At 39.6% G+C, this 87,424-nt stretch carries 88 protein-coding genes, 2 pseudogenes and 1 riboswitch; of the genes and pseudogenes, 60 read left to right on the top strand and 30 right to left on the bottom strand.

From position 1 onward, the window contains the following. Window positions 1-257: 257 nt before the first annotated feature. Both HNR31_RS15810 and HNR31_RS15805 read left to right on the top strand, forming a co-directional pair. Window positions 258-617, top strand: coding sequence for a hypothetical protein (locus HNR31_RS15810; protein ID WP_258561111.1), 360 nt, complete (start codon window positions 258-260; stop codon window positions 615-617). Between the two features lie 591 nt (window positions 618-1,208). Next, window positions 1,209-2,051: pseudogene (locus tag HNR31_RS15805) on the top strand (IS3 family transposase); the annotation flags it as partial. 93 nt (window positions 2,052-2,144) lie between these two features. Here HNR31_RS15805 and HNR31_RS15800 read toward each other — a convergent pair. Further along, window positions 2,145-2,297 (bottom strand): YjcZ family sporulation protein, encoded by a 153-nt coding sequence (locus HNR31_RS15800; protein ID WP_181557147.1) that lies wholly within the window; start codon window positions 2,295-2,297, stop codon window positions 2,145-2,147. Between the two features lie 317 nt (window positions 2,298-2,614). On the opposite strand from HNR31_RS15800, the pseudogene HNR31_RS18980 reads away from it, so the two are divergent. From HNR31_RS18980 to HNR31_RS15785, 3 genes and pseudogenes are all read left to right on the top strand, one after another. Beyond that, window positions 2,615-3,650: pseudogene (locus HNR31_RS18980) on the top strand (AMP-binding protein); the annotation flags it as partial. A 25-nt stretch (window positions 3,651-3,675) separates the two neighbouring features. Further along, complete coding sequence (locus tag HNR31_RS15790) at window positions 3,676-4,527, top strand: 3-hydroxyacyl-CoA dehydrogenase family protein (RefSeq protein ID WP_181557145.1); 852 nt, start codon at window positions 3,676-3,678, stop codon at window positions 4,525-4,527. 18 nt (window positions 4,528-4,545) lie between these two features. Further along, window positions 4,546-5,703 (top strand): thiolase family protein, encoded by a 1,158-nt coding sequence (locus tag HNR31_RS15785; RefSeq protein WP_181557144.1) that lies wholly within the window; start codon window positions 4,546-4,548, stop codon window positions 5,701-5,703. 51 nt (window positions 5,704-5,754) lie between these two features. On the opposite strand, the gene HNR31_RS15780 is transcribed toward HNR31_RS15785, so the two are convergent. Next, entirely contained in the window at window positions 5,755-6,375 is a 621-nt protein-coding gene (locus HNR31_RS15780) for a trimeric intracellular cation channel family protein (RefSeq protein WP_181557143.1), read from the bottom strand. Between the two features lie 151 nt (window positions 6,376-6,526). Between HNR31_RS15780 and hflX the strand changes: the two genes are divergently transcribed. The 4 genes from hflX to glnA all read left to right on the top strand — a co-directional run bounded on the left by hflX (window position 6,527) and on the right by glnA (window position 10,955). Beyond that, a complete protein-coding gene (gene hflX / locus HNR31_RS15775) occupies window positions 6,527-7,792 on the top strand; it encodes a GTPase HflX (protein WP_228485619.1) in 1,266 nt (421 codons plus the stop codon). A gap of 13 nt (window positions 7,793-7,805) precedes the next feature. Continuing rightward, on the top strand, window positions 7,806-9,074 hold the full coding sequence (locus HNR31_RS15770; RefSeq protein WP_181557141.1) for a methionine gamma-lyase family protein: 1,269 nt from the start codon (window positions 7,806-7,808) through the stop codon (window positions 9,072-9,074). Between the two features lie 103 nt (window positions 9,075-9,177). Then, window positions 9,178-9,558, top strand: a complete 381-nt coding sequence (locus HNR31_RS15765; protein WP_181557153.1) for a MerR family transcriptional regulator — start codon at window positions 9,178-9,180, stop codon at window positions 9,556-9,558. 62 nt (window positions 9,559-9,620) lie between these two features. Then, window positions 9,621-10,955: a type I glutamate--ammonia ligase gene (gene glnA / locus HNR31_RS15760; protein ID WP_181557140.1), complete on the top strand. Its 1,335-nt coding sequence runs from the start codon at window positions 9,621-9,623 to the stop codon at window positions 10,953-10,955. Between the two features lie 186 nt (window positions 10,956-11,141). Here the strand turns inward: glnA and lexA are convergent, their stop codons facing one another. Further along, window positions 11,142-11,765, bottom strand: a complete 624-nt coding sequence (lexA, locus tag HNR31_RS15755; protein ID WP_181557139.1) for a transcriptional repressor LexA — start codon at window positions 11,763-11,765, stop codon at window positions 11,142-11,144. A gap of 153 nt (window positions 11,766-11,918) precedes the next feature. Here lexA and yneA point away from each other — a divergent pair, with 153 nt between their 5' ends. The 8 genes from yneA (at window position 11,919) to HNR31_RS15715 (ending at window position 20,043) form a co-directional block, all read left to right on the top strand. Next, window positions 11,919-12,224 carry a cell division suppressor protein YneA gene (yneA, locus tag HNR31_RS15750; protein ID WP_181557138.1) on the top strand — a complete coding sequence of 102 codons (306 nt, stop codon included), beginning with the start codon at window positions 11,919-11,921 and terminating at the stop codon, window positions 12,222-12,224. Window positions 12,225-12,242: 18 nt separating this feature from the next. Next, window positions 12,243-12,887, top strand: coding sequence for a YneB family resolvase-like protein (locus HNR31_RS15745; protein WP_181557137.1), 645 nt, complete (start codon window positions 12,243-12,245; stop codon window positions 12,885-12,887). An 88-nt stretch (window positions 12,888-12,975) separates the two neighbouring features. Further along, window positions 12,976-13,206, top strand: a complete 231-nt coding sequence (locus HNR31_RS15740) for a DUF896 domain-containing protein (protein WP_181557136.1) — start codon at window positions 12,976-12,978, stop codon at window positions 13,204-13,206. Between the two features lie 132 nt (window positions 13,207-13,338). Beyond that, a complete protein-coding gene (gene tkt / locus HNR31_RS15735) occupies window positions 13,339-15,345 on the top strand; it encodes a transketolase (protein WP_181557135.1) in 2,007 nt (668 codons plus the stop codon). 310 nt (window positions 15,346-15,655) lie between these two features. Continuing rightward, window positions 15,656-16,096, top strand: coding sequence for a sporulation inhibitor of replication protein SirA (gene sirA, locus HNR31_RS15730; protein ID WP_181557134.1), 441 nt, complete (start codon window positions 15,656-15,658; stop codon window positions 16,094-16,096). 84 nt (window positions 16,097-16,180) lie between these two features. Then, entirely contained in the window at window positions 16,181-16,393 is a 213-nt protein-coding gene (locus HNR31_RS15725) for a YneF family protein (RefSeq protein ID WP_181557133.1), read from the top strand. A 117-nt stretch (window positions 16,394-16,510) separates the two neighbouring features. Further along, complete coding sequence (locus HNR31_RS15720; RefSeq protein WP_181557132.1) at window positions 16,511-18,259, top strand: ABC transporter transmembrane domain-containing protein; 1,749 nt, start codon at window positions 16,511-16,513, stop codon at window positions 18,257-18,259. Next, window positions 18,259-20,043 carry an ABC transporter ATP-binding protein gene (locus HNR31_RS15715; RefSeq protein ID WP_181557152.1) on the top strand — a complete coding sequence of 595 codons (1,785 nt, stop codon included), beginning with the start codon at window positions 18,259-18,261 and terminating at the stop codon, window positions 20,041-20,043. Before HNR31_RS15720 ends, HNR31_RS15715 begins: the two co-directional genes overlap by 1 nt. A gap of 15 nt (window positions 20,044-20,058) precedes the next feature. Here the strand turns inward: HNR31_RS15715 and HNR31_RS15710 are convergent, their stop codons facing one another. Beyond that, on the bottom strand, window positions 20,059-20,247 hold the full coding sequence (locus tag HNR31_RS15710) for an aspartyl-phosphate phosphatase Spo0E family protein (RefSeq protein ID WP_181557131.1): 189 nt from the start codon (window positions 20,245-20,247) through the stop codon (window positions 20,059-20,061). Between the two features lie 181 nt (window positions 20,248-20,428). Here HNR31_RS15710 and HNR31_RS15705 point away from each other — a divergent pair, with 181 nt between their 5' ends. The 3 genes from HNR31_RS15705 to HNR31_RS15695 all read left to right on the top strand — a co-directional run bounded on the left by HNR31_RS15705 (window position 20,429) and on the right by HNR31_RS15695 (window position 22,138). Next, window positions 20,429-21,136 carry a cytochrome c biogenesis CcdA family protein gene (locus HNR31_RS15705; RefSeq protein ID WP_181557130.1) on the top strand — a complete coding sequence of 236 codons (708 nt, stop codon included), beginning with the start codon at window positions 20,429-20,431 and terminating at the stop codon, window positions 21,134-21,136. A gap of 101 nt (window positions 21,137-21,237) precedes the next feature. Beyond that, window positions 21,238-21,597 (top strand): response regulator, encoded by a 360-nt coding sequence (locus HNR31_RS15700; protein ID WP_220129566.1) that lies wholly within the window; start codon window positions 21,238-21,240, stop codon window positions 21,595-21,597. Window positions 21,598-21,655: 58 nt separating this feature from the next. Next, window positions 21,656-22,138 carry a CcdC family protein gene (locus HNR31_RS15695; protein ID WP_181557129.1) on the top strand — a complete coding sequence of 161 codons (483 nt, stop codon included), beginning with the start codon at window positions 21,656-21,658 and terminating at the stop codon, window positions 22,136-22,138. A gap of 32 nt (window positions 22,139-22,170) precedes the next feature. Here HNR31_RS15695 and HNR31_RS15690 read toward each other — a convergent pair whose 3' ends face one another. Beyond that, entirely contained in the window at window positions 22,171-22,605 is a 435-nt protein-coding gene (locus tag HNR31_RS15690) for a DUF2621 domain-containing protein (protein WP_181557128.1), read from the bottom strand. Between the two features lie 275 nt (window positions 22,606-22,880). On the opposite strand from HNR31_RS15690, the gene HNR31_RS15685 reads away from it, so the two are divergent. The 7 genes from HNR31_RS15685 to HNR31_RS15655 all read left to right on the top strand — a co-directional run bounded on the left by HNR31_RS15685 (window position 22,881) and on the right by HNR31_RS15655 (window position 30,616). Beyond that, entirely contained in the window at window positions 22,881-23,525 is a 645-nt protein-coding gene (locus HNR31_RS15685) for a cell wall hydrolase (RefSeq protein WP_374058324.1), read from the top strand. 157 nt (window positions 23,526-23,682) lie between these two features. Continuing rightward, entirely contained in the window at window positions 23,683-26,361 is a 2,679-nt protein-coding gene (locus HNR31_RS15680) for a sigma 54-interacting transcriptional regulator (RefSeq protein ID WP_181557126.1), read from the top strand. Between the two features lie 171 nt (window positions 26,362-26,532). Further along, the gene (locus HNR31_RS15675) at window positions 26,533-26,835 is read left to right on the top strand and encodes a PTS sugar transporter subunit IIB (RefSeq protein ID WP_181557125.1); all 303 of its coding nucleotides are present in this window, start codon (window positions 26,533-26,535) and stop codon (window positions 26,833-26,835) included. Between the two features lie 17 nt (window positions 26,836-26,852). Beyond that, window positions 26,853-28,199, top strand: a complete 1,347-nt coding sequence (celB, locus tag HNR31_RS15670; protein ID WP_181557124.1) for a PTS cellobiose transporter subunit IIC — start codon at window positions 26,853-26,855, stop codon at window positions 28,197-28,199. A 25-nt stretch (window positions 28,200-28,224) separates the two neighbouring features. Then, window positions 28,225-28,959, top strand: coding sequence for a chitin disaccharide deacetylase (gene chbG, locus HNR31_RS15665; RefSeq protein WP_181557150.1), 735 nt, complete (start codon window positions 28,225-28,227; stop codon window positions 28,957-28,959). 11 nt (window positions 28,960-28,970) lie between these two features. After that, a complete protein-coding gene (locus tag HNR31_RS15660; RefSeq protein ID WP_181557123.1) occupies window positions 28,971-29,300 on the top strand; it encodes a PTS lactose/cellobiose transporter subunit IIA in 330 nt (109 codons plus the stop codon). Next, complete coding sequence (locus HNR31_RS15655) at window positions 29,297-30,616, top strand: 6-phospho-beta-glucosidase (protein ID WP_220129563.1); 1,320 nt, start codon at window positions 29,297-29,299, stop codon at window positions 30,614-30,616. The genes HNR31_RS15660 and HNR31_RS15655 overlap by 4 nt, the downstream gene beginning before the upstream one ends. Window positions 30,617-30,717: 101 nt before the next feature. Here the strand turns inward: HNR31_RS15655 and HNR31_RS15650 are convergent, their stop codons facing one another. Both HNR31_RS15650 and HNR31_RS15645 read right to left on the bottom strand, forming a co-directional pair. After that, the gene (locus HNR31_RS15650) at window positions 30,718-31,095 is read right to left on the bottom strand and encodes an alpha-crystallin domain-containing protein (protein ID WP_181557122.1); all 378 of its coding nucleotides are present in this window, start codon (window positions 31,093-31,095) and stop codon (window positions 30,718-30,720) included. A 103-nt stretch (window positions 31,096-31,198) separates the two neighbouring features. Continuing rightward, window positions 31,199-31,345: a small acid-soluble spore protein P gene (locus HNR31_RS15645; RefSeq protein WP_015863578.1), complete on the bottom strand. Its 147-nt coding sequence runs from the start codon at window positions 31,343-31,345 to the stop codon at window positions 31,199-31,201. Window positions 31,346-31,468: 123 nt separating this feature from the next. On the opposite strand from HNR31_RS15645, the gene HNR31_RS15640 reads away from it, so the two are divergent. Next, window positions 31,469-31,729 (top strand): hypothetical protein, encoded by a 261-nt coding sequence (locus tag HNR31_RS15640; RefSeq protein ID WP_181557121.1) that lies wholly within the window; start codon window positions 31,469-31,471, stop codon window positions 31,727-31,729. A gap of 359 nt (window positions 31,730-32,088) precedes the next feature. Here the strand turns inward: HNR31_RS15640 and sspO are convergent, their stop codons facing one another. Beyond that, on the bottom strand, window positions 32,089-32,238 hold the full coding sequence (sspO, locus tag HNR31_RS15635) for a small acid-soluble spore protein O (RefSeq protein WP_181557120.1): 150 nt from the start codon (window positions 32,236-32,238) through the stop codon (window positions 32,089-32,091). A 204-nt stretch (window positions 32,239-32,442) separates the two neighbouring features. On the opposite strand from sspO, the gene acnA reads away from it, so the two are divergent. Then, window positions 32,443-35,154: an aconitate hydratase AcnA gene (gene acnA / locus HNR31_RS15630; protein WP_181557119.1), complete on the top strand. Its 2,712-nt coding sequence runs from the start codon at window positions 32,443-32,445 to the stop codon at window positions 35,152-35,154. Window positions 35,155-35,238: 84 nt separating this feature from the next. On the opposite strand, the gene sspL is transcribed toward acnA, so the two are convergent. Then, on the bottom strand, window positions 35,239-35,376 hold the full coding sequence (gene sspL / locus HNR31_RS15625) for a small, acid-soluble spore protein L (RefSeq protein WP_181557118.1): 138 nt from the start codon (window positions 35,374-35,376) through the stop codon (window positions 35,239-35,241). 348 nt (window positions 35,377-35,724) lie between these two features. On the opposite strand from sspL, the gene HNR31_RS18975 reads away from it, so the two are divergent. From HNR31_RS18975 to HNR31_RS15615, 3 genes are read left to right on the top strand one after another with little or no spacing between them, the layout of a single operon-like run. Then, window positions 35,725-35,901, top strand: a complete 177-nt coding sequence (locus HNR31_RS18975; protein ID WP_228485620.1) for a divergent PAP2 family protein — start codon at window positions 35,725-35,727, stop codon at window positions 35,899-35,901. Further along, on the top strand, window positions 35,902-36,078 hold the full coding sequence (locus HNR31_RS18970) for a hypothetical protein (protein WP_258561110.1): 177 nt from the start codon (window positions 35,902-35,904) through the stop codon (window positions 36,076-36,078). It begins immediately after the preceding gene. Between the two features lie 34 nt (window positions 36,079-36,112). Beyond that, window positions 36,113-36,388, top strand: a complete 276-nt coding sequence (locus tag HNR31_RS15615) for a DUF6123 family protein (protein ID WP_181557117.1) — start codon at window positions 36,113-36,115, stop codon at window positions 36,386-36,388. A gap of 30 nt (window positions 36,389-36,418) precedes the next feature. On the opposite strand, the gene HNR31_RS15610 is transcribed toward HNR31_RS15615, so the two are convergent. From HNR31_RS15610 to HNR31_RS19400, 3 genes are all read right to left on the bottom strand, one after another. Beyond that, complete coding sequence (locus tag HNR31_RS15610) at window positions 36,419-37,348, bottom strand: DMT family transporter (protein ID WP_181557116.1); 930 nt, start codon at window positions 37,346-37,348, stop codon at window positions 36,419-36,421. Next, complete coding sequence (locus HNR31_RS15605) at window positions 37,345-37,755, bottom strand: reverse transcriptase-like protein (RefSeq protein WP_181557115.1); 411 nt, start codon at window positions 37,753-37,755, stop codon at window positions 37,345-37,347. The genes HNR31_RS15610 and HNR31_RS15605 overlap by 4 nt, the downstream gene beginning before the upstream one ends. A gap of 224 nt (window positions 37,756-37,979) precedes the next feature. Beyond that, window positions 37,980-38,150, bottom strand: coding sequence for a VUT family protein (locus tag HNR31_RS19400; RefSeq protein WP_373367403.1), 171 nt, complete (start codon window positions 38,148-38,150; stop codon window positions 37,980-37,982). A gap of 429 nt (window positions 38,151-38,579) precedes the next feature. On the opposite strand from HNR31_RS19400, the gene HNR31_RS15595 reads away from it, so the two are divergent. Both HNR31_RS15595 and HNR31_RS15590 read left to right on the top strand, forming a co-directional pair. Then, complete coding sequence (locus tag HNR31_RS15595) at window positions 38,580-39,245, top strand: ribonuclease H family protein (RefSeq protein WP_181557114.1); 666 nt, start codon at window positions 38,580-38,582, stop codon at window positions 39,243-39,245. A gap of 9 nt (window positions 39,246-39,254) precedes the next feature. Next, on the top strand, window positions 39,255-39,473 hold the full coding sequence (locus HNR31_RS15590) for a zinc-finger domain-containing protein (protein ID WP_181557113.1): 219 nt from the start codon (window positions 39,255-39,257) through the stop codon (window positions 39,471-39,473). A 286-nt stretch (window positions 39,474-39,759) separates the two neighbouring features. Here the strand turns inward: HNR31_RS15590 and HNR31_RS15585 are convergent, their stop codons facing one another. Both HNR31_RS15585 and cspD read right to left on the bottom strand, forming a co-directional pair. Continuing rightward, on the bottom strand, window positions 39,760-40,020 hold the full coding sequence (locus tag HNR31_RS15585) for a DUF2564 family protein (RefSeq protein ID WP_181557112.1): 261 nt from the start codon (window positions 40,018-40,020) through the stop codon (window positions 39,760-39,762). A 131-nt stretch (window positions 40,021-40,151) separates the two neighbouring features. Further along, window positions 40,152-40,352: a cold-shock protein CspD gene (gene cspD, locus HNR31_RS15580; RefSeq protein ID WP_181557111.1), complete on the bottom strand. Its 201-nt coding sequence runs from the start codon at window positions 40,350-40,352 to the stop codon at window positions 40,152-40,154. 378 nt (window positions 40,353-40,730) lie between these two features. On the opposite strand from cspD, the gene HNR31_RS15575 reads away from it, so the two are divergent. From HNR31_RS15575 to glpK, 4 genes are all read left to right on the top strand, one after another. Beyond that, a complete protein-coding gene (locus HNR31_RS15575; RefSeq protein ID WP_181557110.1) occupies window positions 40,731-40,982 on the top strand; it encodes a hypothetical protein in 252 nt (83 codons plus the stop codon). 211 nt (window positions 40,983-41,193) lie between these two features. Continuing rightward, window positions 41,194-41,592 (top strand): sporulation protein, encoded by a 399-nt coding sequence (locus HNR31_RS15570; RefSeq protein WP_181557109.1) that lies wholly within the window; start codon window positions 41,194-41,196, stop codon window positions 41,590-41,592. Window positions 41,593-41,763: 171 nt separating this feature from the next. Then, window positions 41,764-42,588, top strand: a complete 825-nt coding sequence (locus HNR31_RS15565) for an MIP/aquaporin family protein (protein ID WP_181557108.1) — start codon at window positions 41,764-41,766, stop codon at window positions 42,586-42,588. Between the two features lie 21 nt (window positions 42,589-42,609). Beyond that, window positions 42,610-44,100 (top strand): glycerol kinase GlpK, encoded by a 1,491-nt coding sequence (gene glpK, locus HNR31_RS15560; RefSeq protein WP_181557107.1) that lies wholly within the window; start codon window positions 42,610-42,612, stop codon window positions 44,098-44,100. A 42-nt stretch (window positions 44,101-44,142) separates the two neighbouring features. Here the strand turns inward: glpK and HNR31_RS15555 are convergent, their stop codons facing one another. Further along, the gene (locus HNR31_RS15555; protein ID WP_181557106.1) at window positions 44,143-46,695 is read right to left on the bottom strand and encodes a sensor domain-containing phosphodiesterase; all 2,553 of its coding nucleotides are present in this window, start codon (window positions 46,693-46,695) and stop codon (window positions 44,143-44,145) included. 558 nt (window positions 46,696-47,253) lie between these two features. Between HNR31_RS15555 and HNR31_RS15550 the strand changes: the two genes are divergently transcribed. The 7 genes from HNR31_RS15550 to HNR31_RS15520 all read left to right on the top strand — a co-directional run bounded on the left by HNR31_RS15550 (window position 47,254) and on the right by HNR31_RS15520 (window position 53,968). Further along, on the top strand, window positions 47,254-48,276 hold the full coding sequence (locus HNR31_RS15550; protein ID WP_181557105.1) for an ABC transporter ATP-binding protein: 1,023 nt from the start codon (window positions 47,254-47,256) through the stop codon (window positions 48,274-48,276). Further along, window positions 48,263-49,189, top strand: coding sequence for an ABC transporter ATP-binding protein (locus HNR31_RS15545; RefSeq protein WP_181557104.1), 927 nt, complete (start codon window positions 48,263-48,265; stop codon window positions 49,187-49,189). The genes HNR31_RS15550 and HNR31_RS15545 overlap by 14 nt, the downstream gene beginning before the upstream one ends. Before the next feature lie 16 nt (window positions 49,190-49,205). Next, entirely contained in the window at window positions 49,206-50,174 is a 969-nt protein-coding gene (opp4B, locus tag HNR31_RS15540; protein WP_181557103.1) for an oligopeptide ABC transporter permease, read from the top strand. A 22-nt stretch (window positions 50,175-50,196) separates the two neighbouring features. Beyond that, window positions 50,197-51,105 carry an ABC transporter permease gene (locus HNR31_RS15535; protein WP_181557102.1) on the top strand — a complete coding sequence of 303 codons (909 nt, stop codon included), beginning with the start codon at window positions 50,197-50,199 and terminating at the stop codon, window positions 51,103-51,105. A 20-nt stretch (window positions 51,106-51,125) separates the two neighbouring features. Next, complete coding sequence (gene opp4A, locus HNR31_RS15530; RefSeq protein ID WP_181557101.1) at window positions 51,126-52,919, top strand: oligopeptide ABC transporter substrate-binding protein; 1,794 nt, start codon at window positions 51,126-51,128, stop codon at window positions 52,917-52,919. A 131-nt stretch (window positions 52,920-53,050) separates the two neighbouring features. After that, window positions 53,051-53,157: riboswitch (SAM riboswitch) on the top strand. Window positions 53,158-53,232: 75 nt separating this feature from the next. Next, entirely contained in the window at window positions 53,233-53,562 is a 330-nt protein-coding gene (locus HNR31_RS15525; RefSeq protein ID WP_181557100.1) for a hypothetical protein, read from the top strand. A gap of 22 nt (window positions 53,563-53,584) precedes the next feature. Next, window positions 53,585-53,968: a VOC family protein gene (locus tag HNR31_RS15520; protein ID WP_181557099.1), complete on the top strand. Its 384-nt coding sequence runs from the start codon at window positions 53,585-53,587 to the stop codon at window positions 53,966-53,968. Window positions 53,969-54,050: 82 nt separating this feature from the next. Here the strand turns inward: HNR31_RS15520 and HNR31_RS15515 are convergent, their stop codons facing one another. Further along, window positions 54,051-55,082 carry an AbrB family transcriptional regulator gene (locus HNR31_RS15515; protein WP_181557098.1) on the bottom strand — a complete coding sequence of 344 codons (1,032 nt, stop codon included), beginning with the start codon at window positions 55,080-55,082 and terminating at the stop codon, window positions 54,051-54,053. A 223-nt stretch (window positions 55,083-55,305) separates the two neighbouring features. On the opposite strand from HNR31_RS15515, the gene HNR31_RS15510 reads away from it, so the two are divergent. Beyond that, on the top strand, window positions 55,306-55,761 hold the full coding sequence (locus tag HNR31_RS15510) for a MarR family winged helix-turn-helix transcriptional regulator (RefSeq protein ID WP_181557097.1): 456 nt from the start codon (window positions 55,306-55,308) through the stop codon (window positions 55,759-55,761). Window positions 55,762-56,631: 870 nt separating this feature from the next. Here the strand turns inward: HNR31_RS15510 and HNR31_RS18965 are convergent. The 8 genes from HNR31_RS18965 to HNR31_RS15475 all read right to left on the bottom strand — a co-directional run bounded on the left by HNR31_RS18965 (window position 56,632) and on the right by HNR31_RS15475 (window position 62,320). Continuing rightward, window positions 56,632-57,138, bottom strand: coding sequence for a hypothetical protein (locus HNR31_RS18965; protein ID WP_258561109.1), 507 nt, complete (start codon window positions 57,136-57,138; stop codon window positions 56,632-56,634). 98 nt (window positions 57,139-57,236) lie between these two features. Further along, window positions 57,237-57,416 (bottom strand): hypothetical protein, encoded by a 180-nt coding sequence (locus HNR31_RS18960; RefSeq protein WP_258561108.1) that lies wholly within the window; start codon window positions 57,414-57,416, stop codon window positions 57,237-57,239. A gap of 93 nt (window positions 57,417-57,509) precedes the next feature. Further along, entirely contained in the window at window positions 57,510-58,193 is a 684-nt protein-coding gene (locus HNR31_RS15500; RefSeq protein ID WP_181557096.1) for a hypothetical protein, read from the bottom strand. Between the two features lie 236 nt (window positions 58,194-58,429). After that, window positions 58,430-59,221 carry a hypothetical protein gene (locus HNR31_RS15495; RefSeq protein ID WP_181557095.1) on the bottom strand — a complete coding sequence of 264 codons (792 nt, stop codon included), beginning with the start codon at window positions 59,219-59,221 and terminating at the stop codon, window positions 58,430-58,432. A 39-nt stretch (window positions 59,222-59,260) separates the two neighbouring features. Next, entirely contained in the window at window positions 59,261-59,947 is a 687-nt protein-coding gene (locus HNR31_RS15490) for a hypothetical protein (RefSeq protein WP_181557094.1), read from the bottom strand. 69 nt (window positions 59,948-60,016) lie between these two features. Continuing rightward, complete coding sequence (locus HNR31_RS15485) at window positions 60,017-61,636, bottom strand: ribonuclease YeeF family protein (protein ID WP_258561107.1); 1,620 nt, start codon at window positions 61,634-61,636, stop codon at window positions 60,017-60,019. 12 nt (window positions 61,637-61,648) lie between these two features. Then, window positions 61,649-61,921: a YwqI/YxiC family protein gene (locus HNR31_RS15480; RefSeq protein ID WP_013401114.1), complete on the bottom strand. Its 273-nt coding sequence runs from the start codon at window positions 61,919-61,921 to the stop codon at window positions 61,649-61,651. A 15-nt stretch (window positions 61,922-61,936) separates the two neighbouring features. Continuing rightward, window positions 61,937-62,320, bottom strand: coding sequence for a YwqH-like family protein (locus HNR31_RS15475; protein WP_181557093.1), 384 nt, complete (start codon window positions 62,318-62,320; stop codon window positions 61,937-61,939). Between the two features lie 510 nt (window positions 62,321-62,830). On the opposite strand from HNR31_RS15475, the gene HNR31_RS15470 reads away from it, so the two are divergent. The 6 genes from HNR31_RS15470 (at window position 62,831) to HNR31_RS15445 (ending at window position 70,409) form a co-directional block, all read left to right on the top strand. Beyond that, on the top strand, window positions 62,831-63,232 hold the full coding sequence (locus HNR31_RS15470) for a DUF4362 domain-containing protein (protein WP_181557092.1): 402 nt from the start codon (window positions 62,831-62,833) through the stop codon (window positions 63,230-63,232). 303 nt (window positions 63,233-63,535) lie between these two features. After that, on the top strand, window positions 63,536-65,656 hold the full coding sequence (locus tag HNR31_RS15465) for a GDYXXLXY domain-containing protein (RefSeq protein WP_181557091.1): 2,121 nt from the start codon (window positions 63,536-63,538) through the stop codon (window positions 65,654-65,656). A gap of 487 nt (window positions 65,657-66,143) precedes the next feature. Beyond that, the gene (locus HNR31_RS15460) at window positions 66,144-66,284 is read left to right on the top strand and encodes a hypothetical protein (protein WP_181557090.1); all 141 of its coding nucleotides are present in this window, start codon (window positions 66,144-66,146) and stop codon (window positions 66,282-66,284) included. Between the two features lie 364 nt (window positions 66,285-66,648). After that, window positions 66,649-68,706 (top strand): BglG family transcription antiterminator, encoded by a 2,058-nt coding sequence (locus tag HNR31_RS15455; RefSeq protein WP_181557089.1) that lies wholly within the window; start codon window positions 66,649-66,651, stop codon window positions 68,704-68,706. Between the two features lie 30 nt (window positions 68,707-68,736). Beyond that, a complete protein-coding gene (locus HNR31_RS15450; protein WP_181557088.1) occupies window positions 68,737-69,003 on the top strand; it encodes a PTS sugar transporter subunit IIB in 267 nt (88 codons plus the stop codon). Window positions 69,004-69,146: 143 nt separating this feature from the next. After that, window positions 69,147-70,409, top strand: a complete 1,263-nt coding sequence (locus HNR31_RS15445) for a PTS ascorbate transporter subunit IIC (protein ID WP_181557087.1) — start codon at window positions 69,147-69,149, stop codon at window positions 70,407-70,409. Window positions 70,410-70,587: 178 nt separating this feature from the next. On the opposite strand, the gene HNR31_RS15440 is transcribed toward HNR31_RS15445, so the two are convergent. Further along, entirely contained in the window at window positions 70,588-71,742 is a 1,155-nt protein-coding gene (locus HNR31_RS15440) for a tyrosine-type recombinase/integrase (protein ID WP_181557086.1), read from the bottom strand. Between the two features lie 502 nt (window positions 71,743-72,244). On the opposite strand from HNR31_RS15440, the gene HNR31_RS15435 reads away from it, so the two are divergent. Then, window positions 72,245-72,457, top strand: coding sequence for a hypothetical protein (locus tag HNR31_RS15435; RefSeq protein ID WP_181557085.1), 213 nt, complete (start codon window positions 72,245-72,247; stop codon window positions 72,455-72,457). 105 nt (window positions 72,458-72,562) lie between these two features. Here the strand turns inward: HNR31_RS15435 and HNR31_RS15430 are convergent, their stop codons facing one another. Together HNR31_RS15430 and HNR31_RS15425 are read right to left on the bottom strand one after the other, a co-directional pair. Continuing rightward, on the bottom strand, window positions 72,563-73,759 hold the full coding sequence (locus HNR31_RS15430; protein WP_181557084.1) for a tyrosine-type recombinase/integrase: 1,197 nt from the start codon (window positions 73,757-73,759) through the stop codon (window positions 72,563-72,565). Between the two features lie 31 nt (window positions 73,760-73,790). Then, window positions 73,791-73,991 carry a helix-turn-helix domain-containing protein gene (locus HNR31_RS15425; protein ID WP_181557083.1) on the bottom strand — a complete coding sequence of 67 codons (201 nt, stop codon included), beginning with the start codon at window positions 73,989-73,991 and terminating at the stop codon, window positions 73,791-73,793. A 481-nt stretch (window positions 73,992-74,472) separates the two neighbouring features. On the opposite strand from HNR31_RS15425, the gene HNR31_RS15420 reads away from it, so the two are divergent. The 7 genes from HNR31_RS15420 to HNR31_RS15390 all read left to right on the top strand — a co-directional run bounded on the left by HNR31_RS15420 (window position 74,473) and on the right by HNR31_RS15390 (window position 85,049). After that, window positions 74,473-75,507 carry a CBASS cGAMP-activated phospholipase gene (locus HNR31_RS15420; RefSeq protein ID WP_181557082.1) on the top strand — a complete coding sequence of 345 codons (1,035 nt, stop codon included), beginning with the start codon at window positions 74,473-74,475 and terminating at the stop codon, window positions 75,505-75,507. Then, window positions 75,491-76,468, top strand: coding sequence for a CBASS cGAMP synthase (locus HNR31_RS15415; RefSeq protein WP_181557081.1), 978 nt, complete (start codon window positions 75,491-75,493; stop codon window positions 76,466-76,468). The genes HNR31_RS15420 and HNR31_RS15415 overlap by 17 nt, the downstream gene beginning before the upstream one ends. Further along, window positions 76,452-78,233, top strand: a complete 1,782-nt coding sequence (locus HNR31_RS15410) for a ThiF family adenylyltransferase (RefSeq protein ID WP_181557080.1) — start codon at window positions 76,452-76,454, stop codon at window positions 78,231-78,233. The genes HNR31_RS15415 and HNR31_RS15410 overlap by 17 nt, the downstream gene beginning before the upstream one ends. Window position 78,234: 1 nt before the next feature. Beyond that, entirely contained in the window at window positions 78,235-79,059 is an 825-nt protein-coding gene (locus HNR31_RS15405; RefSeq protein WP_181557079.1) for a ribosomal-processing cysteine protease Prp, read from the top strand. 136 nt (window positions 79,060-79,195) lie between these two features. Continuing rightward, complete coding sequence (locus HNR31_RS15400) at window positions 79,196-80,743, top strand: type I restriction-modification system subunit M (protein ID WP_181557078.1); 1,548 nt, start codon at window positions 79,196-79,198, stop codon at window positions 80,741-80,743. Then, entirely contained in the window at window positions 80,740-81,951 is a 1,212-nt protein-coding gene (locus tag HNR31_RS19200; RefSeq protein WP_181557077.1) for a restriction endonuclease subunit S, read from the top strand. The genes HNR31_RS15400 and HNR31_RS19200 overlap by 4 nt, the downstream gene beginning before the upstream one ends. Window positions 81,952-81,986: 35 nt before the next feature. Beyond that, window positions 81,987-85,049, top strand: a complete 3,063-nt coding sequence (locus HNR31_RS15390) for a type I restriction endonuclease subunit R (RefSeq protein ID WP_181557076.1) — start codon at window positions 81,987-81,989, stop codon at window positions 85,047-85,049. A gap of 109 nt (window positions 85,050-85,158) precedes the next feature. On the opposite strand, the gene HNR31_RS15385 is transcribed toward HNR31_RS15390, so the two are convergent. The 3 genes from HNR31_RS15385 to HNR31_RS15375 all read right to left on the bottom strand — a co-directional run bounded on the left by HNR31_RS15385 (window position 85,159) and on the right by HNR31_RS15375 (window position 87,293). Then, complete coding sequence (locus HNR31_RS15385; RefSeq protein WP_181557075.1) at window positions 85,159-85,719, bottom strand: AbiTii domain-containing protein; 561 nt, start codon at window positions 85,717-85,719, stop codon at window positions 85,159-85,161. Beyond that, on the bottom strand, window positions 85,698-86,066 hold the full coding sequence (locus tag HNR31_RS15380; protein ID WP_181557074.1) for an AbiTii domain-containing protein: 369 nt from the start codon (window positions 86,064-86,066) through the stop codon (window positions 85,698-85,700). The genes HNR31_RS15385 and HNR31_RS15380 overlap by 22 nt, the downstream gene beginning before the upstream one ends. Before the next feature lie 132 nt (window positions 86,067-86,198). Continuing rightward, entirely contained in the window at window positions 86,199-87,293 is a 1,095-nt protein-coding gene (locus HNR31_RS15375; RefSeq protein ID WP_181557073.1) for a phospholipase D-like domain-containing protein, read from the bottom strand. Window positions 87,294-87,424 lie beyond the last annotated feature (131 nt).

The raw sequence follows: 87,424 nt of genomic DNA, 5'->3' as shown, positions 1-87,424 counted from the left end.
AGGTTTTTCGTATTTTCCCCATAGAAAAATCCCCTCCATAGTAGACAGATTAATTGGCTTTCTTTTTTCTGTCTACTATAAGGGGATCATATCACAATCGGGGTGGCGTTTTTTTATTTTAAATGATCTATTAAAGAAATGAGGGTTATTTTCTGCTTTAACTAATGGATCAGTCTGGTTGAAGAAGGAGGATTAAAAGAAACAATATTGAATATCAATATCTAAGTGAAATTAAGAATATACAGGTGGAATATGTGATGTATATAACAAGATGGGCAACAAAAAGCGAGCTTCCGTTGCTTGCAGAATATTGGTTTAAAATGGCATGTGAGATGGGAGAAAAGGATGGTATACCTATACCAAACATTGAACGTGTTCACGAAGTTAGAAACTTATTTATTAAGGAGAGTGAAGAGAATAATCTGGGGTTTAGGGTTGCGGTTGATGAGAATGGAAATATTGTGGCGTGTGCAGGGGGACTTATTAGAATGGAATATGCCACTCCTCTAAGTGAAGAGCAAACTCTTTTTGGTTGGGTAATTTGTGTTTATACAATAAACAATCACCGAAAAAAAGCTTGGCTTCTCAATTGGTGGAAGAAGTCTGTTCTTGGCTAAAAGAGAGAGGGGCAAAAAGAGCTCGACTATGGGCCAGTTCACAGGGAAGGAGAATCTATGAAAGTATTGGATTTTCCCCAATGCTGGATATGGAGAAAGTATTGTAATGAGTAATTTTTCTTCTGGAACGAGAGCTTTAATGGAATAAGAACAGCCCAAGACCACCATACAGTGGTCTTTTTCTTTTTAGTCAAGAATCAACAATGAAATTTAACAAAGTCATTAAAAAATGTTAAAGGGGTGTTGCGATCTGGCAGAAGTGAGAGAGTCAAGCAAATTAGGTGGACTAAAAGTAAAAGCGGATGTTGATGTATCAGATATGCTGAAAGGGTTAAAATCACTAAGACGAGAAGAAGACATTGAAGGCTCTTGAGAAGGTTCGAGAGGCAAAAGAACGTGATGTTATCAATTTTGTGACGAAAGTAACAATAAAGATGCAATGGATAGTGAGCAATCCGCAAAGGAATTGAAGAACAAAGCAAAGCATTGAAGGAAAGAATTGAAGCTAAATGACAAATATTTCTCTAAGTAAAGTATGTTCTAAATGAAAAATCAGGTGAAAGGCATGGAACGATATCAAGACGAAGAACAGCGGAAAGGTTTCTTATTTTTGATGAACTGCGAAAAAGGCACTCACTTGCATGGTTACTCAAAATTGGCGAGGTTTCAAAAGCCGGATATGACAAGTGACGCAAAAAATAGACCAAAAGATCAAGAAGATTTTTTGCCGAAAGAATATATATGGTCTGTTCATCAGTTACATCCGTACGTTGGATATAACTGAATGACAAGGGCATTATCCAGAGAAGAGATTATGGTAAATCATAAGCGTGTGCGACCTTTATGAGAGAGCTAGGTATAAAATCGATGATTTGCAAGAAACGACCTTTCTACGGATGAAGAGGATCTGTGGAATTTCCTCATGTCCTAAACCGCGAGTTCTGTGCCAAGAATCTGTTCCAGAAGCTCGTAACGGATATTACTTATGTGCGTGTAGGAGATACTCTTACTTGTCTGCGGTTTTAGATATATAACGTTTTAGATATATAACAAAATGAGATTGTTGCGTGGGAGTTATCTGAAAGAAATGATCTTGAATGGGCATGGAATACAATGAAACAATTGGATAGGAAGCCGTTTGACAAGAATGTTCTTCTTTATTCAGGCCAAGGGTTCTATACACAATAAAATCATATGAGAACCAGCTCAAAGAACTCAAGATTCAAGGAAGTCATTCTCGAAGGGGAAATTGCTTATGTATGTATTGAATGTTTCTTCTTACATTGAAAGACAGAGAAGTTGTGTTGAGTGCGCCCAAAAACGATCGAACAGGCTTATCAGGCTAAGTATCTTCATTTTTACAGTCACAGTCGTTTTCAAGAAAAACTGAACGGCCTTTCCCTGATAGAATATAGAGAAAAGACCGCAGCTTAAATACTCTTTTTTCATTGTCTACTTGACAAGGTTTTGTACACCCTGCCTCTTTTAATTGGCTACAAGCTTGACAGTCTCATAAGAAGGGGTAGTTTAGTACCAGAATCCAGATCCTGGTCCATAACCACCGCCGAAGCCATATCCTCCCCGGAAACCGCCAAAGCAGCCACAACCAACAATGATTAATAAGATGAACAGAACGACGATAAATGCAAGGCCACCACCTGCATATCCTCCACCACTCATTTAATGACACCTCCATTTATTAGCCTACAGTTTATAATACGGGACTTTTTATCAGTTTGATTGGACTCTTATCATTTTCCGCGAATGCTGATTATTTGTTATTGAATTATACTGCTCCGTTAGCCAATCATGAAGTGAGCTTCATCACAGATGATGGAAGTGAATTCATTCTTCCATGGAAGTTGAACAAGAAAACGAGTACGGAGTGGCGTGTGAGGTGCTATGTAAGCAGGAATTATAAAAGCGCTTACAGAATAGAATTAAGAAGGCGGAAAAATATCGTTCTGCCTTCTCCTTTCACATGTTCTATTATTTTTGGAAATCCAAAAAGGGGAGTTATGTATTCCCATCGCGGCATTGCGTTACATAGCATGGATCATGGATTAACGGATAGTGCGGCACTATTTGCAAAGATGTCGCTATTCCGGTTGCGCTGATGTTTCATGCAAACGCAAGGGGGCTTCCGTTTGCTGCCACATGGTTTGGCACGACATTAGTGATGCCTGAACCAGCATTTACACCAAAACTGCTTGCGGAATTAATCGAAATGGAAAAGTGACAATTACAGCGGGAGTGCTGACGATGTGGCTTGGATTGTTAAGTTGAGTTGGAAAAAGGAAACTATGATTTAAGCTGGTTGAAACGTATTTTATGCGGTGGTTCAGCTGCACCAAAAGAATGATTCGCGAGGTTGAAGAAAAATACCGTTTGTACACGCCTGCGGGATAAAGGAATGAATCCTCTTGTCATTCTTTCCTGTTTAAAATGCTATCCAATGACGAATAAAAATTAGAGGTTTGGACGAAACAAGGATTTCTTGTCCCAGGTGTTGCGATGAAAGTGATTGGGAAAGATGGTGACGTGCAATGGGATGGAACGGAATGGGAGAATTATGTTTGCGTAGTCCATGGATTGTTCTGAATATTATGATGACGAGCGCAGCAAAGAAGCCTTTCGTGACGGCTTGCTACACACAGGCGCACAGGAGATGTGGTTACATTCGATGAAGAAGGATTTGTAAAAATTGTCGATCGCATAAAAGATATCATCGAAAACGGTGGGAAATGGATTTCCTCTGTTGATTTAGAAAATAACTTAATGGCACAGGAAGCGATGGTCATCGCTGTGCCGCATCTTGAGTGGCGAGAGCGCTCAATCGCTTGTGCCGTCATCGAAGAAGGAAAGACGGTGGCAAAAAGGGAGCTCTATGACTTTTTATGACCGTAATTTGCAAAATGGTGGCAGTCTGATGACGTTGTATTTATGGACGAAATTCCAAAAACGATTGTCAGAAAATTTTTGGAATTAAAACTACGCGAGCCATTGCGTGAATATTTTTCTAATGTTCAATAATGCGTGATCAATAGGAGGAATGATGATGGTACAAATAGTTGCTGTCATTGGCGCAGGATTGATGGGAAGCGGCATTGCTCAATCTGTAGCAATGGGAAATAAAACCGTCTATTTATATGACATTTCTGAAGAGGCCCTTGAAAAGGGAAGAGCCGCGATTCAAAAAAGCCTCGCTCGTTTTGTTAAAGCAGGGAGATTATCGGAACAAGAAGCGAAACAAGCGATTGAATGTATTCAAACAAGCACAGATTTGCAAGAAACGGTGAAAAATGCCGATGTCGTTATTGAAGCAGTGCCGGAAGATTTATCGTTAAAGAAGCAAGTATTTCAAGAACTGGACCGCTATGCGAAACGCGGGGCGATTTTAGCAACAAATACATCGGAACTAAGCATAACCGCTATTGCCGCTGCGACGACACGCCCAGACAAAGTTATCGGCATGCATTGGTTTAACCCCGCTCCAGTGATGAAATTAATTGAGATTGTAAAAGGGATGACGACATCGGAAGAAACGATTGCAGTGATTCAACAGTTGTCCGAAGAAATCGGCAAGGAAACAGTCATCGTCAAAGATATGCAAGGGTTTGTCACGACCCGGGCGATTGCCGCACATATGATTGAATGCATTCGCATGTATGAAGAAGGGGTGGCATCAGCCGAACATATCGACAAAGCCGTCCGCCTCGGTTTGAATTATCCGATGGGACCGCTTGAGCTGGCTGATTTAGTCGGCTTAGATACGATGCTATTTGTCAGTGAAAATATGGCAGAGGCGTATGGGGATCGATTCCGTCCACCTCAAACGTTACGAAAGCTTGTCGAAGCCGGACATTTAGGAAGAAAAACAGGAAAAGGATTTTACACCTACAACGAATAAAGAAAGGGAGAGCCGAGTATGAGAGAAGTTGTCATTGTTGAAGCGGTCCGCACCCCTGTCGGGAAACGAAACGGTATGTTTCGCGAGGTTCATCCCGTTCACCTTGCTGCTGTTGTTTTGGATGAAGTTGTAAAGCGAGCACAAGTTGCGAAATCTCTCATGGAAGATATTGTGATGGGTTGCGTGACTCCGATTGCTGAGCAAGGATATAATATCGGACGTCTCGCTGCGTTAGAAGCGGGGTTTCCGATCGAAGTGCCGGCTGTACAAATTAACCGGATGTGCGGCTCCGGCCAACAAGCCATCCATTTTGCCTCACAAGAGATACGATCAGGAGATATGGATATCACGATTGCTGCCGGTGTCGAAAGTATGACAAGAGTACCGATATTAAGCGACGGAAACGAACGGACGATCCCGCTGTCGTTACACGAAAAATACGAGTTTGTCCATCAAGGCATTTCCGCAGAGCTTATCGCCGAAAAGTATGGTTTGACGCGTGAGCAGTTAGACGAGTATGCGTATGAAAGCCATCGGCGCGCGATTCGTGCTCAAGAACAAGGAATATTTGATGAAGAAATCGTGCCTGTCCAAGGAATTGATAAAGATGGAAACGCTATTACGGTGACAATTGACGAAGGACCTCGCAAAGATACGTCGTTAGAAGCATTAGCTTCACTCAAACCCGTTTTTAAGCAAGATGGAAAAATTACAGCAGGAAATGCTAGCCAAATGAGTGATGGAGCGGCAGCCGTATTATTAATGGAGCGTCAAACAGCACAGAAATTAGGAGCAAAACCAAAAGCGAAAATCATCGCGCAAACGGTCGTCGGCTCTGACCCGACGTACATGCTTGATGGCGTTATTCCAGCAACGAGAAAAGTATTACAAAAGGCAGGACTAACGATTGATGATATTGACCTTGTGGAAATTAACGAAGCGTTTGCTCCTGTCGTCTTAGCATGGCAAAAGGAAATCGGTGCGCCGCTTTCGAAAGTCAATGTCAACGGAGGTGCCATCGCCTTAGGTCATCCGTTAGGGGCAACAGGCGTGAAATTAATGACGTCACTTATTCATGAACTGGAGCGAAGACAAGCTAAATACGGTCTATTAACTATTTGTATCGGGCATGGCATGGCGACAGCAACGATTATTGAACGTGTACAAAATGAGTAAAATGAACAAACCGGCGCAAGTTCTTCCGCGCCGGTTTTTGGATGATTTTACTTACATGTTCTCGCTTGTTTCTTTTTGTAACGATCGATTCGGCAGCTTCCATTTATACGTGTACGATAAAATGCGCAATACCGCAACAACGATGAACAACATATAGAGCCGAATAGGTGAATCAGCCAGCCCCGTACCGACTGCTAAGCCGGCGACAATTGCCCATACAGCATAAATTTCTGCACGAAGTACAAGAGGTTTTCGTCCTGCAAGCACATCGCGAATAATGCCGCCACCGCTTCCCGTTAATACCGCGGCAACGATTACTGCACTTAGCGGATGGTTCATTTTCACAGCATAAAGCGCACCTTGAATGGCAAAGGCTGAAAGCCCGAGCGCATCGAAGAAATTTCCCCAGCGCTTCCAATGTATCAATGTTTTATGAGGAAATAAATAGACGATCGTCATAGCAAACAGCGCCACATGAAACAGCATTCCTTGCTCCCATAACGCAGAGACAGGAACGCCGATGAGCAAATTGCGAATCGCTCCACCACCAAACGCGGTCACAATACCAAGAATGTAGACACCAAGAAGGTCATACTCCTCTTCCATTGCGACAATCGCTCCGCTAATCGCAAAAGCAACGGTGCCGATAATGCTTAATACTTCCCATGTCATACGCGTAGCCCTTTCTACTTCGTTTCACTGTAAAAATTTTATGAGGAACGCGTTTGAAAATCAATCATCATTTTTGAAATATAGCGATTTTGTGCGAGATTTGCTATGATTAATGAAGATTCATTTCGTCCAAAAGAAAGAAGGTGTTGGATTGAGAGAGAGACAAACAAACGAGCGGGAAAAAGTCATTTTAGTCGGTTGCCAACTGCCTCATGTAGATGATGAACGGTTTTTCTATTCAATGGAAGAATTGAAATCGCTTGCTCATACAGCGAATGGCGATGTCGTTATGGTTGTTACACAAAAGCGCGAGACGATCCACCCAGCTACTTATATCGGAAAAGGGAAAGTGGAAGAGCTCAGCCGACTTGTGGAACAATTCGCCCCAGATGTCGTTATTTTTAATGACGAATTGTCGCCAAGTCAAAACCGCAATCTTTCTCGCCAACTTGAAGCTCGAATCATCGATCGGACGCAACTCATTTTAGATATATTTGCCCAGCGTGCTAGATCAAAGGAAGGAAAGCTGCAAGTCGAGTTGGCACAGTTGGAATATTTATTGCCGCGTCTAAGCGGACAAGGCACAGAGCTGTCTCGACTTGGTGGTGGAATTGGAACAAGAGGTCCGGGGGAAACGAAACTTGAAACAGATCGCCGCCATATTTACCGTCGGATTGATGAAATCAAGGCGCAGTTGAAACTGGTTGCCGAACATCGCGAACGTTACCGTGAGCGCCGTAAAAAAAATCATGTATTTCAAATTTCTCTCGTCGGCTATACGAATGCGGGTAAATCAACGTTATTCAATCGTTTGACAGATGCGGATTCATTTGAAGAAAATTTATTGTTCGCGACACTTGACCCGCTAACGCGAAAATTGACACTTCCGAGCGGCTACACGACACTTTTAACCGATACCGTTGGTTTTATTCAAGACTTGCCGACGACATTAGTTGCTGCCTTTCGCTCGACGCTCGAAGAAGTAAAAGAGGCTGACTTAATTTTACATATCGTTGACTCGTCGAACCCTGATTATTATCATCATGAGAAGACAGTTTATGAGCTATTGGACGAGCTTGATGTGTCATCCATTCCGATTGTTACCGTTTATAATAAACGTGATATGATCCATCCTGATTTTGTGCCGGGTGCCCAAACGCCTTCGGTAACGATCAGCGCATTAGATCCAAATGATTTACAACAACTCCGCCAATTTATTGAAAAAATAGTAATTGACTTAATGGATTGCTATTATGTATTTATTCCAAGTTTTGAAGGCAAGCTGCTCGCTCAGTTGAAAGCAGAAACGATTTTGCGCGATTTACATTACAATGAACAAAGCGGCATGTACGAATGCAAAGGATATATATTGCCTTCACATCCGCTTAACGGACAGTTAAGAAAATATCAAAACTAGAAAGGGTTGTTTTATGTTTCAGCATTTACGACATGGGAAAAAAATCGCACCAATTGTGAAAGAAGTAGAAGCACAAATCGCACCGCTTCATAAAGAAATCGATGAACGAATTGATGACAATCAATATCGCGTCTTGCAAAGTTTTCGCCGCCATAAAGTCAGCGATGCCCATTTTATCCCGTCGACAGGATACGGATATGATGATACAGGGCGTGATACGCTAGAACAAGTGTATGCCGATGTGTTTGGCGGTGAAGCAGGGCTTGTGCGCCCGCAAATTATCTCTGGGACACATGCGATTTCGATTGCGTTATTTGGCATTCTTCGTCCTGGTGATGAGCTTCTTTACATTACGGGAAAGCCGTACGATACATTGGAAGAAATTGTCGGTATTCGCGGCAGCGGGGTTGGTTCACTAAAAGAATTTCATATTGGCTATCAAAGCGTACCATTAACAAAAGAAGGGAAAGTGGACTTTGAAGCGGTCAGACGCGCCATCCATGAACGTACAAAAATGATCGGCATTCAGCGTTCAAAAGGATACGCAACCCGCCCGTCGTTTACTATCGCAGAAATTAAAGAAATGATTGAGTTTGTCAAAGCCATCAAACCGGATGTCGTCGTATTTGTTGACAATTGCTATGGAGAATTTGTCGAGGACAAGGAACCGTGCCACGTTGGCGCCGATTTAATCGCCGGCTCACTCATAAAAAACCCAGGTGGCGGTCTCGCGAAAACAGGCGGTTATATCGTTGGAAAAAAAGCATACGTGGAAGCGTGCGCATATCGAATGACCTCTCCGGGAATCGGTGCCGAAGCAGGGGCATCATTATATAGTTTACAAGAAATGTATCAAGGTTTTTTCTTAGCTCCTCATATTGTTGGTCAAGCGTTAAAAGGCGCTGTATTTACAGCAGCAATGCTAGAGCGTCTCGGCATGAATACACACCCAAAATGGAACGCCAAACGTACGGATTTAATTCAATCGGTGCAATTCGATGATCCGGATCAAATGATCGCATTTTGCCAAGCCATTCAATTTGCATCACCTGTAAATTCGCATTTTACTCCGTATCCGAACTACATGCCGGGCTATGAAGATGACGTCATTATGGCAGCGGGAACGTTTATTCAAGGGGCTAGCATTGAACTGACGGCGGATGGTCCGATTCGTCCGCCATATGTCGCTTATGTTCAGGGTGGATTGACGTATTCACATGTCAAAATCGCGATTTGTACCGCTATTGACCAATTGATAGAAAAACAGCTCATTGGCGTGTGAGAAAATATAACATTCAATTGACATAATATGTTACATGATGTAAAATAAAAATAATCTAATATAAGGAGGAATTGACGTGAGTAGCAACAACATTCGTCGTTCCATGCCGTTGTTTCCGATTGGCATTGTGATGCAATTAACTGAGTTGTCTGCTCGTCAAATCCGCTATTACGAAGAACACGGATTAGTTTCTCCTGCACGTACAGAAGGAAATCGACGCTTATTTTCGTTTAATGATATCGATCGCCTTCTTGAAATTAAAGACTTAATCGATCAAGGAGTGAACTTAGCCGGCATTAAACAAATTTTCGCTTCTCGTCAATCGACAGCTTCCCATGAGCCGACAGAAAAGGTCGAAAAAGTAGTCAAACAAGAGCTATCGGACGAGGAATTGCGGAATGTATTACGGGCGGAATTGATGCAAGCAGGGCGATTTAATCGTGCATCGCTTCGCCAAGGAGATATCGCTCGTTTTTTCCATTAATAGCGTTTGTTTTTGTTTTTCACATAAATATTTAAGACGATGAACCGGGGAGGAGTTTTATAATGGCAAAGTACACGAGAGAAGACATTTTGCGTATTGTGAAAGAAGAAAACGTCAAGTATATTCGTTTGCAATTTACGGATATCCTTGGCACGATCAAAAACGTGGAAATTCCAATTAGCCAATTGGAGAAAGCATTAGACAACAAGATTATGTTTGACGGTTCTTCTATCGAGGGGTTTGTCCGCATCGAAGAATCCGATATGTATTTATATCCTGACTTAGATACATTTGTTATTTTTCCGTGGACATCGGAAAAAGGAAAAGTGGCTCGCTTCATTTGTGACATTTACAATCCAGACGGTACTCCGTTTGAAGGATGTCCGCGCTACAACTTGAAACGAATGTTAAAAGAAATGGAAGCCTTAGGCTTTACAGCGTTTAATCTAGGTCCAGAACCAGAGTTTTTCCTATTCAAGCTCGATGAAAAAGGTCATCCTACGCTTGAATTGAATGACAATGGCGGTTATTTTGACTTAGCCCCAACGGACTTAGGAGAGAACTGCCGTCGCGATATCGTGTTAGAATTAGAAGAAATGGGCTTTGAAATTGAAGCTTCTCACCACGAAGTAGCGCCGGGACAGCATGAAATCGACTTTAAATATGCTGATGCCGTCAAAGCATGCGACGATATTCAAACATTTAAGCTTGTTGTGAAAACAGTGGCTCGTAAGCACGGTTTACACGCAACTTTTATGCCAAAACCATTGTTCGGTGTGAACGGTTCAGGAATGCACTGCAACTTGTCCTTATTTAAAAACGACGAAAATGCGTTTTTCGATCCAAGCGGCGATTTGCAATTAAGCGATATCGCTCGTCAATTTATTGCCGGCGTATTAAAGCATGCACCAAACTTTACAGCTGTGACAAACCCAACGGTTAACTCTTACAAACGTCTTGTGCCAGGATATGAAGCACCTTGTTATGTAGCGTGGTCTGCACGCAATCGAAGCCCGCTCATTCGTATCCCAGCTTCACGCGGCATGAGCACACGCATTGAAGTGCGCAGCGTTGACCCTTCAGCAAACCCTTACTTAGCCATGGCGGTGCTGCTTGCGTCTGGATTAGACGGTATTAAAAACAAATTAACTCCTCCAGCTCCGGTTGATCGTAACATTTACGTCATGACAAAAGAAGAACGTTTAGAGGAAGGAATCGTTGATTTACCAGCGACATTAGCAGAAGCATTGGAAAACTTAAAATCAGATGAAGTCATGATTCACGCATTAGGGAAACACTTATTCGAACATTTTGTCGAAGCAAAAGAAATCGAATGGGATATGTTCCGTACCGCTGTTCACCAATGGGAACGCGACCAATATATGGAGTTATACTAAAAAAGAAAAAGGCTATCTCGTATTGAACGAGATAGCCTTTTTTGTAAGGTCAGAAAAGTATAAAGTTTAAAAGAAAACTGTCTTACTCCATCTATATCAGGTGGTCAACTGTCTTTCGAGTGAAGAGCATTTGCCCATCGTGGGAGTCAAGATAGTGAAATAGGTGCGCTTGCACTTTTCTTGATTTTAGTTAATCATACGGTAAACTCCAATGACCTTTCCAAGAATTGTCACGTCACGGACAATAATCGGCTCTAAATGAGGGTTTTCCGGTTGCAAACGAATATGGTCTTGCTCTTTAAAGAAGCGTTTAACGGTTGCCTCGTTTTCCTCGGTCATTGCTACAACAATATCTCCATTATTGGCTGACTGTTGTTGGCGTACAATGACGTAATCCCCATCTAAAATGCCTGCCTCAATCATGCTGTCTCCCATCACTTCAAGCATAAACACATGATCTTCCGGTGAAACAAAGCGCTCTGGGAGCGGAAAATAGTCTTCAATGTTTTCAACGGCAGTAATTGGCTGTCCGGCTGTCACCTTGCCAATGATAGGAACATTGACGACATTGGTTTTTTGCATCGAGGAAGTAAAATCAGCATCTAATATTTCAATGGCGCGCGGTTTTGTCGGATCACGTCGAATATACCCTTTGCTTTCAAGCCTTGCTAAATGTCCGTGTACGGTTGAACTAGAGGCAAGTCCAACAGCTTCACCAATTTCACGAACGGAAGGAGGGTATCCCTTCGTCTGTACCTCTTTCTTAATAAAATCTAATATTTGCTGCTGCCGTTTTGATAGCTTTGTCATCATATACACCTCTTACCTCATCGTTTGCCTACATTATAGCATGTTCATTATTAAAAAACAAACATAAGTTCGAAAATCTATTGACACAAACAAATGTTCTTGATTATAATAAAAGCACAAAGGCGAACAAATATTCTTATGAGGTGATAAACGATGAAACGAAAGCTTGCTCACTATATTGTTTTTTCGATTCTTTCATTTATGTTACTAGCTGGATTTGCGTATGCAAGCAAACCGATTCATAAAGAAGATTATCTAGAAATCACCGTCACACCCGGCGATACACTTTGGAAATTAGCAAATAAATACCGGAAATCACATCAGCTTTCAACCAATGAGTTTATTGAATGGGTCATCGATGTGAATCATTTGTCGAGCCAACAAATTATGGCGGGTGAAAAGTTGGTTATTCCTGTGTTAAAATCAAAAGCAGATGACCCGCTAGTAGTAAGCAAATAACAACGGAGATGATCGAAAGTGAAAGCGATTATTTATTGTCGCGTAAGCACAACGAAAGAGGCGCAAGAAACATCGTTAGAGCGGCAACGGGAAGAATTAGAGCGCCTCGCTGAACGGTATGGATTTGAAGTCGTTAAAATTATTACTGAACAGGCGAGCGGCTATGAAATTGAGCGGGACGGGGTTTTAGAGTTGCTGGCTGCGCTAAAACAGGAACGAATCGATGCGCTTCTCATTCAAGATGAGACAAGATTAGGGAGAGGGCATGCAAGAATTGCTTTGTTGCACTGTATTCAAAAAGAAGGGGTCAAAATATATACGATCAGCCATAACGGAGAGATGCAATTATCCGAGGCGGATTCAATGGTGCTCGATATCATTAGCATCGTTGAAGAATATCAACGTAAAATACATAATCTAAAAATTAAACGAGGCATGAAAAAAGCGATTGAAAGAGGATACCGACCGGAGCGGAACTTAAAGCATGTGGGAGAACATGTTGGAAGAGAACGAATCGAGCTCCCAGTTGAAGAAATTGTCCGTTTGCGCCATAACGGTCTGACGTTTGCGGAAATTGCCGCAACGTTGCGTGGATTCGGCTATGACGTCTCGAAGGCGACTGTTCATCGCCGATATCAAGAATACGTTCAGTCAGGCACATAGAACTGTCAGCAGATGGAGAAGCAAAGCAGTTGTCAATTTTCGATTTCTCTAGTAAGATAAGAGCATATCAACGATATGGAGTGAAACAATGTTATCGAAGCAAAAATTATCACGGATTAATGAGCTGGCAAAAAAATCTAAAACGGTAGGTTTGACAGCAGCGGAGCGCGAAGAACAACAGCGGCTTCGCCAAGAGTATTTACAAGCATTTCGCAAAGTCATGACCGATACGCTTCATTCCGTTAAGATCATTGATCCGAACGGAAACGATGTCACCCCAAAGAAACTAAAAGAGAGTCAAAAAAGACGGCTTCATTAATAACGATAGTGAAAAAGAAAGCATCTTACGCATACAGATGCTTTCTTTTTTCAAAACAATAGTTGTACATGTTTCCTCCTTTTCTATATGATAGTGTTGATAGAACGTTTTTGAACGAAAGGATGAAGACGAATGGAACATACGATTGACCAATTAGCCATTACGACGATTCGTACATTGTCCATTGATGCGATTGAAAAAGCAAATTCCGGACATCCGGGAATGCCGATGGGTGCTGCACCAATGGCATATACGCTTTGGACGAAGTTTATGAATCATAACCCGAGCAATCCAACATGGTTTAACCGCGACCGCTTTGTGTTATCAGCAGGCCATGGCTCCATGCTTTTGTATAGCTTGCTTCATTTAAGCGGCTATGATGTTTCCATGGAAGATATTAAACAGTTCCGTCAATGGGGAAGCAAAACACCGGGGCATCCGGAATACGGTCATACGCCGGGAGTAGAAGCGACGACGGGGCCGCTCGGTCAAGGAATTGCGATGGCAGTCGGGATGGCGATGGCGGAAAGACATTTAGCGGCTACATACAATCGAGACAACTTTGAAATTATTAACCATTACACATACGCGATTTGCGGTGACGGTGACTTAATGGAAGGAGTCGCTTCTGAGGCGGCTTCATTAGCCGGACATTTAAAGCTTGGTCGACTTATTGTTCTTTATGATTCAAACGATATTTCGCTGGACGGCGAATTGAATCTTTCGTTCTCAGAAAATGTTGGACAACGTTTTAAAGCGTATGGTTGGCAATATTTACGCGTGGAAGACGGCAACAACATTGAAGAGATCGCCAAAGCATTGGAGGAAGCGAAAGCGGACACAACTCGTCCGACATTGATCGAAGTGAAAACAACGATTGGTTACGGATCGCCGAATAAAGCGGGTACTTCTGATGTCCACGGTGCTCCGCTCGGTGCCGATGAGTTAAAATTGACAAAACAAGCGTACAAATGGACGTTCGAAGAAGATTTTTACGTACCGGAAGAGGTGTATGAGCACTTCCGCAAAGTCGTGAAAGAAGCAGGAGAGAAAAAAGAGGCAGAATGGAACGAATTGTTTGTGCAATATGAAAAGGCTTATCCAGAGTTGGCGCAACAGTTACAGTTAGCAATTGAAGGTACATTGCCAGAAGGATGGGAAAAAAGCTTACCAGTTTATGAAGAAGGGAAAAGTCTAGCCACTCGCGCTTCTTCAGGAGAAGTGCTAAATGCTATTGCCAAAGCGGTTCCGCAATTTATTGGAGGCTCTGCTGACCTAGCCGGTTCCAACAAAACACTTATTAAAGGCGCAGGGAACTTGATTCCGGAAAGCTATGAGGGCCGCAACATTTGGTTCGGTGTTCGCGAATTTGCGATGGGGGCTGCGATGAACGGCATGGCGCTTCATGGCGGAGTGAAGGTGTTTGGAGGCACGTTCTTTGTTTTCTCTGATTACTTACGTCCTGCCATTCGTCTTGCCGCATTGATGGGCTTGCCGGTCACATACGTTCTTACCCATGATAGTATTGCTGTAGGAGAGGACGGTCCAACACACGAACCAATCGAACAGTTGCCGTCACTTCGAGCAATGCCAAATTTATCCGTCATTCGTCCGGCTGATGCGAATGAAACGGCAGCGGCATGGCGCTTAGCTGTTGAATCGACGAATCAACCAACTGCGTTAGTGCTAACACGCCAAAATGTTCCAACATTGCCGAATACAGCTGAACGGGCCTATGAAGGCGTGAAAAAAGGTGCTTATGTCGTTTCGGAAGCAGCAAATGGAGCTCCAGAAGCTTTACTGCTTGCCTCCGGTTCGGAAGTAAGTCTTGCTGTGAATGCGCAAAAAGCGTTAGCCGAAGAAGGAATTCATGTTTCCGTTGTAAGCATGCCATCATGGGATCGCTTTGAGAAACAGCCGAACGAATATAAAGAACAAGTGTTACCACCTGCAGTGAAAAAACGTTTAGCAATTGAAATGGCTGCTTCTCTTGGTTGGGAACGCTACACTGGCGATGAAGGTGACATTTTAGCGATTGACCGCTTCGGTGCCTCGGCTCCGGGTGAAAAAATTATGGAGGAATATGGATTTACGGTAGAAAACGTTGTGAAACGTGTCAAAGCATTACTAAACAAATAATCGTTGGAAAAGCTGTCTCTGATCAGGAGGCAGCTTTTTTAGATCTCTCAACGCGTTTCAGGAATAGAAGAAGCACCGCTTCTGCTTTTTTATTTCTAGATCAGCTCGTGACTTTTAGCGGAAAATAGCCTTCCAAAGTCGAAATGTAACTATTCCCCAGCGGAAGAACATTTTCCTTCGGAGTTAACCGCTCACCTCTGTTTTTCTAGCAATCGACAAAATTAGTGGTGAATTTTTACGCTAATAGACAAGTTTTTCCTGTTTCTTTTTTTATAATGAAGATAAGAGAAAAAAGAAATGGGGGACGGAGATGATTCGGTATTGGATTTATTTATTCAATGAGGAAGTAGGAAACGAATATTATCCTCGCGCAGAAAAAATCGTCGAACTATTGCGTGAACATCAATATGCCAAAGCGACGTTTAAAAACGTCTGTGACAAACAAGTTGCCTTTATTACGGAACGTATTTCATTTTCGAGAATTGAAATGGGATTAAAAGAGAATTTTCCTGGACAAGTAGAGAAAAACTTAGAACGAAATATGTTGATTTTTAAAGGAGAGGCAAATGAGGAGGAAGCATTATTGATTGTTCAAAAGCGCCGTCTGCTTCTTGTGACAGACAATGATGCAATCGTCCGTCCTATTTTTCATGCGTTGGCTACCATTTCTCCTTATTTTTTAGCTGTTGACACACAGTTTTGTCATTATCAATGGCTCAATTTTTCTCAAAGCAGCAGAAAATTTGCGTAAATAAAAGATTTTTACGGGGAAATATTGTATAATAACACATTGTTTAGTACACTGTTAGGTAGACAACATGAAGGAGGAAAAAGTATGTTGACGACGATTCTCGTTGGCATTCTAGCGCTTATCGCTGGAACAGCGCTAGGATTTTTCATTGCCCGCAAAACGATGATGAACTACTTAAAGAAAAATCCACCGATTAATGAACAAATGATTCGCATGATGATGATGCAGATGGGAATGACGCCATCGCAAAAGAAAATTAATCAAATGATGAAGGCAATGAACAACCAACTAAAATAAATATTGGACAGGCACTCGATTGAGTGTCTTTTTATTTCACTAAAACTTTCGGAATTTTTCTATTTTTGTTACAATAATATAGCCCGTTTTCAAGATGTTATGGATGGGAGAGATGTTATGAAAGTATTTAAAGACTTAATGTGGTTTTTTTATCAAGAGAAAAAGGCATACATTACTGGGATTATCTTATTGATAATCGTTGCATTATTAGAGATGGTTCCCCCAAAAGTCATTGGCATTATCATTGACCACATTAAGAACGGAACGATGACGAAAGCGTATCTCGGTCAATGGATTGGGATTTTGCTTATTATCGCTATAGCACTATATGGTTTGCGATATCTTTGGCGCATTTTAATTTTCGGCTCTGCGGTGAAGCTGTCACGTCAACTTCGCAATGAACTGTATGCGCATTTTACAAAAATGTCATCCTCTTTTTACCAGAGAAAACGGATTGGCGATTTAATGGCACATGTGACAAACGATTTACAGGCGATTCAACAAACGGCCGGAAACGGTATATTGACACTTGTTGACTCACTAATGTTAGGAAGCTTCGTTTTGATCGCCATGGCGTTTACGATTAGCTGGAAGTTAACACTCATTAGCTTAATTCCGATGCCGTTCATGGCGTTGGCAACAAGTCATTATGGGACGTTACTCCATAAGCGGTTTTTAAAAGCACAAGAAGCGTTTTCTTCGTTAAACGATAAAGTACAAGAAAGCATTAGCGGAATGAAAGTGATAAAAACGTTTGGTTACGAACTAGAAGATGTTGAATCATTTCGCAGGCAATCCAATAAAGTGGTTTCCAAAAATATGGATGTTGCAAAAATTGATGCCTTGTTTGATCCGACGATTTCGTTTATTGTTGGCCTGTCTTTTTTCTTAGCGGTCGTGTTTGGCGCAAAAATGGTGTTAGCAGGGGAGCTAACGATTGGGCAACTCGTGTCGTTTACAACGTATTTAGGCATTTTAATTTGGCCGATGCTGGCGTTTGGATGGTTGTTCAACATCGTCGAACGGGGACGTGCCTCTTACGATCGCGTTCGGAGCTTGTTGAGCGAACAAGAGGAAATACAAGAGGTAGAAAATGCGATTTCCACACCGCCGATAGGGGATATTGTATACGATATCAGGCAATTTACATATCCAAACGAAACAGCTCCTGTGTTACAACATATTTCTTTTACGTTAAAGCGTGGTCAAACGCTTGGCCTCGTCGGAAAAACAGGAACAGGAAAAACAACGTTATTAAAGCTGCTGATTCGTGAATTTGATCAATATGATGGACAGATTCGATTCGCTGGTCATGAAATTAGCCAATACAAACGAAATGCATTGCGCGCTTCCATCGGCTATGTGCCGCAAGACCACTTCTTATTTTCAGCAACCGTTAGAGAAAACATTGCTTTTGCTTGTCCAGAAGCGAGCGAGGACAAAATTATTGAAGCGGCGAAATTAGCAAGCGTTCATGAAGATATTGAACAGTTTACCGACGGCTATGACACGATCGTCGGTGAAAGAGGGGTGTCCCTTTCTGGCGGACAAAAACAGCGCATTTCCATTGCACGTGCGCTGTTAATGAATCCGGAAGTTCTTATTCTTGACGACTCATTGTCGGCTGTTGATGCAAAAACGGAGGAACGGATTTTATCCGCTTTAAAAGAAAATCGTGCTGGTAAAACAACGATCATTGCCTCACACCGATTAAGTGCGGTTCAACATGCCGATTTGATTCTTGTTTTAGACAATGGGCAAATTGCCCAAATGGGAACACACGAAACGCTGATGAATGAGCGCGGCTGGTATCGCGATATGTATTATCGTCAGCAGCTGGAATCATTAGTCGAACACGGGGGGTAATCATGGACAAATTATTAACTCCGAAAGAGCAACGGCAAGTATTATGGAGATTGCTTTCCTACATAAAGGGTTATAAAACAGAGGCGCTCGTTGCGTTTATTTTATTGATTTTTGCAACGGCAGGGGAACTTATTGGACCGTATTTAGTCAAAGTGTTTATTGACGATTATTTAACGCCGCGTCGTCTTGAGGCACGCCCGCTCCTTTGGATAGCTGGCGCATACTTAGGGGTGCTTGTCGCCAAAACGGTCATTACGTATTTCCAGCTTGTCAAATTTCAAGAGCTAGCATTAAATATTATTCAATTGTTGCGTATCGACGTGTTTACAAAAGTGCATCAGCTTGGAATGCGCTATTTTGACCAAACGCCGGGAGGAAGCATCGTTTCGCGCGTCACAAACGATACGGAAGCGATTCAAGACATGTTTGTGAGTGTGCTTTCTAGCTTTGTTCAAAACGGTGTATTTGTGATTGGGATTTTTATCGCGATGTTTTTGTTAAATGTTCAACTGGCGCTGTATTGTCTATTTATTTTGCCGGTGATACTGTGGATTATGAAACTGTATCGCCATTATAGTCCGATTTTTTACAAAGAAATGCGCGAACGATTAAGCGAATTGAATGCGAAATTGAATGAATCGCTGCAGGGAATGGCGATTATTCAAGTATTTCGTCAAGAAAAGCGGCTGCGTCAAGAATTTGCGATGATTAATGACAAACATTATGAAGCAGGGATGAAAAATATTAAAATTGATGGCTTGCTTTTAAGACCAGCCATTGATGTTGTGTACATTTTGTCGATTATTGTCGTGCTCAGTTTTTTCGGTATTTCTGCAATGGAAAGCCCGGTAGAAATCGGGGTGCTGTATGCCTTTGTGAACTATTTGGAGCGCTTTTTTGAACCGGTAACTCAAATGATGATGCGTCTGTCGTTATATCAGCAAGCGATCGTTTCCGGTGCGCGCGTGTTTGCACTTCTTGACCATACAGAATTAGCACCGGGAGCGGCAGAAGAAAGAGGCACAACAATTTCCAAAGGGACGATTGAATTTCGTAATGTCAGCTTTTCTTATGATGGAAAACGCGATGTATTAAAGCATATTTCCTTTATCGCAAAACCAGGCGAAACAGTAGCGTTAGTTGGGCATACCGGAAGTGGAAAAAGCTCGATTATTAACTTGCTCATGAGGTTTTATGAATTTGACCGCGGCGATATTCTCATTGATGGTGTATCGATTCGTCATTATTCGAACGAAGAACTGCGCAAGAATATCGGCCTCGTTTTGCAAGATCCGTTTTTGTTTTACGGCACGATCGAAGAGAACATTCGCATGTACAATCGCGACTTAACCAATAAAGATATTGTTGAAGCTGCACGTTTCGTGCAAGCGGATGAATTTATTAAAAAACTTCCGCAACAATATCGCCATCAAGTCGTTGAACGGGGCGCTACCTTTTCAAGTGGACAACGGCAATTAATTGCTTTTGCGCGCACGATAGCGATGAATCCGAAAATTCTCGTTCTTGATGAAGCGACAGCCAATATTGATACAGAAACGGAAGAAGCAATTCAAGAGGCGCTTGCCAACATGCGAAAAGGACGAACAACGATCGCGATTGCCCATCGCTTGTCCACCATCCAAGATGCTGACCAAATTCTCGTTCTTCATCGCGGTGAAATTGTTGAAAGAGGGACGCATCAAGAACTATTGGCGCAAAAAGGACTTTACTATAAAATGTATTTATTGCAAAACGGGCTAACGGATGTTGAAGAATATGTATAAGGAAAAAGCGCTTTTTCACTCTTGCCAGTGAGGGGAGGAGCGTTTTTTCTTCTTAAACTTATATTCGTTATATTGATTTAACAACAAATCTAGCTCTTGGCTTAATTGAAGTGTGACCGTTGCATTTAAGCCGTTTTTCGCAACGATTTCTATTAACTCATTCCGTTTTTGTTCAATGAGTGTAAGAATTTTTTGCTTTGACACGAGAGGTCAAGTCCTTTCTTTTCAAGGATTATATAGGTATTGTAAACTATTTTGGTAATTAATTCAAAAGAGAAATAACTATTTTTCTTGTTTCACCATTAGATAATTCAATCGAAGTATCACCAAGGTACTCATTTTTTTGGTAAAATGAAAATAAAAAAGAGTTTAGGAGCTGAATAACATGACTGACGTCAATGTTTTTTTGGCATTTGGAGCCGGATTTTTGTCGTTTATTTCGCCATGCTGTTTGCCGCTTTATCCAGCGTTTTTATCATATGTTACCGGCGTATCGGTCGCAGAGTTACAATCGGAGAATGCGATGTTACAAAAGCGCAGTTTGTTACATACGTTTTTTTTCTTGCTTGGTTTTTCGTTTATTTTTATTTCGATCGGGTTCGGTACATCGTTCATTGGTCAGTGGTTTAACGAATATCAAGATTTTATTCGCCAGGTTGGTGCAATTCTTATTATCTTTTTTGGGTTTGTCATTGTTGGAGTATTTAAGCCAAGCTTTTTGATGAAAGATCGACGTTTTTCCTTCCAGAAGCGGCCTTCCGGTTATGTCGGTTCGATTCTGATTGGTATGGCCTTTGCTGCAGGATGGACGCCGTGCACAGGGCCGATTTTAGTATCTGTCATCGCGCTAGCAGCAACGAACCCAAGTTCAGGAATGATTTATATGTTAGCGTATTCATTGGGATTTGCTATCCCGTTTTTTCTTCTTTCCTTTTTTATTGGCAAGATGCAGTGGATCCGTCGCCATCATGTCAAAATCGTGAAAGTAGGCGGATATACAATGATCGTGATGGGAGTTGTATTATTTTTTGACTGGATGACCAAAATTATTGTTTATACAACAAGTATTTTCGGGGGATTCACCGGCTTTTAAGTTCCGGCAAGTTGAATTTCATCGTCAAATTCGTTACATTGTTTGATAGGACCGACGACCCGTTATGCACATATGATTCTTAGCTGAGTAGGGGGATGATCATGGCCAAAATACTCATTGTAGACGATGCAAAGTTTATGCGAATGACGTTATCGAACATTTTAAGGAAAGCAAACCATGAGATTGTCGGGGAAGGAGAAAACGGGCAGGAAGCTGTGGAGCTGTATCGAACATTAAAACCCGATGTCGTTACTTTGGATATTACAATGCCCATTATGAACGGATTGGAAGCGGTAAAGGCAATTAAGCGCGAGGATGAGAACGCAAAAATTATTATGTGTTCAGCGATGGGGCAACAAAAAATGGTTGTGGAAGCGATCGAAGCAGGGGCGATTGATTTTATCGTCAAACCGTTTGAAGAAAGTCGCGTCATCGAAGCAGTGAATCGCGCGTTAATGTAGCGATGCATAATAATAAAAAATATACCAATGAGTAAATTAATGGTAAAGGATGATGATTGTGGCAATAATTAGTTCAATTATCGCAGTGTGTATGGCAGTGTTCATTTTATTTGTGAGATTGAAAGCGTCGAAAAGGCCGACAAATGCAAGAAAAATTATTTTACCTCCCATTTTTATGAGCACAGGTGCACTTATGTTTTTAGACCCACCGTTTCGAGTTACAAAAGGTGAGCTGTTAGAAGCAATTGTGCTAGGGGCTTTTTTCTCTATTTTTCTCATTAAAACATCAAAGTTTGAAATTAAAGATGGACACATTTATTTAAAACGCTCAAAAGCATTTGTTTGGATTTTAATTAGCTTACTCGTCATTCGCCTTGGCTTAAAATCATATTTAGGAAGAACGATTGATTATCGTCAATTAAGCGGGATGTTTTACTTGCTGGCGTTTTCCATGATTGTGCCGTGGCGAGTTGCTATGTATATTTCTTACAAAAAATTAGAAAGACAGCTTAATCATAATCCAACGATATGGTCAACGTAAAAAGAAAAGCGGAGGCGAGATGCCACCGCTTTTTATTTGCTTTGGAGCAAATGTTCGTAAGGGGCTAAATTAATTTGTTTTTCTTTCAAGGCTTTGACTAAAAATTTATGATCGCGTTTAGGTGTGGCGATAATATAGCCGCGGATCACTAAATCTTTTGTAATACAGGATGCATTTTCTTGAAGGGCTAGTTCGCCGATTTTGCCGGCGATTTTTTGCCGGGCAACATCGCGAAACAGCTCTGGTACAGGCTTTACTAAATCTTCAAGAAGCGCTTTTTCCTCATCGCCCCATAAGTGCCGTGTCTGTTCGATGTAATATTCCTGCCAGTCCAATTCGGACTTTCCATCTGCTTTCGGCAATCTCTTTAAAAATTTGCGAAACATAAAAAAACCACCAATTGACATTGTGATCAACAAAAAGACGACCCAAAACAAAATAAACAAAAGAAACCAACCTGTTAACATACTTTCACCTCAACGCAAACTTCCATCTCTATCAATCATTATCGCGAAAATAGCTATGTTTGGCAAGAAGGGCTGCTTTTGGCTGATATGTCGTTGATTGTTACGAAACTGTAATAGAACTGTAAAGAAGAGCCGCGATCCCTTATCTATCAATGTATTCGCGTATGTCATAGAGATGAAATGGTAATTCCGACCAGTGATATGCGTCTATGAACATGCTAATCTAGGAAATGCCGACGAGAGAGCCAACAAGCAACTATGAGGAGGACAAAATGATGAAAAAAGTCTTTTCAACACTCGCAGTAGTTTGCTGTATGGTTGGAGCGTTTACAGCACAACAAGGGAATGCGGCAACGACGTATACATACTATAAAGTACAAAAAGGTGATTCTTTTTATAAAATTGCTAAAAAATATAAAACTACGATTTCCACAATAAAAACGTTAAACAAACGGAAAAGTGATCAAATTTTCGCTGGCGAAACGTTAAAAGTGCCTGTAACGGTGAAAGCAACCAAGACAGTATCAACAGCGAAACCTTCGATTACGGCGGAGGAACGGAAATTAATGGCGCAGCTCGTTCAAGCGGAAACGGGCTCAAGTGAACCGTTCGCCGGAAAAGTAGAAGTAGCTTTAGTAATTTTAAATCGTGTAAAAAGCCCTGCATTTCCTAATAGCATTAAAGGAGTGATTTATCAAAAAACGAAAACAGGCTATGCATTTGTACCTGTGAAAACAGGAAAACTGACTCGCATTCAGCCAACGAAACAAGATTATGCGGCTGTCGATGAAGCATTAGCGTTATTTCCAAAAGATCGCCGCGGTTCCCTCTACTTCTACAATCCAAAAATCACTAAAGACAAATGGATTCTTTCAAGACCGGTAACGATTCGCATCGGTCATCATGTGTTTGCGAAGTAAACATGCTGCTTGCTTAATAATAAACCATTGATGAGGATGTTCCTTTATAAAGGAGCATCCTCTTTTATTATTGGCAATAAAATAGTAAAGAGATGGAGAAGAAAACAGCTTTTTACTGACTGTCTAGTAAACAATAATTGATAGGGGAGAGTGTGATGTGAAACGGATTGATATCGTCTATGAAAAATTAAAGGAGTTAACATCGAGCAACAACGAGTGGATTAGTGCTCAACAGCTAGCGAGCATATTGAAGCTAGACCGAGCCAACGTCAGTAGCGATTTAAACAAGCTGTGGAAGAAGGGAAAAGTACAAAAAAGAAATGGAAGACCTGTTCTTTTTTCCGTTGTGCGACAAAAATCCAGTGAGATGTTTTTAACAAAATTGGATGAACTAATGTATCATCAACCAAGTTTAGCGATCGCTGTCGAACAAGGAAAAGCCGCGATTCTTTATCCTCCAAAAGGAATGCATATGCTTATCCTCGGTGAAACAGGGACCGGAAAATCAATGTTTGCCGAGCTTCTTCATGAGTTTTCCATCGAAATTCGTAAATGTTCACAAGATGCTCCATTTATTGCATTTAATTGTGCCGATTACGCCAATAATCCGCAATTATTGCTTGGCCAACTGTTTGGCGTCAAAAAAGGAGCATACACTGGAGCGGCTGAACAAAAAGGGCTCATTGAAAAAGCAAACAACGGTATTTTATTCTTAGATGAAGTACATCGGCTGCCGGCTGAGGGGCAAGAAATGCTATTTACTTTTATCGATAAAGGGGTGTACCGCCGGCTAGGAGAAACGGAGACAGTGCGAAGTGCGAATGTATTGCTTATTTGTGCGACGACGGAAAACCCGGAATCGAGTCTACTAACCACATTTCGGCGTAGAATTCCGATGAATATTTATTTGCCTCCGTTGCGAGAACGAACGACAGAAGAACGATGTCACTTAATTTTTCATTTTTTCAGAGAGGAAGCGATTCGATTAGGAAAAGAAATTCACGTTTCCGCTAATACGGTTCGAGCGTTTTTATGCTATCCATGCCCGAATAACGTTGGCCAATTAAAAGCAGACATTCAGCTAGCGTGTGCCAAAGCATATGCCGATTATGTCACAGCGAAAAAGAAGAAAGTTCAAATTAATAGCCCGGATTTACCTCATTATATAAAAGAAGGTCTTTTCATTGCCAAAAAGCAAGCAAGATCTCTTGTTTTTCAATATCGTTACTATATTTTTTCTCCGGATCGTGAAGAGATGAGTTTTGAACCAAACGAGGCAGACTACCAAAATATATACGAAAGCATTGAAAGAAAGTTTAACGAGCTGAAGGCGCATGGTGTAAATGATGATGAGCTTGAACTTTTAATGGAAATTGATGTGGAAAATTATTTTACCCAATATATGAAAGGAGTAAACAGGCGCATTCATACTGGCAATGACTTAGCGAAAATTATTGATCCGCCGATCATTCAATTAGCGGAAACGATAATCCAGCAGGCAGAAAGAGCCCTTCGTAAACGGTTTGCGAAAAAAGTCGTGTATGGTCTTGCTTTGCATATTCAAACATCGATTCAGCGAATTCAAAACGGCAAAAAGATTATGAATCCGCATCTCAATAAAGTACGAATGATGTACAAAAACGAATTTAACCTTGCTTTAGATTGCATGAAAATGATTGAAGAACATACGGGGCTTGACCTTCCCATTGATGAAGCTAGTTTTCTAACAATGTTTTTTGTGCTGGATAATGAAGCAATCAACGATCATGAAGAACATGTGTCTATTTTAGTCATGATGCATGGAAACGGAGCAGCCACAGCAATGGCTGATGTCACCAACCATTTGCTTGCCACTGATCACGTGAAAGCGATTGATATGCCGATGCATTTAGAGCCAAAAGAAATATATGAACGAGCCAAAATGCTTGTGAAACAAATCGCTTCGAAGAAAGGTCTTCTTCTTTTAGTTGATATGGGCTCGCTTACTACATTTGGAGAACTGCTAGAAAAAGAGGTTGGTATTCCTGTGAAAGTCGTATCCGCCATTAGCACCCCACACGTTCTCGAAGCAGCGCGGAAAGCAATAGTAGGCTATTCGCTCGAAGAAATTTATGAAGATGTGAAAAATGTTACCCCATTTTATGTAAACCGCCCACTATGGAATGGAGATGAGCAAAAACAAGAAAAGTTTGTAATTATTACTGCTTGTGTAACCGGAAAAGGAAGCGCTTTAGCGATAAAAAAAGTGCTTGAGACGTATTTGCATTTTGATAATGAGTTTGTAGATATCATTCCGATTCATGTCGCTAGTGAAAAAGATATGCAGATGAGGTTGTCTCAAATTGAAAAACATTACCGCTTGTTATGTGTGATTAGTAATGTCCCATTTTTAGGTAAAACCCCATATTTTTATATTGAAGAGGTGTTAAGTTTGCGGGCTATCAAATCAATTCAAAAACTGATTGATATAGAAGAAACATATACAAAAATGATTGAAATACTGACCAATCATCTTCAATGTATTCGAGCAAGCGAAGGGATTGCTGCGATTCGCTGTTGTTTTGCAAACATTCAGCAGAAGCTGCAAATCAATGTCCATCCTCACGATATGATCGGGATGGTCCTTCATACGTGCTGTATGCTTGACCGTCTCATCGCAGGCGACAATTCTGTTCAATATGAGCAAAAGGAAAAATATATAAAAGAGAACGAGTGGCTATATCATCTTGTGAAAAAAGAGTTGCATTCTCTTGAAAAGAAATATCGTGTCAACCTTACTAAGGATGAGCTGTGTTATATTATGAAATTTTTTGAATATTGCAAAACAAATTGTTAACACACAATATATGATTCTTTGGTTTTCTGAACACTATTGTAAACGTTTTCAAAAACAATTTCTGTTTTTATAACACACTGATGTTTTATGCTTACTCGCACGCTTTTTTTGCACCTTGGCATGAATATTGCAGCAGTATGTTAGTGAGAACTCATAAGGGGGAATGATTCGATGAACATTTTATTAGTTTGTGCCGCTGGCATGTCGACAAGTTTGTTAGTAACAAAAATGCAACAAGCTGCTAAAGAAAAAGGCATCGAAGCAAACATTTGGGCGGTTTCTGCCGATGAAGCAAAAGCACATCTCGATCGTGCTGATGTGTTGCTGCTTGGACCGCAAGTTCGTTACAAGCTGTCGCAATTTAAAAAAGAAGGCGAAGCGCGCGGTATTCCCGTTGATGTCATTAACCCAACGGATTACGGACGTGTCAATGGCGCAAGTGTTCTTGAATTTGCGCTGCGATTAAAACAATAAAAAAGGGGGACGGGCGAATGAATGCGTTTATCAGTGTGTTAGAAAAATATGTCATGCCAGTCGCCGGTCGAATCGCTGAACAAAAACATCTTCAAGCGATTCGTGATGGAATTATTTTAGCGATGCCATTATTAATTATTGGTTCTTTATTTTTGATTCTTGGGTACCTTCCAATTCCCGGCTATAACGAATTTATGGCTGGAACATTCGGAGAAAAGTGGCTGGAAAAGCTTCTTTATCCCGTTGGAGCCACCTTTGATATTATGGCGCTTGTCGTTAGCTTTGGGGTTGCTTATCGGCTTGCCGAAAAATACAAGGTTGATGCGCTGTCGGCCGGCGCGATTTCACTTGCAGCGTTTTTGCTAGCGACTCCTTATAAGGTGCCTTTTGTTCCTGAAGGTTCAAAAGAGACGCTGATGGTTGGCGGCGGTATTCCAGTGCAATGGGTTGGCAGTAAAGGATTGTTTGTCGCAATGCTTTTGGCACTTATTTCAACGGAGATTTATCGAAAAATCATCCAAAAAAATATCGTCATTAAGCTTCCAGACGGAGTGCCACCAGCGGTATCTCGTTCATTTGTTGCACTGATTCCGGGATTTGCGGTCATTTGTCTTATTTGGGTATCCCGTTTACTTTTAGAACTCACGCCGTTTGAAAGCTTCCATAATATCGTTACCGTATTGTTAAACAAACCGCTCAGCACCTTAGGTGGCAGTTTATTTGGAGCGATTATTGCTGTGCTCCTTGTTCAGCTTCTTTGGTCTGTCGGCTTGCATGGAGCGGCAATTGTCGGTGGCATCATGGGTCCCATCTGGCTTTCGCTCATGGACGAAAATCGGATGGTTTTCCAAGCGAATCCGAACGCAGATTTGCCGAATGTCATTACTCAGCAGTTTTTTGACCTTTGGATTTATATTGGTGGTTCTGGAGCGACATTGGCGCTTGCAGTAGCGATGTTGCTTCGTTCACGAAGTCAGCAGCTGAAAAGTCTCGGACGTCTTTCGATTGCGCCAGGCATTTTTAATATTAATGAACCGATTACGTTCGGCATGCCGATCGTGATGAACCCGTTACTCATTATCCCGTTCATTCTTGTGCCAATTGTGTTGACAATCATTTCTTATGTAGCGATGGCGACAGGTCTTGTTGCCAAGCCGAGTGGAGTGGCGGTACCGTGGACGACACCGATGATTATTAGCGGTTATTTAGCAACCGGCGGGAAAATATCTGGTAGCATTTTACAACTTATTAATTTCTTGATCGCTTTAGCGATTTATTATCCGTTTTTTGCGATGTGGGACAAACAAAAAGTAGCCGAAGAAGGCGATATCACTGACGCAAAAATGGATTCAACGATGACATAGCAAAGGTGAGGCGAGAACGATGTCGATTCGATGCATTATTAACGCGGATGACTTTGGTTATTCCAAAGGTGTTAATTTAGGGATTTTAGAAGCATTTCAACATGGAGTCGTGACATCTACGACGATGATGGTGAATATGCCGGGGGTGGAACATGCCGCCCAGCTGGCAAAAGAGAATCCAGATTTAGGAGTAGGAATTCATTTTGTGCTAACATGCGGAAAACCCGTTTGTTCCGATGTTTCATCATTAGTGAATGAAAACGGTGAATTTCGTAAGCGCGATGAACAGCTTCTTCATGCGGATATCAATGAGATTGAGAGGGAATTAACGGCTCAGCTTGAAAAATTTTTCTCACTTGGACTAACGCCGACTCATATCGATAGCCATCATCATGTTCATGCTCACGAGAAGGTATTTCCGATTGTAAAAAAACTTGCTCAGCAGCACCATTTGCCTGCTCGGCCTGTACCTTCTACGGATATGTTTGATTTACAGACGGTGGATGTGTTTATTCATCAATTTTACGGTAACGATTTGACAAAGGAATATTTTTTATCATTGGTCAATCAAATCGGCGACGGGCAAACAGCAGAAATCATGTGCCATCCTGCTTACATTGACCTTCCATTACAAATAGGCAGCTCGTATTGTCTTGAGCGCATCAACGAACTAGCGATTTTAACTGATCCAGAGGTACGTCAGGCAATCTCGGAAAGAAACATCGAACTCATCACTTATCGCGAATTAAAACATACGTAGGGGAGAAAGATATGGGAACTTATGAAGAAACTGTATTTCAACTCATTCTTCATGGCGGAAACGGGAGAAGTTATGCGATGGAAGCTATTGCTGCCGCCAAAAAGGGAGATTTTATAACAGCAAGGAACCATCTGCAAAAGGCAAGCGAAGAGTTACATGCCGCTCACCATGTCCAAACCTCGCTCATTCAAAACGAAGCGAATGGGAAGCGAAAAGAAGTCACTTTGTTGATGATACACGCGCAAGATCACTTAATGAACGCGATCACGCTAAAAGAGCTGGCCGCTGAGTTTGTTGATTTATATGAGTCATTGCAAAACAAAGGGGGAAGAAAAATATGAGCATACAAGGATTGAAAATTGTCACCATCGGCGGAGGGTCTAGCTATACACCTGAATTAGTTGAGGGATTTATCAAACGGTATGATGAGCTTCCCGTCCGTGAGTTATGGCTCGTTGACATTCCAGAGGGAGAGGAAAAACTAAACATTGTCGGCGAACTAGCGAAACGAATGGTCAAAAAAGCAGGCGTGCCGATGGACATTCGTTTGACGCTTGATCGACGCAAAGCACTAGAAGGAGCAGATTTTGTCACGACCCAATTTCGCGTCGGTCGCCTTGAGGCGCGCATGAAAGACGAAAAAATTCCATTAAAATATGGCGTTATTGGTCAAGAAACAAACGGACCGGGCGGATTGTTTAAAGGGTTACGAACGATTCCAGTCATTCTTGACATTATTAAGGATATGAAAGAGCTTTGTCCAGACGCATGGCTCATCAATTTCACGAACCCAGCAGGAATGGTGACAGAAGCGGTACTGCGTTACGGCAACTATAAAAAAGTCGTCGGTTTATGTAATGTGCCAATCGGGATGCGCATGGGAGTCGCCAAACTGCTTGGTGTTGATGCTCGTCGTGTGCATATTGATTTTGCCGGGCTTAACCATATGGTATTTGGGGTAAATATCTATGTAGACGGTAACAATATGACAGAGGAATTGATTGATCGATTAACAAGCGGTGAAGCGTCTGGGATCACGATGCGAAATATCGTCGATCTCGGTTGGGAACCCGGTTTTTTAAAGGGATTAAAAATTCTTCCGTGCCCGTATCATCGCTACTATTTCCAAACGAGCAAAATGCTCGCTGAAGAAATGGAAGCAGCAAAAACGGTTGGCACGCGTGCGGAAGTCGTAAAAAAGCTAGAAGACGAGCTATTTGAGCTGTACAAAGATCCGAATCTTGATATCAAACCGCCGCAACTTGAGAAGCGGGGAGGTGCTTATTATAGCGATGCTGCATGCAGCCTCATTACCTCGATTTACAATGATAAGCGCGATATTCAGCCAGTGAATACGCAAAATAATGGAGCGATTGCCAGTATTCCGAACGAATCAGCTGTTGAAGTGAATTGTGTGATTACAAAAGAAGGTCCAAAACCGATTGCGGTTGGTGATCTTCCAGTCGCAGTAAGAGGACTTGTTCAGCAAATTAAGTCATTTGAACGAGTCGCTGCGGAGGCAGCTGTAACAGGTGACTATAATACCGCTCTTGTGGCGATGACGATTAACCCTCTTGTTCCATCAGATACGATTGCTAAACAAATTTTAGATGAAATGTTAGAAGCTCATAAAGAGTATTTACCGCAGTTTTTTTAAGGGTGAAAACCTCGTAACATTCAATTGCTCTGCCGAAACGGCAGAGCAATTTTTACACCATAAAAATATTATGTAAACAAAAGCTCTTATTTCGAAGAGCTTTACAAATCTATTTCATGAATAGTGATCATATAACGATTGGGATGATTCGCGCTTATTTCTTTGCTGATGTGAATTTCCAAAATAGGCGATGTAAAATAAGCACGAATGTTTTTATTCAGAAGAGGGAACGGCAAATGAACGACCCGTTGTTTATTAATGTTTTCGTTTTCGTGTACTTGAATAATTAAAGCATCGTTTTCACATGTGACGAATATTTGCTCTTTTGTACAGTTGATAAGCTCTGACTCTACGATATATTCGGTTTCCGTTTCAAATACATCGACACGAAATACCGTCTCGTCTAAAATGCTGGAAAATGGATCGCTACATAATGCCTCAAGCCATTGTTCCAATTCAGACTTTTTATCGTTTCCCACTCTATAACAACTCCCTCCGCATTCACCGATAGAATGGCTATTTTCTATCATATGCATCGCATTTGAAAGCGCTCGCGGCGGGAGTTGTAGAAAAAATCTTCCATTACATATCGTGACTGGAATTATGCTTTTGACGCGTATGGTTGCGGTTTTTCACTTTTTTTGATCCGCTTAAAGGCTCTGGTTGGCCGGGATTATCACCTTTTGGTGCATTTTTTCGCATATCTGTACTTGTATTTTTATTCGTCATTTTGATCTTCCTCCTTCTATTCATTAGGATAACAGCATTTTCTCTGTTTATTCGCGGTATAATTTGTGCCGCATTTGAAACGATAATAAATGCGGAATGCAACTTGCGAAGGAGTGAACAGACATGCCGTATCATAAAGACAAACAACAGGCGTTTCAAGCAGCGCAGCAAGGGACGATGGAAGCAAAAGAATGGTACGATCATTTAGTACGTGACCGTGCTGACTATGGAAGTCAGTTGAAACATTTAAAACAAGAAGTGAATGAAGCGTTCGAACAAATTAACAATGCTCTTGAAGTCGCCTCCGAAAAGCAACGTGCTCAACTCGAACAATTTCGTAGCGATTTACAAGCGATCGTTGATGAAGTGAATGAAATAGAATAACAATAAGGGAATGTCCTGTTTAGAGACATTCCCTTATTGTTAATAAGAAGTATAAAGTTTGAACCGCTGTCTGGACTGGCCCGCAACGCTTTCTGGAAATTTCTTCGGTCGTTTTGACTAGCTCGGCGGCCAACTAGTTTGATTTTTGAATAGACATCCATGCAGAATTTGCTTAAAGCATGATCTGAAAAGTGATGCTTTAAGCCGTTCTGGCATCAATAACCTTCTCCCTCGAAGTGCAAGTAAAGGGCATTTGCCCATCTCGGGAGTGAGGATGACGGCATTTCGCTGTTTGCCTATAGAACGTGGCAGTTTTTAGACGAAATAGGGCGCTTTTCTTATGCTAGATGACAAAAGTATTATTGATTCTTTTTTCTTTTTTTATTATTTTGGCGCTGTTCCTCTGTTAACGGTTCATTTGCCAGCTCCTCATTGTAGCCTGCTCCCATCCCTTGCGCACTTGCGGCATTCATCCCTGGAATGACATGATTGGCCTTACGTTTTGCCATTCTCTTCACCTCCGCTACTAGTTTGTGACGGGAAGGGGAATTTATTCTTTTATCAAAAGAAAGAGCGGATTTATTATTTACAATGCATGGCCCCTTATAATAAGATAAAAGCGTAACAATTTTGCGGGTTTTGGGAGAATTCATTCTATTTTTTCGACTTTCGCTCGAAAAAATAGTATAGTATTGTATGAGGGGGTAATACATATGGCAAAACAAGACGTATTTCAAGCCCGTTCTTCATTTGAAGTAAGCGGTAAAAAGTATAATTACTACCGTTTGCAAGCGCTTGAAGAAGCAGGGATCGGCAACGTCTCCCGTTTACCGTATTCCATTAAAGTGCTATTAGAATCAGTACTTCGACAAGTAGACGGGCGTGTCATTACGAAAGAGCATGTAGAAAACCTAGCAAAATGGGGAACGTCTGAACTCAAAGACATCGATGTGCCGTTTAAGCCATCACGCGTCATCTTGCAAGACTTTACAGGCGTACCAGCTGTCGTTGACTTAGCGTCGATGCGCAAAGCGATGGCAGATATAGGTGGTGACCCATATGAGATCAATCCGGAAATTCCGGTTGACCTTGTTATTGACCACTCTGTGCAAGTCGATAAAGCTGGAACGGATGATGCGCTTGAGTACAACATGAACCTAGAGTTTGAGCGCAACGCAGAGCGCTATAAGTTTTTAAAATGGGCACAAAAAGCGTTCAACAACTATCGTGCTGTTCCTCCAGCGACGGGAATTGTTCACCAAGTAAACCTCGAATATTTAGCCAATGTTGTTCATACCATTGAAGGGGAAAACGGCGAATATGAAGCGTTCCCGGATACATTAGTCGGTACGGACTCTCATACGACGATGATTAACGGTCTTGGCGTTCTTGGCTGGGGAGTCGGCGGAATTGAAGCGGAAGCAGGAATGCTTGGACAGCCTTCTTACTTCCCAGTACCAGAGGTAATTGGTGTACGTTTAACCGGAAAATTGCCAAACGGTACAACCGCAACGGACCTTGCCTTAAAAGTTACGCAAGTTCTTCGCAAAAAAGGCGTTGTGGGCAAGTTCGTTGAATTCTTTGGGCCAGGTGTAGCGACATTGCCGCTTGCTGACCGTGCGACTATCGCGAACATGGCGCCAGAATATGGAGCAACATGTGGTTTCTTCCCGGTGGATGAAGAAGCGCTTGAATATTTACGTTTAACAGGTCGCGATGAGCATCATGTTCAAGTCGTTGAAGCATATTGTAAAGCAAACGGCTTATTCTATACGCCAGATGCGGAAGAACCTATTTTCACTGATGTGGTAGAAATCAATCTTTCTGAAATCGAAGCAAACCTTTCTGGTCCGAAACGTCCACAAGATTTGATTCCGCTTTCCAAAATGAAAGAGGCATTCCGTGAAGCGGTGAAAGCGCCGCAAGGAAACCAAGGCTTCGGATTAACAGAAGCGGATCTTGATAAACAAATCACGGTCACTTTGAATGGCGAAGAAGTGACGATGAAAACAGGAGCAATTGCCATCGCGGCGATCACAAGCTGTACCAATACTTCAAATCCATATGTATTAATCGGTGCTGGTTTAGTGGCGAAAAAAGCCGTAGAAAAAGGATTACAAGTTCCAAAATACGTAAAAACATCACTCGCACCGGGTTCTAAAGTAGTTACTGGCTACTTAAAAGACTCCGGCTTGCTTCCATACCTAGAGCAAATCGGTTTTAACATTGTCGGTTATGGATGTACGACATGTATTGGTAACTCAGGACCGTTAGCTCCTGAACTAGAAAAAGCGATTGCGGAAAACGATTTGCTTGTTACAAGTGTGCTTTCTGGTAACCGCAACTTCGAAGGTCGCATTCATCCGCTTGTAAAAGGGAACTATCTTGCTTCACCGCCGCTTGTTGTGGCGTATGCCCTAGCCGGTACGGTGGATATTGACTTATTAAATGAGCCAATCGGCAAAGATAAAGATGGCAATGATGTGTACTTTAATGACATTTGGCCATCCATGGAAGAAGTCAAAGAAGTCGTCAAACAAACGGTAACACCAGAACTGTTCCGCAAAGAATATGAGCGCGTGTTCGATGACAATCAGCGCTGGAATGCGATCGAAACAACGGATGAGCCGCTTTATCAATGGGACGAGGATTCCACATACATTCAAAATCCGCCGTTCTTTGAAGGACTATCTCCAGACGTTCGCGAAGTACAGCCGCTTACAGGCTTGCGAGTTGTTGGAAAATTCGGTGATTCCGTCACAACTGACCATATTTCACCAGCCGGCTCGATCGGCAAAAATACACCAGCTGGTCAGTACCTCATATCAAAAGGCGTCGATCCAAAAGATTTCAACTCATACGGATCTCGCCGCGGCAATCATGAGGTCATGATGCGCGGTACGTTTGCGAACATTCGCATTCGCAACCAAATTGCGCCAGGAACAGAAGGCGGTTACACAACGTACTGGCCGACAGGCGAAGTGATGTCCATTTACGATGCGTGCATGAAATACAAACAAGACGGCACAGGTCTTGTGGTTATCGCTGGTAAAGACTATGGAATGGGAAGCTCCCGCGACTGGGCAGCAAAAGGTACATTCTTATTAGGAATTAAGACCGTCATTGCCGAAAGCTTTGAGCGTATTCACCGCTCGAACCTTGTCCTAATGGGTGTATTGCCGCTTCAATTTAAAGAAGGGGAAAATGCAGAAACATTAGGATTAACAGGAAAAGAAGTGTTCGAAGTGCACATTGACGAAAACGTCAAACCGCGCGATTATGTAAAAGTAACCGCTACAAATCCAGAAACAGGAGAAACGAAAGAGTTCGAAGTATTAGTTCGTTTCGACAGCGAAGTCGAAATCGACTACTATCGCCACGGCGGTATTTTGCAAATGGTATTGCGGGAAAAATTGAAAAAATAATAGAGAAACAGAAATCAAACAAGCAGGCAATTTATTTGCCTGCTTGTTTGATTGTTAAAGTTTATGCATATTGCCTAATTGATCTTATTTTGTATTACTTTTTTTCGCTGCATTTTCGAGTTCGCTTTTCGGATCGGGAGTAAAGGTCGCATCTTGCCCGAATCCTTGTGGATTCACACCGGGTGCTTTTGTTCCACGATTTTTGCCGCCATTTTTCGCCATCGCACTCACCTCCGAGGATAGTGTTGCCTTTTTGTGAAAAAATATGTTTACATCACAAGAACAGCGAAAGACCCCTGCTTATCGAGGACTTTTGCGGAGACTGTCGCCTGCCGCAGCGGCACCGAAGAGGCGCGAGTTGATGGTGTCTGAAGCTAAACAATAAGAAAAAGAGGAGGCAGCCGTTGAAGTTAGACACTGATTAAATGACCGTTTGAGAAAGGAGAAGGAGGCATGAACCGGGCTTAAAAACAGCATTATGGACAATCGCGCTTGCACAGCTTAAAAAAATCTCGTCAAAGAAATGTGAGACGGGGACGTTAGCAATGATCACTTTTTTGAAACGGAGGAATGCCGAGCTCCCATTCTGCAGGAGCTACTTCACTTGCAACCTTTATTGTCTTACCATTGATTCGCATTAGCCGCTTTATTTGGCTTCATTGTGATATATGTGCGCAAGGAGTGCGCAGACAGGCTGGAGAGCTGGCGATTCACCTAAACATGGATTTAGCCGAAGAGACTAAATGATTGGAAAATGATCCGAAACAAATGGTGTACGAGAGACAAAAAAAACGGATTCGTGAGTGTCTTGGTCATCAGCCGATCAAAGTCATTGGCGGGGGTTTACTAGGGATGAAGACAGGAGCGCTTTCTTACTTATGTACATGCAAAAAATGGCTAGCCATAGCGTTAAAAATGCGTTAAGATGGTAGCGAAGATCTCATTCAGGAGAGGGAGTATGGGAAAGCAGACGGTAGAACAATATTTCGATTTTTTAGCGAGCAAAGGATTTCGCTTAGGCGAGGATGCACGCAATTTTATTCGCTTTGGCCAACAGTATACGGGGGCAAACGATTGGCTAACGATTATGGCGTTAGAGTGGACGTTAAAAATTCAAAAGCACTTTGACGGAAGTTTTTACTTATCATTACTTGAAGAGCTAACCCAGCGACAAACAATCACACGCGAGCAGGTCCTAATGTTTATGAAAGAAAAAGGATTTGTGGGCCGTTAAAAATCCTCGAGGCTAATTGCTTCGAGGATTTTATCGTGTCAGGTGCCGCTTTGTTGATAACCGTTTTCCAAAAGACAATGAAAACCGAAACTCTGGCAAAATCATGCCGGATAAAATGCCGATACAACCGATGATGCCAGCGGGCGAAAGTCGTTCTCCAGCCCATATGTATGCAGTGATCGCAGCAAATACCGGCTCCATCGCAAAAATAAGCGCGACGCGTGCAGCTGTCGTGTATTTTTGGAATTTGGTTTGAATCAAAAACGCAAGCGCTGTTGCTAGCAAAGAGGTAATCATTAACGCCGTCCATACTTCTTGTTGCCGCAAAACCGCCACGTTCCACATTTGTGTTCCATCTTCAAACAAGAATGCAAACACGGAACACATGATGGCAACGGTAAAAATTTGTATCACCGTCAGCAACAGCGTCGGGTAACGCGATGAATACTTTCCGGTCACAATGATGTGCATGGCAAATGAAATCGCGCAAAAGAACACAAACACATCGCCGCGATTCATCGACCATTCGCCGCCATTCATTGTTAAAAAATATAAGCCGGCCGTCGCGATAAGTGCGCCAAACACAGCGTTAGCCGTCGGTTTTTGTTTTAAAAAAAGAAATGAAAATAGCGGCACTAACACAACGCTAAGACCGGTAATAAACGCGGTTTTTGATGATGTTGTATACAGAAGCCCAATCGTTTGAAACGCGTAACCGCTAAATAGCCAAAGCCCCATCCATCCCCCGGCACGCAAAAGAGAGGAGCTCCATTGTGTAAGAAGTGAGCGGTAAAACAACAAAAGCCACAATAACAAAAACAAACCGGCTAGCCAAAAGCGTACCGCATTAAATGAGAGCGGTTCAAGAAATGAAATGGCGTTTTGAACAACAACGAATGTGGCTCCCCAAACGAATGTCACAGCAAGAAGGCTTACATCTGCTATCCACTGTTTGTTCAACTCTTTCTCTCCCCCGTTTTTTGAAATTGTTGGATTGCTTTTCGCGCCAGTTCATCGGCGACACGGTTTTCTTTACTTGGTATCCATTTGAGAAAAAACAAATCGAGTTGTTTGGATAGTGCAAGAGCCTGTTCTAACAGCGGTGCATATGTTTTGTTTTTCACATATTCTTTTTCGATCGCCCTATCAACTAATTGGGAATCGGTGCGAAATGAAACGGCTTGATATCCTTTTTCAAGACAAATTTCCAGTCCTTTGATGAGAGAATGGAGCTCAGCTTCGTGGTTTGACATCACACCAAGAGGAATCGAATATCGCTCGACCGTTCCGTTAACTTTAATAAACACTCCTGCCCCTGAAGGCCCTGGATCCCCGGCGCTTGCGCCATCGATATATACTTCGATCAATAGTTACTCCTCCAATATGAAAACTAATGGTAGTGTACCATAGTTATCAAAAAATTTACATATCTTTTTTTCGGAAATCGTTTTGCTATAAAACAAAGGGAGTGCACAAAGAGTAACGGTCTATTTGAGAGTATATATTATAAAAAATTTTCCATCATTCGTTCGTTGGAATACATCGAAAAATGTGATAGAAGTAAAAATTAGTGTATCGATAAGCTGACTTGTCATTGTGTGCTTTCATTATTGCGAATCCAAAACTGTGCATCGCGTAGAAAGCGTTCTTTGAACCAATGAAAAAGATAGACATCCACTGACTCACAAGAAAAGCGCATACACTCTTCAAGCGCAATTCGCGGCAGGAGGGCAAAAATTGTTTCAAGCGATGAGTTGCGCATAATCATTTGCATGCGGTTAATATAATAAGGTAAGTTGCATAATGACAGTTAAGGAGATGGGCGTAAAAATCCGAGACAAAACCGCTTTTAAGTCTCTTTTTACTATATTTTTCGCTTAAAATATTTGTGTAGCAAGAAATGAAGTACCGGACATAATAAATATTGTCGAGCATTGCTGTTAATCCGAATTTTTCAACTTGTATATTAGCGACGACAGTTGAAACCCTGATCCAAACAATCCTAGGAGGCCAAAAGGTGATAGATGAGCAATACAAGGGAAAACGTCACCATCATTGCGATAACCCGAGGCATTCATTCCACATGTTTTTCCCCTCTGTATTGTATAATAAATATAAACAACGATTGTCATTATAACTGCATAAACGTAAATGTACGGTAGAGGAATTTGTCGTGGAAGGATGAAACGATGTGGATGTCATGATTCGATGGGTATATGTTACACCAAAAAAGCAAGAAGTAGTGTTAACTTCGGACCTTCTTCCGGTCGAACAGGCGCTTCTTCTTGCTGAAGATTTTGAGAAAACTGGGCGTGTCAAAGAGTTAACATTTATTGACCGCCAACATGTGACATGGACGAAAAAAGAGTTGATTAAATTACAAAAAGAGTTAGAAACTGAGCCACACGACGTCATTGCGTATTTTGACGGCAGCTTTGACAATGAAACGCTGCAATCGGGCGTCGGTGTCGTCATTTATTATAAACAAAACAACGATCAATATCGTTTTCGCGCCAATCGCCAGCTTGATGAATTAAAATCGAACAACGAAGCGGAATACGCGGCATTTTGGTTTTTAGTGCAAATGCTTGAAGAGTTGGGTGTCCATCATTTGCCGGTTGTATTCCGTGGCGATTCTCATGTTGTACTTAATCAGCTTTCGGGAATGTGGCCATGTTTTGAAGACGATTATAATGCATGGCTTGATCGTATTGAAGCAAAACTGGCGGAGTTAGGCATTCAGCCGGTTTACGAGCCGATTTCTCGCAAACAAAATAAGGAAGCGGATCAGCTCGCTCGTCAAGCGCTAGAAGGAAAATCAATCGCAAGCACGATGGAACTTGGAAAGAAGGAGTAGAAGCAAATAATGAGAGAAGAGAAAGCAAACAAGAGAAAAGAAATATTAGCAAAACTAAATGAACTTCACCATATGTATTGCGAAGGATGTTTCTTAAAAAGCACGTTTCGCAAAGAAATGGGGAAAACGTACGCCCAATCGTTTTGCATTAATCATTGTACCGTTGGTGAAATGATGAAACAATATGGAGAGATGCTACTTGAATCTTCTTCTCGTTCAGTTGAATAGTGCAGCAAGTAAAAAAGGATCTCACGCTAAACGAGATCCCTTTTTGAAAAAGATGTGATGATTCTCTTTTTTGTCATTGTCTAGGGCTTTATTTTTTCTCTTCTTGGACTGTCAGCTTTTCTATGGAGGAAAGGGGGGGAAGAGTATCCTACCTGCGGCGCCTTTACTTTCCCTGATTGTCCAGCTTAGTAGTTCGTAAATACCCTTCTTCCTCAGAGGGTAAGCCGTCTTTCGGGTGAAGAACATTTGCCCATGGCGGCTAGGCGGACCACTTCCGCTTTTCATATTACCGTAGGGCTTCGTTTAATTGATGTTCCGCTTGTTGCAGTTGCTGTTCACACCGGGCAAGAAACTCTTCGTCAACGCCAGTTGCTTCACTGCGGGCGCGGGCAAGTTGTGCGTGCGCATTGTCAATTGCCTGCTTTGCTCCGATTAGCATCTCTCTGTCTAAACTCATTGTCGCTGAACCCACCATTTTTTTTGCTGTCTCCACAAACATTTCCACCTGTTTTAAGTCGTTATAGCCAGAATGAATATCACGTTCCATCTGGAACCCACCTCCTAGCTGATAGTGTTTGTTGTTCGAAAAGGGAATATTCGCCCAAAAAGAAAAAGACCGGCATAGCGCCGGCCTTTTTATCTGCCTTCGTCCTATCGTCTATATTAACGAACGCTTACTTATAATTTGACTACGTTAGCAGCTTGAGGTCCACGGTTTCCTTGAACGATTTCGAAAGACACCTCTTGACCTTCTTCTAACGTTTTGAAACCTTCACCTTGGATGGCTGTGAAGTGAACGAATACGTCCGCTCCGCCTTCTACTTCGATGAAACCGTAACCTTTTTCGTTGTTAAACCATTTTACTTTACCGTTTTGCATAATACTTAATTCCTCCTAATACCTTTAGCACCTTTCGGCTAACTTAAAAATTTTATCAAATAACGGAATATACTCCACAGCTATCTAAGGTGAACAAGCCAAGCTGTCTTGCATGAGATATATTCTGTTAAATGATGTATTTACTATACACTAATGCGAGGGGCATCGTCAAGGAGAACGGAATAACTTTCAGAAAAAATTTACAAATTTTTTTATAACATGTAAAGAAAGAGGAGAATCGCTTTCGGTTGTCTAATATTTTTTATCATAAACTTCCGGCTATCAAGGGTGTTAAGCAGAGAAGGGAAAATAAAAAGTACACATGGATGAAAAGGTGACACCATACATTGATAGTAGGAACGTAAAGGGGGCTGGGGCATGTATCGCGGAAAGATCAGTGAAAAGGATGTCATTATTCGGTTGGGGAGACGGGCAAAACTTCATCATATTGACAGTGATAAAATTTACCGTATGGTGCTTTCTTATGGAGAAATCGCTTTTGAGAAAGGCCAAGATATGTTTTGTATTTATCATGATCGCATCGGTTTTATTGTTGCTGAGGTAGAGAAAAATGATGTTCCTGTGATTCGGGTAGATTATGTGATTGATCAGCAAAACGTGTATGAATGACTGTTGACAAAGAACAGAAAATGACATAAATTATCTGTAAGCGCTATCATTATAGATATAATCGGCTTTGGTAGCCTTAGACCTTTGCCGAAGCAAGGCATAGGTCTTTTTATCTTCTTACGTGGTATCGGGAAAAAGGTGAAACAAAGTAGGAGATCGGGCCGTATACGTATAGTATTGTGAAACAGATAGAGAAAAGAGGTGTATCCACATGTTATTGCGCAGAATGATGTCAAAATTAGGAGTCGGTTCGGCGTATGTCGATTTAATATTAAATAAGCAAGTTTATAAGCCGGGGGATATGATCGAAGGACAATTGCATATCCATGGAGGTACAGTAGAGCAAAAGATTACAAAACTAGACGTTGATTTTGTCCGAAAAACGTTGCGTGATGGCAAGGAAGAAGATACCGTTATCGCTACCATTCCAGTCGACGGAGATTTTACCATCGAGCCTGAACAAAAGAAGGTATTGCCGTTTACGTATCAAATTCCTGAAAATATTGCTCCTTCGCAGCCGGGAATTTCCTATCGGTTCATCACTCGATTAGATATCGAAGATGCCGTCGACATCCTCGATTTTGACTATATCCAAATTGTAACGAAGTAGAGAAAAATTTCAGAAAAAAACATTGACAACGCTTACATTTTCTATTAATCTTATAACTAAGTTAATAACTGTGGCGGAGAATTCGGAGACCCACACATGTTCCTCATCAAGAGGAGATGTGTGGGTTTTTATCTTTTCCGCCACATCCAAAAAGCAAAGGGGGAATGGATGATGTCGGCATTTATGGCCGAACTTGTCGGCACCGCTTTACTGATCATTTTAGGTGGAGGAGTTTGCGCTGGAGTGAACTTAAAAAAATCGTTTGCGCAAAACTCTGGATGGATCGTCATTACGATGGGATGGGGGCTAGCTGTAGCCGTAGCAGTTTATGCCGTGGGACAATTTAGCGGGGCACATCTCAATCCGGCTGTAACTCTCGCGTTAGCATTCAACGGCGATTTTCCGTGGGCGGATGTCCCTGCGTATATTGTCGCGCAACTGCTTGGTGCGATTATCGGTGCGACAGTTGTCTTTCTTCATTACTTGCCTCATTGGAAAGAAACAGATGACCCGGGCGTGAAATTAGGTGTATTTGCGACAGGCCCGGCAATTCCCAATCGTTTTGCGAATTTGCTGAGCGAAATGATTGGCACATTTGTATTAGTCGTTGGCATTTTAGCGATTGGCGCCAACAAATTCACTGATGGCTTAAATCCGTTCATTGTTGGGTTTCTTATTGTCAGCATCGGCTTATCACTTGGAGGAACAACAGGCTATGCCATTAACCCAGCACGCGATTTAGGTCCACGCATTGCTCATTTTTTCCTTCCGATTCCCGGAAAAGGTTCATCCAATTGGCAATATGCATGGATTCCTGTTCTTGGACCGGCCTTAGGCGGCTCATTTGGCGGATTATTTTACAAAGCTGTATTCGTAGGAAAAGTCACAGCGGCGTTTTGGTATGTGCTTATCGCAATCATCGTCGTGTTAGCGATTACTTTTGTTCAACAGACAAAAACGACTACCTATCAACAGACAAAAAATGCTTTAATGTAAATATAAAGGGGGAGACAGTTTATGGAACAATATATTCTTTCATTAGATCAAGGGACAACAAGTTCACGCGCGATTCTGTTTAATAAAAATGGAGAAATCGTGCATATTGCACAACGAGAGTTCACTCAACATTTTCCAAAACCAGGTTGGGTCGAGCATAATGCAAATGAAATTTGGGGCTCGATTTTAGCCGTCATTGCCAGCGTCTTATCGGAAGCATCCGTCAAGCCGGAACAAGTGGCAGCGATTGGGATCACGAATCAGCGCGAAACAACGGTTGTATGGGATAAACATACAGGATTACCGATTTACAATGCGATCGTTTGGCAATCGCGCCAGACAGCCGATATTTGTGAGCAGCTAAAACAGCAAGGGTATGACGAACTATTTCGCACAAAAACAGGCTTGCTCATTGATGCCTATTTCTCTGGGACGAAAGTGAAATGGATTTTAGACAACGTGGAAGGCGCACGCGAGAAAGCAGAAAGAGGCGATTTGTTGTTCGGCACGATCGACACATGGCTTATTTGGAAGCTATCGGGTGGTCGCGCTCATGTCACTGATTATTCCAACGCTTCGCGAACATTACTGTTTAATATTCATGAGTTAAAATGGGATGATGAAATCCTTGACATTTTAGGAATTCCGAAATCAATGCTTCCAGAGGTTCGCCCTTCTTCGGAAGTGTACGCCAAAACGGTACCGTATCATTTCTTTGGCGTGGAGGTTCCGATTGCCGGCGCAGCAGGAGATCAACAAGCGGCGTTGTTTGGGCAAGCATGCTTTGAGGAAGGAATGGCAAAAAATACGTACGGGACTGGCTGCTTTATGCTTATGAATACAGGAGAGAAGGCGGTTCAATCGAAGCATGGATTGCTGACAACGATCGCGTGGGGTATTGATGGAAAAGTTGAATATGCATTAGAAGGAAGCATTTTTGTCGCGGGTTCGGCGATTCAATGGCTCCGCGATGGGCTTAGAATGATTAAACAAGCACCAGATAGTGAGACATATGCGGAAAAAGTGGACTCTACCGACGGCGTGTATGTCGTACCAGCGTTTGTTGGATTAGGAACGCCGTATTGGGATAGCGATGTACGCGGGGCGGTATTCGGATTAACGCGCGGGACGACAAAAGAACATTTCATTCGTGCTACATTGGAATCGCTTGCTTACCAAACGAAAGACGTGCTTACAGCGATGGAAGCGGATTCAGGTATCGCGTTAAAAACATTGCGTGTCGATGGCGGTGCGGTGAAAAACAATTTCCTTATGCAGTTTCAAAGCGACATATTAGGGGTGCCGGTTGAGCGACCAGTGATCAATGAAACGACGGCGCTTGGCGCTGCGTATTTAGCGGGGCTTGCGGTCGGCTATTGGAAAGACCGGTCGGAAATTTCCGCACAATGGCATCTAGAAAATCAATTTGAACCGCAAATGGAAAAAAACAAACAGGAAGCATTATATGAAGGCTGGAAAAAAGCTGTGAAAGCGGCAATGGCGTTTAAGTAATCAAAAAACAAAAGAGGTGTTGACTTGACACCTCTTTTGTAGTTACTGAAGGTGACACATCCCTTTCTGTAGTAACCGAGTTGCTTCGTCACTCGATAAGGGCGGGCTAAGAAAATATCCTTGCGCCTCTTGGCACCCTTTTTCTTGTAAATAAAGGAGCTGCTCAAACTGTTCGACTCCTTCCGCAATGACGTTCATATGCAAATGGTGCGCCAGAGAAATAATTGTGTTCGTAATAACGCTGCCATAATAAGAATGAGGACAATCCGAAATAAACGATTGATCAATTTTCACCGTATCGACATCGAGACGTTTTAAGTAAGCAAGCGATGAATATCCTGTTCCAAAATCGTCAATCGAAATCCGCACCCCAAGCTCTTTCATTCGGCGTAAATTGTCTGAAATGGTCGCCTCGTTGTAAACCATAATGCTTTCTGTGATTTCTAATTCTAGCCATTCTGGAAGTGTGTTCGTTTCTGTTAAAATCGCTTCAATTCGTTTCGCGAAATGTCGGTCTTGCAGCTCTTTCACGGAGACGTTCACAGCGATTCGAATCGGTTTTAGCCCGTTTTTCCGCCACTGTTCATGTTGTCGACATGCTTTTTTTACAATCCATTCTCCAATCGGAACGATGAGACCTGTTTCCTCTGCCAGCGGAATAAATTGATTTGGTGGCACTATCCCATAAATAGGATGTTGCCAACGAATGAGCGTTTCCATTGCGACAATATCTTTTGTTTGCACATCGATGACGGGCTGGTAATAAACGGTGAGCTCCTCTTTTTTTATCGCATTATGCAAATCGTTTAATAAGAATAAATTCGCGCCTTTTTCTTCATCATATATATAGTAACTGTTTTTTCCTTTCCTCTTGACTTCGTACATAGCCATATCAGCATATCTCATTAGTGTTTCCACTTCCATACCGTCTCGTGGATAAAAGGCGATACCGATACTGCCAGTAAGACACAATTCGAGTTCATCGACATGAATCGGTTCCTTAAGTAGTTGTAATATTTGTTCTGCTATTGCAATCGCTTCTTGCTGGTGACCGATATTTGGGAGCATGATTATAAACTCATCTCCGCTCATACGGGCTGCAACTCCTTTTGTTTTAGCAGTCTGCTGCAACCGTTCAGCCACCTTTTGTAATATAACATCTCCTATACTATGTCCGAGCGAATCATTAATATATTTAAAGCCATCTAAATCGATGTAGAAAATCGCCCCGATTTTTCCAGATTGCTTTGCTTCTTCAAGAGACTGTGAAGCGAGTTCGCGAAACAAGTGGAGGTTTGGAAGACCGGTTAAGGAATCGTAATATGCCATTTGCCGAATGCGCTTGTTTTGTTCGACACGCTCTGTGATATCTTTAGCAATTCCCGAGACACCAACAATTTTTTGATTGACAAAAATCGGGACAAAAGTAACACTTAAATATAAAATTTTTCCTGATTTATGTCGAATACGGACATCAGCGTGCTGCGATTTCCCTTTTGCTGTTTGTATAAACGCTTTCACGGTTTTGGATACATCATCGGATATGACTAAATCATGCATTGACATCGATAATAATTCTTCATGGCTATATCCCGAAATTATCGAAGCTGCCTTGTTAGCGGAGAAAAATGTTCCGTCCATCCTTAACGAAAACACCGCATCTTGATTGTATTCAAATAATGATTTATAACGCTGGTGACTTTCTTGTAATTGCCCTTTCATTTGCCCATGTTCAATGGCCAATCCTGCTAGTGAGGAAAAGGTGTAAATGATGTCGATATCGTCTTCTTGCGGTGCGCAAGGCTCATAATGATACATAGCAAATGTTCCAAGCACTTTTTTCTTTGAGGAAAAAATCGGAACCGACCAGCAGGCACGCAATCCATGCGGTAAGACAAACTGTTTAAATGGTTTCCAAAGAGGATCATGCTGGATGTCAGTAACGATGACCATTTCCTGCCGGTACGCAGCCGTTCCACATGAACCGGCGTTAGGGGCAATCTCTAAACCGTTAATCGCTTCAATAAAATCATTTGGCAAACGAGAAGCAGCTCCGTGATATAACCGCTGATGTTCCTCATCCACTAGCAAAATCGAACAGACAATATTCGGAAGAATATCTTCCATCGTATGAACGAGCTCCATTAAAACGTCAGAGACGGGTGTCTCTTTTGCGATTAATTCTAAAATTTTCTTTTGACCTGTTAATAATTGCTTTGCGCGTTTTTCCGAGGAAATATTATGACAAGAAATGAGCAGAATATTCATTCCTTGTTCTGTTTGAATGCGACGAATATGTTCTTGAACAAATAAAACTTCTCCATTCTTTTTTACTTTTCGAAGTTCTAGTGAATGAACGATATTCTTTTCATGATGAATAATAAATTGGAGCTGTTGCTTTACAAGCCGGTGGTCATCTTCATGTGCGATAGCGAAAACAGGCATGCCGATTAATTCCTCTCTCGTATAACCGAGAACATGAGCAGTGAACTCATTTGTATCCAATATATAACCGTCTTCGTCTACAATCAATTGCATAGCAGGCATGAGAAAATAAAAAGGCATATAGGACGTTCCCGATTGATTCATATGCATTCAAAAGCAACCCCAATCGCGTAAAGAATATACAACCGCTATAAAATTCATGTGCACTACTATATTATCATTATTCGTATGGTTTTTGTCGAAAAAAATAGAATAATAGCGAATAATTTCAAATCGATAAAGAGTATTCCATAAAGTATGTAAAAATGCTTTCGTTGATATATTTTCTAAATAAGTAATTAAATGTATAGTAGATCCAGCTTTAGATGAACGGTCTAATATTGGTTTAACAAATCGCTACATAAATTGGATGAACCAAATAACGATATTTCAGCCGACAGAGTAAGAGCGGGATAAAATGCCCATTAAAGAAATTTAAATATAAAAAAGAACTATGTTTTAAATAATCAATAAGATTTTAGAAAGATTCCAATAAAGATAAAACGACACCTATGACTGAAAAATGAATATATAAAAATTTTTTGGTTGACTAAAAATATTAAAAATTATTGAAATTTAGAAAATAACATAATAATATATTTGTATAAGAATGGAATGATTTTAATATTTTGAATAAAATTGATTTTTATACAAGAGAGGGGGGTTACTTTGTCGAAACAACCGATTTTACAAATTGAAAATTTGCGAGTTTCTTTCCGCATTCATGACGAATACTATGCGGCTGTCGATGGAGTCTCTTTAACGGTAAATGAAAATGAAGTGGTGGCGATTGTCGGTGAATCGGGATGCGGAAAGAGTGCATTAGCCCTTTCCATTATGGGGTTACATCCACTTGAAAGAACGAAATTAGAGGGGACAATTGCTTTCAAAGGAAAAAACCTTTTGCCGTTATCTGTACCGCAGCTCAATCAAATCCGTGGAAAAGATATCGGAATGATTTTTCAAGATCCTCTTACAGCTCTAAATCCTTTAATGTCAGTAGGACGGCAAATTGAGGAAAGCATGGATTATCATACAAAACTGTCTTCATCAGCAAAAAGACAACGTACACTGGAGTTATTAAAGCGGGTAGGTATCCCAAATCCAGAAAAAACGTATGACCGTTATCCGCATGAACTTTCAGGAGGAATGAGACAGCGAATCGTCATTGCCATTGCGATTGCTTGTGAGCCGTCTCTGATTATAGCAGACGAGCCTACAACAGCTTTAGATGTTACTATTCAGGCACAAATTATGGGGCTATTAAAAGAGCTGCAACAACAAATGAAGACAGGCATCATTTTAATTACCCACGATTTAGGCGTCGTAGCCGAGATGGCAGACCGTGTGGCGGTAATGTATGCGGGGGAAATTGTTGAATTAGCCGATGTCAATACGCTTTTCAGTCGTCCTTTACATCCGTATACCCGCTCATTATTGCATTCGATTCCTTCTGTTCAGACTCGAAAAGAAAAACTTCACGTAATTCAAGGGATTGTTCCATCATTGCAAAAACTGCCTAGAACAGGGTGTCGATTCAAATCACGAATCAGCTGGATTGATGAATCCGAACACGAAAAGAACCCGATTTTGCGAGAAGTAGCACCGGGGCATTGGGTACGCTGTACATGTTATAAAAATTTTTACTTTCCACAAGATAACATAGGGGACATGAACTATGGCATTTCTTAAAGTGAATCATTTAAAAGTTTACTATCCAGTACGTGGCGGTTTTTTTCGGAGAGTAATTGATTACGTGAGAGCAGTTGACGATGTTAGCTTTGAATTAGAGCAAGGAGAAACATATGGATTGGTGGGGGAATCCGGGTGCGGAAAGACAACAACAGGACGAACCATTATTGGACTAATCAAGGCAACAGCGGGAGAAATTTTATTAGAAGGGAAAGATTTAACTAAACTAAGCCGACGAGAATTTTACCATTATCGAAAAGATATACAAATGATTTTTCAAGATCCATACTCCTCGCTAAATCCAAGAAAACGAGTGTTGGATATTATTGCTGAACCGCTCCGTAACTTTGAAAAGCTATCACCTCAAGAGGAAAAAAGAAAAGTGCAGTACTTCGTTGAGAAAGTTGGGCTACATCCTGAATCCATTTACAAGTATCCTCATGAGTTTTCCGGGGGACAACGGCAACGCATCGGCATTGCACGAGCTCTTACGTTAAATCCGAAGTTAATTATTGCTGATGAACCTGTTTCTGCATTGGACGTTTCAGTTCAAGCGCAAGTGTTGAATTTTATGAAGGAGATCCAAAAAGAATTCCAGCTTACTTATCTTTTTATCAGTCACGATCTAGGAATTATCCGTCATATGTGCGATCGCATCGGAATCATGTACCGCGGTCAATTTGTAGAAGAAGGAACAAGTGAAGAAATATTTCATGATCCACAACATATTTATACAAAAAGACTCATTTCTGCGATACCAAATCCGAATCCACAACATCGCCAAGAACAAGTAAAGCTTCGGCAGGAAATCGATAAGGAATACCACAATTCATATCATCAGTACTTTGACGCTGAGGGGAGAGTGTATCCATTAAAACGGATTTCTGAGACGCACTCTGTTGCAATCCCGTAGAGAGGAAGTCGACAAAATGTTGAAATTTATATTGCGACGAATTGTCATTATGATCCCTCAACTATTTCTTCTGAGCATTCTCGTGTTTTTATTGGCAAAAGCAATGCCTGGTGATGCGTTGACAGGTCGATTAGCGAACAATCCAAAAATGGATGCACAAACATTAGCCGAGATGAAAGAGAAGCTCGGACTAAACGATCCGCCTTATGTTCAATATGTGAGATGGATTAAAAACTTAATGCAAGGCGATTTAGGAATATCTTACATTCATCAGCAGCCTGTCACCGATTTACTTTCAGAGAGAATAGGAAATACGCTTTTGCTGTCTGCATGTATTTTGATATTAAGCTACATCATCGCTATTCCATTAGGAATTGTCTCTGGAAGATGGACGAATTCATTGGCAGATAAACTTATCGTTGGTTATAGCTATTTAAGTTTTGCAACTCCATTATTTATCTTTGCTTTGTTAATGCTTTTTGTGTTTGGCTTTATACTCGGCTGGTTCCCTACAGGGGGGAGCGTTAACATTCAAGTAGAAAAAGGAACAGTTGACTATTATATAAGTAAAATCAACCATCTTATTTTGCCGTCGTTATCAGGAGCATTACTTAGCACGGTTGGAACCATTCAATATTTACGCAACGAAATCATCGACACAAAAATCAAAGATTTTGTAAAGACCGCACGAGCCAAAGGAGTTCCGGAATCACGTATTTATTCACGTCACATTTTACGCAATTCATTTTTACCAATTGCTGCTTTCTTAGGCTATGAAATTACTGGTTTAATTGGTGGATCGATATTTTTGGAGTCAATCTTTAGTTATCCGGGGATCGGACAATTGTTCCTTCAATCGATTATGCAACGTGATTATAGTGTCATCACCGCGCTTGTGATGATCTCAGGTCTTGCAACGCTATTAGGCACATTATTATCAGATATTATTTTAAGCGCTGTCGATCCGCGCATACGAATTGAGTAATATTATGGAGGAGGACCTAACGATGAAAGCTGAACTAGGTGGCCCGCAACAAGTCGAAGTACAAACGGAAAAAAGTCCTTCTAGTTTCTCCATTATGTGGCGTGAATTAGTGAGGGACAAATTAGCGCTCGGTTCTCTCATTCTACTTTCGATCATTCTTCTGATTGTTTATGGATCTTCTCTCATTTTAGATAAAGAAGAAATTGTAAAGGTAGATTTGCTATCCATTTATGCTCCGCCTTCTTCAGAACATTGGTTAGGCACGGATTACGGTGGAAGGGACATTTTTGGGCAGCTCATTATCGGCGCCAGAAACTCTTTTACGATCGGTTTAGCGATTACGCTCATCACCGGATTCATCGGTCTTACCGTTGGTCTTATCGCTGGTTATTTCGGAGGCGTTGTCGATAATATTATCATGCGTATTATTGACTTTATTCTTGTGTTGCCATTTTTAATGCTAGTCATTGTGTTTGTGGCAATTGTACCGAAATATAATGTGTTTACGTTTATTCTCATTATGAGTGCTTTTTTATGGACGGGAAAAGCACGACTTATTCGGGCGAAAACGTTGGCGGAGCGAGAACTGGATTATGTAAGTGCATCAAAAACGCTCGGCACACCCGACTGGAAGATTATTGTTCGAGAGATTTTACCGAACTTAAGTTCAATTATTATTGTTAACTTAACATTAAATCTCGCTGGAAATATTGGAATTGAGTCAGGGCTAAGTTATTTAGGGTTTGGATTGCCGGAAAGTACACCAAGCCTTGGCACTTTAGTCAGTTATGCCATGAATCCCGATGTTTTGCAAAATAAATGGTGGGTATGGTTACCTGCATCATTGCTCATTTTAGTAATGATGTTGTGTATAAATTTTATCGGCCAAGCACTTAAACGCGCGGCTGATGCAAGACAAAGATTAGGCTAACTAAAAAGGGGGAAGAGAAATTGAGGAGAAAATGGCATTGGAAGTTTTTCAGTGTTTTAGCCGGTATCATCCTATTGTTATCGGCGTGCAGCAATTCTAGTTCTACGAGCAGCAACAAGGAGCCAAACCAAAACAAGCAAACCTCTCAAAAGGAAGATATTAGTAAATTCCCGATAGCCGTCAAAAATGATGGAAAACTAGTAGACGGAGTTCTTACATACGGATTGGTGTACGATACTCCGTTCGAAGGAACTCTCAGTCGTGCATTTTATGAAGGACAGCCGGATGCTGAAGTGCTACAGTTTTTCGATGAACCGCTACTTCGAATGAATGAAAATTACGAAATTACTAACGATGGAGCGGCTACGTATGAGCTTTCGAATGACAAAAAAACAATCACGATTAAAATTAAAGATAATGTCAACTGGCATGATGGAGAGCCTGTAAAAGCTGAAGATTTAGAATATGCTTATTTAGTCATCGGCAATAAGGATTACACAGGTGTCCGCTACGGCGATGCACTTATCCAAGATATCGTCGGTATGGAAGAATATCATAGCGGAAAAACAAATAAAATTTCCGGCATTAAAGTCATTGATGACAAAACGCTATCCATTACATGGAAACATGCGAATCCATCAGTGCTAACAGGAATTTGGACTTCTCCGCTGCCAAAGCATTACTTAAAAGATATTCCGATTAAACAACTGGCGCAATCCGATAAAATTAGAAAAAACCCAATCGGGTTCGGCCCATTTAAAATTAAAAAGATTGTCCCAGGGGAATCCGTAGAATTCGTGCGCAATGACGATTATTGGGAGGGAAAACCGAATTTAAAAGGCGTTATTGTAAAAGTGGTTAGTCCAAAAGTAGTGCTTCAGTCATTGAAAAAAGGCGAAATTGATATTGCTGAATTTCCAACTGATCAATATGTAAATGCGAAAGGGACAAAAAATATTCAATTTATCGGTGCAATTGATTTAGCGTATAACTATATCGGATTTAAACTCGGTCATTGGGATGCGAAGAAACAAGAAAATGTCATGGATAATCCAAAATTCCAAAATAAAAAGCTTCGTCAAGCAATGGCGTATGCAATTGACAACCAAGCTGTCGCAGATAAGCTATATCATGGCTTACGCTTCCCAGCTACAACACTAATTCCACCGTCATTCCCGGGATATTATGATAAAACGGCAAAAGGATATTCTTATAATCCTGAAAAAGCGAAAAAGCTGTTAGATGAGGCAGGGTATAAAGATAAAGACGGAGACGGGCTTCGCGAAGATCCAAATGGTAAAAAATTTACAATTAATTTCCTTTCAATGAGTGGAGGAGACATTGCCGAGCCGCTAGCGAAGTTTTATATACAATGCTGGAAAGATGTTGGCTTAGATGTGCAGCTTGTCGATGGTCGTTTAGCTGAGTTTAACTCGTTCTACGATATGGTGGAAAAAGACGATCCGAAAGTCGATGTGTTCGCAGCAGCGTGGTACACTGGTACAGATGTCGACCCATATGGATTATATGGCCGGGATGTGATGTTTAACTATTCACGTTGGGTGAATGATAAAAATGATGAATTATTAGAAAAAGGCCATTCTGAACAAGCATTTGACACTGAATATCGTAAAGAGATTTACAATCAATGGCAAGAATTAATGAACGAAGAAGTACCGGTCATTCCAACGTTATACCGCTCTATTATTTATGCGGTGAACAATCGTGTGAAAAACTATTCGGCTGATGTTTACCAATTCAATTGGAAATGGAAAGATGTTGGAGTAACATCAGAAACACCAGAAGTAGAATAACAAATAAAAAACAAGAAGGGCTTGTTCAACGTACAACCAGCCCTTCTTTCATTTTGACTATGCATCGTCAGCATTCGAAAAAATCGTTGTCATTACCAAAAGATAATGGTAAGATAAACCTAAACTGAATAGTCTTATCAAGAGTGAACGAGAGACCGGGCTCAATGACTTCACAGCAACCTGCATGTCATGCAAGGTGCTCCTACCCGCAAAGCGATTTCGCTTTGAATGATAAGAACGGCTATAAGCTCTTTTCGTGTCATTCATAGCGAAAAGAGTTTTTTTATTGTTGAAGGAGGTGGGAGGAGAAAGGATGAATGAGAATCAACTTATTCGCAGTTACATGGCGTCGCATCTAAAAGCGAAGACATTTGCGGCTCATGTTGCTTGTTGCATAAGACAACAGCTTTTACAATTTGACCGATCGGCTGTTGTTCATCTGGATCACGGCACGAATTTTTTTCTATTCTATGGTCAAGCATTGGGACGATCGTTCCAAGTCATATTGACACTAGCGGAAGTGGAAGAATTAAAGGCGGAAGGGCCATATGCACTTGACCGCTATATTTGGTACGAACTAGAAGCAAAAGGGATTTCAATTTTACATATGACCCCATATTTGCAAGCGGTATTTTTCAATTAAAAAAGGAAGAGGAGAAAGGAATATGACAATCAAAAAATTTGAACATGTTGGCATTCAAGTCAAAAACATTGAAACGTCAAAGCAATTTTACCAAAACGTCGTTGGATTAGAGCTAATCAGCGAACTTATTCATACAAACGGAAGCATGAAATTAGCTTTTTTGGGACTGAACGGCTCGATTATCGTTGAACTCATTGAAGGCTATAATCCGAATTTGCCGGCAGAAGGAAAAGTTCACCATGTTGCCTTTACTGTTGAAGGAATTGAGCAAGAAAAAGAACGGTTGCAATCACTTGGAGTTCCACTTGTGTGGGAAGACATTACGACGCTTCCAAACGGCGCGAAATATTTATTTTTCCTCGGTCCGGACGGAGAGTGGATCGAATTTTACGAACCGGCACAATAAGAAAAAGCGAAGGCAATGATGATTAGCTATCGGCATAGATACGAAGAAAAACAACAGCGCCCAATTCATCTGGGTGCTGTTGTTATGTCATATAGTCGAATTTGCGAAATGCCCATTTTAACACGTTCGGTACGACAAGAATCACGAGCAGCAGGCGGATAAATTGCAGCGAGCTTACAATGGAAGGGTCTCCTCCCACTGATTGGGCAGTCAACACCATTTCAACAAGTCCGCCCGGTGCAAGGCTTAATAGTGCCGTTGCCAAAGGGAGATTTGTCAGCTTCGCGAACACGTAACCGCAGCCTAACGAAAGTGCGATTAACAATAATGCCAGCAAAAAATACACCCAACCAAATTTTCCGCCGAGCTTTATATCTTCGACGGTAATTCGATTTCCCATATTCATTCCGACGCTAATTTGTGCGAATACAATCAACCAAGCAGGAAGTGCTGGTAATTCAATCCCGCTCACATGCATCATTGCTGTTGCCGCTAACGGACCGACGACATAAGCTGCTGGAATCAGATTTCGCAATAACAAGCCACCAGCGATACTAAGCGCAAACCAAAGATAGTTGCCGTCAGACATCAAAGCAGCGCCATTTGGCAACGCGCTGGCAGAAGCTCCGCTGTTTAACCAATGCACAACAAAGGTCGGCACAAGAAAAACGACCGTTAATAAACGAATCGTCTGAAAAATCGTCACTAACGCCGTATTCGCATTCAACGATTCGCTTGCGGCGACCATTTCTGATAACCCGCCAGGAACTGAAGCAAATACGCTTGTGATTTTATCGACGTGAATCCATTTGGCTACAATGACACTGTTGGTGATAGTGATGGCAATCATCAAAACAGCGACAACAAGAAACGGAACAATATAAGGCGCTATTGTGAGAAACGTATCTTTCGTAAACGACAATCCAAAATATGTTCCTAAAATAATAAGTCCAATATTCGAAAGAAATTTTGGCGCTACTAACGTCCGCTTTGTCACCGTTTTCCACACGAGCATCCCCGTAATTGCTCCAAGCATCCATGGAATCGGTGAATGGATCATATAAAACAACAAGCCAGTAAGCCCAGCAACTAAATACGTCTCTAACACTTTCATTGTCCGTAACCCTTTCCATTCTCTGTCACTTCTATTGTAGAAAAAAACGAAAGGAATGGAAAGGAAAATGCTTATGTTTGTAAGATTCCTCAAATAAATAATACTGTTACCATTCAAATGAACCTAGTATCATCATTGTGCGTTAAGAGGTTTTTATGCATGAAACTAATTTCATTCAAAAAATTGTAAATTGCAAACAATAAATAAGACAGAAGCGGCAGAAGTGGAAAACATCCGCAGCTTATTTCAAACGATGACAAAACGGTTTGGTTTTTTGAATAAAAATTGCTGTTCGGTCGACGGGATGGAGATTTCGTTAGTACAAAGTCATATCTTGTACGAAATTGACCGGTTGAAACAGCCGTCCGTCCAACAAGTAGCCGATTCGCTCGGGATGGATATTACAACGTTTAGCCGGCAAGTGCAAAAGCTCGTCCAAATGAGATTAGTGAGAAAAACACCATATCCAGAAGATCGTCGTATTATGATCCTCTCCCTAACAACGGAAGGGGCATATATCGCGGCAAAAATTGATGCGGAAATGAACGAATATTTAGCGGAAGTGTTTTCGCATATGAGCGAATTTGAAAAAGAAACCGTCCTTCGCTCGATCCAACTTCTGAATGACTGTATGGCAAAATCGAGCGTTTGTTGTAAACCGATGTACGGAAGTAAGTGATTCGTTCCTTGCCTATTCAAATGAATGATATTTGCATTTTACAAACAAAAGGGGGAGAGGAGCATGTGGCAAGAGGTGTTTCAATCTTTCTTTAGTTAAGTGTCGAATGAACCATTCTCCTTGTTGGAAATTCGTTTGTCGTGCACTTATTGTAAGGCTCATTCCTACGAAACATTAGAGAAAACGACGACGACAAGTCACCCACTATTGCTATTGCTTTTGCATTTGTTCCCTGTTTTGCTTATGCTCCACCATTCCGATTATTGTCTATCTTTTGAGCCGAAACGTCCGTTTTTGCTTTGGGATGACGTTTCTTTTCGTCTCACCTGTATAGGATTTAAGCTACATTAGGATGATACCATCATCACTTCGATCTTTTCCATTCTCATTGGCTTTGTACTAGAGAAGCTTGGATTTCAACATGAAGTCAAACATGTCATCGTCAGGTCCTAGGCTGATCGAGCATTAAAGAATCATTCGCAGAAACAGGGACGCTAATGAAAACCGTCTATCCATTTTTACTTATCGGAGTTGCGATTGGCTTTCTCATTCATGGCATCGTTCCAACAAAATGGGTCATTACGTATTAGGCAGAGGCAGATGGTGGCTTGTTCTAATTGCAGCAATCATTGAGATCTCGCTGTATGGTCGCTTATCAACGATGATTGCAAAAGGAATGGCACTCTTATGTCACTTTACCTTAACTATCTGTTTAATGATGTATGAAAAAAAGAGCGACCTTTTTGGGCACCCACTCAGCGAAGGGAAGACGGTGAAACGCGGAAAAAGCCCCCTTTTTTATCAAACAAAAATAAAATTCCCGCCAACAACATTTATCATAGCGGGAGGAACAACATTGAGAAGATGACATTAGGATAGATGAAAAAAATCCTTTGTCGTTTCATCGATTTTACGGAAATAATTGTGAACGGAGACCGGAATAAAGAAGATTTGATGCTGCTTGACTCTTTCATAGTCAATGTGCCAAATAAATGATTCACTTGGAAGGAAAAAAGCGACTTGATCAATAACAGACTTGTCTTTCGCATAATCAGATTCCAAAAAAGAGATGTTGCTCAGTTCCTGTCCATGGCGAAGAAAATCGTTTACAAATAACCGCAATGAAGCGGTCAATCGATGATCACGAACGATTTGCCTCAGAACTTCTGAATCTGTTTGGTGAAGTTCATCAAATAATTGGTCTGTGACTTCGATGGGTTCAACGTCGTCTGCCCTCATATCGCCGCTTACTCCGTAGTAATCGCAAAGCAAGTGTAAATAACCGGATTCCGTATCGTGAAAAGAAAAATAATGGTCATTCCCTTTTACATGTTGAATCAGTGTATTTGAATGATGAATGTGATGGAAAAACAACACTTGTTTTTTTCAAGTCTACGCATCGTACTTTTTTCGTGATTGTACTAAGAGATGAATTAAGTTTTCCAGTCTGGGAACTGAAGATTCTCTCGTATCATCTAGGTAACCTTTTGGCTTAACAATTGTTCTGTTTGCTGAACAAAACGCTCCCATTCTTTTTCGTGTTTGATTAATTGAAGATCATTGAAAACTTGACTAGCTAATTCACTGTAGCCAGATAAAGCCAATGCAGAAACAAATTCATTCGTAGATAAGCGAATTGTTCCTTTTGCGTTCATATTTTTTCTTTCCTTTCTTAAAAGAAGTTCGTTGTCGAAATACAGCGATGATGGGGTAAAACTAATTCGATATAATGTCAAAAACTTTGTATTTCAGTTAAAGACACCAACAACCATAAAAAATTGCCATACTACGAGAAGAAGAAATAAAACAGCGAACAACTTGTTCAGTAATAATGGCATACGGGATAAAATTTGTTGAATATAATAACAAAAACCAAGCATAAATAATCCACAATACTTATAAAAATAATCTGATGCACTTTTTGCGTCAGCTTTGACAGCTGCCTTATAATAAAAAAAGACAAGACGTTGGAAAAGGACAGATATTAATGTGAACATTATATTAGATGCTAGCCAAAGTTGTACATAAGTACTAGGGTAAGGAATGTTGGCTGGAAGGAAAACGAAAGAAACTAGGGTAAAAACGATAAATGCAATAGCCATTCCCACCCATTCATTTCTTTCCCGTTTTTTCGTTATAGCCTGAATGATGCGATGTAAGCTCAGTGTTGGCAGGTTAGGGACAAAGCAAGCGGGCAGAAACAGTAAGATAAAGAAAAGTTCAAAACCAGAGAAAAACATGGAAAAGGTTACAAACGCATTATTTGTCCATTGATTTTTGTTGATTAGAAATAGAAATATAATGAATAAGAGAAAAAGGTGACTTTGCAAAAAGAAGCGAATGCCCCTTTTCAACGAAAATATTTCTGTTTGTTTATTTGCTGCTAAGCTTGATTGCTGTTTTGCTTGAGAATGTGGGAGCCCACTTCTCATAGTAGATATCTCCTTTTTTATTATCAATTATCATCTATTTGACTGCATGAGGTACTGTCAAGAATTTTGTGTAATGTAAACTACATTCAGTATACTATTAGACATAGGTAGGGTTCTTCTTTCTCTAAGATTTTTAGTCCAATCGAGAATACCCTACCTTTTTTCTTTTGATCTAGTAAAATGCTTTACACAAAATTTTATATATCATCTTATTTTGCCATACACTAATAAAAAAATTAGGATAGATGAAAAAATTCCTTTATCGTTTCTTCTACTTTTTGAAAATATTCTTGAACAGACACAGGGACAATAAAGATTTTATTCTTCTCAATCTTTTCATAGTCAATATGCCAAATAAACGATTTGCTTGGAAGGAAAAAAGCTACTTGATCCAAAGCGGATCTATTTTTCACATAATCGGATTCCATAAAAGCGAAATTGTTTAATTCCTGCCCATTTTCAAGAAAGTCCTGTAAAAATAAACGCATAGTGGACGGAACCTTTTCATCTCGTATTGCTTCAAGAAGAACTTCCGGTTCTGATGTATGAAGCTCATCAAACAGCTTATCGTTTATTTCCATAGGAAGGATATCTTCTCGCTTCTTTCCGGTATTTGAAGCAAAAAAGTGACAAAGCAAGTTAAAAAATCCTTTTTGAGGATCATGAAATGAAAAGGAATGTTCATTTCCTTTCACGTGTTGAACTAAAGTTTTGGAATCATGAACACGGTGCAGTAACAATACGTGTCTTTTTTTCATATTCACGCATCGAACTTTTTCTCTGGACTGTACTAACAGATGAATCAAATTTTCTAATCCCGGAACTAATAAAGATTCTCTTGTCACATCTAAATAACCTTTCTGATGCAACAACTGCTCGACTTCACGGATAAAACGTTTTTCTTCTTCTTCATTTTCTACTAAAGTAGCGTCGTTTAATATTTGGCTTGCTATTTCGCTGTATCCGCATAAAGCCAGAGCAGAAACTAATTCGTTCATCGATAAAGCAACGGTTCCATTTGTACTCATGTGATCGCATCTCCTTCAAAGTATTCACTTATAGCTACATCAATCATATACGCCAAGAATCACAAAAGATTGCAAAATTAGTACAAGGAAAGTTAAAATCGCAAATAGTTTGTTGAGCAAAAACGGCATTTTGGATAGAAGTAATTGAATATAATGGTTAAAGCCCATAATAAATAATGCACTGTATTTAAAAAAATAATTAAATATACTTTTCTGGCCATTCTCTACGTTCACATTAAAATAGTAATAAGCGATAACAAAATGCTGAATAAATATGGATACAAAAGCACATACCCAACTAACCGCAAGCCACACTGGAAGATAGATGCTTGGATAAGGCATATCGAAAATAAGACCTAAAGAAATAAGAGTTGCTAGGAAAAAAACTAATGCCATTCCTATCCATTCATTTTTTTCTCTTTTTTTGAAGATCGATTGAATGATTCGTTTTATACGGACCGGTTCATAGAAAAAGCAAGCAGGAACAAAAAGCAAAATAAACAAGAGTTCAAAACCGGAAATAAAAATGAAAACCATGATTGAACCGTCTTCATCCCAGTAATTTTTATTGATGAGAAGTATAGCGAGAATGAGAAGTACAAAGAGATTACTCTCTAAAAAAAAGGCTGCTCCTCTTTTAATAGAAAAATTTTTTTTGTTCTTTTTTTTTAATGGAAATGTGCGAACTTGTTGTTTCAATTTAGAACTTGGAAATAATACTTTCATTATATAAATATCTCCTTTATTAAAGTGATTTTGAATTGAACGGTATCTACCATCTCAATTTTTATTACACTAATTAAAAAAATCCGCAATAAACTTTTCCGCGTTTGCTAAAGAATCACTTACCATTTCTGTAACGTTTTCAATGCCTTCTTCAATTTCTTTTCCAACTTCCTCCACACCTTCCTTGATTCCCTGTACAACTTCTTCAATTTCGCGTCCGACTTTTTCGCCAAAGTCTTTTGCCGCATCTTCTATCAACCATGACCCAACAATACCAACTCCGGCACCAATAGCTCCGCCAATAATTGTTCCTGGACCTGGTGCTATTAATGAACCTATATATGCTCCTGCAGACGTTGTAGCAGCAACACCAACATCAAGTCCGAGACCTGCCGAAAATCTCCCGAATTTTTCATACAAAGATTTATATTGATTCTCGTCACTGAAAAATTCACCTGCATTTGTACCTAATGAGAACCATACCCCTGCTAATGGCAACCTTTTAATAAGTTTTGATATAGATTTAACATCTGTAAATTGCCGAACGGTGCTTCTAATATCCACTTTTGCATTGTATTGTTTTAATAAGCTTTCATCAAAGACAAGGATTTTGTGTTGTTGTGCGACGATTTTCCCAAAACTGATTTTATTTGTTTTCGGATACAAACCAATAAGGTCGCGTAAAACGCCGCTTGGTGCATTGTGATATTTTGCTAAAGCTCTTTTAATTATATTGCTAGAGTTTTTATCTCCTTTTTCTAATAATTGGTAGATTCTTTCTGCAAGCTTTGATTCGTATTTTTTATTTGCTCCTTTTACCCACGTCTGGGATGCTTTAATAATAAAATTCCCTTTTCCATCTTTTGATAAAGTTAATAAACCTGTACGGAGAACGTGAACTGCAAGCAATCCTTTTGCAACACTAAGCCCGCCGTTGAATTTGCCGAGGGAATCGAGCCATTCAGCGACGGCGCCAACAAAAGTGGAATCTCCTTCTTGTATAGACAGCTCAATCGCATCATCAATCATTTCTTTGAACGTATCTGTTTCGGAAATGAAATTTTCGATTTCTTTTATTTGTTCTTTACTTAAGAAAACACCGCCTTTTGTCCATTCGTGCAGTCTCTGGGTGAATGAACGAATTTGAGCGAGCTGCTCTTGCATGGATGTCAGTTCGCTAGAGATTTCTTCATCCAGCTTCGCCAGTTCATGGACAGTTTTTTGGGCGTGACTTTTTGCCGATGTGATTTGATGGTGAAAATGAAGAATTTGAACAGGAGTGCCATGAACTAAATCTGCCACGTCGAAAAAATATTGATTGATGCTATTGACTGTTTCCTCAGTAAAGTTTTCTAACTTATTAAGATTTGTTTTTACTTCTGTTTCGATAAATTGTTCGCTTATAAAACCGTTATTTGTTTCAAAATGTTCGATCCTAGTTAAAATGTCTTTTAGGATGTCTAAATACTGATGAAGAAATTGATGCAGCAGGAGAATGGCAGGGATATGCAAAGTAGCAAAGTGTTCTTTAATCGCTTCACCGCCTTCCCCCTTTAAAGCATCGTCTAAATGGATTATTTTGTTCACAGCATCGCGAACAGCAAGAATTTGTTCTTTTTCTTGCTGTTTTTGACGGATCAATTGATTGATTTCATGTGAAACTTCCGATACTTTTAATACCCTCATCATCTTGACTCCCCGTTATATGGTCATCTTTTTGGCAATATTTCGGTCTGTCTCCGCAAGATTCTCAATATGTCTGCGAACATCGCTCTCAATGTGTAATAGCGTATTTTTATAATCGGTAACGATTTGATAGTAAAGGTCTTCAATTGCTTTTATTTTTGTGATGAAATCAAGAGAGGAAACAGGGAACGATGGATGTGAATGGTTAGTGTTTAATTCGCCGATTTTACGTTTTAACTCGTCTAAGGACGCTTCAACTTCCTGTAAATGGACTTTAATTTCTGTCATTGTGATCCCACCTGTTTACTGAGCCTTTAGATGAGCCAGCTGGCTTCGTTTTGAAGAGATGGTGTTGGAAATGCTTGTATTCATCGCTTCTAGTTCCGATATCTTTTTGGAAATATCATTTAGAAGGTCTTCGGTTTGCTGAATAATGCCAGTGTATGCGTAATTGATGCCGTTTCTTATATCTAAAAACATTTCGGCATATTTGCCCTGCCATGTATAGGAAGTGAGTTCGGGGTCAAATACAAGTGTTTTGTGATCAACCAATTCGCTAAGTTTATTGGATATGCCGCTTTCAGCTTTTTTTAACCGTGCAATTTTTTCGTGATTACCGCGCAATTGGTTTTCAAGATTAGAAATATCATTATATAATTGGTGAATGATGTATTCTTTCTCCGTCATATTCATCTTCCTTTAAAAAATTCAAAATAACTACTGCTTATAAAAAATATGGAATTTATTATATATTTTACACAGTATTTATTTTCTAAGAAATATGTAACAGGAAAATTAAGGATTTGGAATTACTTTTCTTCATAAAAACATGATAAAAAGTACCTATTGGAATTTTAAAAAAGCAGTTAAATTAGCCTGTATTTGTAAAAAAATATGCCTGAACGTAGTGGGGCTACTTGTGAGAGAGAAAACAAGCTACTATCAGACCAATTCGCATTAGAATTGGTCTTTTAATTTTTGTTGTTTGCTACTTTGGCGTATAAAATCGCAACTAAATTAGCATAAAATGACAATAATTATTGTCATTTAAAAAACTAATATGTTAAAACTATTGCGAATTTATATACTAAAAAGACAGCAACTTGCTCTTTGAGTAATGATTGGGAATTTTAGACAAAAAATACGCTTTAAATGATATAATTCATTTAGGGGAATACAAATGGGGGAAATAATGGAATGAAAAAAATAATTTGTTTTATGGTAACTATGTTCCTAGTGTCTAGTTGCGAGGAATATGAGCCATCAAAAGACGATATTGTTAATAAACACGGGAATATAATCAATCTTGATAAGTTTATGCAATTTGTAGAAAATGTTCATCAAGGTAAAGACGATAAGATTAGAATAGTTGCTTATACACATGAAGGTGACCCAATAATACAAGACCTTAAATATGATGGAGAAAGTATTACTTTAAAAACAGATGCTACAAGAGATAAGTTTGGAAATGGAAGTATAAATACTTCAACTTGTAAATCAATCAAAATAGAAAAAACCAAAGATAGAATATATTATTTATTAGATGGTTGTGACCAAGGTAGCACTAAGAATAGTGTTTTAGTCATTTGGAATAGGTAGGCATATCATTACGATAATGCCCTTTTGAACTGCGATTTATATAGTCATTTTTATGATAAATACATTGCTATTACCTTGTTATTTGGTGCATTTTTTAATATTTTCTTTCCTTGAAGTGAACCCGTTACCTAGACGAGGAGTTTCTTTTGGTTTTTCTATATTATGTAAGCCGGCTATGATACAATAAAATTGGAATATTTTAAATATTTTTTATATATAAACGATTATGTTTCCACAACACAGTAGCAGAAATACCTCATAAAATAATGAGAAACATTTTTTATCGGTTGGGAGGGAAATGTGATGGCAGGGCGATTGGTAAGGACGGGATATTTATTAGGAGTTGCGCTTACCCTATCATCGATTATTTATTTTTTTGCTTCTAATTGGAAATTTATGGACCGTTTAGAAAAGGTGGGGTTAAGTGTTGGGCTGATGTGGCTGTTTTACGGCGTGAGCGCGATTTTAGCGTATGGCATGAAGCGTCACGATTTTTTAGGAAGATGGTTGTTTGTTGCCGGGGCGGTGGCGTTTGGGATTACGATGGCGCTCATCGGGCAAATTTATAATTCGCATGCAGACAGCTATTGGTTATTTTTCATTTGGCTTATCCCAACAGTCGTGTTGGCTTGGATCACGAAGTATGAAGTGTTTTATGTCATGAGTGTAGTGCTATTGGAACTAACATGCTGGTTTTATTATTTTCCATCTTCGTATAGTATAGTGAGGGGCGAATGGGAATCGTTTTTTCTGCTTTTGTTATTCGCATTCATAAATGGAGTCGTGTTCATCTTGCATCGATCCACCGTCGTTTCGTATCTCGCATACACGGCGATGCACGGATGGCTGTTTGTCATTTATTTTCATAAGCTTGTCTATCATTATGTTGAATGGTGGCCGTACGTTTATGTGCTTTTCTTTGTCGGCTTCTTTTATTACTTTTTCGCTGTGGCCAAAAGACGCGCTTATGTGTTGTTAACAAGCTTGTTTGCGGGAGCATTTTTGATTGTAGAATATTTTCGGTTTGTCGGCGAGCATTTTAAAACGGGATTTTTGCTTGGTGGGTTAGTGGTTGCGGCAGCGATTGTGTATGCAAGCGTGTATTTGTTAAAACGTGTTAAGCATATTTCGAGCGAGGGGGCAAAAGGACGTATTTTTCTCATTGCTTTTCAAGTCATCGTCACGCTTGTCGCTTCGTTCATCGCGATTGCGAGCATTATGGGGCTTCTTACGATATGGATGGAATCCTTTTCGATGAACTTGTTGTTTGCGATATCGATTATTGGTTTTGTCGTTCCAGCGATGTGGGGAAACAGTTGGAATCCGACGGTACGATACACGCTGCTCACCATCGGCTACGGTCTTGGAATCATGACGACATGGGAAATATCGCTGATTTTGCTTACCATCTATAGCATCACGCTTCTTGTTTACTATGTGCTATCTGCTGACACAGGAATGCGCGCGCTTACGAACATTGCCTTATCCTTATATTCCGCAATGATTATCTATAATTGGACAGATAAAGGACGTCTTGCCTTGTTAGTTGTCGTCGTATTGAACGTATGTCTATATTTGTTTCTCAAACGAAAGAGCGGGTCCCGCCTATTGCCTCTCACGTTAGGATTAGGAGCGTTTCTTTTATTAACAAACATGGATTTCTTTCAATTAGATGTAGACGTTTGGTATGTCATTTCCAATCTATTGTTTGCGATCACGATCATCGCGCTTCTTTTTACTCCAGCGATTCATCGCCAGCGCTATGAACATTTGATTGTCTGGGGCTATTTTTGGCTGTTCCTTTTCTTCAAGTATTATGAATTTGCTTGGGATTTGTTGGATAAATCGATTAGTCTGTTGCTTGCGGGACTTTTGTTTTTCATAGGAACGGCGGTGTTGGAAAATCGAAGAAGACCCGTTTGCACTAAAGATAGCGACGGGCTGTATCGAAAATGGTTGCCTTTGTTGGCTGTCATAATGGCACAAACGATATTTGCGGGTTATATCGTATGGGATAAGGAACAACATTTGCGTCACGGAGAAGTAGTGAAACTCGAATTAGAACCAATCGATCCGCGTTCTTTGTTGCAAGGAGATTATGTTCGTCTTCGCTATGATATTTCGACGATTCCTCATATAGATGGACGCGGCAAAGTACAAATTGTATTACGGAAAGATAAAAATGGCGTGCATCGGTTCGTACATGTATATTCGATGAACGGCAAACGACAAGGTGGATACATTCCTCAAGAAGGGGATGTATTGTTAAACGGAACGCTTTATGGCGATACGATTATTTACGGTATTGAATCTTACTTTGTGCCAGAGGGGACGGGAGGAAACTTGCAAGAACGTGCACGCTTTGCTTATGTACGCGTGAGTGAGACAGGGGATGCGTTGCTGGAAGAGATTCGGGAGAAATAGCGAGAGATGAGTGTTTAGTGAATATAATGCGAAAAACAAAACGGTTTAGAGAAGTATCTTTAGAAGAATATTACGATTTTATTTGGAGTCATGCCACGTTTGATGTAGTGGATTCAAGATTTAGAATTAGCGAAAAAAAAGAAAAGATTTTCGCTGAAGCGCTCGATGATCTCCGTTCACAAGGAAAGCTTTTGCGGAGCAAGGACGCTCGTCCCCTTCTTATGCGTATGATTTAATCAAATAGTTGGAAGAGGCGTTTGATGAAGTCATTTCAAGAGAGAGTACGGAACAATTGAGAAATAATATGGCGGCATTACGAAGAAGAGACAGAATGAGGGAAAAAGATGATTTCAGAAACGAAATAGCTTTTGAAATCATCTTTTTCTATGAAAATACATAAAATATAGCCTAAGAGTATTGATGACGTATAAAATTTTGTACAAAATACCTGACTATTAGACTAAAAGAAAAAGAGCGGCCAAACTCATTGAAGGAGTTTTGGTCATCCAGCCAGCGGAGAGACGGCGGTGAATCGGACGACAAGCTTACGGATGATGAAGGTCAAGCCCAACATATCGGCACGTTTCGGAGCGAAGCAGACGTCCATACTATTTCGTCAGGGGCGTAGCGCGTCGTATCCATCTCACCAAAAAACAAAAGCAAGGAGTGTTGGCGAACCTCAAGAAGCTGATGGTTATTCACTTTATCTACATAAAAAGGATATTTCCACTGATAGGATGAATGGTTACAAAGAATGAAGAAAATAAAGAAGCGTGCTAAGTGCTTAAAATTGTTGTGAATCCGATTGTTGCCACATCTGTTTACGGATGTGTTTTTTTATTGTGCATCGGTCTATGTTTTGCACAATTCTGCTCACAACATTTGGGCTTATCTTTTGCCGAAAATTCAATATAATGAACAGTAAGATGAATCTAGATTCCATCTATTAGAGTATAATTATTTGCACAATGGAAGTGAAGGAGCGCTCCAACATGATACTCGATGCCCGTTGTGTCCAAATCTTGAATATGCTGCTTAGTTCTTCTACTCATGTAACTGCTGATAAGTTGGCTCAGTCCTTGCAAATCTCAAAGCGAACAGTCTACTACGATATTCAAAAAATCAATGACTGGCTGCAATGTCAAGGTTTTTCAAAGCTGAAACATGTACGCACAATCGGCTTTTATGTGGACGATCAAGCCAAAAAGAAAATTGCGCAAAAATTGCAAACGTTGCAACCGATTCGACATTACGAGTATTCTTCAGAAGAAAGAAAAGCTTGGATTGGATTGTTGATTTTTAGTCGTAATCACGCGATCTTTTTGCGTGACTTCTTAGAAAGGCTTCAAGTGAGCCGTAGTACTTTATTGAATGATATCAAGGAACTCAAGGCAGAATGGCAGTCGTTTCAATTGAAATTAGAATTCCATCGTAAACAAGGATATTTCATCAAAGGAGAAGAAACGCAAAAACGGAAGGCGATCGTACATCATGTAGCGCAGCTTTTGGCGACGGTTGGCTATGAACGACTATGTTCTGAATGGTTTGGCGGACACACGTTACGTATCAACGATATTATTCGCCAGTCAGAATCATTTTCTTCCATTCGTTACACTGATGACGTTATTCACGCATTAACGATTTATCTTTCTATTTTTATGAAACGATGGATTCATGGCAAATACGTTCAAATGGATGCTCAAGAAAAAGAAGTATTACAGTCGACTAGGGAATACAAAGCGGCTCACTATATAATTACTCAAATTGAAAACGCTTTCCGGATCAGTATTCCTGAAGATGAAATTAGTTATCTCACAACCTATCTTTTAGGTTCAAGAGTCACAGACGATAAGCAAATCGATCAAAGCAGCGAAATCGTCACGTTAAAACAAATGATCAAAAACATGATCGACGATTTTCAAACGTACGCTTGTGTACAATTCAAGCATCGTGAAGAGTTGGAAAAAAATTTATTGATTCATATGAAACCAGCGTATTACCGTCTAAAATATGGTCTTCATTTGCAAAATGAATTAACCCAATCTGTCAAAGCAAATTATCATGACATCTTTACTTTAACGAAAAAAGTTGTTCATCATGTTGAGAACATCGTCGGGCAATCCGTAAACGATGATGAAATCGCTTATATCGCCATGCATTTCGGTGGATGGCTTGACAGAGAAGGGGTGTCTGTTCCGACTCGGAAAAAAGCGATCATTGTGTGTGAAAGCGGCGTTGGGACATCGCGAATTTTACAAAAACAAATGGAAGAATTATTACCAACCGTTGATGTCATTGACATCATCTCGGTAAGAGAATATCGAGCTTATTCTCTGGAGCATGTTGATTTTGTTGTTACAACGATTCCATTACAATCGCGAGATGTCCCTATTTATATGGTTCGTCCCATTTTAACAGCTGCGGATAAAATGTTGCTTTTAAGAGAAACAAACCAGCTTTCTGAAACTCATGCTTTATCAGTCGAAGCATTATTGGAGATCGTTAAAAAGCATACAACGATCATCAATGAAAAAGCATTGATTCAAGAACTGCATGAATATATTAGTCAAAGTAAAAGAAAGGAGGTTTTTAAAAAACCAATGCTGAAAGATTTGCTTACAAAACGACACATTCAATTTGTTGAAGAGGTAGGTGATTGGAAGGAAGCGATTATACTTGCTGCGAAACCGTTATTGGCCAACGGTCATATTACAAACGAATACATTCAGGCGATGGTTGATAATGTGATGACATTGGGACCTTACATCGTGATTTCACCAGGAATTGCTTTGCCACACGCTCGGCCGGAACATGGAGTAAAGAAAATTGGAATGAGCTTTCTTAAAATAAAAAACGGTTGTCTATTCTCTGAAAAAGAAGAACACCGGGTATATGTTTTAATCGTTTTAGCTGCCATTGACAATGAAACACATTTAAAAGCGCTTTCGCAACTAACAAAATTGTTATCTGATAAAGAAAATATGCGTGTATTATTCTCAACCAATTCGGTAGAAGAAGTACTCACATTAATCGAAGCATATTCTCATTAAAATAAAATATCAATCATGGAGGTAAAAAAGATGAAAAAAATTCTTGTCGTTTGCGGAAATGGACTTGGAAGTAGTTTTATCATCGAAATGAATGTCAAAAACGTGTTAAAAGAGCTAGGGATAGAAGCCGAAGTTTCTCATACTGATTTAGCAACAAGCAAAACAGAAAAAGCGGATTTATATTTAGGGGCAAAAGATTTAGTCGAAGCACTGGATGATGGTACACGAAATGTTGCCAAACTGACAAATATTCTTGATCTTGATGAATTAAGATCCGTGCTAGAGAAACATTTGTAAATAAAAAGAAGCAGGCGGTCGCCTGCATAAAAGAAAAACTTTCCCTTTTAGAAGTATACGAAAGAATGAGAAAACAAGAAAGAGATTTTTAGAGAAAAAAATGATACTCCTAAAACTGACGATAAAGAGAAGGAGAGTGCGCGATGTTTGATTTCATTATGAAAGATGTATTAGGCTCACCGGCGATTTTAGTAGGCTTGTTTGCCTTCATCGGCCTATTACTGCAAAAGAAAAGCTTTCCAGATATCGTTTCCGGCACGTTAAAGACGATTATGGGATTTGTGATTCTTGGTGGCGGAGCCGGAATTTTAATTGGATCACTGAATATTTTCGGAAAAATGTTTGAAAAAGCGTTCCATATTCAAGGGGTCATTCCGAATAACGAAGCGATCGTTGCCATTGCTCAAAAAACGTTCGGGAAAGAAACAGCGATGATTATGCTGTTTGGAATGGTTGTCAATATTCTTATCGCGCGATTTACTCGTTTTAAATACATTTTCTTAACTGGACATCATACGTTATTCATGGCGTGCTTAATTTCCGCTGTATTTGCTACAGGCGGCGTTACCGGAATTCCGCTTGTCATCATTGGTTCTATAATTCTTGGAAGTTTAATGGTATTTATGCCAGCGATTCTTCAACCGTATATGCGCCAAATTACCGGCACCGACCAAATCGCCTTAGGCCATTTTGGCTCCATCGGTTACTTTACTTCAGCGTGGATCGGGAAGCTGCTTGGAAACAAAGCACAATCCACAGAAGATATTAAAGTGCCGAAATCACTAGGATTCCTTCGCGATACATCGGTTGCGATGTCACTGACAATGGTCATATTATTCTTCATTGTCGCCCCATTTGCCGGAAAAGAATTTATCGAAAAACAATTAAGCGGAGGCGTAAACTTCCTTGTCTTCTCCCTTATGCAAGGGATTACGTTCGCCGCAGGGGTATACGTCGTATTAGCAGGAGTACGCATGCTCATTGCGGAAATCGTTCCAGCATTTAAGGGGATTGCGGATAAAGTGGTGAAAGACGCAAAGCCGGCGCTTGATTGTCCAGCGGTGTTTCCTTATGCCCCGAACGCCGTCATCATCGGCTTTTTATCAAGCTTTGTGGCGGGAATTATTTCGATGTTTATCTTGCCGCTCGTTGGCTTAAAAGTCATTGTTCCTGGGTTAATCCCACACTTTTTCACCGGAGCAGCAGCGGGAGTATTCGGCAACGCCACAGGCGGCAGACGAGGCGCCGTTTTCGGAGCATTTGCCAACGGAATCTTGATTTCTTTCTTACCAGCACTCTTACTACCAGTACTCGGCTCGCTCGGCTTTGAAGGCACAACGTTCGGAGATTCGGATTTTGGAATTGTGGGGATTTTGTTGGGGTATTTGATTAAGTTGTTTTCATGACAGAAGAGGAACACCTCTGCTTTGACAGGGTAGAGGTCGCTGGTTCGAGCCCAGTCGGAATCATCAGTTAAAGAAAGTCTGAAATCCTTTAATATCAAGGGTTTCAGGCTTTTTTCGTTTTATTAGCGATTGTGTTAAAACCTCCGTGATTTTAAAAACTTGCACAAAACTTGCACCTTTAGTTAGCTAAAGGATTTTGACTCAGTTTTAAGAGGGTGTTTTCAAATTTTTCTGCCGCTTGTTCTTGTAAATCATCACTGACATGTGAGTATAAATCTAAAGTTATACCGACCCGCGAATGCCCCAACCGCTCGCTAACCACTTTTGGATTTTCACCTTGCTGCATTAAGATTGTTGCATGTGTATGCCGCAAATCATGGAAGCTTATACGTGGTACATTTGCTTCTTCGATCAAGCGATAAAATTGTCGTAATAAGTTTCGCGGATCAAGAGGTTTCCCATCATCAGTGCAGACAATTAAATTATTGTCTTCGTATTGTCTCCACAATTTCTCCTTTTGAAATTCTTGTTTTTGTTTATGTTTCTTTAACACATTTACAACATGCTGAGAAATTGAAATTTGTCTTTTGGATTTTTGTGTCTTAGGTTCTTTGAAAATTAATCCTTGACCCGATACAAAACATAAGCTGCGTTTGATTCGGATCTTTTTATTCTCAAAATCCACGTCATCCCATTTTAGTCCTAAAACTTCTCCGCGTCGCATCCCTGTAAAAATCGCAAGAAAGTAAGGTATCTCAATAGAACGATTTTTAATCAAATTTAGAAATCGATTTACCTCATCTACTGTCCATGTCGTTTTTTCTTCACTTTTCACCTTGGGGGGTTTAGCATTCCTTACAGGGTTCATTTTAACCAATGACCATCTTACAGCCTGATCAAATGCTTGATTGAGCAAATTATGCATATGTCGTATATATGCACCTGAATATCCATCGTCTAATTTATCCACATAAAAACAGTCAATATCAAATGTCGTAATTTCATTAATCTTTTTATGTTCGAAATGCTTCATGATGTGGTTTCTGATTATATATTCCCTGCTGTTTGCAGTCGTTATTTCTACGGTTTTTTTGTAAGAGGTATTAAACCACCGCTCCATGAATACAGGAAAATCTTCTGTACTTTCTTTAAAATAACTTCCCTCATCGACTTGTCTTTTGATTTTAAGAAGTTCTTTCTTTGCTTCAGTCTTTGTACGGAAGGGTCCGAAACTTGCTTGCTTTCTCTTACCAGTGACCGGATCTTTTCCAACATCGATTCGAAAATAAAATCCTTTTTTCTTTTCTTTAATTAACTTGTCAAAGTTCATCATTACACTCCATTCCCAGTTTGAACTTGGAATAGTGTGCAGTATGTGGTTAGGTAAATATTATCAAAATAATACTTTTTAGAAAAGCGTTACATTATTAAAAAGGAGAACATCATGATCTTGAAAAAATAGATATTTAGATTTTGGAGAGGCATACAATTCCAGATCGTATAACTAAATAAGATATAACCATATAATATGAACAGTTAAAAAACGTGGTGGTAGCTATGAAGATTATGAATAGAAAAGTGGAATAAGGGTAAGGAGGATATTTTAATTTTTTAATAAGTGATTGACTGCTTCGATCTACAAAACGTGGAAGTGAGAAGAGGAATATAAAGAATTAGTTTTATAGATTTTTTTGAAAATTGACTCTGTTAATCTTCTTTATATTTTTATTTATGTTGATTTTTTCTGGCTCACATTAGTTAAACTAATGGTATGCTTATTCCGAAACAGAAAAATAAGGCGATTGAGTTAAATCAAATCAGAAAGGGTGTAATAGATGAAATTTGTATATTTGAATGATACAGGAAGAATAGTAAACATTCACCCCGCAACATTTATTCACGGTTGTAGTGCGAGTGATGCACCTATTGAACCACTAGAAGAAAGGCTGTTTGTATTACCAGAAGGTACATATCCTTGGATCAAAATGTGGGATTACGGTGAAAAAGGATTAATGATTTTAGTTTCACCAAGACAAGACACTAATTAGCGCACAATACGGCAATTATACATTCAGCAACAAAATAGCATATAAAAATTATGTATAGACGCAAATCCTCAGATAGAGGATTTTGCGACTCTATTTAGTCACAGATTATGAAAATATATGTTGTTCAAGTTCATTTGTTGATTGACGAATCATTTCCTCGTCAGAGTGTGAATAAAAGTCTAGTGTAACTTGTATACGCGAGTGCCCCAGCATGTCACTTACAATTTTTGCATGAACACCTAGCTTCATTAGTAATGTTGCTGCTGTATGTCGTAAACCGTGCAAGTTAATTTGTTTAACGTTTAATGTTTTTACGATTTCTCTAAATTTACGTGTTAAATAATCTGGATCGATAGGTTCTCCTTTATCGTTAATGAATATAAAATTTTCACTGTTGTAACTATTTCCGAATTTTTTCTTCATTTCATCTTGTAAAGCTTTTTCTTTTTTCAAGAGTTCTACGACAGTATCAGGAATAGGAATTACTCTATTGTCAGAGCTTTCGGTCTTCGTTTTTTGTTTATATTTTAATCCTTCGCCCTTTCGTCTGTATAATGTACCGTTTATTGTGATAGTTTTATTTTTAAAATCAATATCTTCCCATTTGAGACCTAAAAGTTCCCCTCTTCGAACCCCGGTAACCACATCAACCAAAAATGGGGTAACTAATCCTTTTTTAGAAGCTGCTTCTAAGAAAATATTCACCTCTTCTTTCGTCCACGCCCTATTTCTTTTACTTTTGTTATTCTTAACAACAATTTTTTGAGCGTTTTCCATAGGATTTACTCTAATTAACTCCCACGCCACTGCTTTATTAAAAGCTTGATTAAGCAAGCCGAAAATGATATGAAGATATGATTGAGATAAATCTTTTTTCTTATCCTCTTTCTCTTCACATTCATCTGTTTTCCTTGGTTTTCTACCGTTTTCTTGTAGCTCGGCAAAAAATTTATCGATTAAACGTGTGTTTATATCTTTGAGAGGCATTTTGCCGAAATAGGGAATAAGCTGGCTATCAATAATATATCTTCTCGTTTCAATAGTTGTTTCTGATTTGTTTTGACAGTATACAGTATCAAACCATTCATTAATAAATGATTCAAATTCTTTAACTGACGGCTTAAAGTAAGTTCCTTGCATCACTTGTGTTCTAATTTTTATAAGTTCTTTTTTTGCTTCAGTCTTCGTTTTAAACGGCCCAAAACTTTGTTGTCGACGCTTGCCGGTTGTTGGGTCTTTCCCAATATCTATACGAAAGTAGTAGCCTTTAGTTTTTTTCTTTATTAATTTATCAATATCCATCATGAATCTCCTTTTTTGTTTTGTAAAAAATTTATTTGCCAGTTCCTTGTAACTGAGATAGCCATAGGAAAAACTCATCGCGGCTAACTCGCATGGAACGTCCGAACTGTATGAGCGGAAATCCATCTTGTTTCATCAACTCGTATGCCTTCGGTTTCGAAATTTTTAATAACTCCGCAATATCCCCAGCTGTTAAAAAAATTGGTAAGTCTTCTTGATTTTTATATTTCATATCTGAATCCTCCATCTAAATTTATATAAATTAAAAGAATCAAATTTTGATTAACTGGTTAATCATTAACACTATAGCTTCGAAATTTTTTCTTTCGAATACTTTTGATTCAAAAAAATTATTTTTTCTTTTCGGCCATCAAATAAACTAAAACATCAAATTTGGGGTTAATGATCAATCTTTAAACAGGGTAAAGAGACCGCTGCGAAATAGCTACTTAAACAGGGCGAAAGATTCCTCGGACGAAAAAAGCTACTTAAAACAAAGTGAAGTAAACAATAAAAACTAAATAACTTCAAAATAAAAAAGAACAAATATTCTTGTAAAATCAATACTTTTCAGTAAAATTGTAGATAGGTATAATTCTACAAAAATGGACATATAACTGTATTAGGAATCGACATAAAAATTATTCAAATTACAAAAAGCCACAATTATTAAGTAAATAAGTATTTGAATAAATCAAAAGTGAGGAGGAAATATGGGGGAAAAAAGACCATTTCAAATTCTATCAATTGATGGTGGTGGGATAAAGGGACTATACTCTGCAGTTATTTTGGCTGATTTTGAAGAACGATATGGTCAGTTATATAAACATTTTGACTTGATTTGCGGTACTTCTACAGGTGGAATTATCGCTCTAGCATTAGCAGCAGGTATACCAGCAAAAGAAATTGTAAACCTTTATGTAAAACATGGTCCTATAATATTTCCATATAAAAATCCAATTTATCGTCTAATGCAGACATTCAAACAAATTTTTATTAAGTCTAAATATAGCGATGAAAAATTAAGGAGCGCTCTTAAAAGTGTTTTTGGGGAAAAACGAATAAAAGATTGTAAAACTTATGTTTTAATACCTACCTCAAATATTACAACAGGAAAACCGTGTATTATAAAAACTGACCATGGCGATAGACTAAACCGAGACAGTAATCATTTGCTAGTTGATGTTGCGTTAGCAACTGCTGCTGCACCGGCATATTTTCCAATACAAAAGATTCCGACGATGCCTAATTCCGATGATCAATTTGTAGATGGTGGTTTATACGGGAATAATCCGTCATTATTTGGCATACAAGAGGCATATCACTTTTTTATTGGGCAAGAAAATCATGATTATGAAAACTTTAGTCTATTATCAGTATCTACGTTGCATCAAAATTTTGGATTTCAAAGGATACTTGAAAATCGCCATCTCTCACTTATTCGATGGGGCCCCAAGTTAATTTCTCTGATGATAGATTTACAAACAATTTCTACCCATTTTCATATTGAGTATTTGAATAAGTCACTAAATGGTCACTATGTAAGAATTGAAAGTGAACCACTTACGGAGAAGGAAAGTAAGTTGATTAGTCTGGATATGGCCTGCGAGGAGTCTATCAACCTTTTGATAAAAAAAGGGCATGAAGCAAGTAGTAAGTGGATAGATGATCCACGCTTGCAACGCTTTTTTGAATTAGACAATCAGCAAACAAAGTTAAGGGGTGAGCCAGTTGGCACAATGCAATGATCTATTTCTAAAATTTGATGAGAAAATTAAATTAAAGCCGGAAAAGAAGAAATATTTACGAACATCGAGAAATGCACTGAGGGAAAAAATTAAGGGTTATTTTGAAGAAACGTTAAAAGTATCTAAACCACAATTCTGGGGACAAGGTTCTTATATGATGAACACCACAATTGAACCGATTGAGGGAGAATATGATATTGATGATGGTGTATACCTCATGCATTTGGCCGACAAAAAAGAAGAAGATTGGCCAGCCGCCAGTACTGTTCATAACTGGATAGTGAAAGCGGTTGAAGGGCATACAAGTACGCCTCCAGTCAATAAAAATACATGTGTACGCGTTATTTATAAAAACGATTACCATGTCGATCTCCCTATCTATATAAAGCCAGAAAATGCAGAACATCCTAAATTAGCTCATAAAACAAAAGGGTGGATTGACAGTGATCCAAAAGCGTTGACAAATTGGTTTAATGATGAAGTTAAGAATAAGGGGGCTCAACTAAAACGAATCGTACGGTACTTTAAAGCATGGAAAGATTATAAAAAAGGAGACGATAAGTTTCCAAGTGGTATGATTTTTACCATTCTGGCTGCCAATCACTTTGTTGAAGGCTATGAAGAAGATGATGACTCAGCATTTGTTGCTACTGCTCAAGAAATTTATGACCAATTAAATTCATCCTTTAGCCTTAAGAGACCTGTTTTTCCTGAAGAAGAATTGCTCGATGGATGGTCAGAAACCGCAAAAACTAATTTCCTTAATAAACTATCTAATCTTATTAAACAAGGTCAAAAAGCGCTGGAAACAGAGGATAAGAAGGAAGCCGCTGATATTTGGCGGAAAATATTTGGTGATCGTTTTCCGGAGTATACTCCACCTGAAGAAAGAATGGACAAAGGGTATGCACTACAAACATCAAAACCGGCGGTGTTAGGAAATCATGGACGATCATCTTGATTTATTAGACGTCTATGCTCAGATACGAAACGAATCCGTTGAATATCTAATAAGTAAATATGAGGCTATTATTGTAGAGAAAAACGAAAGAACAAATGATTATCCTGTCACTCTACAGATTAAAACTATTGTGGCAGACTATGAAGTTAAATTATTGATTAGTCTGCCTTTTAACTTTCCGGATTCGTTTCCAAAAGTTAAATTAGACGAACATAGTTTTAGGAAATTATATCCTTTGCCACATTTGAGTAAGTCTAAAACACTTTGCCTTTTTGATGATGTATTAGCCAGTCCCAATCCGGCTAATCCTTTAGGTGTTATAGACGCAATAATTCAGAAAGCCAAGGAAGTTTTGACAAAAGGGGTATCAAAACAGAACTTCCAAGATTACACAGATGAATTTGAAACTTACTGGGATGAAGACAGTAAAGGAAGTTATTTGTCGATTGTAGAGCCGTTTGAGGTACCAAAAGAAGTTTATTTAGTCCCATTTACGTACGCAAATTGGCGCCAACAAGGAATTTTTGCAAATCAAAAAAGCGATGCTATTAACTGGGTTCAAAATTTAGGTGGAACGGTAAGAGAAGAGGAGATTGCAAAAGTGTTGTATATACCTTTATCTCAACCTATGCAGTTTCCTTTTCCAAAAAGCAATAGAGATATATACCATTTATTAAAAGACAATAAACTAGCCATACAGGCTCTTTCGGAATATTTGACTAAGCATAAAAGGCCGACAAAAGTATTGTTTTCTATGCAATCTGACGGTGATTATTCATGGGGGGTATGGGAGCATCTTCCCCCAATGAAAGAAGTAGTATTAAAATATAAAGGTTGGAAACGAATAAAAACTAGTATGGACGGCTTTAGAAAGGATAGTCGGCATGGATTGCTTGAGATAGTAAAGGAATTTCCAAAGAGAGAAATTGCAAAATACTCTGTGGAAGATGTTAGAGCAGTGCGCCTGAAAAAACGTGGCGGTGATGGTAAATCCGAGAATCATGGATTAAAAATAGCCATCATTGGTTGTGGAGCACTTGGAAGCCATATTGCGCAAAGTATGTTTGATATCGGAATAGAGCATTTACTATTAGTCGATTATGACGTTTTAAGTTTTGAAAACATCAATAGACATCTATGCGGAGCTAGTGATGTAGGTCAACCTAAAACAGAAGCCGTTAAAAGCAAACTGCGAAAACATTATCCTACTAGTCAAATACATGTTTATAACCGTGATGTTTTATCATTGTTAGCATTCAGTCCCAATGCTTTAAATTCTTATGATTTAATCATTGTAGCGATTAGTCACTTTCCGACAGAGTTGAGATTAAATCAACTGCAAATTCAAGGTTTAATCAACAAACCTATGTTACACGTATGGGTAGAACCTTACTTGGCAGGTGGACATGCTATTTGGATTAATCCAGAAGACAAAATTCATCTTAAAACAATATTTGATGAAAGTGGTGCTTATAAATATCAAATATTGAAAGATGGAAACAAGTATACTAAAAAGGAACTTGGCTGCAATACATCGTACGTTCCATATGGTGTATTAGAGTTGAAAAGATTTATATTCGACTTAATGCTGTTTATTAAGCAGCAATTAAATACTGAACCACGTAGGAGCAAGGTTTTTACATGGTTAGGAAATATAACTGAGCAAAGAAAAAGCAGGAGGTTATTAGCACCGAAATGGGTAGGTGCCACTGATTTTTCTACAAGGTTTTATGATTTAGAAAATAACCAAGAAAGTGTTGATTAATGTGATATATAAATTTGGTGAAAAACATGTAGTTTTTACTGAAGAAGTAGTAAAAACGTTTGAAAAGTATAAACAAATAAGAAAAGAACAACATGAGTCTGGTGGGATTTTGCTCGGAAAAGTGTACAACGACACTATTGTAATCGACATGATTTCTGAGCCATCAAAAGAAGATAAATCAGGACGTTATTTTTTTGAGAGAAATGTTCGCAAGGCTCAAAAGATTATTGAAATGGCATGGAGAGAATCGAATGGAGAAAGGATTTATTTAGGTGAATGGCACACACATCCAGAGCATACACCTACACCTTCAAGTGATGACAAAAAGTTAATAAAAAACATGTTAAATGATTCTCGTATGGAAATAGACTTTTTATTTATGGTGATAATCGGGATTACCAACAATTATGTTGCGATAAAACGGAAAGGACAAAAGCATATGGAGCTACTCAAAAAAGTTAGTGCCAAAGAAGGACTGGAAATAACACTTTACGAAAATCCAAAAGGTAAAATATATGGATTTAAAGTTGCGGGGTATACAAACTTTGCTCCAAAGGGATACGATATCTACAATGCTGCGTTTTCACAAATTTTTTTCGGCACAATTAATTCTATTGTTGCTCTAACTGGTGTATCTGATTATATTTTGGAAGAAGCAAAGGCTTTCATAAGGTTCGTTATTCCTCGTCTCCAAGATAATGATGATGAGAAAATTTTTATTCTCTTTGATTCAATGGCAGTTCAGATACAAATGGTGTTAGAAGAAATGAAGCAAAAGGGACTAACAATTGTGAATGTAAAAGTCGAGAAATCTATTCATTCTTAGTGAATAAGAAAATCATAATGGTAGGGGATCGGAGAGGATTCCTTACCTTTTATATTCCTCAAAATCTAATATTTAATAAACAAATATATGCTAAAATGAATAATGAAAATGGAAGATTTATGGAGGATGAAACAGCATGTCAGTTAAAGCCGATATTGATTTTCAGAAAGAACTATTTGAGGCAGCCAATAAAATGCGTGGGAGTGTTGCTCCTGCTGATTATAAACACTATGTACTTCCATTAATCTTTTTACGTTATCTCTCTAACAAGTATGAACAGCGTCGAAAAGAATTAGAGCAAATCGTAAAAGACCCAAACAGTGATTGGTATATGGAAGATGCTGAGATGCAGCAAGTCATCATTTCTGACCCCGACCAATATAAGGCTGAGAACGTCTTCGTAGTGCCTGAAGAGGCAAGTTGGTCTTATATTATGAAAAACGCCAAACAGCCGAATATTAAAGAAATTCTTGATAATGCGATGAAGCGTCTTGAAGAGGAGAACCCAGAATTGGAAGGCATGTTGCCTCGTATTTATCAAGGTTCGAACTTACCGGCTGAAAATGTGGCAGGCTTAATCGAAATCTTTTCACGCGATGTATTTAGCGCCAATACTCAAGAAAGTGTAGATATACTTGGACGTACATATGAGTACTTTATTAGTTCTTTTGCCTCTTCTGAAGGTAATAGAGGTGGAGAATTCTTTACACCATCGAGTATCGTTAAATTGCTTGTTGCTATGCTTGAGCCGAAAAGTGGTATTGTTTTTGACCCTGCGTGCGGTAGTGGCGGCATGTTTATACAAAGTGAAGAATATGCGTCGAACAAACATGCACTTTCGTTTTATGGGCAAGAAAATGTAGTAACGACAGTGCGTCTTGGAAAAATGAACGTCCTGCTACATGGTATCAATGCAGAAATTCGCTTAGGAGATTCACTTTTAAATGACCAGTTTCCTGATTTGAAGGCAGACTACATTATTGCCAACCCGCCATTTAACCAAAAAGATTGGGGAGCAGATCGTTTATCAAAGAAAGACCCTCGCTTAATTGGACCTGTTACAAACAGCAATGCGAACTATATGTGGATGCAGCATTTTCTATATCATTTAAACGATACGGGCACCGCAGGATTTGTCATGGCAAACGGCGCGATGACCACGAATGTGAAAGAGGAGAAAGAAGTTCGTCAAAAATTAGTTGACGAGGGGTATATTGACTGTATTGTTCAATTACCTGAAAAACTGTTCTTTACAACAGGTATTCCATGTTGTTTATTCTTTTTAAGCAAAAACCGTGATGGCAAAAATGGCTACCGAGCACGAAAAAATGAAATTTTGTTTATCGATGCCCGTAAAATGGGGACCCTCGTTAGCCGTAAGCAAAAAGCGTTGTCTAAAGAGGAAATTGATAAAATCGCAGCCGTTTATCATGCTTATAAATACGAAGAAGCAGAACAATATGAGGATGTTGCTGGTTTTTGTAAAGTTGCAACAATTGAAGAAGTACAAGAAAATGACTACAAATTAACACCGGGTATTTATGTTGGAACAGAGGTATCAGATGAAGATGATACACCGTTTGAAGAAAAAATGGCTGAGTTAACTCAGCGTCTTTTAGAACAGTTTGAAGAGTCCAATCGCCTTCAAGAGAAGATTAAGCAAGACTTGGAGGGATTGATGTGAGTGAGTGGAAGCAGATATCATTAGGAAATTTAGTAGAAAGTATCTCTAAAAGACATGCTTTTAATAAGGATCGTTTAATATTTCTTAACACATCAGATATTTTTAATGGAAAGGTTTTAAATAATGAATATACAGATATAAATACTTTACCGGGACAAGCAAAGAAGAGTATTCAAAAAAACGACATTTTATTTAGTGAAATTAGACCTGCGAATAGAAGGTTCGCTTACATTGATTTTGAATCAGAAGATTATGTAGTATCAACAAAACTCATGGTATTACGTCCTAAAAACAATGATATTCTACCGAAGTATTTGTACTACTTTCTAACTTCGGAAGAATCTCTGCGGCACCTTCAAGAAGTAGCGGAATCTAGATCGGGAACCTTTCCACAGATTACTTTTTCTGAAGTGAAAGAGATGGTTATAAATTTACCCCCACTAAAAGAGCAGCAACGTATAGTCGAAGTTATTGATTCTCTAACAGAAAAAATTGAACTTAACTTAAAAATTAACAAAACTCTAGAAGAAATGGCCATGACGCTTTACAAGCATTGGTTTGTTGATTTTGGACCGTTTCAAGATGGGGAGTTTGTTGAGTCGGAATTAGGGATGATTCCAAAGGGATGGGAAGTAAGCAGTCTTAAAGAATTTGCTAATATCCTAATGGGACAGTCTCCAAAATCTGAATTCTACAACCAAGAAAGAAAAGGATTGCCATTTCATCAAGGGGTTAAAGACTTTGGGGTTCGTTTTCCAGTTCATACGGTTTATTGCACACAAGAATTACGAATTGCAAATAAGGGAGACATTCTTTTGAGTGTACGTGCTCCAGTTGGACGAATAAATATTGCTAATAATAAATTGGTAATCGGTCGAGGTTTATCTGCGCTTCATTCCAAAAGTGGACATAACTCATTTTTACTGTACACACTCAAAAGAATATTTGCTTTTGAAGACCAATACGGCTCAGGTACAGTATTTAATTCCATTAACAAAAAAGATATTGAGCAACTCAAATTTATCCAGCCACCTCAAGAAGTTCTTGATAATTTTGAAAATCATGTATCGAAGTTTGACGCATTAATAGAAGGTAATACAAAAGAAATTGAAGAATTACAGGAGTTAAGAGATTATCTCCTCCCACGCCTTTTATCAGGTGAAATTGATTTATCTCAAACAGAAAAACAAGTAGAAGAAGTACTTTAAATTGGATATAAATTCGACTAGGAGGTGCAAGCAACATGACGAGACCTCTAGGTGAAACGGAATTTGAAGAAACGACAATTGAACGTTTAAAGCGATTAGGTTATGACTATCTTCATGCACAGGAATTGTTTCAGCGTGGAGAGCGTAACAGTCTTCATGAAGTAGTTCTTTATGGTCGGTTGGAAGCCTTCTTAAAGAAGGCTTATCCGGCCATACCTGAACATGAAATAAAAAGACTTGCTCAAGTATTAACAGCGCCAGATGGTGTAAAGTTGATTAACCGCAATATGCATTTTCACAAAATGTTGACGAAAGGCCTCGAATTCTCTTATGAGGTAAACGATGAAACGTATACGCCTCATGTCTTTCCAATCGATTGGGAACATCCAGAGAACAATGACTTTTTAGTAGTCAATCAATTATCCATTGAGGGACGTATGGTCCGTAGGCCAGATATCGTTATATATATTAATGGTTTACCACTGATTGTATTTGAGTTAAAAAATCCGAACAACGAACAAGCATCTGTTTATGATGCATATACCCAAATTCAAAACTATACGTATGATATCTCTCAATTATTTAATTACAACGCTTTTACTGTTATTTCCGATAATGTAGAAACTAAGCATGGGATGCCATTTGCCGATTACGATTTCTTTGCTTCATGGAAATCGATTGATGGGCGAAATGTTGATAACAACCGTGCCAATACGATGCGCACACTGATTGAAGGATTATTTCCGAAAGATCGTCTACTAAATTATATTCGTAATTTCATTGTCTTTTTGGAGGAAGGAAGTAAAATTACAAAAGTTGGTGCGAAATATCACCAGTTTTTCGGTGTGAACTTTGCAGTCAATGAAGCGATACGTGCGACGCGGCCTGACGGAGACCGGAAAATCGGGGTTATGTATCATACAACGGGTTCGGGTAAATCGCTAAGTATGTTATTTTTCGCTGGAATCTTGTCTCGCCACCCTGAAATGGAGAATCCATCAATTGTCATTCAAGTGGATCGTAATGACTTAGACGAACAGTTGCATGATACGTTTGTGCAAGGAAAATCATACATCGGCCATGTAGAGCATGCAGAAGATACAGAACAGTTAAGAACCCTACTGAGAGGGGAAGCCGGGCAAATCATTTTCTCTACGATTGAAAAATTCCGTAAAAAAGAAGGAGAAACCCAGCACCCGGTTTTATCGGAACGACGAAACATTGTTGTGATTGCTGATGAAGCACACCGTACCCAAGCCGGTTTTGCAGGTGGATTTGCCGCTCAATTACGTTATGCTTTACCGAATGCTTCCCATATTGGATTTACAGGAACTCCAGTCGACTTTGTTGGGAACCATACGGAAGAAATTTTTGGACATATTATCCATCGTTATGATATGGCTCAGGCAGTGGCAGATAAAGCGACATTACCAATCTACTATGAAAGTCGCTTAATCCCACTTGATTTATCTGCTGAGGACATTGATGAAAAATACAAGGAAATTATCGTAGATGCTGGGGGAGACGATGAAGAGTCAGAGAACTATAAAAGAAAATGGGCCGCTCTGGAAAGAGTCGTCGGTACTCCAAAACGGCTCCGTCGTTTAGCCAATGATATCGTATCACATTTCAACCAAGTGGCCAATCCATTTCAAAAAGCCATGATTGTTTGTATGAGCCGGCGAATTGCGGTTGATTTGTATAATTACCTAAGAGATATTCCTGAATGTCCTCCTGTTGAAGTAATTATGACAGGGGATGTATCGAAGGATCCTAAAGAGTGGCGCGAAGTTCAGCCGGGAAGTAAATATGCTCATATTAAATCCAAAAAAGAGCAAGAAGAAGTGAAAGCCAAACTTCGTGACCCAGAAGATCCTCTTAAATTTGTGATTGTCGTCGATATGTGGTTAACAGGAATGGACGCCAAACCGCTTTCTTATCTTTATGTCGATAAACCAATGAAGGGACACAATCTTATGCAAGCCATTGCCCGTGTAAACCGTGTGTTTCCGGGAAAAGAAGGCGGGGTAGTCGTTGATTATATTGGAATTGCTACTTCACTGAAAGAAGCAACTTATAAATATACGCAAAGTGGTGGCACAGGAAGCCCATCTTATGATATTTCAGAGGCTGTTAAGATCTTTATGAATCATCTGGAGGCAGTAAGAGGGTTTATTCCAAGTGAAATTGATGTTCAAAACTGGCGAACAAAACAAAAAATAGAACGAGAAGACTTCATTGCTGATCTTGTCAATGTTCTTTTAAATAGTGATCCAGAAGAATATATTCAAGAGGCAACAAAACTTGAAAAGTCGTATCAGTTGGTGAAAAATCAGCCAGAAGTGCTTGAACTTGCAGATGAAGTCATGCTGTATTTAATGATTAAAGCACAACTTCGCAAACATTTGCGACAACCAATTGAAAAACCGAGTGAAAATAAAACATTAGAAGAGCGATTATCTGAACTCATTGATAACAGTCTGTTAGCGAAAGAAACTGTTGATATTTTCAAAATAGCAGGGATTGAACGCCCGGATATCAGCATATTGGACGATGCATTCTTGGCAGATTTAACGAAAAAAGAGCATGAAGATTTACGCTTAAAGTTACTGAAAAAACTTTTAGAAGATCAAATTAAAGTGACATTTAGCAAAGGAAGTCCACAGTCAAAGGCATTAAGCGAACTGTTAGAGAAAACGTTAAAGGATTATCATAATCGTGTCATTCAGGCCGCTGATGTAGTCAGAGTGATGATTAAAATGCGCAAAGAGATGGAAGAGGAAATGCGTAAGCGACATGACTTAGGACTCTCAGAGGAAGAAATTGAGTTTTACAAAGCCATCACTACTATGGAGCAGGAAGCATTCTCAAACGAATTTCTTGCAAATTTAATCCATAAGGTTGTCAAAGCCTTAAAGAAACAATTAGCCGTAGACTGGACGAGTCCTCACCGTCGAGATGTTTACGCTAAAGTGAAATTAGCCGTCAAGCATGTACTCATGAAAGAAAAAATTACGGGTCAACAATTACAATTCTTAACAAACAAATTCATGGAACAAGCCGAACAGCAATATAAGGACTGGCCAATGAATGCGTAACTTAGTTGTAATTAAAAGAGCTAATCACAGATAAAAGTGATTAGCTCTTACTTTTTTGTCTAAACGAAAAAGAGTGAAAAGTATATTCTTTCTTTTATGAAATCTTTTCTTAGAATAGTTGATTTAAAATTGAATCAATTTTCGTCCCTATTTCAGTTGCAATATGTGAAGCGGTTATACCTTCTAAGATATTTCTAATCGTTTTAAAGCATTCTCTTACTATGGTCTTATTGAATGCCGGAGAGGATAACTGTGATTCTGCAGTTGAAATATTAGCTTCAAGTAACTTTTTATCTTTTTCATTTAAGCCAAGATCATTGATGCAATTCTTTAAATTCTCAATTATGTCCTCAATATCGTTTATATTTAGTGTCTGTGATTGAGTTGAGTGAGAGCTTCCTTGTTGTATTTGGGAGCCGTATACAGAACCTCCGATATAATTTTGAATGTTGTAAGTTACAGACTGAGCTAATTGCTTTTCTTCTTTTGTAAAGGTCATATCTTCACCTACTATTCCTTCAGACTCTAAATCTAATGCCCATTCTAGTACGGCATTTCTAACAGAATCAACAATCTTCTGAAGTTGTGATTTAGGGATTAATCTTGCAATTTTTAAGGGAACTTCCATAGTTTCTAACAAGTATTTTTCTATCTCAGGAGGTAGCTCCATTTGAAGTGTTTCATCTGAAGTGTTTCATCTGAAGTGTTGATAAGTGTCACTATCTCAGATATTGCTTGAGTAATCACTCCAATCTGTAATGCTTTAGTCAATTTTGTATTATCAATAAAAACTGGAATCCAGCCATAGTAAGGGTTAAATGCCTTAATCTGTCCTTGAATTATCCTATAATCCGGCACATTATTATCCTTGTAGCCATTTAACTCTAAATTTGTCCACTTTTCAAATTCTTTAATTTTAAGCTTCTTTGCAACAACATAAGCATTTCGTAACAAATCAGTGATTGGTATAGATGAATCCATTGCTTGTTTTTGTAAGTCACGAACTAGAGATCCCAAGTGTTTCCCTCCGGTATAAATTATTGTACCAAATATATACATTGCAGCTTGCATAGAACGTTTTCAAGTAATTTATACTTGGTTAGATAACATTTTTCTTTTTCGTATAAAGAACTCCTAAAGACTATTCTTTTATCTTGTATTATCTATATTAGGATTTCTCTCACTTGAAGGTAACAGATTGATTATCTTTTCAATATCTGTTTCCAAACCCGATAATACTTTTAATAGATTGGTAACTTCTTGTTCTGCGTTATAGGCAAGAAGAGCTTTTTTCTCAGCGGCCTCTTGGACTGCTGTTTCTTGGAATGAATTTAAATATTCATCATAAGCTTCTATTGCGTGTTCTTGTAGATACTCTGTAGCATAATCTTCTTCATCAAATCTTGCTAACTCAAAGATTTTAGTGTCCTCTGAATAAAGTTCTCTGATATTGGAGATATCAATATTGCCTATATGTTTCTCGATTTCATCTGTTAAAAGACCATCGGAGTCTAAATCTTGCAAAATTATAGCTAATAAATCCTCTAATTCCTTCAAGACTGAATCAAGATATTCAATTGTTAATAAGTTTAAACTATTATTGTGAACATCATAGTATTCATAATAATTTCCTGCATGATCGGCAATTGCGTGAGTAGACATGTGTATTCTTTCTTTTGCATTTACTAATTTTGAATAAATTAACCTAAGCATGATTTTAAATCTTGTAGAGTTATTGGAATAGTAAGGTTCGGAATTATTCTTTAAATAGGGTATGATATTATTCTTAATGAAGGCAATAAATTCTTTGTCGTACACAATAAAACCACTTTCCAAGTTGTTTTTTGACTCATCGGAAAAGTTTGCAGACCCCACATATACTACATTGTTAGTCATAATTATCTTAGAGTGATTATCAAAACAGTAGTAAGTATTTACAATTGATTGGTACTTTTCCGGGTCGAGACGTCCAAGGTATACGTTTATTTTTTTTCTTGCTTGTTTTCTTGCTCGATCACTAAAGTAATGTTCATATCTTTGAGGAATATTTGTAAAAATCTCAATAGTTGTTTCATCACTAACTTGTTTCAGTTGATTTATTAGCATATCGTTATTTTCCGAAATATTAAATGTTAAAATAAAGATATAACTAGTATTTCTAAAATCATCAAGTACTTCTTGATAACCAATCTCGTCCTTGGTAAATACGAATTTTGCGTTATTAACTTCTTTAGTGAATTTCATTCCTTCAAGCTCCTTTCCATATCAGTTTTAGTATTTAGATGGTGTTGCAAAACTAGAGTAAAAACTCAAAATTATGCATAAGAATGCATAATTGTACATGCAGTAAATAGCGATGAAACCCATACCAACGT

The sequence above is a fragment of the Thermaerobacillus caldiproteolyticus genome (assembly GCF_013761245.1).
In the GTDB taxonomy this organism is placed as follows: domain Bacteria; phylum Bacillota; class Bacilli; order Bacillales; family Anoxybacillaceae; genus Thermaerobacillus; species Thermaerobacillus caldiproteolyticus.
This window is presented reverse-complemented; position numbering and strand designations above follow the sequence as displayed.

Bases quoted from the DNA above. Each gene is read 5' to 3' on its own strand.
- HNR31_RS15470 (WP_181557092.1), top strand. From the start codon at position 62,831: ATGAAAAAAATAATTTGTTTTATGGTAACTATGTTCCTAGTGTCTAGT.
- HNR31_RS15785 (WP_181557144.1), top strand. From the start codon at position 4,546: ATGAGAGAAGTTGTCATTGTTGAAGCGGTCCGCACCCCTGTCGGGAAA.
- HNR31_RS15450 (WP_181557088.1), top strand. From the start codon at position 68,737: ATGAAAAAAATTCTTGTCGTTTGCGGAAATGGACTTGGAAGTAGTTTT.
- HNR31_RS15725 (WP_181557133.1), top strand. From the start codon at position 16,181: ATGTTGACGACGATTCTCGTTGGCATTCTAGCGCTTATCGCTGGAACA.
- sirA (WP_181557134.1), top strand. From the start codon at position 15,656: ATGATTCGGTATTGGATTTATTTATTCAATGAGGAAGTAGGAAACGAA.
- HNR31_RS15520 (WP_181557099.1), top strand. From the start codon at position 53,585: ATGACAATCAAAAAATTTGAACATGTTGGCATTCAAGTCAAAAACATT.
- glnA (WP_181557140.1), top strand. From the start codon at position 9,621: ATGGCAAAGTACACGAGAGAAGACATTTTGCGTATTGTGAAAGAAGAA.
- HNR31_RS15770 (WP_181557141.1), top strand. From the start codon at position 7,806: ATGTTTCAGCATTTACGACATGGGAAAAAAATCGCACCAATTGTGAAA.
- HNR31_RS15495 (WP_181557095.1), bottom strand. From the start codon at position 59,221: ATGAGTACAAATGGAACCGTTGCTTTATCGATGAACGAATTAGTTTCT.
- sspO (WP_181557120.1), bottom strand. From the start codon at position 32,238: ATGGCAAAACGTAAGGCCAATCATGTCATTCCAGGGATGAATGCCGCA.
- HNR31_RS15375 (WP_181557073.1), bottom strand. From the start codon at position 87,293: ATGAAATTCACTAAAGAAGTTAATAACGCAAAATTCGTATTTACCAAG.
- HNR31_RS15570 (WP_181557109.1), top strand. From the start codon at position 41,194: ATGTTATTGCGCAGAATGATGTCAAAATTAGGAGTCGGTTCGGCGTAT.
- HNR31_RS15615 (WP_181557117.1), top strand. From the start codon at position 36,113: ATGGGAAAGCAGACGGTAGAACAATATTTCGATTTTTTAGCGAGCAAA.
- HNR31_RS15390 (WP_181557076.1), top strand. From the start codon at position 81,987: ATGACGAGACCTCTAGGTGAAACGGAATTTGAAGAAACGACAATTGAA.
- HNR31_RS15430 (WP_181557084.1), bottom strand. From the start codon at position 73,759: ATGGATATTGATAAATTAATAAAGAAAAAAACTAAAGGCTACTACTTT.
- tkt (WP_181557135.1), top strand. From the start codon at position 13,339: ATGGAACATACGATTGACCAATTAGCCATTACGACGATTCGTACATTG.
- HNR31_RS15780 (WP_181557143.1), bottom strand. From the start codon at position 6,375: ATGACATGGGAAGTATTAAGCATTATCGGCACCGTTGCTTTTGCGATT.
- yneA (WP_181557138.1), top strand. From the start codon at position 11,919: ATGAAACGAAAGCTTGCTCACTATATTGTTTTTTCGATTCTTTCATTT.
- HNR31_RS15655 (WP_220129563.1), top strand. From the start codon at position 29,297: ATGAGCATACAAGGATTGAAAATTGTCACCATCGGCGGAGGGTCTAGC.
- HNR31_RS15455 (WP_181557089.1), top strand. From the start codon at position 66,649: ATGATACTCGATGCCCGTTGTGTCCAAATCTTGAATATGCTGCTTAGT.
- HNR31_RS15515 (WP_181557098.1), bottom strand. From the start codon at position 55,082: ATGAAAGTGTTAGAGACGTATTTAGTTGCTGGGCTTACTGGCTTGTTG.
- HNR31_RS15685 (WP_374058324.1), top strand. From the start codon at position 22,881: ATGAAAAAAGTCTTTTCAACACTCGCAGTAGTTTGCTGTATGGTTGGA.
- HNR31_RS15590 (WP_181557113.1), top strand. From the start codon at position 39,255: ATGAGAGAAGAGAAAGCAAACAAGAGAAAAGAAATATTAGCAAAACTA.
- HNR31_RS15660 (WP_181557123.1), top strand. From the start codon at position 28,971: ATGGGAACTTATGAAGAAACTGTATTTCAACTCATTCTTCATGGCGGA.
- HNR31_RS19400 (WP_373367403.1), bottom strand. From the start codon at position 38,150: ATGCGCAACTCATCGCTTGAAACAATTTTTGCCCTCCTGCCGCGAATT.
- HNR31_RS15740 (WP_181557136.1), top strand. From the start codon at position 12,976: ATGTTATCGAAGCAAAAATTATCACGGATTAATGAGCTGGCAAAAAAA.
- HNR31_RS15475 (WP_181557093.1), bottom strand. From the start codon at position 62,320: ATGACGGAGAAAGAATACATCATTCACCAATTATATAATGATATTTCT.
- HNR31_RS18975 (WP_228485620.1), top strand. From the start codon at position 35,725: ATGCCGAGCTCCCATTCTGCAGGAGCTACTTCACTTGCAACCTTTATT.
- HNR31_RS15465 (WP_181557091.1), top strand. From the start codon at position 63,536: ATGGCAGGGCGATTGGTAAGGACGGGATATTTATTAGGAGTTGCGCTT.
- HNR31_RS15420 (WP_181557082.1), top strand. From the start codon at position 74,473: ATGGGGGAAAAAAGACCATTTCAAATTCTATCAATTGATGGTGGTGGG.
- lexA (WP_181557139.1), bottom strand. From the start codon at position 11,765: ATGACAAAGCTATCAAAACGGCAGCAGCAAATATTAGATTTTATTAAG.
- HNR31_RS15535 (WP_181557102.1), top strand. From the start codon at position 50,197: ATGAAAGCTGAACTAGGTGGCCCGCAACAAGTCGAAGTACAAACGGAA.
- HNR31_RS15545 (WP_181557104.1), top strand. From the start codon at position 48,263: ATGGCATTTCTTAAAGTGAATCATTTAAAAGTTTACTATCCAGTACGT.
- acnA (WP_181557119.1), top strand. From the start codon at position 32,443: ATGGCAAAACAAGACGTATTTCAAGCCCGTTCTTCATTTGAAGTAAGC.
- sspL (WP_181557118.1), bottom strand. From the start codon at position 35,376: ATGGCGAAAAATGGCGGCAAAAATCGTGGAACAAAAGCACCCGGTGTG.
- HNR31_RS15525 (WP_181557100.1), top strand. From the start codon at position 53,233: ATGAATGAGAATCAACTTATTCGCAGTTACATGGCGTCGCATCTAAAA.
- HNR31_RS15640 (WP_181557121.1), top strand. From the start codon at position 31,469: ATGCCGTATCATAAAGACAAACAACAGGCGTTTCAAGCAGCGCAGCAA.
- cspD (WP_181557111.1), bottom strand. From the start codon at position 40,352: ATGCAAAACGGTAAAGTAAAATGGTTTAACAACGAAAAAGGTTACGGT.
- HNR31_RS15445 (WP_181557087.1), top strand. From the start codon at position 69,147: ATGTTTGATTTCATTATGAAAGATGTATTAGGCTCACCGGCGATTTTA.
- HNR31_RS15690 (WP_181557128.1), bottom strand. From the start codon at position 22,605: ATGTTAACAGGTTGGTTTCTTTTGTTTATTTTGTTTTGGGTCGTCTTT.
- HNR31_RS15480 (WP_013401114.1), bottom strand. From the start codon at position 61,921: ATGACAGAAATTAAAGTCCATTTACAGGAAGTTGAAGCGTCCTTAGAC.
- celB (WP_181557124.1), top strand. From the start codon at position 26,853: ATGAATGCGTTTATCAGTGTGTTAGAAAAATATGTCATGCCAGTCGCC.
- HNR31_RS15435 (WP_181557085.1), top strand. From the start codon at position 72,245: ATGAAATTTGTATATTTGAATGATACAGGAAGAATAGTAAACATTCAC.
- HNR31_RS15500 (WP_181557096.1), bottom strand. From the start codon at position 58,193: ATGAGAAGTGGGCTCCCACATTCTCAAGCAAAACAGCAATCAAGCTTA.
- HNR31_RS15675 (WP_181557125.1), top strand. From the start codon at position 26,533: ATGAACATTTTATTAGTTTGTGCCGCTGGCATGTCGACAAGTTTGTTA.
- HNR31_RS18960 (WP_258561108.1), bottom strand. From the start codon at position 57,416: ATGAACGCAAAAGGAACAATTCGCTTATCTACGAATGAATTTGTTTCT.
- HNR31_RS15720 (WP_181557132.1), top strand. From the start codon at position 16,511: ATGAAAGTATTTAAAGACTTAATGTGGTTTTTTTATCAAGAGAAAAAG.
- HNR31_RS15575 (WP_181557110.1), top strand. From the start codon at position 40,731: ATGTATCGCGGAAAGATCAGTGAAAAGGATGTCATTATTCGGTTGGGG.
- HNR31_RS15565 (WP_181557108.1), top strand. From the start codon at position 41,764: ATGTCGGCATTTATGGCCGAACTTGTCGGCACCGCTTTACTGATCATT.
- opp4B (WP_181557103.1), top strand. From the start codon at position 49,206: ATGTTGAAATTTATATTGCGACGAATTGTCATTATGATCCCTCAACTA.
- HNR31_RS15410 (WP_181557080.1), top strand. From the start codon at position 76,452: ATGGACGATCATCTTGATTTATTAGACGTCTATGCTCAGATACGAAAC.
- HNR31_RS15425 (WP_181557083.1), bottom strand. From the start codon at position 73,991: ATGAAATATAAAAATCAAGAAGACTTACCAATTTTTTTAACAGCTGGG.
- glpK (WP_181557107.1), top strand. From the start codon at position 42,610: ATGGAACAATATATTCTTTCATTAGATCAAGGGACAACAAGTTCACGC.
- HNR31_RS15490 (WP_181557094.1), bottom strand. From the start codon at position 59,947: ATGAAAGTATTATTTCCAAGTTCTAAATTGAAACAACAAGTTCGCACA.
- HNR31_RS15790 (WP_181557145.1), top strand. From the start codon at position 3,676: ATGGTACAAATAGTTGCTGTCATTGGCGCAGGATTGATGGGAAGCGGC.
- HNR31_RS15765 (WP_181557153.1), top strand. From the start codon at position 9,178: ATGCCGTTGTTTCCGATTGGCATTGTGATGCAATTAACTGAGTTGTCT.
- HNR31_RS15400 (WP_181557078.1), top strand. From the start codon at position 79,196: ATGTCAGTTAAAGCCGATATTGATTTTCAGAAAGAACTATTTGAGGCA.
- HNR31_RS15485 (WP_258561107.1), bottom strand. From the start codon at position 61,636: ATGATGAGGGTATTAAAAGTATCGGAAGTTTCACATGAAATCAATCAA.
- HNR31_RS15700 (WP_220129566.1), top strand. From the start codon at position 21,238: ATGGCCAAAATACTCATTGTAGACGATGCAAAGTTTATGCGAATGACG.
- HNR31_RS15555 (WP_181557106.1), bottom strand. From the start codon at position 46,695: ATGCATATGAATCAATCGGGAACGTCCTATATGCCTTTTTATTTTCTC.
- HNR31_RS15645 (WP_015863578.1), bottom strand. From the start codon at position 31,345: ATGACGAATAAAAATACAAGTACAGATATGCGAAAAAATGCACCAAAA.
- HNR31_RS15705 (WP_181557130.1), top strand. From the start codon at position 20,429: ATGACTGACGTCAATGTTTTTTTGGCATTTGGAGCCGGATTTTTGTCG.
- HNR31_RS15585 (WP_181557112.1), bottom strand. From the start codon at position 40,020: ATGGAACGTGATATTCATTCTGGCTATAACGACTTAAAACAGGTGGAA.
- HNR31_RS15385 (WP_181557075.1), bottom strand. From the start codon at position 85,719: ATGGAGCTACCTCCTGAGATAGAAAAATACTTGTTAGAAACTATGGAA.
- HNR31_RS15800 (WP_181557147.1), bottom strand. From the start codon at position 2,297: ATGAGTGGTGGAGGATATGCAGGTGGTGGCCTTGCATTTATCGTCGTT.
- HNR31_RS15440 (WP_181557086.1), bottom strand. From the start codon at position 71,742: ATGATGAACTTTGACAAGTTAATTAAAGAAAAGAAAAAAGGATTTTAT.
- HNR31_RS15810 (WP_258561111.1), top strand. From the start codon at position 258: ATGTATATAACAAGATGGGCAACAAAAAGCGAGCTTCCGTTGCTTGCA.